Here is a 115343-nt window from a genome sequence, read left to right on the forward strand (position 1 = left end):
ACGCCGCCAGCGTTCGTCCTGAGCCAGGATCAAACTCTCCAATAAAGTTGAAGTTGATCTAGGTCAAAAACTTGTTGCTTGGCTGAATTATCATTTGCTTTCGCTGTTCAGTTTTCAAAGGACATTCATCTTGTAACACCTTTAACAAAACACCTAAACTCTCTGGGAGAGTTTATTTTGTATTTCCCTCAGGCGACTTTATTAATCTAACATACAGCTGATCGAGAAGTCAACACCTGATCTAAAAAAAATTAATCAAATGTTATTTGTTGTTGTCTCGAACGTTGAACATGTTATCAGGTAAAGCTAGATAAAGTCAAGGAAACCTGTAGATAAAATTTTGAAGGATATCCCTGATAGACTCTAGGATATCCTTCTTTGCCGGTTGGTATACATTTTTGCCATATCAGGATAACTCATCAGTTTAAGTAGTACAGTGAGTTGTTTGTAAAACCATAGTGGCGGTGCGGGGAACCGTAATGAGGCTGGTATGAATAATGTCGAGAATTTCATTGCCGGCCTGCTCTCCATTAACAAGTACTCCCCATGGGCCTGGGAACGGTAAGGTGATGTTGACTGATGCATGATTGGCGTTATGGATAACAGCGATGCGGGTTGCCGGGTCGTTGTTGGCATGGTTATTCAACATAAAGGCTACAACTCCTGATGGGGTATCAAAGAAGGCAAGGTGCTCACGGATCTGATCGGCGGTGGTCATACGGAAGGCTGGGTGGTTTTTGCGGAGCTGGATCAGTCCTTTGACGTACTCGACTTCTTGATCGAATGCGGCCCGGCGCTCCCAGTCCAATTGGTTGATGATGTCGGGTGAGCGGTAGCTGTTTTCATCGCCGCCTTTGGTTCGCATGAATTCTTGGCCAGCGTGGAGAAAAGCGATGCCTTGGGAAGTCAGGATGATGGAGGTGGCGAGTTTGTGCATTCGTTTGAGGTCTTCTTGGGATGAGTGAGGATTGGTGAGGATTAATTTGTCCCAGAGGGTGAGGTTATCATGGGCTTCTGCGTAGGTAACGACTTGGTCTGGCTGCTGGAAGCTGTGCGTGCATATCTGTGGGCTGTAGTGAATGCCGCCGACAATCCCTTTTTTGATGCGTGGTTCCATGTTGGGGCCGCCGTTGATAAAGCCTCCCTCTCTACCTAGGAATACGCTGCCTTTGAGGGCGTCTCGGATGTCGTCGTTAAAATGGCCGATGCGGTCCATGCGGTATGCGTTGGCTTGGCAGGCTTTTTGGGTGGGGTCGAGCGGGGTGTGGAGGTCCCAGCCTTCGCCGATGATTAAGATGCTGGGGTCGATCTGATCGAGGGCGGCGCGGACTTGTCTCATGGTCTCGACATCGTGAATACCCATGAGGTCGAAGCGGAAGCCGTCGAGATCGTATTCTTTGGCCCAGTAGGTGACGGAATCGATGATGAGTTTGCGCATCATCAGGCGTTCGGAGGCGGTGTCGTTGCCTACTCCGGTGCCATTGGCGAATGTACCGTCTTCATGGTAGCGGTAGTAGTAGCCGGGGACGAGCAGGCCGAGATTGGATTCGTGGGCGGTATAGGTATGGTTGAAGACCACGTCCATGATCACCCGCAGACCGTTGTTGTGGAGAGTCTGGATCATCTGTTTGAGCTCGCGGATGCGGACTTCCGGTCGGTAGGGGTCAGTGGAGTATGAGCCTTCTGGTGCGTTGTAATTTTTCGGGTCGTAGCCCCAGTTGTATTGGGGTTGATCGAGCTTGGTCTCGTCGACGCTGGCGGTGTCGTAGTTGTAGATGGGAAGCAGCTGGACGTGGGTGACCCCGAGGTCCTTGATATGGTTCAGGCCCGTTTTGACGCCGCGGGGGCCGGTGGTGTTCTCTTCAGCGAGACCGAGGAATTTGCCTTTGTGGGTGATGCCGCTCTCTGGGTGGATGGACAGGTCGCGGATGTGCAGCTCGTAGATGATTGCATCGGTGGGATGGGTAAAAGGCGGTTTAGGGTATCGCTTCCAGTTCTTCGGATTGGTTTTGCCCAGATTGATGACGACGCCGCGGTCACCATTGACGGTCACAGCCTTCGCATAGGGGTCTACGGCTTCGTTCCAGCGGTCGCCGATTTTGACTTTATAGGTGTAGATTAGACCGTCGTGGTTGCCTGTGAGCGAGGTGACCCATGTTCCTTTGACACTTCGCTGCATGGGGATTTCCTTGCCTTCAGGGGCATCCCAGGCTTTATAGATGACCAGTTTGGCTTCGTGGGCGGTCGGTGCCCAGACGCGGAATTTGGTGCGGTTGAGGCTGTAGGTGCTGCCCAGATCGTGACCGCTATAGTAGAACTGGTCGTCGAATTCCGGACTGCGGATGATTTTGCCCGGCTCCACGCAAGCGTTACCAAAACCATCTACGCTCACGTGATAACGTTTGTGCCAATCCAGTGGGGAATCAGTCATGATTTTCACCTTGTTGGTGAGACATCCGTCTTCATGACGGTACGGCTGGACTTCCTTGATCCTGACGTGAGGGCCACTTAGCCTGATGCCTGCATGCCTGTTATCGTCGAGTCGGAATGGATAGTTGGTCTCAAGCGTAATCTGATTCCACTCATCAATCGTGGCACGGACGATTTTGGGTGAGAGATCAACATCGGATCGGTGGTAAAACAGGCGAGACTCCCCTTGCACCAGCCAAATTTCGGTTTGGCCGTGTTCGTTATAGCGAGAGATGAAGCGTTCGCCGTATTCCTTTTCTGCCCAATCATTGCCGGGTACACTGCGGCGGACGATCAGCCCGATGCGCTTTAGCTCTGCTACGTCTGTGAATTGAACCGTTGCCACTTTGCCAAAATCGTCTTGCTCCGTAAATTCTACGGCTGTTCCCTCCCGACCCTCGGGCCACATCCAGAGATTCCAGCCTTCGTAATGGTTGTCATAGCGAAAGTAGTGTATCTTACAGGTAAGATGGGGGTAAGCAGGGCGGTTTTTTCCGTCCGGTGAAGTGGTATGCACCTTCTCATCACCAGCCTTTACCCTAACTTGGTCAGTGCCGGCCTCCATCACAGTCAAGCGGCGGGCACCACCTTGTTCCCTCGAATCATTACGGACGGTGAAACCGACCCGATTCGGGTTGCCCTTTCCTTCAATGTATGCGAGTGGTGCGAATTTGTCCTTGCTTCCAAAATGATCCATATTCTTCTCGCCTCCCTCTGGTCAGATCCAAAGGTGTTACACACACATACCAGCTTTGGCTGACAGATCTGGATTCCATACACGTTGGCGGGTACATATTGAGACTGGGATGCTCGGGTTCTGTGTATCTCAAGACGGGTCAGGAGGCAAAATTGGGTGCAAATCTGGGCTTGTCCCCTCTATAAATGGGCAAAAGCCCGCCGACACATCTCAAGCGTGCGATGTACCGAAAGGCTTTTTTCAGGGAACAGATATCAGGAGACTCGGGCTGCCAATAATTCCTCGTCAAACAGCATCAGAGCGCGGGCCATGGCCTCCACCCCTGTCGCCAGGTCAGCTGCAGCCGATGCAGGATCTGCCTGGAGGTCGCAAGCGTTGTTCATACCGGGAATAAAAATCATCCCGACTGGGGCAACGGACGCCAACCATGCATTGTCATAGTCCGCACCGCTTGGAAAATAAGCCGTGCTGGCGGTGGCGTTGCATGCTTTCGCCAGCCCCTTTTGCACGTATTCGCGGATGCTGAGGGGAGCTTTTTTGGAGATGCATTCCAGCTTGACCCGCAGGCCCTTGGTGGCGGCAACCGCTTCTGCCATCTTGAGAAAGACGGCAACCACCTGATGAATTGTATCCTCCTCCGTGCTGCGGATATCCATGTCGAACTCTACCCGGCCCGGAATCAAGCCGGCGAGGTTGGGCTCAAGCTGCAGGTTTTCGACCGTGCCGACGACATGCTCATAGTACTGCTGCTGACAGATCGACTCTAACAGCACCACCATCTGGGCAGCACCAACCAGTGCGTCACGGCGCATGTTCATCGGGGTGGAGCCAGCATGCGAGGTCTCTCCCTCGACAGTGACACGGAAACGGTGTACGCCTGAGATTCCGGTGACGACACCCAGTTGTTTTTTAGATTCTTTTAACACAGGCCCTTGCTCGGTATGAATCTCCAAATAGAGGGCTTTCTCTTTTGAACACGTCTGGAGCTCGTCAGCAGATGGTGTGCCATTGATGATTTCCAGTGTGTGATGAAGACACGTTCCTGTTTCTTTCAGACAGCGGGCGATCTCCAGACCGGCAAGCAGTCCGATCAGACCGTCATAGCGCGTATGTTCAGCGGTTGTATGCATATGTGAGCCGATGACAATCGAAGGGAGGCTGGGGTTCTTGCCCGGTACCTTTCCAAGCAGAGTTGCCTTGTTGCCCAACATCACTTCCATATCGCACGCTTCCATCTGGTTCAGCAGATACGTTTTGCCTTCTGTATGCCAAGAGGTGAGGCCAGTCATATTTAAAAGATCCAGTTCAATTCGTTCGGTGACGGGGGTTAACGGGAAGGTTTTTACCTGTTTAGACAACATGATCAACTCCTTGCTGATCGATTGCAAAATGTTAATAAAGTTAGCAAAACCAGTTTCCACCTTCAAACTACCATCCCTTAATTTCCCCGTCAATTCATTAGACAAAAGCTATCAAATCTTCTAAGTAGTCGACATCTTTCACAGTTTTTCCGCGTACGGACAAAAAAGACACTGGTCACGGACGTACCGCAAACCAGTGCCTGATTCCAATCTATCATTACTCGCCGTAGGACATAAGCCCTGCCACGGCAACTTGTACATTTCCGAAAAACTCTTCATACAGAGAGATGACGGCCCGGTCGGCATCAACGGCTTTGACCCCGAACATCAAGCTCACCTCGGATGAGCCTTGGTTGATCATCTCAATGTTGACGCCGGCCTTGGCCAATGCACTGGCTGCCCGCCCAGTGACACCGACAGAACGGCGCATGCCCTCCCCTACCATCATCACCAAGGCGAGGCTACGCTCTACATGAATCTGGTCAACATCCAGCTCCTCCCAGATACGTTTCACAACACGCCCCTCGATCTCTTCTGTAAAAGCAGGTTCGCGCAAAATCACAGATATATCATCGATCCCGGATGGTGTATGCTCATAGGAGAGCTTTTCCTCCTCCAAGATTTGTAGAAGTTTGCGGCCAAAACCGATCTCTCGGTTCATCAGATACTTACTTACATAAATACTGCAAAAGCCCTTATCACTGGAGATCCCAGCCAAGGTATGCTCGCTGGAGGAACGCTCAGAGAGGATCATGGTTCCGCGTGCGGTCGGGTTATTCGTATTTTTTACACAGACTGGGATGCCGGCGCGGAAAGCTGGAGCCAATGCTTCCTCATGAAACACGGTAAAACCGCCGTAGGACAGCTCGCGCATCTCGCGGTAGGTCATCTCTTTGATCTCGTGCGGGTTCGGGATCAGATTCGGATTAACCGCATAGACAGAATCTACGTCGGTAAAGTTCTCATAGAGTTCCGCCTGGATGGCTGCTGCAAGAATCGATCCTGTGACATCAGACCCACCTCTGGAGAAGGTCAACAGTGTTCCATCTGGTGTGTAGCCGAAAAAGCCGGGAAAAATCGTAATGCCTTCCCGCTCCCGGAGCGAACGGAGACGATCATAGGACTCCGGTAACAACTGGGCATTGCCGTGTTCCCCGCTGACCAGCAGACCTGCTTCGCGAGGACTAGCATAAGAAGCCTTGACCCCGATGCTTTGCAGGTAGGCTGCCACCACCTGTGCGTTGTTGTCCTCCCCTGCTGCCTTGACCGAATCGAGGAAGCTCTCAGGATTACTCGCATCAAGCAAAAGCAGACGTCTGAGATTATCCGTCACCTGTGCAATGACTTCTGCTGGGAGATTAAGCTCTTCCCCGATCTCTTGGTAGCGTGCCACGACGGCGGCCAACTCAGCCTCTGCTTCACCGTGAGCAAGAAACTGCTCCGCCAGTGCGATCAGCAGATCCGTTACTTTCGTATCTTCCTTAAAGCGCTTACCAGGTGCAGAAACCACAATCAGCCTGCGCTTCGGATCTGCTTGGATAATTTCACAAACTTTTCTGATTTGTGCAGCGCTCGCAAGTGAAGTACCGCCAAACTTCGCTACCTTCATAAATACATTCCCTCCGCTCCATATCCTATTATCCATCCAATAACTCTCTTTATCGAAACAATATACTGGAAAATTTATAAGATGTGAAGTGGAAAATTTGAGTTCCTTGATATATCCGATGCGAATTCTTGGAATTGACACAGGTCGCTGACAGATTGGACATTACCGATGGTGGAATACTATATAGAAAAAAAGATAAAACGGAAGTGGGGAAAACTTTTCTATGAACACGAAAACCGAAACGCTCTCCTGGAAATCGTTCACCGAGCTGCTCAAAACAGCAAACCCACCCAAGGCCCTGATCGCTCTGGCTATGTTGCTCAGCCTCATACAGACAGCTGCTGGGCTGGTTGTCCCTTATCTGACCAAAGAAATGGTGGACATGCTCTCTCAGGCCGCCTTGCAATCCAGCCTGATCATCCTGCTCGCTCTCGCCTTCGTCGCACAGGCTGTCAGCTCTGGACTGTCGATCTACCTCCTCGCCTATGTGGGACAGAAGACGGTGGCCAGTCTACGAAAACGTTTTTGGGAGAAGCTCTTGAAACTGCCGATCCCGTATTTTGACCAGAACCGTACCGGCGAGACGATCAGCCGCCTGACAGGTGACACCGGGGCGATCAAGGATTTTATCTCCAATCATGTGGTCTCATTTCTCTCCGACATCATCTCCATCATCGGCTCGATCATCATCTTGACCTACATCGACTGGCAGATGACGATCGTCCTGCTGTTCGCTATCCCGGTGCTGACGCTCATCGTCCGTCCAATTGGCCGCCGGATTCACGCGATCTCCAGACAGCTGCAGAACGAGACCGCCGAACTCTCCGGCTTCCTGACCGAAGTCTTGGGCGAAATCCGTCTGGTCAAGTCGTTCAACGCAGAACCGCTGGAGGAAGCGAACGGCGCCAAAGGCATCGACAAGCTGCTCACATCCAGCCTGCGAGAAGCCAAAATCTATGCCTACCTAAGCCCAATCGTCCAGCTCACCATGATGACCGTCCTGACACTCATCGTCGGCTACGGCGGTGTCCGGGTCTCCAGTGGAGAATTAAGTGCAGGTGAACTGGTAGCCTTTTTGTTATACCTATTTAAAATCGTCATGCCGTTCGGCTCGCTGGCCCAGTTTTATACAGCCGTGCAAAAAGCCCTAGGCGCCACAGAGCGGATTCGCGTTCTTTTCGCCCATGAGTCAGAGAGCAGTCGGGATACAAAGGAAGTTACAGATGCCCATCAGCCGATCCATCTGCGCAGTGTAGGCTTCTCGTATGCAACCAGTGACCGTATCCTGCATGACCTGACCCTGACCATCGAACCAGGCAAGGTGACGGCTTTCGTCGGCCCGAGCGGCGGTGGGAAAACGACAATTTTCTCTTTGTTGGAGCGTTTTTACGACCCGACCGAGGGTGAGATCCTGCTTGGGGACACAGCTATCCAGGATTTTTCGCTTTCTTCATGGCGCAGCCAGCTTGGGTATGTGTCACAGGAGAGCCCGCTGATGGCCGGAACGGTGCGGCAAAATATCTGTTATGGGGTCGATCGGGATGTGTCGGAGGCGGAGATCATCGCTGCGGCGAAGCAGGCGTATGCGGATGAGTTCATCTCGGGGCTGCCGGATGGATATGATACAGAGATTGGCGAGCGCGGGATCAAGCTGTCTGGTGGTCAGCGCCAGCGGATTGCGATCGCGAGGGCGATTTTGCGGAATCCGCAGATTTTGCTATTAGATGAAGCGACGTCGAATCTGGATTCGGAATCAGAGCAGCTGGTACAGAAGGCGCTGACGCATCTGATGGAGGGCCGGACAACGGTGGTGATTGCGCATCGCTTGTCGACGGTGGTGAAGGCGGAGAAGATTGTGGTGATTGAGAAAGGACGGGTGAGTGGTGAGGGGACGCATGAGGAGTTGTTAGTGGGGAATGGGTTGTATCGGAGGTTGGCAGAGGGGCAGTTTGGGGTGTGAGTGGAAGAGTAGAAAAAGTAAGAGGCAGGGTGATGAGCCCTGCCTTTCCTATATATCAAAATACTCACTCCGAATAATTTCTGAATATTTTCCTCCGACTTGATTGAAAATAGAAAGTAATTCTTCGTAGGTATCTTCATTATTCCCAATTTTATTCCAGAGTTCCGAACCTATTAAAACGCTCTCATCTTGGTCTAAATCAAATATCTTGAATGGTATGGTGAATCCTGCCTCTTTATATGGATTACCTTCACCTGCTGGATTAAATGGCAAAGCAAAATAAACTTTATTTTCACTATCACCAGAAAGGAGACGTAACATATCACGCTTGGCCCTCTCAGTTTGATCTAAATTTGGCTTTACAGTCTTAAAAGAATAATACTCTTTAGTACCATCAGTTCGACAAATGTACAAGTCAGATTTTACAGTAACCTCCTCGAATCGCTCATTTGATAAACTCAGAATCTCTGAGACTTCCTGTCCCCAATCTGTTTTTCTCCTGTTTTCCCTAAGTGCTTTAAGTATTTCATCTATTTTCTCAAGTCTCCAAGTACAAATTCGGAGTTTAGTATTATATTGATTTTCAGCAGTAGCACCTGTTCCCTCAGCAATTATTTTAGCTAGCTGTTCAAAAATGCCTTGACCTAAAGTAGTTACAAATGACCTTTCAAACTTCGCTCCCTTCCAAACCTCAATAGGGACTAATCTAAACCCAAACGGATTTGCTTTAATTATCTCTTCTTCGGAGAATGGCTCAGTTTTACAACGTCGTTCAATGATTCTCTCCATCACATTAGACAAATGCTCTTTAATCTTGTTACTAGTGTCTATATCCATCCGAGTTCCTCATTTCACTTTTGTATACAGCTATTACAAATCAAAAAGGTATAGGATAAAAAACCCTATACCTTAAATACTAGTTACTGGCTGAAGAAAGCGCAACCTCATTCATAACTTTATCTATTTTTTGTTTTTCATATATTTCATTTAATAGTTTATAAATCGATTGACCCAGGATCTTTGCCAACCCTACTGGAACAGCATTACCGACTTGTACATATTGCTTTGATAATGATCCAGCAACTTTATAATCAATTGGAAACTGTTGTACAGCTAGATATTCTTCGATACTTAATGGTCGATCTTCAAGTGGATGTCCCAAGTTTGTGCTTTTTTGAATAGGTGAAGTAAGCATCGTAGGCGCAGGCTTATTAAGGTGGATTCTTCTAAAAAAACCAACTTTGCCACCACCAGATTCATACGCTCCCCCCATAGCCTTCTTTACGATATCCTTAGGGAGATCACGCCAATTCCCCCCCCCTTTGGGAATCATTTTCATATATTCTAATCTATCAAGTGAGTACTCAACATAATGATGGTTAATTACATCCATATTTTCAAGTAATTCACCAAATGTGACCCATCTCTTCTTTCCCTCCATTCCCTTCTCATGATGGGTTTTTGTTGGGAAAATGTACTTGCAATCTAAATCGTTTCTAACACCAACAAAAAAAACTCTTTCTCTTGTTTGGGGTACACCATAGTCAGCAGAGTTGATTAATTTATATTCTACTTTGTAATCCTTAAACTGATCCAATAAAAAAGTAAGGGCACTGCCTCTTAACTCGTCAGGTTCTAATGGAGGAGCATCTTTTCCTCGTTGATTTAAAGGTCTGTGCTTGAGAGCAGCAGATAAAAGTCCCTTTACATTTTCAAGCAGGAACACTTTAGGGCGTACCTCCCTAACCAACTCAGCAAATTTAATCATTGCTTGTCCTCTTGGGTCAGAAAAAGCCTGCCTTTTTCCTGCTGTGCTAAACGATTGACAAGGACTCCCACCAAAAAGTAGATCGATCTCGTCACTCGATGTTAAATTTGCCTGTTTTAATATCTTACTTTTATCATAATCCATGATATCGCCTTTAATAATGTTGGCATTTGGATGATTATTTCGTAGTGTTTCACAATACGTTTCTTCTATTTCTACAGTTAATCTAATGTCAAATCCAGCTAACTGAATTCCTGTATCCAGTCCTCCTGCTCCCGCAAAAAAAGATATTGCCGTAGCCATCTAACCACTTCCTTGCTACTTCAGATTATAGAACAAGTATACCAAATGTTAATCGCTAGGTTTATAAAATATGTTCTCCTTTTTGTCCCAAATCCACTCATTTTCAACTGAATTAAAAAAAGAGGTGTTTTCACACCCCCCCTTGGATATTTCTACATAGAATTCTGTTACACTCACTCACTTAAATAGATGGTCTTACTTTCGTTTAACATTTTATTATTAATTGATAGATTCCAAGCTTTCATTGTTTTATGCCATCTTTTGTATTTTAAAAACTGCTCCCAAGTTAATTCATTAATTCTTTTAAGTATTAGATTCTCGTCAAATTGAACCAGAATTACATACTCAAACCTCTTCTCTTCATCTTCCATGCTATCAGGATCATTTAAACCATAGAATACACTCGTGACCTTCCTCGTTGTCGCATTAATACTATATCGATCTCCATTATTGCTAATTGCATCAAAATATTTCGTTGAAGGTGGTGCTTGTATTAAATTCGGTAGTCCCTTTGTTTTACAATAATAGTTAATGGCTAAGTACTCCCCTAAATCACCTACTACATTTTTGCTCCGAATGATCCCTCTTTGTTTTAATTCTGCAATTAGCTTCCCGTAACAGGATATTAAATCATCGTCTGTTAGGTTTTTTATAAAGTCATCCACAAAATATAACCTCCAGCCAGAATTGTCAAAATGATTAGTTATATACGTATAGTATATTGTTTTTGATCATTCTAGCTATTAAAACATAAAACAAATTAAAAAAAGAGAATCCGTTTTAGATTCCCTCTTTTTCGCATGGCTATCAGTAACTTTTACCCCTTCTCCTGCACCTTCCTCACAATCCCCGGCACCCACTTCCTCGGCACCAGCCTCACCGACCATGCCATCAGCTTATTCTTCAACCCCGGAATCACGATCGTCTGCCCTGCCATCAGCCCGTCATACCCCATCTCGGCAACGGCCTTGGCACTCATCACATCCCCTTTGAACAGCTTCGACCCTTCCATATGCGCTTCTTTGACAAAATCAGTCTCGGTCGGACCTGGGCAGAGAGCGGAAATAGTAACCCCCGTACCTTTCAGTTCGTTAGCTAGGGCTTCCGTCAGCGAAAGCACGTACGACTTGGAAGCATAGTAATTAGCCATGAGCGGACCCGGCTGGAAGGCGGCGGTGGATGCGACGTTGAGGATGCCGCCATGCCGACGCTTGACCATATCAGGGAGGAACAGTCGGCTCATGTAAGCCAAGGCTCGTACGTTCAGGTCGATCAGCTGCATCTCTTGATCGATGTCATTGGTCACGAAGTCACCGAAGCAGCCGATCCCTGCGTTGTTGGCGAGGTAATCGACTTGGATACCTGCTTGCTGAAGCTGGTCGTAGATTTCCTTCGGGGCGTGGATATCTGCCAAGTCCTTGGCGATGATCGTCACTGTGACGCCGTATTGCGTGCGTATCTGATCGGCCAGTTCTTTGAGCTTGCCTTCGCTTCTCGCGACAAGGATAACATTGTGGCGGTCTTGGGCAAAACGGATAGCCAGCTCACGTCCGATCCCGCTGGATGCTCCTGTGATGAGGGCTGTTTTTGACATGGCGATACCTCCCCTATTTTCATATTCTAGTCGTTATTATTTTGAGAGAATTAATTATTTTAACATAATCATATCTGGTTAGGAATTAATTGTAAATTACCTTTTCCAGACAGAAAAAAAGAGCAAAGCTTGCCGAATCCGACAGTGCTTTGCTCTTGTCTTGCCTTTGTTATGCCAGTAGCCTTCTTTTCTATTCTTCGAACGAAAATTCATAGACCTGCTGCTTCGACCATTTGAGCCGGTACCAGAGATACAGCAGGCCGACTGTTGCCCAGCTGAGTCCGAGCATGAGCGAATGCGGTTCGAGGTTGAGCCAGAGGAATGCGATGAAGCTGGTCCCGACCAGTGGGATGATGAGGTAGCGGAACAGGTCTTTTGGGGTGCGGGCTTTGCCTTTGATGATGAAATGAACGATGACGGAGAGATTAACGAAGGTGAAGGCGGTCAATGCCCCGAAGTTGATGAAAGAAGTAGCGGTTAAGAGATCGAGGAACAGGGCCATCAGGGAGAGGATTCCGATCAGCCAGACGTTGAACAGCGGCGTACCCAAGCCTTGGTGGACGTAGCCGAACCATTTTTGCGGCAGAAAGTTGTCCCGCCCCATCGCATACAGGAGCCGCGATGCACTCACATGGGAAGCGATGCCTGATGCGAGTGTGGATGTCAGGGCCGCGGCGAGGAAGACAGCTTGGAACACGGTTCCCCCGATGAACAGCGCGATCTCAGGTGAAGCGGCTTCCGGGTCTTGGAACGTCGAGACGTCGGGGAACAGCACTTGTGCGAAGTAAGAGGCGGTGGTGAAAAGGGTACCGCCGATCAGGGCGATCAGGAGGATGCCGCGCGGGATGGTTTTCTTCGGGTTTTTGGTCTCTTCGCTCAAGGTCGAGACAGCATCGAAGCCGAGGAACGAGAAGCAGAGAATCGACGCACCGGTGAGGACGCTTGAGAGGGACATATCATCTGCAAAAAACGGCTGCAGGATGAAGACATCTCCCCCGCCTGCCCCGCTCTGAATCACTTGGATGGCGAGTGCGGCAAAAATCAGTACGGTAGCGATCTGGAAACAGACCAGAAGCGTATTAACCGATGCGCTGACATTGACACGGAAAATATTGAGGAACGTAATGAGCAGCACGAAACCAACGATCCACGCCCACTCGGGTACATTGGGAAAAGCAGCGGACAGATAGATGGCGGTCAGGAGCGCATTGATCATCGGGAGGAACAGATAATCGAGCAGGGAAATCCAGCCGACGAGGAAGCCGATGTACGGATGAAAGGTTTTTTGTGCATAAGTATAAGCAGAGCCCGCCCCCGGATAGATCCGGACCATATGCCCATAGCTCAACGCGGTGCATAGGATAGCGATGAGCGTAACGATGTAAGCGGCTGGTACGTGGCCGTCAGTCTCCCCGGAGACGATGCCGAATGTGTCGAATACAGCCATTGGTGCCATGTAACCCAGACCTATGACGATGATGTGCACAAGTCCGAGTGAGCGTGATAAAGTAGGTTGAGTAGAAGATGATGATTGCAAAATGCAGTTGCCCCCTTTTTATGAATTTTTATTAATAGTATTGCATAACTAGGGGAATAAGGGAGGATTTTTTTTGAAACGTTGGTTGTATATCTTATGCGCGGCCATTCTGGTATGGTCTACGGTCGAATATATCGTCCCGTCTGCCCTGCTTACGCTGTCTGCCCCAGTGGATTTGAGTGGAGAGGCGGATCAGGAAATGAGCTATTTCCCCAATCAGTATGAACCGTCACGGGCACGGTTTCTCGGGTATCGGCAAAAGCTGATCAATGCTGGATATCAGGCCGAGGTCTTTTCCTACCCGATCGATGAGAAAGCAAGTCTCTACATCGATGTGCTTCAGATCAATCCTGCTAAACAAAAAGAGAATCTGCTGGTCTTCACGTCAGGTGTCCACGGGGTCGAGGGATTTGTCGGCTCTGCGATGATGGAAGCCTTCGTACAGGAGCAGCTGGGGAGCCTGAATCGGGACAACACCGGGGTGATGCTGGTTCACGCGGTCAATCCGTGGGGGATGAAAAACAAGCGCCGCTACAATGAAAACAATGTGGATCTGAACCGTAACTTCGTGATGGACTGGAAGGCACTGAACCATCTGCAGAATCAAGAGTATCTGGTATGGGATCATTTCCTGCAACCACAACGGCAACTGGGCAATAGTACGCTACACGAGCTTGGCTTCCACGTCGGTCTCGCCTACAATCTGCTGGATGCAGGCAGTGAGTCGCTCCGTAAGGCATTGCTCAGCGGGCAGTACTCAAATCCCCAGGGGGTCTATTTCGGTGGGGATGGCGATGAGCTTTCGACGAAGTATATGAAGAACATTTTGCTCAGCATGCTCAATGACACGTACCAAAATATCGTACACATCGATTTGCACACTGGGTACGGGCCTAGGTACCAGATGAGTATTTTCAGCTCGGGTTCCGAGACGTTAAAAGAGGATGAAGCCATCAAGGCGTTCGGCTATCCGTTGGTGTATACGCCTGATTCGGAGGAGTACTATACGACGAGCGGTGATATGACAGAGTATCTGTATCAGCTGCAGACGAAGAGATTTCCGCAGAAAAAGTTGTACTCAACCACATTTGAATTCGGGACACTGGGGGATGGTACGGTTGCGTCTGTTGATTCGGTGAAATATACGGTGGATGAGAACCGTCTGTATTGGCACGGAACCAGCGACAAGCGGACGGAGCAGATCGTGAAGAACCGTTATCTGGAGATGTTTGATCCGGCAGAGCGTGAGTGGCGTGTGAAGGCGTTGGAGGATTTCCGTCTGGCACTGAAGGGTGTGCTGACGTATCGAGGGGTTGTTGGAAAATAGGAAAAAGGCTGTTGCTCCCTGTTGAGTCGGGGGCGACAGCCTTTTCGTTTGTAGCATATTTCATAGGATCACTGAGGTTCGATCGTTTCCGTGATCCCTAGGTTATCTGTTCCTTAGCGAATCTACTTTTTCTTCGGATCAAACGAGCTCTTCAGCGACGCGATCAGGTTGAATACGAGGTGATCCTTGGTCGTGTGCTTCGGATCTACGTTGAAGTAGCCGTGACGGAAGAATTGGAACTTGTCGTGTGCTTTGGCCTCGGACATGTTCGGTTCTACGAAACCATGCAGGATCTCAAGCGAGTTCGGGTTGATGAGATCGAGGAAGGTTTTCTCCTCGTCTTTGTCTTCTTGGTCGTCGAGGATGAGTGGTTCATAGAGACGGAATTCAGCCGGTACCGCGTGGGTGGCATCTACCCAGTGGATCGTGCCTTTTACTTTGCGACCGGTGAAGCCGGAGCCGGATTTGGTCTCTGGGTCGTAGGTACAGTGAATCTCGGTGACATTGCCGTTCTCGTCTTTAATCACATCGGTGCATTTGACGAAATAAGCGTGCTTGAGGCGTACTTCGTTGCCTGGGAAGAGGCGGAAGTATTTTGCCGGTGGGTTTTCCATGAAGTCGTCTTGCTCGATGTAAATCTCACGGGAGAATGGGATTTGGCGCATGCCCATCTCTTCGTTTTCCGGGTTGATCTCAGCGTCGAGCCATTCGACTTGGCCTTCTGGATAGTTGGTGATGACCAGCTTGAGCGGACGGACGACACCCATGGTACGAGGTGCCTTGAGCTTGAGGTCTTCGCGGATGAAGTGCTCCAGATAGGAGGATTCGACGGTGCTGTTGGCGCGTGCTACACCAATCTCACGGCAGAAGGTGCGGATCGCTTCCGGTGTGTAACCGCGGCGGCGCAGACCAGATACGGTCGGCATGCGTGGGTCGTCCCAGCCGTCGACATGGCCTTCCTCTACGAGCTGCTTGAGCTTGCGCTTACTCATGACGGTGTTGGTCAGGTTGAGGCGGGCAAACTCGTATTGGCGAGGGACACTCTCCATCTCGCACTCTGCAATCACCCAGTCATACAGTGGACGGTGGTCTTCGAACTCCAGAGTACAGATGGAGTGCGTGATGCCTTCGATCGCGTCTTCGAGTGGATGCGCGAAGTCATACATCGGGTAGATGCACCATTGGTCACCGGTGTTGTGGTGATGGGCATGAGCGATGCGGTAAATAACTGGGTCACGCATGGTGATGTTCGGGGAAGACATGTCGATTTTGGCGCGGAGTACTTTTTCTCCGTCCCGGAACTCGCCTTTGCGCATACGCTCGAACAGGTCGAGGTTCTCTTCGACAGAACGGCTGCGGTATGGGCTTTCTTTACCCGGTTCGGTCAGTGTGCCGCGGATTTGACGGAATTCTTCTGCGGTCAGGTCGTCGACGTACGCTTTGCCTTTTTTGATGAGCAGCACAGCGCGGTTGTACATTTCCTCGAAATAGTCGGATGCGAAGAATAAGCCGTCCCATTCGAATCCGAGCCATTTCACGTCTTCTTTGATCGATTCTACGAACTCGATGTCTTCCTTGACCGGGTTGGTGTCGTCAAAACGCAGGTTGGTTTTGCCGTTGAATTCTTTCGCCAACTCGAAGTTGAGCACGATGGACTTGGCATGTCCGATATGTAAGTAGCCGTTAGGTTCTGGCGGGAAACGAGTGATGATCGTGTCCACTTTACCGTTTTTGAGGTCCTCCACGATGATGTTCTTGATAAAGTTCGAGGAGGTGGCGGGTTTGTTTTCATTTTCCATGGCGAAATCAACCTTTCACACGCATTTTAGCTATTTATTAATAATACCGATTGTGCTGGGAGAGTTCAACATGAATGGGCGTGATCTATTGATAGAATAAGGAAATCATTAAACAAGGTTTAATTGCCATGAAACGCCGAAGCGGTCTGTGACCCAACCGTACTTTTTGCTGAATGGATAGGCGTCTAACGGCATCAATACCGCTCCATCCTGTGATAATTGTTGATAGAGACGATCAAGCTCTTCTTCCGTCTCACAATTTACATACAAGGAAATAGACGGCGTAAAAGTGAACGCATGCTTCACAAAGCTGTCGATACACATAAATGGTTGTCCGTTAAGTGTGAAGGTAGCTTGGATTACGCTTCCCTCTGCTCCCGGCTCGTTGGGACCGTAACGGGCAATACTTACGATTTCGGACTGGTCAAACAACGAGACATAAAAATTCATCGCTTCTTCTGCCTTGCCTTCGAACATTAAAAAAGTTGTGATTTTTGACATAGTAGTCAACTCTCCCTTCGTTTTTAACAGGAATAAAGAAAAAAGGCTGCCTGACCTTATCCTAGTCAGCAACCTTGTACCCTAAACGTTCCTATTCCATCTTACTCAATCTTCTGTAGCATCTCGACATTCTCCCAGCTCACAAACTGATCCTCCCACACTACCTGGCAGGCCCCTTCCGTGATCCCCAGTACCGTGCCTCTTACACCATCGCGGATATAGATGACGTGATCGCCGATTTTAAAATAATTATACATAGGCACTTACCCGAGTCGGAAGATGATGCCATGACCGCCTTTTGGATACTCCCACTTGATATTCTCATAGGGGCAACCGATACGGCAGCTTCCACACTCGTGGCAACCTTCGTAGCCTACGTGCATGCGGACCTCTTCCCATTTATAGACTTCAGCCGGACAAAAGATGGTGCAGAGCTTATCCGGGCATTGGGTGGCACAGACATCTGAGCTTAGGACGTGCAGATGGGACTGGGTGTCAGCCTTGAAGCGGACGAGGTACTGCTTTTCCTCAATGGATTGGCCTTTCGGCAGTTGTGGCTGTGTCACTATTTCATCACCCTCCATGCTTGGAACAAGTCACGCGCCATACGGAACTTCTCGCCTGCTGAGCCAAGGTCGTTCCAGATCTTCTTTTGCTTTTCCCGTTTGGGCGTGCCATCGATGGTAAACATTTGGCTGGCAGCACGGTTCATCATTGGGATGTATTTATCAAAATAGTGCGGGAATTTCTCGAAGTGGTGCGTCGCGTCCTTGTACTTCTTCAGGTCTTGGCCGACGAAGCTGTTGAGCAGGTTGACCCGGTAGTTGTCGAGGCCACGCTCGGAGAAGTCTCCGCCCAGCTCTCTGGCTTGGATGATCGTGTCCGCTGCCATGACACCGGAGGCCATCGCCATGTTGGAGCCTTCGCGGTGGATGGCATTGACCAGCTGGGCTGCGTCACCGACGACGATGACACCGTTGCCTACTACGCGCGGCATCGAGTGGTAGCCGCCCTCTGGGATGAGGTGGGCCAAGTATTCCTGCTGCTCACATCCTTGGATGTAGGGGCGCAGGACGGGGTGATTTTTGACATAGTCGAGTAATTCGTAGGGCTTCATCTTGTGCTTGATCAGGCCGGAGAGCATCGCGCCGACACCGATGTTGACGCTGTCTTTGTTGGTGTAGAGCCAGGCGGTGCCGAGGACGCCTTTGGTCGAGTCACCGAAGATTTCGAAGGTGCAGCCTTGGTTGCCTTCGAGGCTGAAGCGGTCTTCGATGATCTTTTTGTCCAGCTTGAGCACTTCCATGACAGCGAGGGCTACTTCATCTGGACGGAATTCTTTGTGGAAGCCGAGCGATTTGGCGAGAAGCGAGTTGACCCCGTCTGCAAGCACCACGACATCGGCGTAGAGGTCGCCTTCAGGGCGGTCGGTACGGACACCGACGACTTTGCCGTTCTCGACGATACACTCGCGGACGACGGTCTCGTTGATCAGGAGTGCCCCCTGCTTCACCGCTTGGTCGGCAAACCACTGGTCGAACTTGGCGCGCAGCACGGTGAAGTTGTTGTATGGCTCTTGATCCCACTCCAAGCCCTTGTAGCTGAAGGTGACGGCTGATTCCTGATCGAGCATCATGAAGCGCTGCTCGACGATATGGCGTTCCACCGGGGCTTCCTTATAAAATTCGGGGATGATGTCGTCCATCATCTTGCGGTAGAGGACGCCGCCCATCACGTTTTTGGAACCGGGGTATTCGCCCCGCTCGATCAATAGGACATTGACTCCTGCTTTGGCCAGCGTATACGCGCACGCGGTGCCTGCCGGGCCTGCTCCGACCACGATTACATCAAATTTTTCCGCCATATTGCACCTCTTTATCTAACGCGTTTTGGAATGCTTCCATCAGCATCGGCACGATCTCAAAGGCATCGCCGACAATTCCGTAATGACAAGCCTGAAAAATCGGTGCTTCCGGGTCTTTGTTGATCGCGATGATCAGGCCCGAGTTCTGCATGCCGACGAGATGCTGGATCGCCCCAGAGATCCCGATGGCAAAATAGATTTTCGGGGTAACCGTGACACCAGTCTGCCCCACCTGATGATGGTGGTCGATCCAGCCTGCCTCCACCGCGTCACGACTTGCTCCGACCGTAGCGCCGATGACACTCGCGAATCGGTGCAGGATATCAAAGCCTTCTTTGCTGCCCAAGCCTTTGCCGCCTGCGACGATGATGTCGGCCTCGTCGATCTTCACTTTTTTGGTGGTGTCACGGACGATCTCCAGCACCTTGGTACGGAGGTCTTCTTCTTTGACCTTAAGCGTCTCCACGATCACTTCACCGCGGCGTTTTTTCTCCGGGTCAAGCGCTTTCATCACTTTGGGGCGGACGGTCGCCATCTGGGGACGGTGCTTTTTACAGAGGATCGTCGCCATGATATTGCCGCCGAATGCCGGGCGGCTTGCTTCCAAAAGGCCGGTCTCAGAGTCTACATCAAGCATCGTCGTGTCTGCGGTCAGACCTGTCTCCAGATCGGTCGCGACGGCACTCGCCAGGTCTTTCCCGGTCGAAGTGGCACCATAGAGGAAAATCTCCGGCTTGTGCTTCTCGCAGGCATGGATGACGGCCTTCATGAATGATTCCGTACGGTAGTTTTCAAAGATCGGGTCGTCATAGACATACACCACGTCGGCTCCGTACTCGACGGCAATCTGGGCGAGTGGCTTCACTTTATGTCCGATGACGATGCCTCCGAGCGGCACACCGCGCTTGTCGGCGAGCTTGCGTCCAGCGCCCAGCAGCTCAAGCGATACGGGTGCGATGGTGTCTTCTTTGCGTTCAAGGAACACCCAGACACCGCGATGATCTTGGATAGCCATCTACTCTCCCCCCTTTACGGCGAACAGTTCTTTTTTGGTCAACAGAATCTCCAGCAGTCGATCTACCTGCTCGGCTGGGGTGCCTTGCAGCTGTTCGCCGCCTTTTGGTTTTTCCGGGGGCCATACCTTGGATACGATTGTCGGGGAGCCTTTGAGTCCGAGCAGGGTGCGGTCTACCTCTTCGAGATCGTCGACAGACCAGATGTGGGGTTGGTAGCGAGCGGCTTTGAGCATGTTGGGCAGTGGTGAGTAGGGGATCTCGTTGATGTCCTTTTCGACGGAAAAGAGGCATGGGAGGGAGGATTGGATGACTTCGTGTCCGTCTTCGAGCTTGCGGTGGATGACGGCGAAGCCTTCCGCTTTGTTGATCTCGACGACTTTTTTGACATTGGTCAGCGGTGGGATGTCCAAACGGCGAGCGATCCCAGGCCCGACCTGTCCAGTGTCACCGTCAATCGTCATTTTGCCGCAGATGATCAGGTCGATGGGTCTGATCTTGGCGATTTTCTCCAGTGCCTTGGTCAAGGCATAGCTGGTCGCCAGCGTATCGGCACCGGCAAAAGCACGGTCGGTAATCATGTAGCCTTCATCTGCGCCGATCTCGATGCATTTTTTGATCGCTTTGACCGCTGGCGGCGGCCCCATGGTGACGACGGAGACGATGCCTCCATAGCGGGCCTTGAGCCGTACCGCTTCCTCGACGGCGTGGGCATCGTAGGGATTGAGGATCGCCGGAGCGCTGGAGCGGTCCATCGTGTTGGTCTTCGGGTTCATTTTGATGATCTTGGTGTCTGGAACTTGCTTGATACAGGCGACAATGTGCAGCATGGGTTACAACACCTCTTTTGGGGTAGGTTGTCTATGGTTTGGGCCGTATGCTTTATTGTCATTGTATTGGTGGGGGTATGCATCTATTCCTTTGGTTGGAAATAAAAGCAAAAAGCCCTCCACAGCCATACAGGGCCGACGGAGAGGCTTTCGCTTCTTCTCTATAAGATTCGGATTACCAGATCAGGTCAACCCACTCTGGATGGTCGATGAACGGGTTGCGGTTGCCTTGGTATTTGGTATAGATGATATTGTTGCGGCGCATCTCGAAGCTGTCTACCGGATCTTGCAGGTGCCATTGCAGGAGGGTGGAAAGCTTGCCGTGGTAGGGAGCAGTGCCTGTGTTAACCGCATCCTTCATTTCGAGGTTCGGCTCACCGGACACATCGCCTTCATAACGGACAGCCATGTAGAGCAGCATGCGGGCTACGTCGCCTTTGACCGCATCACGAGGCTCCCAGGAGTCGGAGTCATAGCGGCAGAGGGTCGCTTCGCTGTGGTAGACACCACCATTGTCAAAATCAAGGTTACCGCGCGCAGAGTTGACAGATACGTCAGCCGGACGGATGTGGTGCAGGTCGGTACCCGCGCCTGCTGTCTCGCCAAAACCACCGTGGGACTTCGCCCAGACGTGTTCACGGTTCCAGTCGTTGACTAAGCCGCCGTTGGTCAGCTTGGACTGGGAACGGCCTGTGTAGAGCAGGATGACGTTGTTCGGATTGTTCGGATCTTCGTCGGTGTCGCGCAGAGCTGCCCAGAGTGAGTCATAGGAAAGTTTTTTATGATCGTCGATGATATTATGCAGAGCGGATTTCAGAGCCGTGCCCGTTTTGCCATAGGCCGTCTGGTAGTAGCTGTAGTATGGATCGGTTGTAGAGTCAGCGGTCACAGACGCACTGGTAGCTTCATTCGCAGCGACGGTATTCTCCGCTTGAGAGTTGGTTGGGAACAGCAGAGTTGGTACCATCAGGCCGGCTACGAACAGCAGAGCTGCTGGCTTTTTCAGAGAGTTCATGGTTGGGAACACAAAAATTCGCTCCTTTAGTAACTTAATTGGAATATTGGTATTATCACATGAACTTGGAATAAAATAAATATAAAGTACGTAAATTAAATTTATTTTATCTGTAAACGTTCGTGTTTTTCTACAAGCGCTCAGTACCTTCCCCTGCCTTATGTGTGAATAGCAAAAGCCCTCCCCAGTTCTGAAACCGATGGGAGGGCTTTTGCACAGGCTATGCTATTACCAGATCAACTCTACCCACTCTGGATGATCGATGAATGGATTACGGTTGCCTTGGTACTTGGAAAAAATGATGTTGTTGCGGCGAATCTCCGTGCTGTCTACCGGGTCCTGCAGATGCCACTGAAGCAGGGTGGACAGCTTGCCATGATATGGAGCGGTTCCGTTGTTGACTTTGTCAGCCATCTCGAGGTTAGGCTCACCTGAGACATCGCCCTCGTAGCGGACAGCCATGTAGAAGAGCATACGAGCTACATCGCCCTTGACCGCATCGCGTGGCTCCCAAGAGTCAGAGTCATAACGGCACAGAGTTGCTTCGCTGTGGTAGACACCGCCATTGTCAAAATCAAGGTTGCCGCGTGAAGAGTTGACACTTACGTCTGTCGGGCGCAGGTGGTGCAGGTCGGTGCCCGCTCCTGCTGTCGTACCGAAATCACCATGGGACTTCGCCCAGACGTGTTCACGGTTCCAGTCATTGACTCCACCGCCGTTAGCCAGCTTGGACTGGGAGCGGCCGGTGTAGAGCAGGATGACGTTGTTCGGATTGTTCGGGTCTTCATCGGTATCGCGCAGGGCGCCCCATACCGCGTCATAGGAAAGCTTTTTGTGGTTGTCGATGATATCGTGGAGCGCTTGTTTGAGTGCACTGCCGGATTTGTTGTAGGCTGTCTGGTAGTAGGTGTAGTTCGGATCAGTAGAAGGATCGGTTGTGCCGCCACCACCAGTTCCTGGGTCCGTACCTGGATCAGTTCCTGGATCAGTGCCCGGGTCTGTTCCTGGATCTGTACCTGGATCTGTACCTGGGTCTGTACCAGGATCAGTGCCTGGATCGGTTCCCGGATCTGTACCTGGGTCGGTTCCTCCTGTATCGCCAGCCAGTTCAACCGTCGTCACATACTTGAGACCCGTATGGCTGAAGTAGGCGTCACGCTTGCCGACTGCTTTGATCAAGGCACCCTTCTTATCGGGATTGGTCTGCAAACCGAACTCCCCACGGTGCTGGGTCTCCAGCTTGACGAACAGCATTTTGCCAAGCTGTGTCTCACTTGGCTGGTCGGCAATCGCCAACGCGTAATCACTGGTAAAATTAGAGTACTGTACCACGCCGACACCGACTGGCACCCCTACGATATAACCCTGTACGCTAAGGGTTGTCCCATTCGGCTGGCTAATCGCCTGAGCGACGGTGTAGATCGTCTCTGCCTTGGTATGGGCCGGAAAGAAAATGCTGGCTACCATCAAAACAGCGGTAAGCAGCATAGCTGTTGATTTCTTCCATGACTGAGTTACGAATGAATGCATGATGATTCTCCCCTCTCTTTCTTTTTTCTTATTTTTAGCAATAATACTTAATAAAAGGTTACACGATCATGAATAGAAATACATGCAAAACAATGGAAATCTACAAATAATTTTTCGTAACGAATGGATATAACAAACTATTTTGTTACTATTATTAAAATATATGGGAGCAATAGGAGATGGTTGAATGGATCGGAGTTATCAAAATCAAATCGCGTTAATCGGTGGGACGGGCAAAGTAGGACGTCATCTCGCTTCAAAAGCACTAGAACATGGTTATCGGGTTCGGATGCTTGTGAGAAATCCACAGAAGCTGTCTTTCCGCGATGATCGAATCGAGATTCTGGAAGGCAGTGTCCAAAACCCAGATTCCATCAGACAACTGCTGACAGGTTGCCATATCGTGGTGAATGCCTTTGGCCAGCCGATGAAAGATACACCCATCTACAGCAGTGTGACCCAACAGATTCTTGCAACCATGACGGAAATGCATATCAGGAGATATATCGGCGTTACAGGAGGTTCTCTCAATCTCGAAGGAGACAACAAGGGGCTGTTGAACAGGATCGGTGCCAAGATGTTTGAACTTTTCTATTCGGAGATGATTCAGGATAAGAAAAAGGAAGTAGAGATTCTCCGGCAACACCCCCATCTCGACTGGACGCTGATCCGGCTGCCTTTTGTGGTGGAAGGTCCCGAATGGGGAGGCATAAAAGAAAGCCTGACCGATCTGCCGGGCTTGAAGATGACCAACCAAGATATCGCGCACTTCCTCATGAATCAGGTTGACGACAAGACATACATACATCAGACACCCTTTATTGCAACATAAACGAACAGACAACCATCCAACGCACGCGTGGAGAGTTCCTATTCCCATCAAAAAAACCGCCATCTGGTTCGAATCAGATGGCGGTTCATTCTATACATAGCTCGTTCTATTTCGTCACGCTGGCTTTCACTTGCATTGTACCTTCTGCCGCATAGCGGGTATGCCAGGAAAATGCTTTTTCCAACACATGCGGGGTATGACCTCCACGGGAGAGTGCTTCCTGATAGTATTCGAGCAGCTGCTCGCGGTACATCGGGTGCGCACAGTTCTCGATAATCTTCGGTGCACGTTCTCTAGGTGCGAGGCCGCGCAGGTCAGCAAGCCCCTGTTCGGTCACGATGATGTCGACGTCATGCTCCGTATGGTCGATATGGGAAGCGAATGGGACGATACTGGAGATGTCCCCGCCTTTGGCAATCGACTTGGTGACGAAGATCGCGAGACGGGCATTGCGGGCGAAGTCGCCTGAGCCACCGATCCCGTTCATCATGCGGGTACCAAGGACATTGGTCGAGTTGACGTTGCCGTAGATATCGGCTTCAATCGCGGTATTGATCGAGATCAGACCGAGACGGCGAATCAGCTCTGGATGATTGGTGATTTCTTGCGGACGGAGCATGATTTTGTCGCGGTAGTTCTCGAAGTTGCCCAGTACCTCAGCCATTTTTTCTTTGGAGAGGGTCAGGGAGCAGCCTGAAGCGTATTTGATCTTGCCTGCGTCGATCAGGTCGAATACGGAGTCCTGCAATACTTCGGAGTAGACCTCCAGATCGGTAAACTCGGAGTCCATGAAGCCGTTGAATACCGCATTGGCTACAGAACCGATCCCAGATTGCAGCGGAGCGAGCTTCTCGGTGAGGCGGCCTTGCTTGACTTCCTGACGCAAGAACCCGATGAGGTGAGTGGCAATCTGCGCGGTCTCTTCATCCGGCTTGGTGATCGTGGACGGAGAGTCGAGCTGATTGGTGATGACGATGCCTCTGACCTTGTCCGGGTCGACTGGAATGCCCAGAGTCCCCATCCGTTGGTCTACCTGTGTCAGAGGAATCGGTTCACGCTCGCCCTGCATTCCTGGTGTATAGATATCATGTACCCCTTCCAGTGTCTCTGGCTGGGCCATGTTGAGTTCGATGATGACATGCTTGGCGCGTTCCACGAAGATATTGGAGTTACCTACAGAAGTGGCTGGAATGATCATGCCGTCCTCTGTAACTGCAACCGCTTCCACGATGGCGTAATCAATCGGGTCCAATACATCGGTACGAATCCACTCTGCTGTATGGGAAAGATGCTGGTCAACGAAGAGAAGCTCACCCTTGTTGATCTTTTGGCGCATGAGCGGATCAGCTTGAAACGGCAGTCGTTTATGGATGATTCCCGCCTCTGCCATCACCGTATCAACGTCTGAACCGAGCGATGCACCTGTATAGACATTTACTTTGAAAGGCTGATTGGACTGCTTGGCGTGTTCGGTCAATGCGATCGGCACGACCTTGGCATCACCGGCGCGGGTAAAACCGCTGAGTCCGATGGTCATTCCATCATGAATCCAGCTGGCTGCTTCTTGTGCTGTGACAATCTTGTCTTGCAATCTACCATCACGTAAGCGCTTACCATTCATAAAAAGAACCCCACCTATCCGTATACTTTTCACTCTTTTGTCACAGAGTAGCACGGGGTCGGCAGGGATCGCAGTTCTTTTGGGGCAAACCAGAATTTTTCGATGCAAAAGCAGTAAAATTCGCAATAAATTCAAAATTAAAATCCAAGCATCTGCCGGAAATAGCTTGCATAGCTTTGGCTTACTGGTATGCGAGTCTTGTTTTTATCGTTCATTACCAGCATAAATGTTGAGTGAAAATGAGGATGAATCTCCCGAATTCCATGGACATTCACAAAATAAGAACGATGACAGCGGATGAATTGATCACGCGGAAGAATCTGTTCCAGTTCACCCATGCCATACTTGTTCACATAGTTCTCTTTCCCAGTGAAGAGCATGGTTTTCCCTGCATTGGATTGGATAAAGAGAATCTCCTCATAAGGGACTGGAATCCACCGGTCTTCTGACTTGCCGATGAGAAAATGATGCTTCGGCAGCTTCATGGCCTCTTGGCTCATCATCTGTGGGAAAATGGCGGTAATACAGCCTTCGGTGATTCCCCGGTTGATCAGGGGAATCGCTACCCCGTAGTAAGGAACCCCGTATACGTCTTCCGTAACGAACTGGGTCACTTGCTCCTTGACCCGCAGTGCTTTGTACGTGGAGCTTCCTTCCTTAATAATGTCCCCTGGCTTGATCTTCAGGTCAATGTTGGGACTGGGCTGATAGTAGATGAATTTAGAATCATCGGCAACTGCGATGGATACCCGATCCGGGAGCGCTTGACTGATCGCTTCTAGAATCATAGGCACCGATGTAATCTCCATCTGTTTCACTCCTGTCAGGTCATACTGAATAAGCTATGGCACAACAGTGACTGGACATGGTGACTCGTGAAGAACGCCGTAGCTGACGCTGCCAAGGAGACTGCCGCTGACAGGACTCAAACCGCGGGAGCCCATCACGATGCAGGTCGCTTCTGCTTCTTTTGCTTCCGCACAGATTTCTGTTTTGGGTACGCCAATCCGGAGCTTGGTGCGATACGTCACGCCTGCTTCGTTGACAATCGCCACTGCCTTCTCCATCGCTTCTTGGGCTAGTTGCTCCTGGTATTCATGGATGGAGTCCTCATTAAAAAAGCGCTTTACATTTGGTGTATGGAAGCTTGGCTGTACATTGAGCAGAATCACTTCACCCTGCAGCGCTTTTGCCAGTGGCAGTGCGTAACGGAGTGCTTTGTCAGCATGTTCAGAACCATCGATGGGTATAAGAACGATATGATACATAGAATTCTCATCCTTCCTAGAGAAACGAGTCATTTAGCTTATACCCATACCATACCAGTTTTATATTCACTTATCAGTATATTCCTATATTATTTCAAAACTTGTACATTTTTTCGTGTACATCTTAGATCATTTCACGGATCTGCTCAGTATGGCGCTGTTCGTGCATGAGCAACAGGTCAAGTGCCTGTTTGAGACTGATGGGGCCAAGGATCGGATGCGGCAAGGACTTTTCCTGTAAGACAGCCGATTCTGTGACCGGACTGATCACTTGCTCCAATTCGTGGCGGGTCTGCTCCAGCAGGTGGATCAGCTCACTCTTGGTATAAGAACGGTCTGGCGGAGTGAATGCGTCTGGTGCTTCGATTTTGATCGAGCGGTTCAGTACCATCTCGACTGGCCGTGCCTTCGGTTGTGGGGTCGTCTCTTGAGCCAATGAAAGTGCAATCGCAGACCCCGCCCATTGATCGGTCATGGTCAGGTGGTACAAGACTTGGCCGATGCTCCACTTATCCGTTGCCGGGTGGTGATTCAGCTGTTCATCGGTAAGCGCTGCAATCGTTTGCAGGAGTATGCTTCGTACTTCTCTTATTTGTTGAATCATCGCTATTTTCCCCTCCTTTATCCTATTATCTCCTGTCTTAATCGCTTTTCCTAGACCCTCTTACAAGAAAATGCTCAGGAAAGTACCTTCCCTGACAAATCCTGACCCGTTGTCGCCTCCCCCTGATCAGATGTATAATGATACCCATTGTGGTGCATGGATGGCTTAGTGCTGTCCTTGTTCGGGGTGGGTTGAGGGTTCACAATAAGAGGTATATCATGTATGTTGCGTAACTGGATATTTCAACGGTTCGGATTAGAGGCGCACAAGACGTCGGTCAAGCAAGAACTGCTGGCCGGAACGATTGGATTTATCACAATTGTGTATATCATCGCCGTCAATTCGTCGATTCTTTCCGAAGCGGGTATTCCATTGGAAGCAGCGATGCTGGCCACGATCATCAGTTCGTTTGCGGGCTGCGTGTTGATGGGCTTGTGGGGGAACGCGCCGATCATGCTGGTTCCCGGTATGGGGATCAATGCGATGTTCACCTACACGCTCGTTCAGTCGATGGGGCTTAGCTGGCAGGAAGCGCTGGCTGTCGTGTTTGTGTCGGGGATCTTGTTTACGGTCGTCGCGGTCACACGGTTGTCTGAGACGCTCACTGTCGCGATTCCTGCATCGCTCAAGGACGCGATTACCGTGGGACTTGGTCTGTTTTTGACCCTGATCGGTCTGGAAAAAGGCGGTCTGGTCATCCGAGGCGAGCACTCCCTGATAGCCCTTGGTCACATGGGCGATCCATACGTACTGACGACGCTTGGGACACTGTTTATCACTGTGTTTTTGTTTATGCGTAATGTACCGGCCAACTTCCTGATCAGCATCGTGCTGGGTACAGGATTGGCGGTGCTGACAGGTACAGTGGATATCTCCGGGATCGGGACATCCGGCATCTCGCTTGGTGATTACAGCCAGGTGATCGGTGCGATGTCATTTGCCAAGATCGGGACGCTGACGTTCTGGGTGGCCGTCTTCTCACTGACCATGGTGCTGGTGTTTGAAAACATCGGTCTCGTGCATGGTCATCTGAGCATGACGAATACTCCGGACAAATTCCGCCGTTCCCTGCAATCCAATGCGCTCTCTGCTATCTCGTGCGGCCTGTTTGGCACCAGTCCAACTGTGTCGACCGTCGAGAGTGCGGCTGGGATTGCGGCAGGTGGACGTACCGGGCTTACAGCGGTGACGTCAGGCGTACTGTTTCTGGTGGCTGTGCTGGTGCTTCCGATCATCAAGCTGGTTCCGGGCAGTGCGATTGCTCCGGTGTTGATGATCATCGGGACGCTGATGCTCTCCAATGTCAAAAACATCGACTTCGGCGACTTGTCCGAAGGTTTCCCCGCTTTTTTGGTGATTGTCATGATCCCATTTACGTACAGCATTGCAGATGGAATCGCGTTCGGGTTCATCGCCTATCCGCTTCTCAAAGTGGTTCTGGGCAAATCCCGTGACGTCTCCCGTCCGCTGTATGTGATCGCATTGCTCTTTTTACTGCACTTTGCTTTGCAGAGTTAGCACATTCACAACGAAAGACACTGGAATTTTTCCGGTGTCTTTTTGTTATTGATTTTCAGGTGGGTTGAAGTGCGTTATCCGCCTGCGTCTTACCGGGATAGAGTATGAAGACGATCAAGCTTTGCAGCAATCGAGGATGAACCTAAGCTGGCCCTGTTGATTTGTCTCTCTCATTCCGATCCCCCTCCCTGAAAAATAAAAAAAGCTGAAATAAGCAGTCTGTCAATGACTACCTATTCCAGCTTAGTCTTACGATTGTACCTTACATTCAAAAATCAGCCCACACTGACCTTGTCGTCATGAACGGCAGTTCTTGCAGTGCCGGAAGTGGCTCCGTTTCATTCAGGAACACCTTCACATTCTGCAGATTTACATATAGAGTCTCCCCCACATGGATGCCCAGCTGGCGATAGCGTTCGAGCGTCAATTCTGCTTCGAAAAAGTCTCCATTATCGAGCCGGACCAGCTCCAGACGGATGGTCGGCCCGACGGCGTGAATATGACGGATGACAGAAGCGGTCGGGGTCTGCTCACTGTAGGTGCTGCTCACATCGATCTCATGCGGGCGGACATAGCCGACAGCCTGCACCTGCTCCAAGTCGATATCAGACGGGAGCTCCAGCTGCTTTTCCCCGACCTGAAGCTTGCCTTGGTGGACACGGCCCTGGAATTGGTTGACGCGTCCGAGGAAGCTGTAGACAAACGGATTGGCCGGCATATGGTAGATCTGCTCAGGTGTACCTACCTGCTCGATTCTCCCCTCGTTCATGACGACAACCCGGTCTGCCATCTCCAAGGCTTCCTCCTGGTCATGGGTGACGAAGACGGTCGTGATATTCAGCTTCTCGTGCAGCTCCCGAAGCCAGCGGCGAAGCTCCTGACGTACCTTGGCATCCAAGGCTCCGAACGGTTCATCGAGAAGCAGCACCTCAGGCTCGACGGCAAGTGCGCGGGCCAGAGCGACCCGTTGCCGTTGTCCCCCTGACAGCTGAGAAGGATATCGCTCAGCCAGCCCCTCGAGCTGTACCAGCCTAAGCAACTCATGCACACGGTCGCGGATGTCTGCCTTGGATGGACGCTCCTTGCGTGGACGTACCTGCAGGCCGAACGCGATATTATCAAAAATCGTCATATGACGAAACAGCGCATAATGCTGGAACACAAAGCCTACTTTTCGCTCTCCGACGCTCTTGTAGGTGGCATCTGTGCCTTTGAACAGAATCTGTCCGCTGTCCGTGCCCTCCAGTCCGGCGATCAGGCGCAGCAGCGTAGTTTTGCCCGAACCCGACGGCCCTAAGAGAGCGACCAGCTCCCCGGTCGGAATATTAAGATCGATCCCTTTCAGTGCTTGAAACGATGCAAACGTCTTGGTGACCTGACGTACCTCTATACTCATCTGTCGTCTCCTCCTACTATGATCATTCCGAACTAACCCCGGTGCTCCCCGGACTTCCACTCTACGATACTTTTGATAACCAAGGTGAACAGGGCCAGCACAGCCAAGAGTGAAGCCACGGCAAAAGCAGCGACGAAATTGTATTCGTTATACAAAATCTCAACATGCAGCGGGATCGTATTGGTCTCCCCGCGAATATGCCCGGAGACGACAGAGACCGCTCCGAATTCCCCCATTGCCCGTGCGTTGCATAAAATAACTCCATAGAGCAATCCCCACTTGATATTGGGCAGAGTCACCCGCCAAAAGGTCTGCCAACCGCTGGCTCCAAGCGAGATCGCAGCCTCTTCCTCTTCTGTGCCTTGCGCCTGCATCACCGGGATCAGCTCGCGTGCCACGAACGGAAATGTGACGAACAGCGTAGCAAGCAGAATCCCCGGCCAGGCGTAGACGATCTGGATATCATAAGCTTCAAGTACCGGGGCAAACACCCCCTGCGCACCGAACAAGAGCACGAAGATCAGACCGGAGATGACTGGTGACACTGCAAAAGGCAGGTCGATCAAAGTAACCAGCAGGTTTTTCCCGGCAAACTGGAACTTCGCGATCGCCCAGGCCGCCGCTACCCCGAAGATCAGATTCAGCGGAACGGTGATGGATGCGATCAACAGTGTCAGCTTGATCGCCGACCACGCTTCCTCTTCGACCAGTGCGGCCAGATAGAGCTCCCAGCCTTTTGCGAAGGCCTCGGTAAAGACAGCCGCGAGAGGCACGATCAGAACCAAACCGAGAAAGCCAAGTGCAACCGTGATGAGCAGCCAGCGTATCCAGGGTGCTTCCGTCTGTCCGACGATGGCACGGGGAGATGTTGCTTGGGATGGTACCACATGAAGATCAGGCATGATGTTCTCTCCTCTCAACCCGGCATATGTCGTCGGCTTGTTTTGTACTGCAACAGATTAATGACAAGCAGCATGAAAAAGGAAGCCACCAGCACCACCGCCGCAATCGCCGTCGCACCTGCGTAATCGTACTGCTCCAGCTTGGTGATGATCAGAAGCGGTGTGATCTCCGTCTTCATCGGCATGTTGCCCGCGATGAACACGACCGACCCATACTCGCCCAAGGCTCTGGCAAAGGCAAGGGCAAAACCGGTAAACATCGCCGGAACGATCGGCGGGAGGATCACCCGTACAAAAGTCTGCCAGCGAGACGCCCCAAGTGTGGCCGCCGCTTCTTCGTATTGCTTATCGAGGTCTTGCAGCACCGGCTGAATCGTTCGCACCACAAAAGGCAAGCCGATAAATGTCAGTGCAATCATAATCCCCAATGGGGTAAATGCCACCTTGATCCCGAGCGGCTCCAGATACTGTCCAATCCAGCCGTTGGGCGCATAGACCGCGGTCAGGGCGATCCCGGCCACAGCAGTCGGCAGGGCAAACGGCAGATCCACCAGCCCATCCACGACCCGTTTACCCGGAAAGTCGTACCGTACCAACACCCATGCGACCAACAAACCGAACACCGCATTCACCGATGCGGCTGTGATGGAAGCCGTAAAGGTCAATTGATAGGAAGCCAGCACCCGCGCATCCGTGACGGTCTGCCAGAATGCTGACCAACTCAATGACGCTGATTTGATGAACAAGAGGGACAGCGGGATCAACACGATAAAGCTAAGATACAGCAGCGTATACCCCATTGAGAGGCCGAAACCGGGCAGAACACTGCGCTGTCTGAGACGGTTGCCCATTACGTACACTCCTTCTTCCTTTTAGGATTGAAGTTATCGGCTTATGCTTGGTTATTGCGGTTTGTAGATCTGGTCGAATACACCGCCGTCAGCAAAATGTTCTTTTTGCGCCTTTTGCCAGCCGCCAAATACTTCATCGATGGTGAACAGCTCGACTTGCGGGAACTGGTTGGCGTACTTCTCCACTACCTTTGGTGAGCGCGGGCGGAAATAGTGCTTGGCCGCGATTTCCTGACCTTCATCGGTGTAGAGGTATTCGAGGTAGGCTTTGGCTACTTCGCGTGTGCCGTGTTTGTCTGCCACTTTATCTACGACAGCGACAGGCGGCTCGGCAAGAATGCTGACAGATGGAACGACGATCTCGAATTTGTCTTTGCCCAGCTCGTTGACAGCGAGGAAGGCTTCATTTTCCCAAGCGAGCAGGACATCCCCGATACCGCGCTCGACAAAAGTGGTCGTCGCTCCACGCGCACCGGAGTCGAGTACCGGAACATTTTTTAAGAGCTGGGTGACGAATTCTTTGGCTTTGGCCTGGTCGCCGTTATGTTGTTTCAAGGCATAGCCCCAGGCAGCCAGGTAGTTCCATCTCGCACCACCAGAGGTTTTTGGGTTCGGAGTGATGACGGAGATGCCCGGTTTTACGAGGTCATCCCAGTTTTTGATGCCTTTGGGATTTCCCTTGTGGACGAGGAACACGATGGTCGAGGTGTATGGGGAGCTGTTGTCTGGGAGGCTCTTTTGCCAGTCCTTCGTGATCAGGTCTTTGCCTGCGATCGCGTCGATGTCGTAGGCCAGTGCCAGTGTCACGATATCGGCTTCGAGGCCGTCGATGACAGAGCGGGATTGTTTGCCTGAGCCGCCATGGGATTGCTTCACCTTGACTTCCTGACCAGTTTTACCTTTCCAGTAGGTGGCGAAGCTGTTGTTGAAATCTTGGTACAATTCACGCGTCGGGTCGTAGGAGACGTTCAGCAGCTCGACGGTTTTTGGTGCGGCCGCCGTGCCATTTTGAGGTGCGCTGGTCTGTTCGGCTGAGGAGGAGCCGCAGCCTGCGAGACTGACCAGCATGCTTGTTGATAAGAGTGCCATGGACAGGCCCTTGAATACTTTTGCTGCTTGGAATTTCATCTATTTTCTCTCCCTTTTCTTTGAATGCTTCTCTATCTTCTTCCTCAGCCGACAAAAAAGACTCCTGTGACTCTGCCCGACATGTGTCTTAGCGGGGCAAAATCAGAGGAGCCTTCGGTGGTCCGATCGGCAATCTTCATTTTTCTTGAGGTGAGGCATAGTTTCGTCCTTTCACCGTGTTGCTTTTCTCTAGAGGATAACGGTATTTTTCCACCCGTTCAATCTGGGTGATCTGGGAATCGTGCACGGTGATATTGAGTGAGCCGTATTCCAGTCCCTCGAGCGAACGGAGAATTCGTTCCATCCATTGATCATTGAGATTATTTTTTGTAGACAATCAGGTTCCCTCCATCCAAAACATTCAGTTTCCCACTTAATAGATCATCAAGCGTGGTCTGTTCCAACACATGTGCGATGGTATCACGCACCAAAGTCCAGAGCGGCTTGAGCATACAGCCTGCTTCCAGCTGGCATGGTTCATAGGCAGTCACACTGGCACAGCTCATCGGTGACAGCGGTCCTTCCAGACGGCGTATCACTTCTCCAATATTGATCTCCTGTGGCGCCAGCTTGAGCCGGTAGCCGCCTTGTGCACCTCGTTTGCTGGATACATAGCCTAATTTCTTGAGTTGCAACAAAATCTGCTCCAGATAACGGACGGTGACGAGGGTCTTATCTGCAATATCGCTGATGGATAGCACTTGACCGTCATGTTGACCAAGCACTAGCAACGCTCTGAGTGCGTATTCCCCTTTACTTGAAACCTTCATTGTCGTCCCCCCGTTTTTCATTCTTGAGCAGATTAGTCGAGATTTGCGCAGACGCGTAAGCCAATTTTGACTTACCTTCGTGTGTGGCCCAACCGGTTGGGTATCTGTGACGATGACATATACCCCGGTTCTTCTGTCTTATTGATATGACAGGAGTAGATGGGATGCTACCCAATCGCGGCAGGGAACGCGCCTATATTGCCTCGTTACGCAGCCACTCAAGGGGGGGCGTGTATTTCTGCACCCATCCCAGTGTGGCTTCGAACAGTTGCTTGGAGGCATGAACAGATGAAAAGGTGTGGTCAGCCCCAAACAGGACTTGCTTCTCAAAACTGTGGCTGCTGCCTAAGCGAAACGCATGCTGGTACAAAAAGCATGTATCCACCGGGATCGCTTCATCATCCGTACCATGTGCCAAGAACACATCGCCCGCGTAAGCCTGCACCTCTTTTAACGGATGATAATCGATCAGTGAATCGAAGAACTCCGCCTGCAGCTCATATCCCAGATGGTCGATGGCCTTCTGAGTCTCGAGCTTCTCTACCTCTTCTTCCCCGACGATCCGCACCAAGTCCCGGTGTGGATGCCCGACTGCGGCCCACATCAACAGCTTGTTGATCCGCTCATCCCGAGCAGCCGTCAGCGCAGCAATCGCTCCGCCAAGACTGTGTCCCAACAGAAAAAAGCGCTCTTGGTCGATCTTCGGATGCGTCCAGACGTAATCAATCACATGACGGGTCTGCTCCAAAAAGCGTTCCATCCCGTATGTACCGTACTCCCCGTCGCTCTCGCCGCAGCCTTCATAATCAAACCGAAGCACCGCAATCCCTTGGGAAGCAAAATACCGTGCCGCCTTCACAAACAGCCGGTTGACACCGATTCGGTTCCCGACGAAACCGTGGCAGATCACAATCACAGGGAATTTCCCATCTCCTTCAGGCCGATGTACCGGAAGATGCCATGTCGCAGCCAGTTCTATATCGTTGCTATATATGTTCACATGTTGCTCCATTGAAATAACCTCCTTGGTAGGATCGGGCCTTCAGGTGTGACTGATCGGCCTTATAGGTACCATTATAATTCCATTAATTCCGATAAGTAAAGTAGGGATTTAAAAAAATTTGGATATTTGGTGGATGCTTTATGTAATGAGTATTTGAAAGTGACTCACAGTAATGATACTCAGGTTCGTCCATTCGTATGTCTGGAGAGGGTTATGATAGGTGAATAGTTCTGGTGGATTAACTACGATCGTACCGATTTCATCATATTTGAGAGTTCCTCCTACCTGTTCCAATATACTAAGGAGAGTGAAGATGGAGAATACAGTTAAACTAGCCCCTTGCAGATTTATCTCAATCTGCTGCACACCGTCTTGTATCGCTACATGTAAACTCTCACCGCTATCTACAGGTATTTGATACGACTTATTATTGAAACTGAATGAGACTCTCAAAAAACATTCCTCATCGGTTAACTACTTGATATCCTTGCTCCTTCATTCGCTCATCCAGACAGTCTTTTACGGTTAATCTACTCAAAGCGCCAGATCCGTTAGTCACTAGTATTCATCTGACGAAAAAAGCGCCCCTGAAAAACCAGGAACGCTTTGCTTTACCCTTTATACCTATTCATTTTTAATCGTCTTCTTTAGCTGCTCTACACAGTCCAGAATCGTATCAACAACAACTTGCGGCTCGGTTAACTGCGGAAAATGCCCGCTTTTTTCCGCAACCACGTGTCTGCTATTTTGTGACAACAAAAGGAATTCCAACTGATTTTCCCGCCTTTTTCTGCGGGCCTCCTCTGGCATCATCCGATTTTCTTTACCACCCGTAATGACGTACACGGGTACTTGCGGAAAATGATTATATTGATGTATGGTATCCGCCGTCCTTTTTACAAAATGAACTTCGTCAAATCGTTTATGGGGAGACAAGGAGTCAAACATGGAGAGAAGCTTGTTCAACCCTTTGATGATCGGGCCTTGATATTGATCAAGCGTGAGATCTTGGGGATGGCTGGCTTCCAAAAAGATGACTCCTGCTGTTTCGTCAGGGTAGAGCCGGGCATATAAATTGGCATACAGACCTCCTAGTGAATGTCCAACCAGCAAATAGGGGGGTTCAAATCCTGCTATGGATAACGCCTCCCGCAACGTTTCTACAATCGTCATCCCATCCTGAGATTCTTTCGGCTTATCACTGCCCGTCACACCAAAACGGTTATAGGCAAAGACAGAAGATGACTTCGATATATCTGGAAGTATTCTCATCCACCCTTCCATGGGACCTGAACCACCGTTAATCAACACGATATGGGGTTTGCCGTTTCTACTGATATGATATTGCAGTTTCCCTTTCGAGGTTTCCATCATGGATTTCTCTATTTGCAACGGTTGACACCTCACTTTCATGAGAAAAGCTTTCCAATAATTGTAGCAACTCCTCCTGCAAGTGTATAAAAAGGCAGATGGCATGTTCAAGGGAAGTTGGACACATTTTAACAGAAAATGGTTGATCGCTTGCAAATTTTTCTGAAGATCAAAAAAGACCAACGGACGAGCTACATAAGGTGTGGTCATCTGTTGGTCTTCGTGTTTGAGACTGGCTTATTTATTTACCGACCAGGCTGCTCTCGCTCTCGTATCATACCCCCACTTTTCCACGGCCTGTATCACCTGCTTGGCATAGTCAAAAGTCGGCGGCATGTTCTCATCCTCTACATTCCGCAGCCATCCACCGAAAATCGGCAGCCAAAATCCGTATCTCATCTTTGTCTATCTCCCCTCTGCCTCACTTTTTAGCGGAAACTACACCTATTTGGTAAATAAAAATGGACAAATAAAAAAACTTCTTCGATAAGAAGAAGTTTCGCTCGTACGATCAGCTTCATCTTATCTGTCAGGAACATCATAAAAAGATGTCCTGCTGGAATTAGCACCTTCTAACGGATCTTACGTCTCGTCAATGGTTGCTGGGCATCATCGGGCCAGTCCCTCCGCCTCTCTGGATAAGAGTGGTTATTCAATTCGTACTAATGCCATGCCCTATACTGCTATCGTCTCACACCGTCACAGGCACATACCCCTCCCCCGCCTGAAAGCTTGCCGAGTCGAAGAAGATCACCCTTTTATTACGCAACGTCGTCTTGATCCGAAACATCTCGGCCTGTATCTCATCCACGCTCCGTTGGTGGGTATAGATGCCGAACGCAACCGACTCGATCTGCTTCGCATCATTAATTGCGGCCGCGATATGGTCGTCATTGTGCAGAGACAGCCCGAAGATCGTAATCCCGCCCGCCATCTCCTTGAGCCGCTGATACGTAAAGCTCAGGTAATCATTGGACAGGATCGTACTCAGCTTCTGATTGCTTTTGCCTTCTGAGACGAACAACGGGATGATGCTTTTTCTGCGGTAGAGATCCCCCAGCGTGCTGCGCAGCGGCCGACCTTCTGCCCGTACCTTTTTGATCTGATGCCCTTCCATGTAGAGATGAAGCGCCCCATGCAAAAAGTAGAGCGGAATCCGTCTCGTTCCCGGACCCTCGAACGGCTGAAAATGACCGTCCAAAAAGTGATCCGTAAACAGCCTGCATGACCCCATGATCGCCCAATACGGAATCAGATCATACGAGGTGGTGAAGACGGCCCCGAATTGCTGGAACCGATCACATAATCGGCTCAATTGTCCATGTGTATTGATCTGGGTCTTCTCAGGGTGAACCTTGTGTACGACTTGGAGCAGGGCCTGTTGTACCTGATGGTATTTCTGCTCCAGGATGCCTGTCTCGATCCCGTATTGCCGGTTGATATGGATAGACGTATTGATTTCTTCCAATACGCTCTCAAAGTTATATGTTTCAAACATATCGAACAGTCGTATGATATCGTCTGTCAAAAATTCTTTGGCCTCATCAAACAAAGAGAGATAGCGGAACTTCCGGTGAAAGGAGATGGAAAGACCATTCCCGGTCAGAAGCGCATGGTGATGCCCATAGGGAACCTCTTGGTAGTGGAAGATATCATTAGTTGGAATCATGTTCCTCACCTCTTTTTCCTTGGTTGTTAATCTCTTCCTAATGATTCTTTATTCAAGTTGTTCCCCTAATATGCGAACACCATACGTTCGGGCATGAAAAAAGAGCAGGAGATACGTGGGGTATCTCTGCTCCGACTGGCTACTGCTATGTAAACAGAAAACTGCATGTGTGCATAGTAGGCATTTCCTCGTGCTTTCGGAATGTCAAGATTTCACGATATCCTGCAGATTCGCCCCGGTCACACTACAGAGGTCGTCGACACTAAGCTCAATCTGCATCCCGATCTTCCCGCCGCTGACGATAATCTGCCCTGCCTCCGCAAGCTTGGCTGCGCTCTGGTCGATCAAAGTTGGATACGCCTTCTTCATCCCTACCGGCGAGCATCCCCCTCGGATATAGCCCGTCCATTTCTGGATGTCCTTGACCGGAAGCATCTCCACCTTTTTCTCGCCCACTGCCTTCGCTGCCTTTTTCAAGTCCAGCTCGGCTTCCACCGGGATGACGAAGACGTAGATATTCTTGCTTCCACCTTCTGCGACCAGTGTTTTGTAGACGGTGACCGGGTCTTTGCCGATTTTCTCCGCGACAGAGACACCGTCGATCTTGCCGTCTTGATTTTCATAAGTATATACGTTGTACGCGATCTTTTTGGCATCGAGGATACGCATCGCGTTGGTTTTGGCTTGTGACATGTTCCATTTCCCCTTGTCCGGATGAGATGAGAGCATTCTATCCCTATTTTAACATGGCTTCCGGGGCTTTCTTATATATCTTTTTATATCTTTCCCTCTTTTAAAAGGGCAGCTGGACAAAAGGAAAGAGCGTGAGAATTATCTGTTTGTAAGAAGACCGGCCCCCTCGTATGAGGGGGGAAAGGCGACTGGAAAACAGATGATTCTCACGCTCAAAGCCGGAGTCTACGCAACCCCTTATTCTCTATTTCAACACGTATTCGGCCAATACAGCCTGCACTTCGTAAATATTCAGGTTCTTATTAAACTGCTTCTCCAGCATTCCGCCGCCGGAGATATGAATTTTTAACTCTGCATCCAGATCGAAACTGCCTGCTGTCTCTATGCTGAAGTGCGTGATGCTTTTGTACGGGATGGAATGATACTCTTGCTTTTTCCCGGTCAGACCCTGCTTATCGACCAAGATGAGACGTTTATTGGTGAAGATGAACATATCGCGGATCAATTTGTAAGCTTTCTCAATACGCTCCGTGGAAGCAAGCAAATTACCGAATTCTTTTTCTACCTCGGCAATATTAACCTCAGATGCATTTCCCATCAATCCGTCAAAGAATCCCATGTGTATAGCCCCCCGATATCTCGTGTGATGTTACTCTTAAGATGTATACGGCGGCGGTATCCAAAGGTTTCAGGATTCTTTTCGGCATCCCTTACAAAGAAAAGACACGCTTGTCCACAAGCCCGAGCCGCTCTGCTTCTGCCCGCAGTTCTTCCCGGAATTTCGGGTGGGCGATGCCGATCAAGGCTTCAATCCGACGCGAGATCGATTTTCCGCTTAATTCGGCGACACCATATTCGGTTACGACATGATCGACGTCGTTCTTGGAGGTGGTCACGGCCGATCCATGCGTCAGCTGTGGCCGGATGCGGGAGATTGCACCGTCTTTGGCTGTGGAGGTGAGGCAGATGAAGCCTTTGCCGTTCTTCGCAAATCTCGCACCACGGGCAAAGTCAGACTGTCCGCCTGTCGAGCTGTAGTATCTGCCCGCCACCGTCTCCGAGGCACATTGGCCGAAGAAGTCCACCTCTGTCGTCGAGTTGATCGAGACGATGTTGTCTTCCTGCCCGATCACGCGCGGGTCGTTGATATGGTCAACACGATAGAACTCGACACTCCGGTTCTCATGAATAAAGTCGTACAACCGCTTCGTCCCATAGGCAAACGTAGCGACGATCTTGCCCGTATGCAGGTTCTTTTTCAAACCCGTGATCGCACCCTTTTCTGCCAGGTCGACGATCCCCTCGGTCAGCATCTCAGTATGCACGCCCAGATCCTTGTGATTGGACAAAAGACTCAGAATCGCATTAGGTACACCGCCGATCCCGACTTGAAGTGTACTGCCGTCACCGATCCGCTCGGCGACCAGTGTGGCGATCTGACGGTCAGTATCTGAAATTGGTGGGGATTTTAGCTCATGCAGCGGATAATCGGTCTCGATATAGGCAGCGACTTGGCTGATATGGATCTGGTTGTCCCCGCTGGTACGCGGCATCTGTTGATTGACTTCGAGGATGAACGGCACTTTGCCGATGAACGGAGAGGCATAGTCTGCCTGTGTCCCGAGGGAAAAGTAGCCGTGACTGTCCATCGGTGACGCGACGGCCACCACTATGGGCTGACGGGTATTGTCCGCCAAAATACGCGGCATCTCATGAAAATGGTTGGGGACAAGATCGCATTTGCCTTCCAAAAAAGCTTTCCGTGACGCACCGCTCAAAAAGTAAGAAACATAGCGGATATGTCCCAGGTAAGCGCCTTCAATATAACGGCGTTCACGCAACGGGAGCATTTGATGAATATGTACATCGGTATAGCGGTTTGCCTGCTGATCCAGTGCGCTGAGGATCGCATCCGGCTCACCGTTGGCTATCGGAATGATGAGATCAGCTTGGTTGGGGATGACATCTAAGATCTCATCTACTGAATTTTTTCTTGCTTCTGTCGGGAACATGGAATCCTCTCCATTTCGTATCGGCGCTTTTTCTCTGCTCATTTTCTGCGCTTTCTCCTGACGCTATACGGCCAGCAGCTGGACGCATAACGCTACTATCTTCACCATTATCATAAAAAAAGGACGTTGGCAACTTAAAAGAAAGTTGGCAAACGTCCCACTCTATCGAATTTTCATACCAGTGAAATGAGTTCATCAGATAAACAGGTTTACCTTGCCTTCTGAAGCATCCCCCAGATAAGCACCAACCCCGGCGTATTCCAAGTCGTCCAGCAGCTCCTCTTTTTGAATCCCCAGCAAATCCATAGACATCGTACAAGCGACCAGCTTCACGCCTTGCTCCTTGGCCATCCCGATCAGGTCAGGAAGCGGCACTACATTATGTTTTTTCATGATATGCTTGATCATTTTCGGTCCCATACCCATGAAATTCATCTTGGATAACGGCAGGTTGTCCGCTCCGCGCGGCATCATCCAGCCGAACATCTTCTCCAGGAAGCCCTTTTTGATAGGGACAGGGGTATCCTTGCGCAGCGCATTCAGCCCCCAGAAGGTAGCAAAAATCGTCACCTCGTGATCATAGGAAGCAGCACCATTCGCGATGATAAAAGCCGCAATCGCCTTGTCCAGATCCCCGCTGAATAGGACGATCGTGGTCTTCTCTTTGGTTGTCTCTTTCATCGTCATGCGAGATCACCATACCATTTGCTCATCTGTTCTTCATCCCCTATCCTTTTTTAATCCAGAATGTGAAGACACCGTTCTCCTCCGTCGTCTCCAACAGCTCATTGCCAGTCGACTTCGCCCATGCAGCCAAATCGGTCTTGGCCCCCTTGTCTGTCGCGTGAATCTCCAGCACTTGACCGCTTTCAAGTTCACCCATAGCTTTTTTGGTGTTCACAATCGGCATCGGGCAGGCAAGACCTTTGGCGTCTAACAATTTATCGCTTTTCATAAGTTGATTCCTCCAATTCATATACTTATACATGTATGGGTATATGATCAAACAAATAAAAACAGGTGTTTCGTATACCCCTATAGGTATGATTATAACGATTGTGTGCGATGTGTCAACCCAGCCATCTTTTCCAGTATCAATCCCGCGTCAGTTCTCTCCATAACAAAAAACCCGTAACAGAACATCCCTTCCGTCACGAGTCTTCACCATCTATCGCTTCTTGCTTCTAGCCTTCATAGCAATGAATTTGCCTCTTTCGCTTGTTGATATACTTTCATATTATCTAGCGGTGGAGAATAGACATGGAGCGTAACCAAGCGTTCCTCTGTTCGATTTTCCATTCCATGAATCAAACCCGGCGGCGCGAAAAAACACTGCCCACGGCTTACCCTCTGCTCTCCTTTTGGTTGAACTTGCCCCTCTTGGATCACACTATATAATGTATTGATCAGCTTGCCCTCCACCACGATCCCACATCCAATCGATAGGCCGTGGTCATGGATCGCGGTTCGCTGACGGGCGGGAAAATTCATGACGATCACCTCCAGCTCCTCTGTCCGATAGATCACATTGCGCCCATAGGCATACTGATCCGGCTCTCTTAGATGAGGCAAGACCGACTCAGACAGATTCGGGAGGGAAATCAGACGCTTCCACAAATCTTTGACAGTTGGTTTTTTCAGGCTGCCAAATTCCCGTTGGATCGACTCCATCAATTCCATACACAATCCCCCACTTCCATTATGAAAAGTCGAGTAAAACAGTCAAGATTCGCCTGTTATATCGCCCGATACGATAACCTATGTCATAGATGATTGATATGCCCGCCCAAATCTTTAGTCTAAATGTATTACAAAAATCGAACTTATCCGATGATTACTATTTATCTTTCCATGATTGAACAACAGGAGGCAACGTGGTACATTAAATGATAAAATCTTAAGACCATTAATTCCGGGAGGTTTACTATGAAAAAAAGAGCTTCTCTTCTCCTTACTTCACTCTCTCTTGTCTTGGCACTTGCAGGCTGCGGCAGCGGGCAACAAGCTGGTGATACTGCACAAGCACCTGAGCCTCAACAACAGCAAAATCTTTTGGAAAAAGTAAAAGCCGAGGGCAAGCTCGTGATCGGTACAGAAGGGACATACGCGCCGTTCACCTTCCATGATGCCTCTGACCAGCTGACCGGCTTTGACGTAGAGATCGCGCGTGAAATCGCAAAACGCCTCGGCGTAGAGCCTGTCTTCATGGAAACCCAATGGGATGCGATGTTTGCGGGCCTGGATTCCAAGCGCTTCGATATGATCGCCAATGAAGTCGGTATCCGTCCTGACCGTCAAGAGAAGTACGATTTCTCCAAGCCTTATATCACTTCTTCTGCCGTTCTGGTCGTCCACAAGGATAATACGACCGTAAAAGACTTCGCTGATATCAAAGGCCTCAAAGCAGCACAATCTCTCACCAGTAACCTCACTGATATCGCCAAAACTAATGGCGCAGAGATCGTCGGTGTCGAAGGCTTCAACCAAGCAATCGACCTGCTCGCATCCAAGCGTGTCGATGTGACAATCAACGATGGCTTATCCGTCCTTGACCTGCTCCACCAAAAGCCAGACACACCGATTAAAATCGCAGCCAAGCACCCAGATGGCTCTTACAACGGTATGATGTTCCGCAAAGGCAATCCTGAGCTGGTCGAAGCAGTAAACAAGGCTTTGGATGAGATGATGCAGGATGGCACTTATCTGAAAATCTCCGAGAAATGGTTTGGTGCCGATGTTTCTAAGTGATCGGCAGTTCGAAATCGTACAAAGCTCCTTTCTTCCTCTTCTGAAAGGAGCCCTCGTTTTTTCCCTCAGTCTTACGGCGATTACCTTTGTGATTGGATTGGTGTTGGCGGTCATCACGGCATTGGCCCGGCTGTCTAATGTGCCGTTGCTTAGCGGGATCGCCCGTGCGTATGTATCGATCATCCGTGGAACGCCTTTGCTCGTACAGTTGTTCATTATCTTCTTCGGATTGCCTAGTATCGGAATCACGCTCGACCCTTATCCATCTGCTATTATCGGCTTTTCTCTCAATGTGGGGGCCTATGCTTCCGAAATCGTGCGGGCGGCCATCCTCTCCATTCCAAAAGGACAATGGGAGGCTGGGTACTCGATTGGCATGTCGTATCCGCAAGCGCTTCGCCGGATTATCCTGCCTCAGGCAGCAAGGGTATCGGTTCCGCCTCTGGCCAACTCTTTTATCAGTCTGGTGAAGGATACCTCTCTGGCCGCGGTCATCCTCGTTCCTGAGATGTTCCGCAAAGCCCAGCAGATCGCAGCCACTACCTATGAACCACTGTTGGTCTATGTGGAAGCTGCGCTGATTTATTGGGCCATCTGTCTGGTGCTTTCCTTTATCCAGGACTGGTTAGAAAATAGATTGGATCGCTACGTGGCGAGATAAGGTGATCAACCATGATAAAAGTGAATCATTTAATGAAAAACTTCGGTGATCTGCAAGTCCTCAAGGATATCAATCTCGAGATCGGCAAAGGCCAGGTCGTCGTGATCATCGGCCCGTCTGGATCAGGCAAGACCACCTTGCTCCGCTGCCTCAATCTGCTCGAAGTCCCGACCAAAGGCAGCGTGCAGATCGGTGACCTCAACCTCGATTTCTCCGGCCCGGTCTCGAAAAAACAAATGCCCCAGCTGCGGAAACGAACCGGGATGGTTTTTCAAAGCTACAATCTGTTCCCGCATATGACGGCCATCCAGAATGTCATGGAAGGCCCCGTCACCGTCAAAGGGGAAGACAAACAAAAAGCCTACCAGAAAGCCAAACAGCTCCTGACCAAAGTAGGCTTGGCGGATAAGCTCGACTTTTACCCGTTCCAGCTCTCCGGTGGTCAACAGCAACGCGTAGGGATTGCACGCGCGATGGCAATGGACCCGGATGTCCTCCTGTTCGACGAGCCTACCTCCGCACTTGACCCTGAGTTGGTCGGCGAGGTGCTCAAGGTGATGAAGGAGCTGGCAGTCGAGGGCATGACGATGGTGGTGGTGACCCACGAGATGAATTTTGCCAGAGAGGTAGCCGATGAGGTGATCTTCATGGATCAAGGTGTCATCGTGGAGCGCAACACCCCGGATGAGCTGTTTACCAACCCGCAGCATGACCGGACCCGTCAGTTTTTGAATATGTTGAAATGATAGAAGTATAGATAAACAAAGGCACCTCTCGGAATTCGTTCGTTCATTCGGATTTCATGGAGGTGCTTTTTCTATGCCTAAGTCTATGCCTATATCTATGGCAAAAAGAAAAAAGGAGGGCAAAATGACATGCCCTCCCCGCCCTCTGACTGACTAAGTATGATTCTTGGTTCGTTATGTTAGGTTAGCAGCAGCAGATTTCACGGCATGCTTCTGCACATTGACGGCAGAGCTCTGCGCATTTTTGGCAGCAGGCATCTTGGCATTTGGCGCAAGCTTTCGCGCATGCATCGCAGACATTGGCGCAGATGCTGGCGAGGAACTTCGCATTCACGCTGTTGCGTGCTACCATCTGGGAAACCAATGCGCAGATGTCTGAGCAATCACGAAGCTGTCTGAGGCATGCTGCACGGTCTTGCACATCCGGTGCTTGGCAGCAGACATCGAAGCATTCGTTGCAAGCCTGAATGCAACAATTGCACGCTTCGATGCAGGCTCTCAGGCACTCATCCAATTGGCTTCCGATGATGTAGCTGTTCATTGCATTTGTCATAACATAACGCCTCCCGTACGGTATCAGATGTGGGTCTCAATCGGAGAACGGCAACCGAAGCACAGCAAAAAGAGGCATGAAAGATCGGGGCATTCCCCTTCCTTCTCCCATGCCTCTCGTTTTCGAGTCGGCCTATGCTCCTGTTTTGCTACCCACTCTAGATATACGGTCGGTACTGTGGAATCATACCGGATTTTTAACATTTTCCCCCTAGTCCATTATTGTTAGAATCCTTATCAACTTAGTCGGGATTAACACTGGATTAGACCATTTCGCCTCTCTAACCGATTCACTGCCGTTATTTCATGGCTCGTATTTGCTGCTCCAGCCACTGGATCTCAGCCAGGCAGGTCTTCATTTGGGCGGTAGCCTTCTCTTGGAGCTCCAGATCGCCACGTGCTTTGGCCGCTCGGTATTGATCCAGGGACAGATTGAGGTTTCCTTGCATGGTTTCTTTCATCAGCATCAGCTCAAAGCTGGTCCCTGCTTCCGTCTGTTTCCCTGTTGCTTTTTCCGTCCCTTTTTCAAAATAAGTCGGGATGCGCCGACCATCCGTGATGACATGCTTCTCCCCGCTCAGAGATGCAAGCATGATCAACGAATCGAGGCATTCTTCCCAAGGTGTCTCGCCCAGCTCGATCCGCAGATAATCAATCCGCGTACGGTATGTCGTGCCACCTCCATAGAAGCGGAGGCCGACCATCTCATCTCCCTGCACCAGGGTAACGGTCATGGTTTGGCCTTGGGTCTCCTCGACAATGGTCAGGCCAAGCTCCAATGCCTTGGTCATCCATCGGTCCAGCTGGGATGGTTCGACACGTCCTTCGATGTTTCGGTACACAAGAACCTCCATGCCTGTCTCTCCCCCTCTTTTTTACTTCCAGTGTATGAAGGGGACGAGAGGGTTGGAGAGTAGACGTTTGCCTAACTTTTTTAGAATGTGTCTAGAAGTAGGTCCACACAGCAATATTGACATAAAATTCAGGATAAAAGATCCATGCGTTTTTATCAGTTTTTTGAACAATGGTACGTTTTTACCTATTCCCATGCTTATGGACAGCGTGTAAGATAGGAAGGTATTTTTTAATATAACTAAAGAGAGGTTCAAAATGAAAAAGATTTCTTTCCTTCCTTTTTTACTATCATTCGCATTGTTTTTGGGATTGGTTACGCCGATCAGCGCGGAAGAGGAACTTAACTGGGTAGAGGGTGGCCAGACAGTTGAACTGGGAGATAACCTGGCTACGCTGGATTTGGCCCCTGAGCTGTTGTTCCTGAATAAAGAAGATACGATCAAGCTGGAAGAACAGAATCAGGACACACCGACCGGTTTGGAGCTTGCAAGCATTTTTCCGGCAGCAGAGGATCAGGACTGGGCTGTATTCGTGGAATATGAAGAAGTCGGTTATATCCGAGACGAAGATCAAAATGAGATCGATGCGGACGCCATCCTCGCCGATTATAAAGAAGGCACAGAGGAAGCCAACAAAGACCGCAATCCGGAAGATTACCTCCATGTCGTCGGCTGGGATGTCAAACCGACTTATGACAAAACCACGCATCGCCTCGAATGGTCCATGCTTGCCGAGGATGCACAGAAGAATCCTGTGATCAACTACAACGTGAGAATGCTGACGCGTAAAGGCTATCTCTCCTTCATCCTCGTATCTGATCCAGCCAACCTGGCACAAGATAAGGAAGCGATGAAAAACCTGATCTTCCCTGCTCTCAAAGTAAAAGAAGGCAACCGCTACGAAGACTTCAACGAAGCGACTGACGCTGTGGCTGAATACGGCTTGACCGGGTTGATTCTGGGCGGTCTGGGTCTGGCGGTAGCGAAAAAAGCGGGTCTCTTGGCGATCTTGCTGGTTGTACTCAAAAAAGGCTGGGTATTCATTCTCTTGATTGGCGGCGCTCTGCTGAAGTTCGGGAAGAAGTTGTTCGGACGGAAGAAAGCAGAGAATGTGGCTACACCGGTTGAGACAACAGAGTTTACTGTGGATAAATAAAAAAAACGCATCCCCCTAACGTTTATCGGAGCTAATCTTGAAGTCTCCGATAAACGTTAGGGGGTGTTTGCATTCTACGGTTCTACCGACTAATGCTTCAACGACTGCACCGCATCCAATGCCCGCGCGATCTCTTCCTCGGTATTGTAGATCCCCGGAGTAAAGCGTGCATACGTCTCTTTATAAGGAGCCTCGGTCGATACCACCTTCAACTCCCGCAAGCGCTTGACCGTATCCTGTACCGACATGCCATCCACACGGAACGAGATGATGCCCGCTGACAGTTCGTCATCCATAGGGGTATAGAGCGTGACGTGCGGCATGGAGGCGAGTCCTTCTTTGGTCAGACGGTTCAGCTCGTGGACACGGTTGTAGATGTTCTGCTTGCCGATGCTCTCGACCCATTCGAATGCATCCGGGAGAGCGAAGTGGTGCTCCATCGTGTGGAAGCCGCCTGGTGACATGTGGTGACCGTTGACATGCTCAGGCTGCTGATTTCCCTTGATGATGTGGTACATCACCTCAGAGAAGCTTGGGATGACAGGCTTGACATGCTGCCATGCAGAGGTTTTGGCCGCGACGAATCCGGTTCCGCGCGGGCCATACAGCCATTTGTGTGTACCTGTGATGAAAAAGTCGCAGCCCAACTCGTCGAAAGTCTCCAGCTCGATCCCGAAGCCGTGGACAGCGTCGACCACGAGCAGCACTTTGTTTTCCTCGTCGCGGTGCTTGTTGATCTTCGCAAGTTCGCGGGCGATCTGTGGAATCGGCGATTTCAGTCCCGTGCTGGAATGCACCCATGTCGTACCGATGACTCGGGTATTGTCACGGACTTCCTTGATGAGGTTGTGCACCATCTCATCTATGGTGACCTCATGGATATTGTCGTAGTATTTGACCTCGCGGAAAGTCGCTCCGGTACGCTCGGAGGCCCGCTTGATCGCTTCCTGCTGGCAATAGTAGTTCTGCTCGGAGGTAAGGATCTCTTGGCCCTTTTGGATGTTGAGTCCGGTGTAAATCGTCCCCAGACCCATCGTGGTACTGTCGGTCAGGGCGATGTCGTCCTGCTTGTCCATCCCCATATAGCGGGCGACCGCCTTCCGTGCATTTTGGGCATATTCCTGCTCGTGGTCGAGGATATATAACGCCGGGCTTGCGTCCAATTCCCGTTGGTGCTTTTCAATGGCTTCCCGCACCGGTCTTGGATGAGAAGCAAAAAATTGCGATGTCCCCAGCTGAATGATGCTTGTATCCAGACGGTCAAATTGGGCCCGGACTGCATTCCAATCCACCGCTGTCTGCGTCGTTCTATCTAATGTAGTGGTTGCCATCTCGTCATTCCTCTCTTGGTGTCAGGATGATTGAAATGCAGATTGTGAACGGGTATTAGTATGACCTGCCCATTGCTTTGCATTCGAAACGGTTGATGACGGGTACATAATTTTGATGGAAACACCCCACGATAAGTCAAAACAACCACAGAGGAGGAACATACGTGGGCGAAGCATCCGCCAATAAAGCCAAACTAACCTGGTGGCAGCTTAGTCTGCTTGGGATGGGCTGTACAACAGGGACAGGCTTCTTTCTCGGTTCTGCAATTGCGATTGAAAAAAGCGGCTTTTCCGTTCTGATCATTTTTTTCCTTGCTGCATTCGGCACCTATTTCGTCTTCGACGCTTTAGCCAATATGATCGCCCAGCATTCTGAAAAAGGCTCATACCGGACCTATTCCAAAAAAGCGTTCGGTCATTGGGCTGCCTTCAGTCATGGCTGGATTTATTGGCTGTCCGAAATCCTGATCCTCGGAAGCCAGCTGACCGCCTTAGGGTTGTTTACGAAGTTCTGGTTTCCGAACCTTCCCTTGTGGGTCTTCGCGGCGGGTTATGCCGTCTTGGGGGTACTGATCGTCTTGCTGGGGACAAAAGGATTCGAGTCTGTCGAGAATGTCCTCGCCGTCGTCAAGGCAGCGGCCATCTTGATGTTTGTCATCCTCGCGATCCTGGTCATAACTGGTGTCATCGGGAAGGTAGACCCGCACATGCACTCTCCACAGGGGATGAGCGATATCTTTGCGGACGGCTACACGGGGCTGTGGACAGGCCTGATCTATGCCTTCTTCGCCTTCGCCGGGATCGAGGTCGTCGGTCTGATGGCGGCAGATCTCAAAAATCCAAAAGAAGCGCCCAAATCCGGTAAAGTCATGCTGACCACGGTTGCATTGCTTTACATCATCTCGCTTGGAATGGCGCTTCTTTTGGCTCCTATGGACAAGTTCGATCCGAATCAAAGCCCGTTTATCACGGCTCTCAAGGATATCCGGTACACGGGCATTGTGCATGTGTTTAATGGTGTTTTAATTATTGCCGGTTTTTCAGGTCTGGTCGCCTCTCTCTTTTCCGTCACCAAAATGATGCAGACGATTGCCAAAGACGGGGATGCTCCCAAGGTTTTTGCTAAGATGAGCAAGCGCAAGATACCTTACATGTCCCTCCTGCTGACCATCGCTGGCATGATCGTCTCCATCGTAATCGCTCTCTTGTTACCTAAAAAAGTATACGAATACATCACCACAGCGGGCGGTCTGATGCTGTTATACACCTGGCTGTATATCGTGTTCGCTTCACGCAAGCTGCTGAAGCTCACGGCATGGGGTCACACCAAATCAATCATTGCCATCCTCTTGATCCTCGCCGCGATCTCAGGCACACTGTTTGACGAATCAAGCAGACCCGGCTTTTATGTCAGCGTAGGGATGCTGCTGGTAATTGGACTCGTCACCCTGCTCATGCGGAAAAAGTGGAAAAAAGACGATGACGACTCTAATAAGAAAGCATTTGAATCGCTTGATATCCAAAGTATATTCCAAAGCCTATTAGACAAAGACCGGAACCCTGCGAAATAAGCACAAGCACACGCTGGTTCACAAAGTTATGAAACGAACTGGCGACCGTCGCCATGATCAGGTCCCACAACGCCAGACCGATGAAGATTCCGGAGCTGTAAATGAGCAGATCCCACGCTCCGTAGGTCTCCGCTGTCTTCGCCAGGATCGAGCCGTAAATCCCCAGCCAGAACAGAATGCTGATCGGGTTGGAGAGCGTCATCAGAAATCCAGAATAAAAGGATCTGCTCACGGGTTCATCCTTGGCTTGGGATCTCGACTGGGAGACGTTTGCATTGATGATGCTCTCAATCCCCGTGTACAACAGGACAAACGTGCCAAACACATACAAAAACGTTTTCATAAACGGGGTGGTGAGAAAATGCGCCGAGCCAAAGTAGATCAGCAGCATGAACAGACCATCTGCCACCATCGCGCCAAACCCCACCAGATAGGCATGCAGGAATCCATATTTGATTCCCTTATCCAATTGCGCAGCATTAACAGGACCAATGGGAGCAGCCAATGTAAGACCTAGCAGAATATAGCCCACAAAAATATTCATCCTCGGACACTCCTATCTTAGAATGGACGACTTGTACGATTTATTGGTACAAACCAGTCTTGACTATATTCATTCTATGGAGTGCTCGAACAGTCTAGACCGGAAAAACTTTAGCCGCTCAACCATTTCAACTTGTTAAGTGTACGAAGAAAAAGCCAAACCGGATAGCGTCGTGGGTTTGGCTTTTTGTCCTGTTCGGATATAAGTTTCTGGTACATGTTGTACCCATTCCGTATGATGAGTTTCTACATACTCTATCTACATCATTAGCTTTCCATTCGTTGACCATCACATCAGCGGGGGCAGGTACCTGTACGCCCGTTCAACAGACCTGTTTTCGCCACAACGTCGGAGCCTGCACAGATACCGGATACGAGGATATGCCTCCTTGATCTTCACCGGTTCAAAGTAGTTGATTCAAAAACGATTTTACTCTGTACTTGTCCAATCGTGAAGAATGCACTTTTTTGTAAGGTGGTTACCAAAATGTTACTATGGATATGGGAGGTGTATGGGAGATGTCTGATACATTACGAAAAGAGATCCATGACAAGATTCAAAACGGTGATTTCAATTGTGAAAAAGAACTGACTTTGTCCATCATCAGTGGAAAGTGGAAGATCGTCATTCTCTGGCATCTGGGTACAGAGGGGCCGCTCCGTTTTAGCGATCTTCAGCGGCTGTTTCCGAAGATTTCACATAAAATGCTGACAAATCAATTAAAAGAGCTGGCCGACGATGGAATTGTGCATCGGGAGGTATATCCGGAGGTTCCCCCACGTGTAGAGTATTCCATGACCGAGCTTGGGATGACTCTTTTGCCGATTATTGAACTGATGTATGAGTGGGGCAAAAAACGGGTGGCCGCGCTGCAGGAAGAGATGGCGGTTCTCGGGGATCAACCATAATATTCACATGACTTGAACACGGGTAACCAGCTTGACCGAATGAGCCAATGAATGAGAGGAATGCCTTTTGACGGGTGTTCCTTTTTTTGTGTCTCTACTGGAAAAACCTCCGTCGTCACTGTCCATTCGCTACGGGGAATGCTAGTGGAGGCAAAACGATATAGCTGTAACCTTTTCTTCAATAAGATACTTTTTTGTAACCACCTAACAAAAAAGTGCGTACTTCCCTTTCGAAAGTTTGATGTATAGAATAAGCCCTATCGAGCAAAACACTTTATGGATAAACGGAAAGGGGATTGTTACATGAATCGTTTTACTATTCCTCGCGATATTTATTACGGTGAGAACGCCTTGGATGTACTGAAAACCATCGAAGGCAAAAAAGCAGCGCTGGTCATCGGCGGCACGTCCTTGAAAAAGAACGGAAACCTGGCACGAATTGAAGGACTGCTGGCTGAAGCAGGTATCCAGACCCGTGTCATCGACGGAATCAGCACAGAGCCATCCGTCGAAATGGTCATGGACGGCACAAAGGTACTGCAAGAGTTCCAGCCTGACTGGGTGATTGGGATCGGTGGCGGTTCTCCGATGGACGCAGCCAAAGCGATGTGGGTGTTCTATGAGCATCCAGAATTGACGTTCGAACAGGCGGCGGTGCCATTCACCATGCCTCGCCTGCGCGCCAAAGCCAAATTCATCGGTATCCCAACGACGAGCGGTACGGCGGCTGAGATCTCCAATCTCTCCGTGATCCTCGACGAGAAGACCGGGATCAAATATCCGCTGGCTGACTTCGAGCTGACACCAGACCTCGCGATTATCGATCCAAGCATGGTCAGCGATATGCCAAAACAAGTAACAGCGTACAGTGGCATGGATGCGATGACACACACCATCGAGGCGTATGTGGCGAAGCCTCGCACCCTTTTCACCGATGCACTGGCGATCGAAGGGGCTGCGATCCTCAAGAACGATCTGGTTGCCTCCTACAAAGGTGATCTGAAAGCGCGTGAAAATGTCCACTATGCACAAGCGATGGCAGGTATGGCGTTTGCCAATGCGGTACTCGGTAACGTACACAGCCTCGCCCACAAAAGCGGCCCGACCTTCGATGTTCCACATGGTTGTGCCAATGCGATCTATCTGCCGTATGTCATCCAGTTCAACCGTACTGTAGTAGCTGACCGCTATGCTACCATCGCCAAGCGCCTCGGTCTAAGCGGTACGACCAACGATGAGCTGACAGATGCACTGGTAGAATTCATCCGTGACCTGAACCGCGCGATGGAGATTCCACTTACGCTCAAAGACTACGGAGTAACCGAGGAGAAATTCCTGGAGCATGTCGATAAAATGGCGGCGAATGCCATAACCGACCCATGCACAGGTACAAATCCGCGTGAGACATCTGTAGAAGAGATGAAAAAGCTGTATGAAGCTGCGTTCTATGGACAAGATGTGACATTCTAACGCCCTAGAATGCCCCAGATCAACAAAACAGAGAAATAGGGAAAAGATAGAAAACAGCTAAAACGACAAAAAGCAGGAGCACGAAAAGAGGATGAAAAATCACCTCGGGCGTGCTCCTGTTCTGTCGTTCAACAGTTACGTGCAGGTATAGGTGGTATAGGTGTCACTCGATCCACTGACGATCCTCAATGCAGCTCGGACACACATAAAGATGGTACTCAGTAGATGCAGACTGCTCCAGTTGCTCCTGCTGCTCTTCTGTTTGGCCGCATACCTCACATACCCGGATCATTGATTTTCCCTCCCTGCCACAGCAAAGCCTTGGTCAACGATGGCCTGCTCGAAATCGATCTCAGATGCTGCTTTTTCATCATAGGTCAAGCGTACTTGCCCGGTTCCCAGGCTGATCTCCACCTGTTGGATGCCCCAGACATCATAGAGCGCTTTTTCGACCAGTTTGATATCGTTAGATTCATTGATTCCTTTGACAGATAGTGTTGTGACCTTCATCGGGACTCCTCCTAACCTGCACCCTTAGTGCGGAGATGGGTGGGACTCGTTTCTCAGGTGCTCGCCCATCCCTTTCATGAATTCCATGGCTGTATGCAGGGTAGAGCTGACGCCAGGATCGCGCAGATCCTTAGCCAGCCCCCATAAGCCTGGTGCTCTGCCGTCTTCGGGTGGTTCAGAAGCCCGCTTGAGTCCATGGGAGATACCGCCGAGCATGATTTGCAGCTGATTGGGGTCTACCTGCCCGAGAAAGCTGACGATGCCCATCGCATTTTTGATCGTATGATGCATGCTGGGCTGGTTGAGCTGGTTGATCGCCTGATAGCCGATCTCATGACGGGCTTTGAGCACACCGTACAGGATATCCAAGAGTCCTGCTTTTTCCGCTTCTCTCAGGATGTCGAGGAAGCGGACGAGTGCATCACGGCTGTCTGCGAGGGACACTAACAGATCATTGATCGAGGCAGCCTGTTCCTGTACGGGATTGGGTGTTGCTTTCTCAATGTGGCGGATTGCTTTCGCCATGGTTCTCGTCCCCCTTCGCTACGAATTCCGGAATCGGCGTATAGTCGTTTCTGTTCCATTTTTCTTCTACCCGTACACCGATCTGCGGCACACGGTTGCCGAAGCGGTGATTTACCCGTGGGAGCGGGTTCTCGCCTTGAGCCTCGAGGATTGTCATCTTCACGCCCATCTCTTTGTAGTTCGGAGTATGGGTGTATTTGTCGTGGTAGCTGCTGGTCAGACGATTGACGGCATCCCGGTCGGTTGTCGAATTCATGGTGAGATACAGTTCATTGCCGCGGACGGTGTCAGATACAATCACGCGGACCTCCACTTCTCCGTATGGCGAGGTGAGCTGGATCAGAGCGCCGTCTTCGATATTGCGTTCCTTCGCCAATTCTGGTGATACCTCCACCCATGGCTGTGGTGTCTTATGCACAATGCCCGGCACGCGGTAGGTGAGGTTGCCTTCATGGAAGTGTTCGAGCAGACGTCCATTGTTGAGGTGGAGATCGAATTCTGCTCCCGCTTCAAAAGGTGGTGTCCAATCGACCTTGAGCAAGCGTGCTTTACCATCCGGGAAGGAGAATCTCTCGGTATACAGCAGCTCCGTACTTGTACCGTCTGGCTTCACCGGCCATACCTGGGAGTTGAACCCTTCTAAGCGGCTGTAATTCACCCCGGCAAAAAGCGGTGACAGGCTCGCTGCTTCTGCCATAATTTCACCCGGATGCTTGTAGTTCCAGTTAGCCCCCAGCTTGTTGGCAAGCAGCTGGAAGATCTGCCAGTCTGGCTTGGATTCGCCCATTGGCTCAAATACCTGATAGAGCCGCTGAATTCGGCGCTCGGTATTGGTAAAGGTCCCTTCCTTCTCCAAGCTTGGGGAGGCTGGAAGCACCACGTCAGCGAACTGTGCGGTTTTGCTCAAGAAGATATCCTGTACGACGAAGAACTCCAGTTTTTCAAAAGCGTGATCGACGTGATTGATATTGGAGTCGACCAAGGCCATCTCTTCCCCGAACAGATAGAGGGCTTTCAGCTTGCCCTTGTCGATCGCTTCGACCATCTGGTGGTTGTTGAGACCCGGTTTCTCAGGCAGCTTGGCGCCCCATGCCTGCTCGAATTTCTCCCGCACCTTGGTATCCTCCACCGGTTGATAACCCGGGAACCAAGCTGGCATCGTACCGAAATCACAAGCGCCCTGCACATTGTTGTGCCCACGGAGCGGATAGGCCCCCGTACCTGGCTTACCATAGTTTCCGGTCACGAGCAGGAGATTGGAGATGGCTGTACTGGTATCGGTACCCCCGAGATGCTGAGTAACGCCCATCGCCCAGAGGATGCAGACGCCTTTTGCCTCATGAATCATAGTAGCCAGGCGGATAATCTCGTTACGTTCTACAGCGCAAGCCTCTGCTGTGTAGTCGAGCGTGAACTTGTCCAAAGAGGCACGGTATTCCTCCCAACCATTAACCCTCTGCTGGATAAAGCCCTCATCTGCCCAGCCTTGGTCGATGATGTACTTGGTAATCCCGCTGAGCATGATGAGGTCAGTCCCTGGCTTTGGTTGGATAAAGATATCGGAGCGCGTAGCCAGCTCATGTCTGCGCAGGTCAATCACCGCCAGCTTCTGACCGTACAGCTTGTGTGCCCGCTTGACCCTCGTCGCGAGTACCGGATGTGATTCTGCAGGGTTGGCCCCGATGACCAGCACCAGACCTGCTGAAGCAATATCCCGGATCGTACCCGAGTCACCGCCCAAGCCCACCGTCCGCATCAGGCCCATCGTGGCGGGAGACTGGCAGTAGCGGGAGCAGTTGTCCACGTTGTTCGTCCCCATCACCGCGCGGACGAATTTTTGGAACAGGTAGTTCTCTTCATTGGTGCATTTAGAAGAAGCGATATAGCCGATGGAATCAGCTCCGTCTCTTTCCTTGATCTCGGTCAGCTTGCGGGCGATCAGGCTAAGCGCTTCGTCCCACGTCGACTCGACAAACGTATCCCCCCGGCGAATCAACGGACGGGTCAAGCGCTCAGGGCTGTTGACGAAGTCCCATCCCCATTTCCCTTTCACACAGGTAGAAATCCCGTTCACTGGTGCTTCCAGCTGCGGCTCTACCTTCAGGATTTTCCGATCCTTCGTCCAGATCTCGAAGCTGCAGCCTACGCCGCAATAAGTGCATACCGTTTTGGTCCGCTTGATCCGCGCTTTTCTCATCGCCGCTTCCATCTCAGAAATCGCAAAAATCTCCCGGTACCCCGGCTCTACCTCTTTGGTCAGATCGATCATTGGCTCTAGGACGTCTTTTGGAATGCCGGTCAGGTATCCAGCTTCACCAAGCATCGATTTTTCCATCAAGGCATTACACGGGCAGACCGTCACACAATGTCCGCACGATACACACGAGGATTGGTCGGCCAAAACATCGTCATCCCAGATGACACGCGGATGCTCCCGCTGCCAATCGATCCGCAGGGTCTCGTTGACTTGCAGGTCTTGGCAAGCCTCTACACACCGCCCGCACAAAATGCACTGATCCGGCTCATAGCGGTACATCGGGTGCGAGTTGTCCGGCGGGTATGGCTTGGGCTTGAATTCATACTTCTGGTGCTCAATCTCAAAGTACTCCGCAGTATTATGTACGACACAGTTTCCATTGTTGTTGTCACAGACGGTACAGTACAGCTCATGTCTGGACAAGATCCGCTCCATCGCTTCCCGCTGCGCCGCCTTTGCACTAGGCGAGACCGAATTGACGATCATGCCTGGCTGTGCTTCCGTATTGCAGGCCCGTTGCAGCTGTCCGTTCACTTCGACAAAGCAGGTATCGCAGGATTGAATCGAGCCGAGGTATTCGTGGTAGCAGATGCTTGGGATGTAGAGGTCTTTTTCCTTGGCTACCTCCAGAATGCGTTGACCAGGCCGCGCCGGGAATTCCTGTCCATTCAGAGAGATGGTAAAGGTATAGTCCGAGTTGATGACATGGTTGAGATGATCAGCACGCGATATATGGTTTCCATTATTGAGTTGAGTGACGTTGTTTACATTGCTTCCATTGTTGGTGTCGTGTACGTTGCTTTCGTTATTCACTCCGTTTGTGTTTTGATCGTTCGTCATTTTTTATCACCTGTTTAGATTGGCTTTATTTGTATCATCCCCTCGGTTGAGTGCTTTATGCAGATTGTGGAAGATAGGGAAATGAATTTTCTTATTTTTTAAAAGGATTAAACAAAAATGTAACGAATTACCATTATATAACTATTCATTCAAATCAGAAAAAAGGAAGGTGCGATCATGATGAAACAAAGCAATGGAAAAAAAGGACTTTTGCATGTGGTATTGGGAGGCTTTCTTGCCCTCTCCCTGTTGGCTCCAGCCCCAACATTCGCAGCTGGCGATGAAGAAGTAAGCACCAGCGTCTCCAACGGTCCAACCGTTTCCACTGACGAGCTTCCATCTGAATTTTAATTCGCTTTTTTCGCTGAGGACAGTCGTGTTGTTTTCGTAAGGGAAGGATGTATATGAGAAAAGCCAAACCCTGAGTTTCATGGGTTTGGCTTTTCCTGATGTCTGGCACACTAATAGTTTAGTTTCTCTTCTGCAACTACCTGTATAGGTCTAACAAATTCATTTTTCGTATAATTGACTTGGATTTCTGACATTCTTCCTTTTAAATAACCCTCTAATTCTTTATCTGTGCAAAACACGAAGCACCCTTTTTGACCACGTGTCAGTAAGGTTCTGTAGGTGTTTCTAATTATATCATCTGCTATTTTTCTTGCTTGATCAGGTTGATCCTTCAGCATTTTTTTCAGGCCTTTTAGTGAACTGTCGGTTGTCGCGCGTTTGGTATAGTCGGTTTTGACTTGACCGTCACGGAAAATTAGATCATCTCCAATAATCACACCGACATAATCAAACTCCAGCCCCTGGCACGTATGAATACAGCCAACCTCATGAACCGAATTCTCATCGATCGCCCAAGTCTCTGAATTACCCAAGTTCCAACTCATGCCGAAATTGTACTCGGGGATTACGATGTCATGAAATTCACTTTTATTTTTGCCCTCCTTCACCCAGTTCCAACAGTAACCGGCTACCAATCGTGATTTATTGTTTTCTTTATTCAGCCGTTCGATCTCCTTACACAAGTCGTTAGGATCAGAGAAAATCAGAAATTCGTAGTCACTGCCTGTATGATTGGAATTAGCTGTCTGACGGATCTGTAACACGTCATCAATCCATGCGAGATAGCCATCTGAACCATTACAACGGAATTGTGACTCTAATTGGACTTTGGTAACCTTAGCCCCCTGCAAATGGGCGAACTTCTCGATAACCTCAATGCTGCCAATATCTTTTAAGGTAACTCTTTGACGTTCATCAATAAAAAAGACAGACAGCTTGGAAGCATTTATAATTTCTTTTACCTGATTCTCACCAAGATTTTGAAACATACCTGATTTTTCATTAAGCCGATGCGCCTCATCGACAATCAGAACATCAAATTCATTTCTATCAGCATTTATATAACTCCCAGAACCCGTAAACAGGTGATCAATAAGACTTTTTCTGAAGTTCTGTTTTAATTTCCGCGCGTATATCTTCCTCGGAGCTGCATTTTTCGTTACATATTGGCAAACCAAATTGCGTGCTGTTGACTCGACAAGCAGATTAATCGCTAATACAGATTTTCCGGTTCCAGGTCCACCCTCGACGACTAATACCTGTTTTTTGTTGGTTCTGATTGCTTCATTAGCTAGCTGAAGGGCTGTTTCATACACGACCTTCTGATCATCTATCATTACGAATTCACGATTACCCTGCAGCATGTTGGTCAGGGAATCTTGCAGGGATTTTGATGGCCGGATACGCCCATTTTCGATTTTATATAGGTTTTCTTTATGATCACCGTATTTGATATACCGTTTAATAAAAGCCCGTAATTTCGCTGCATCTCCGTTAACAAAAACGGGTGCCTGATCAATGTAATATTGATAGTCCTCATCAGTCAACGGGTCCTGTTCTTCTAACCCGATATAGTTATGAAGGTAGGCACAAGGATAAAAGTCGATCCCATGATTCTGGGCGTTTTCATTGTAGTCCTTAATCAGTGTTGCATACGACCATGCTTGATAGGATGGGTGTGTCGTCTCCACCATAGAACGATTTATCGCTGTTTTGACTACGGCTTCTTTCCCTTCTACCTTCTCAATTCTTTCCCACTGCTTTAATTCTACAATGACAACCGAATTATGATGGTCATCACTTCCGGAAATGAGAAAGTCAACTCTTTTGGACGTATAGGGGATCTTAAACTCGATGGCGACCCCTGCATCGTTTGGAATCTCATGATCAACCAAAATGCGGTACATATACTCCATAGAGTTCTTCCAAGCCCGAATCTCACTTTCATTTACGCGGCCGATCTTGGCATTGTAATTCGTGCGAATGTTCGGTACAAGCTGATCATTAAAAACGTCTTCGATAAATTCTTCCTTGGTTGCTTCATATACGATCATGTGCTTCACCTTTGAGTGAGGAATTATAATTCATATAGTAGCAATAAATTTAAAGGAAATCTAACTTCCTCACTTTATTTAATTAAGTTTTTTTAATAAGCTTTAGGAATAGGAGAAGAGGCGACTCGAAGATCCTCAAGCACTGAAAAAGAATGGATGTATACGATACAATCTGGAATTACTATATAAAGTAGGGAGCTGTCGATCTTGAAAATAGGCAGAAACGACCCCTGTCCTTGTGGGAGTGGAAAAAAGTATAAAAAGTGTTGCTTACCCTTGGATGAACAACCTGACATCAAAGGAACGATTATGCTGCACCCATTAGATGCAGTGCTGAATTCGATTGAATTGGACTACACGTGGAGCAATCATCCTTATAAGATGTTGGCGAACCGGCTTGTCACGGGCATGTATCCCGAGTATGAACCCTTTCTCATTGAGATGGCCGTCCGATTGTGGAATATGTACTCAACCGCCTCCCAACCGGTCGTGAGAAAAGAAGGCGTCGTAGCCGCTGCAGTGGAATACTCGATTGCTCAGCTATTCGACCTCCCAGTGACAAAGGAATCTCTGGCGGAGAAGTACGATGTCTCTGTAGGTTCGATCTCCAAGCGAGTTCAGGAAATCTTGGATAATGAAGAGCTGATGGATGCTTTTGCCGAAGAAGTCAATCTTCTTACCTCAGACAGCGAACCGGTGCAACATCCGTTGGAACAAATAGCAAAGGAATATGAGAAGATGCTTGAACACAATCCCCATGACAACCAAGAAATTCGCGGCTCTCTTCTCAGCATCTATATCGAATTGCGACAGTTCGAGCAAGCCTTACACCTAACGGAAACCTATGACGATAACAACGCCATCACGAACTATAGCCGGGTACTGATCGAGTATGAGACGAACGGACCGACAGCAAAGGCTGAACAATTGCTTGATGCTGCGATCGAGCAGAATCCTCATGTAATCGACTATCTCGTGGATCGGAAAAGACTGCCCCGCTATGAGCTTGACTCTTATACGCTTGGTGATGATTCAGAGGCAGTTGTCTATATTAACGAAAACTTTCACCTGTGGGTGATCGAGCCAAGCCTGCTGCGATGGGTCAAAAAGTGCGTGAGCAGCCGTGAAGTGAGCTAGATTCACTTTTCCATATGAAAAACAAAGAAACCCTCCCCTGCCGTTTTTTCCGACAAGGGAGGGTTTCTCCTATATACAGCTCAGAATGAGCCTACACCATGATTTTGCAGATATCATTCGTAAATTCGACCGGGTCACCAATCGGCAATCCTTCAATCAGCAGGGCTTGATGGTACAGGAGGTTGGTGTAGAGATTGAGCTTCTCTTTATCTTTCTCGAACGCATCCTTCAAGGCTTGGAACACCTCGTGGTTCGTGTTGAGCTCCAACACCTTCTCCGCACGCACGCCTTGGCTGTTCGGCATAGCATTGAGAATTTTCTCCATCTCAATCGTGACTTCGCCGTCTGTGGAGAGGCATACTGGGTGAGATCTCAGACGTTTGGAGGCCCGTACGTCTTTTACCTTGCCGGAGAGGGTCTCTTTCATGTAGGCAAAGAGGTCTTTGTTTTCGTTCTCATCGGAATTCGCGTTCTCTTGGTTCTCTTCCGCCTCGATGCCGAGGTCACCGCTGGATACGGATTTGAATTCCTTCTCTTTGTAGCTCATGATCATTTTGATCGCGAACTCGTCGATTTCATCGGTGAAATAGAGGATTTCATAGCCTTTTTCCGCAACAAGCTCGGTCTGTGGCATCTTGTCAATGCGCTCGATGGTTTCACCGGAAGCATAATAGATATACTTCTGGTCTTCCGGCATGCGGGACACATACTCGTCTAGGGTGACAAGCTTCTTCTCTTTAGAAGAGTAGAACATCAAGAGATCCTGCAGGGTGTCTTTGTTGGCACCGAAATCACTGTAGACACCGTATTTCAGCTGTCTGCCGAAGGACTCATAGAACTCCTCGTATTTTTCCCGGTCATCCTTCAAGAGGCTTTGCAGCTGGCTGGTGATCTTGCTCTTGATGTTTTTGGCGATAAGCTTCAGTTGGCGGTCATGCTGCAGGATTTCGCGGGAGATATTGAGAGACAGGTCTTCGGAATCGACCATCCCTTTGACGAAGCTGTAGTAGTCAGGGAGCAGGTCGGCGCATTTGCTCATGATCAGGACGCCGTTGGAGTAGAGCTCCAGGCCTTTTTCATATTCCTTCGTGTAGTAATCAAACGGGATTTTCTCTGGGATGAACAGGATTGCATTGTAGCGGACGGCCCCGTCGGCACTGATATGGATATGCTTGATCGGCTTGTCGAAGCCATATCGCTTTTCATTGTAAAAATTCTCGTAGTCTTCGGCTGTCAGCTCGTTTTTGTTCTTTCTCCAGATCGGAACCATGCTGTTGATGGTCTGCTCTTCGTGAATCTCTTCGTATTCGTTCTCGCTGTCTTCCTTCGGTCTTCTGCGGGTCGTATCCATTTTGATCGGATAGCGGATGAAGTCGGAGTACTTTTTGATGATGGATCTCAGACGGTAGTCTTCGAGGAACTCATCGTAGTTCTCATCCTCGGTATTTTCTTTGATCTTGAGAATGATCTCGGTACCTACGGAATCCTTCTCGACCGGCTCAATCGTGTAGCCGTCTGCACCTGTAGATTCCCATTTGTAAGCCACATCACTGCCCAGTGCCCGGCTGGTCACGGTCACGACGTCTGCCACCATGAAGGCGGAGTAGAACCCAACCCCGAATTGACCGATGATGTCATGTCCATCCTTGAGTTCGTTCTCTTTTTTGAAGGCCAACGAGCCGCTCTTCGCGATCGTTCCGAGGTTGCTCTCCAGCTCTTCCTTGGTCATCCCAATCCCGGTATCGGTGATGGTGAGGATGCGGTTCTCCTTATCAGCCGCTACCTTGATGTAGTAGCTGTCTTGGTCAAAACGCAGGGCATCGTCAGTCAGTGCCTTGTAATAGATTTTATCGATGGCATCGCTCGCATTAGAGATCAGCTCCCGCAAAAAGATCTCGCGGTGAGAATAGATAGAGTTGATCATCATGTCTAACAGTCTTTTTGATTCTGCTTGAAACTGCTTTTTTTCCATGGTGAGTGTCTCCTTTCAGATAGCCTGTTCGCTCTGTTAGCACTCCGATAGATAGAGTGCTAATATCTATTATTTTAATAACATATCCTGTAAGTTTGTGTCAATATCCAGCGTAATGGGAGTTCTATCCCACAAAAAAATAGGGCATCCCGCACGGTGTCGATTCTTGGAAAATAAGGGCGTCATTTTTTGTCATCAAATCTTCTGGTTTGTGCGACAAATCGGATTGTTACTAGAAATTTCGCTTGATTTAACAGGCCCAAAGTGGTACTATTTAGAAAGTTTTATGTGAAAATTTTCACTAATCTTTTAGGTACGAAAAGATATTCATAAAATATGCAAAGGAGTCTTACTATGTCGAAAACTGCCGAGCAAGTGCTGGAAGTCACCACAGAACAAAAGACTACCCGGGAACCATTAGACGTTCTTGACCAACTGATGAAACCTGAAGTACAGGAATCTCTGACTATTTTGGTTGAGAATCTGCCAAAGTTAACTGAAATGGTAACCGTGCTGACCAAAACCTACGATGTAGCGAATGCTCTCGTGAACGATAAAGTCTTCATTGAAGATATCAAAGGCGGCATTAACGAATTCGTGAAGCCTGTAGAAGCGAAGGCAAAAGAATGCATCGCTACTGCTATCGAAGCCAACGACCGTGCTACCGAAAGCAACGAGACCATCGGCCTGTTTGGCATGATCAAAATGCTGAAAGATCCACAAGTACAAAAGGTTCTGCGTTTCTCACAAGCATTCTTGGAAATCATGGGAGAGCGTCAAGCTCGCCGATAATTCATTGACATACTTCAATCACGGACGGGGGAAGAAAAAATGAAGAAAGTTCTCATCCTAGGCGGCGGGTATGGCGGTCTGCTTAGTGCGTTAACGGTAAGAAAATATCTGACACCACAAGAAGCTTCTGTGACGGTGATCAACCGTTTCCCAACACACCAAATCATTACCGAGCTGCACCGCTTGGCAGCTGGTAACCTGGATGAAAAAGCAGTTGGCCTTCCACTGGAAAAACTGCTCCGCGGCAAAGACATCGATCTCATCATCGACTCCGTAGGCAGCATCCAACCAGAAAAGAAAATTGTTGTAGCAACGAACGGCTTTGAATACACCTACGATATCCTCGTAGTAGCACTCGGCAGTGAAACTGCATTCTACGGCATCGAAGGGATCGAAGAAAACAGCTTCACCCTCAAATCCGTTGAAGAGGCGAACCGTCTTCGCGCTCACATCGATGCCCGCCTCGAAGCATACAGCCAGTCCAAAGACAAAGCAGATGCTACCATCGTTGTCGCAGGCGGCGGTCTGACCGGTATCGAGCTGGTTGGTGAATTGGTGGACATGCTCCCAGAATGGTGCCGCCAAAAGAGCGTAAACTTCAGCGACATCTCCCTCTACTGCGCAGAAGCAGGTCCTTCTATCCTCGCAGGCTTCGAGGCTGAGCTGGTAGAACGCGCGCAATCCAGCTTGGAAAAACGCGGTGTAACCTTCCTCACCGGTGTGCCAATCGCTGCCTACAAAGATGGCGCAGTCGAACTCAAAGACGGCCGCACCTTCCCTACCAACACACTCGTATGGACAGCAGGCGTACAAGGTCACTCCGTTGTGATGAACTCCGGTATCGAAGTAAACCGTGGCCGCGCAACTGTAACCGAAGGCCTCCAATCCACTTCCCACAGCGACATCTTCCTCGCTGGCGACAGCGCAGTGGTGATGAGCGCAGATGGTCGTCCTTACCCACCAACCGCTCAATTGGCTTGGCAAATGGGTGAGACTGTTGGTTACAACATCTTCGCCTACATCAAAGGTCTTGAGATGGAGAAATTCGAGCCTGTGAACTCCGGTAAGCTGGCTAGCTTGGGCCGCAAAGACGCGATCGCATCCGTAGGTGCAAGCGGAACATTCATGAAAGGCTTCCCAGCTGCTCTGTTAAAAGAAGGCTCTAAGACTCGTTACCTGACTCATATCAATGCACTTTTCGCATATGCTTACTAAGATTTTTACCGTATAAAAATGAAAGGCGTCCAACACATGGCTGGACGCCTTTTTTTTGTTACCTCTATACCTTTTTCACGAACTCGGATTTCAGCTTCATCGCGCCGAAACCATCGATCTTGCAGTCGATGTCATGATCGCCGTCTACAATCAGACGGATGTTTTTCACTTTTGTCCCGACTTTCAGGACAGATGAGCTACCTTTTACTTTGAGGTCTTTGATGATGGTTACGGTATCACCATCGTTTAGGATGTTGCCGTTAGCGTCTTTGAAGACTCGTTGTTCTTCTGCGCTTGCCGTTTCTGCTTCCAGCGACCACTCATGCGCGCATTCCGGGCAGACGAACTGGCCTTGGTCTTCGTATGTATAGGCTGAATTACATTTTGGACAATGTGGTAACGTAGACATCTTTACATTTCCTCCTTGAAGTGACTTTTCCAAGTATAGTGGAAATGTAGCAGTTTTTCCACTGCATGCCCCAATTGTTTGGAAACTGTAATGATTGGATGCAGCAGAAGGAGCGGCTACCGGTTTTTTGGGGGATTCTTTCTGCCCCTGTCGATATTCCGGCAATCATTACGCTAGCGACCCGTACCATCGACAAAATTGGATTATGTTACGGTTATGAGTGCACTTCTGAAAGTGATAAGAACTTTGTACTGGCCATTCTATCGGCATCAGGAGCCAACTCGATGGAAGAGAAAATGGCTGCCTTTGCAGCATTACGAATGGTTGAGAATACTGTTATGAAACAAACCTGGAAGCAGATCGCTCAAAAAGCAGTCCAGGACAGATTGAGTAACGAGGCAGCCATTATTGCTATTAGAAATCTGGCCAAACAACTCGGTATTCATTTGACAAAACGAAAAGCCCTTCAAGCCATCCCCGCTATTGGTGCTTTAGTCGGTGGTTCCGTGAATGGTTGGTATATTAAGGATGTAGGCTGGGCGGCAAGAAGAGCTTTTCAGGAGAGATGGTTAATCGATAACCAGAAAATCATAGACGCCTAAGCTGTGTTAACAATCGCGTATCGTGCCCATAGGAAAGGCTTTAGCCACCGATTGAACAGCTTACCGTTACAGCTCCACTTCTTGGCCTTCTGACAAGCTCGCCTCCGCAATTCGGGCATACCTGATGCATGCTTTCTGTACAGTCATGACAAAATGTGCACTCATGCGTACAGATATAGGCTACCGAATCGGTTTCGAGTTCTTTTGTACACTTCTCACATTGTTTTCTCATTTCCAAGCCCATGATAAAATACCACCCTTCCATCTACCATTTCTCTCATTGATATTTCGGATCTTGTTGAGAAATTTATTTGTAATGATAAAACCAATTTAATCAAATAATTGGTAATCAGGAAAGACCTAGTTTTACACGTTTACATTGCCTTACACATGAGCCTGCAAAAAGCCTTTTAACCGATCCTTCTGCCCCAGATGATGACGGTAATGCATCTCAATCAGCTGGTACCACTCTACGGCATTCAGTGCACCTAATCTCGGGTGTGCAACTTTATGCTGCGGAGAGATCAGGGATAGGGACGGTTCTACTTCCTTCATACGCGCCAGTACCGTGTTCAATCCGTCTGCGATCTGCTCTTTGCTGACAGGCTGTTGTGGCGTGTGTTGCGGGGAAGCGGGAAGTTTAATCCGCACAGGCGGGAAGGCTCCACGCGTAAACACATTTTGACCAGCCTCTGTCTTCTCTTCTGCCGTCACATTCGCCTCATTTTTGCACAACTCAATATTCTGCAACTGCATATACATAGCGGTGTTGATTAAGTGGAGGTACATCTGACCCAGCGACCACTCATCCTCGCTTGGCTGACGCGTCAACTGCTCCAGGCTGTAGTCGTTTAGCTCTTCCAGATAGTGCTTCGTCAGCTCTTCAAAACGCTGCAAGGTTTCATTTGTACTCATATATACCAGCTCCTGTTTAGTGATATCCCTATCATACGAAAACGCTACTGACAGCATTATGTCAGTAGTGTCCGAGCATTTTTTCGGCTTCCTCACGAATTCTACCCCGCAATGATTCAGGCTCCAGTACAACCACATTCGCCCCCCAGCCAAGTATCCATTCTAGCAGTTCTTCGGGATACCTGACGCGGAAGGTCATGAGCAGCCCATCTGGATGCTCCTCCATGGTGTCCAGGTAAAAATGATTCGCTTCCTTCACCCGATCGACGATTCCCCGCTTGGCTAACATCCGTACATACACATGCCGGTCGTCTGCTGGCTGGTAATCCTGCAAACGAAAGTCTGCCGGATATTCGTAAGTTTCGGCAATCACCTGAAGCTCACTCATCCGCGACAGACGGAAGTGCCTGATCTCTTGCCGCAGATCGCACTGCGCGATCAATATCCATGAACCGTGAACAAGCACAAGTCCATATGGTGCAACCACCCGAAAACTCTCGCGGTTGCCATCCGGTTCAGGTGCTTTCTTCGTATAGCGGAACTGAACTTTTTTGGTATGTAGCATAGCTTGGCGAAGAGCTTCTATTCTTTCCTTTTCGTCCCTGCTATGATCGTGGTCTCGACCAGTCGCCAACAGCCGGACGGTGGAGAGAATCCTGGCTGCTTCTGAGCGGACGTGACCCGGTAAGATCGCTTCGATCTTGGCGCGGGAGGTCTGGGCATGAGCCTGGTAGTGTGGATCGAACTTCTGCTCGACAAAATGAGCACCCATCAGCAAGGTGACGGCTTCCTCCGCTGCAAAGCTGACCGGGGGCAGGAAGTATCCATCCATCAAGGAATAGCCCGTTCCCGGTGAACCGATGACAGGTACGTTGGCTTCACTCAAGGACTGCATATCCCGATAGATGGTTCTGACGCTGGTCTCGAAGGTGGCGGCCAAATCCTCTGCACGCAGGGTGCCCCTCCGCTGTAGTTCGAGGACGATAGCTAGGAGACGGTCGGTTTTGTTCATCGGTTAACTCCATTGAGCAGAATCGGTTTCAAAATCGGATACAGAAGGGGAATCCATACCACGGTCTGATTGGGCGGCAAAATGACTCCTCCTTTCCACCTTATTTTTACCTTATCTTAGCAAATCTGGTGATCAACCATGAATACATGATACCATGTCGATAAAACAAAGCCACTCCTGACAGTAGGAGTGGCCTCTTCATTTTTTATTCGAACGCGTACCACAGCCAGTGTCTTTTAGCGGTTATGCTTTATCTTATTGCGGATTCCGCCACGTTTTTGCTATCTCTTCAATATGACGAGGCGCTGTTCTGCAGCATCCTCCGATTAGGCGTGCGCCTGCATCGTACCATTCTTTTGATTTCAGATCAAAATGGCTGCAGGATTGTTCCCCAGACCAGGTTTTCGTCTCTGGCTGATAGGTTTCACCCGAGTTCGGATAGACTAGAATCGGTTTACCGGTGCTTCCACTCAACTCCCGAATCGCACCTGTAACAACCGTGATTGGCGCACAGTTAAGCCCAATCGCCGCAATCTGTTCACTGCCATCGAATATTCTTGCACACTCCGCCAGCTTGGAGCCGTCACTGATCGACTTCTCATCTAGTAAGGAAAAGGACAGCCATGCATACGTACCCGGAAACTCCCGCAACAGTGACTCCAATACCTTGGCTTCCTGCAGAGAAGGGATCGTCTCAAAGGCTAACAGATCCGCACCTGCTTCAATTAACGCTGCCATTCTTGGACGATGAAATTGTGCCAGTGTCTCATCGGTCACACCGTAGATGCCGACATACTCGGAACCATCTGCCAGATAAGCTCCATAGGGTCCAACTGATGCCACGACCAATGGCTTCGGTCTGTTCGTCTGCGTATTTTGTCGCCAGAAATCATCTCTTGCTCTCCTAGCAATCAACACAGTCTGCTTAATCAGGTCCACCGCTTCCTCTTCTTGTATCCCGCGTGCAGCAAAACCTGGAATCGTCGCCTGATAACTGGCCGTAATCGCACAATCCGCACCAGCATGAAAATAGTCAGAGTGAACTTGATAAATCAATTCTGGACACTCCAGCAGTACCCGTGCGGACCACAGGGGATCGTCCAAATTACATCCATGTGACTCCAGCTCTGTTGCTAGTGCTCCGTCAAGTATCATCATGGAATGCTCAGATAAAATCGCGTCAATTGGATTGGTTTTGTTGGACATAATCAGTACCTCATTTCTTTAACTTTTGTGTCAGATAGTAGCTCCCGTAGCAAAGCAGGATGAATGGAACGCCACAATAAAGAGCAATCCGCTGGGTCGGGTCAAAGGCAATCCCAATCAGAGATGCCAGGCAAAGGATAAAAGAAGCGATCGGTACCAGTGGATAAAGCGGTACACGGTAGACCAGATTCTCTGGGGAGTTCCCTTCTTTTATATATTGTCTGCGGAATAGAAACTGGGAAGCACTAATACTCATCCACACGACCACCACGGCCAGACCCGAAATTGAAACAAGCACGATATACACCGTGTCTGGTGCCACCATACTGGAGAACAGAGACAATGCTCCTCCCAACATGCTGAAAATGACTGCATTCAGTGGAACACCCTGCTTGGTCAGCTTTGCAAAAACCGGTGAGATCGTGTTCTTGTCGGCCAGCGACCACAGCATACGGGAGGAAGCATAAAGACCGGAGTTGGCTGCAGACAGAATCGCTGTCAATATCACAAAATTCATAATATCTGCTGAATAAGGCACCCCGATTCGTTCCAGAACAGCTACAAACGGGCTCTCCAACACACCTGCATCCGACATAGGCAATAACGCAGATAACACAACAATCGTTCCCACAAAAAAGATGATCAATCTCCACAGGGTCGTGCGGATGGCTTGGGGGATCGTTTTTTCCGGATTGACCGTCTCACCGGCTGCGACCCCGATTAATTCCGTTCCTGAAAAGGCAAAATTAACGGCCAGCATGGTCATGAGGATCGCAAACGCACCATTCGGAAATAAACCCGCACTTGTCAGGTTGGTCAGGAACGGTGCAGACTCCGAACCAGCCATCGGCAGAAAGCCTACCATGGCCGCTCCCCCTACTACAATAAACATCACAATAGCCGCTACCTTGATCGATGCGAACCAGAATTCAGATTCAGCGAATAATTTAACCGTCAGTACATTTAAGACAAAGATTAAAATGGCAAACACAGCACTCCAGATCCAGACATTGACCGACGGAAACCATCTCTGCATCAGTAATCCAGCTGCCGTAAATTCAGAACCAAGGGCAACCGTCCAGGTCAGCCAGTACAACCAGGCTACCGTATATCCAGTTCCCGGCCCTATGTATCTAGCCGCATAGCTATGAAACGACCCTGTCTCGGGCATATGTACGGAAAGCTCCCCCAGACACAGCATCACCAGATACACCACCAAGGCACCAATCAGGTACGACAGAATGGTACCAAACGGCCCAGCCTGTTGGATCGTGTAACCCGAACTCAGAAATAATCCTGTCCCAATGACTCCCCCAAGCGACAGCATAATCAAATGCCGTGCCTGCATCTTTCTTTGAAATTCTTGCTTCTCTCTGTTCTCTGTGTTCTCCATCCCTAACCTCCTTTGACTCCTGTCCAGAAAAACAAAAACGCACTCTATAAAAGAGTGCGCGGACTGGCAAACCCAAACCTTACTTACGCTCTCATCTATCAGGCTCATCACCCGCTGGAATTAGCACAGTGTCTATAACAGACCTGCTGCTGAGGTTTCGTAGGGCCAGTCCCTCCACCTCTCTGGATAAGAATTTTCACCTAATTTATCAATCAATGAGATAATCGTCAAGATGTTCATTATTTTTTATCAATCTAATTAAATGGATGATGTAAGAGTAGGGCTATTGGTTCAGGGCCTTGAAGTATTTATAAACCTTTTCTAGATTCTCTTTATGCTTCCCTTGCTTTTTTTCCATACTGCCGAACTCGAAAAACTTCACCTTCCGAATCCCTACAAAATTAAACAGAGCCTTTCTCATCAGGACTTTGTGTGCATTATTAAGCCAGAACAACGGATACAGTGTCGGCCCCTTCATGGTCGAGATACATACGACCGACTTTCCTTTTAATAATCCCTCTGGAAAAGTCCTTCCATTCTCCTTATAGGCGAATCCAGAGCTAAACATCTGGTCAATATACCCCAACAACATCGCCGGTGGTCGTCCCCACCAGATCGGATATATGAAAACGACCTTATCTGCCCAGAGGAGCTGGTTTCTGTACTTCTCCAGCTTCGGGTCGATATGCATATCACGGCGGCGCTTCTCTTCATTGAATACAAGAACAGGATCGAACCCCTCTTCGTACAGATCCAAGACCTCTACGCTGTTCACTTTCTGGTTTTCCTTACACCCTTTTAAGACCTCTTGTGCAAAGGCGTAGTTCAGGCTCTGATGATTCGGATGTGTGAAGATCAACAAAATATTCATTCTCTTATCCCCGCTTACTTGTCATTTGATAACTAAAAGGTAACACATCATTTTTTGGTTGTCAAATGATAATTGTTTTTGGATAAGTTGTTTGTTATGTTGGTAACAGAGGTGAATCAAATCGTGGATAATCAACTGTTTCAGAAGTTTGTCCGTTTTATTACAGCAGTCCATGAGAACTCAAAGGAAATGACCAAAGGGATCCAGCTGGAATCCGTTACACCCGTCCAGTATCGTATCCTAGAATATATTTATGTGAGTGAGCCTGTTACGATTAGTCAAATTAGCGAATGCATTGATATGTCCATGCCGAATATGAGCCGTGAGCTTAAGAAATTAACCGAAAAGCAGTTGTGCGAGAAGATTACGGATGTCCATGATCGGCGGAAGCAGTATATTAGTCTGTCTGAAAAAGGGCGTGGGATGATGGATCAGGCTTTTCGGGAGATTGAGGTGCGGTTTATGGGGCTAATGGGGTCTCTGACGGAGGAAGAGCGTGCGGAGGTGGAAAGAGCTTTGGAGGTGCTTCAAAGTAAGGTGTTTAGGTAAGCAGGGAGGATGTGAGGGAATACGATGTTAACGTTTTGGGAGTTATTCACTCTGAAATATAGTCCCTACGCCTTTTATTTAGAGCCTATCTATTTTATTTTTCTAGCCATGGCTCCTATAATATTTCTTAGTATTAAGTCATATGGTTGGTTTGTCATTCAAGTGATCGTGAATGTTGCTTATTCGGTTTATTTGTTTGTACTAAGTTGGAATTTGACGTTGTCGGGTGCGAAGTGGAATACTGTATTTTTTGCAATTATATTATTGATGTATCTGTATGCCGTGATTAGAGCAGTTATCGCGCTTGGACGATTTATAAGAAAGCTGAGTAACTCTAACTCATTTTGATAATCAGTGGACTTGCCCTCTTTTCCTTTAAATCTCTAATTGATAAGACGTTTTTTTAATCGTAAAAGCCCGATGCATCAAGGTTCTCCGTGATCCTTAACGCATCGGGCTTTTCCAATCGTGGTATTCTTGTCGAGTTACATTAACTAACCCGTCTCATGCGCATTCGCCCTATTTTATTCTACTCTTGGTTCTGTTGTTTCAACTCGTCCAATGCTCTTTCAATATCATCCTTAAGCGTAGGGTCCAGATATTGAGGAGCGGTACGCTTGGCTGGGGAAGAGAAATGAGCAATCGCCTCTACTTCCGCTTCCAGCATCAGCACCTTTTCTTCCGCACGGGCAAAGCCTTTGGATACATGCTCTGTCTGGAAGGATACGACGCTCTGGTTCATCTGCTTCATAGAAGCAGCGACGTTGGCCCGGGAAGCCAAGAGCAGGCGGCGGTGGTTATACTCCTCCGATTGTGCAAGCAGTTGGGCAATGCGTTCTTCTAATGTTTTGGTTTGGTTCTGAATCGTCGCATACTGCTCCTGGTAGGCAGCCCATTTTTTCTCCTGCAGCAGCTTTTCCTGCAGAGCCAGCTTCGCGATATGATCCTCGCCCTGCTTCACGGCAAGCTTTGCTTGGCGGTCTCTTTTTTCCATGCTGGCTTCGGTCTCGGCGATCAGGGCGGCTTGTCTTTTTTCAATATACAATTGATTGGCCAGCGCTTTTTGTGCTTTGGCAAGCTCGTGCTCGAACTCGCGGATATATTGATTCACCATGTTGATTGGTTGTTCATACTTGTCCAACAGCCCGTTCGTTTCCGCCAAAAACAAATCTTTTACACGTCTGAAGATACCCATGTTAGTTCGACTCCTTTGTATTGGTTTGATTTTTTTCCCATTGATCCAAGAAATCAGAGGTAGTAGGGATCACAGGGGTTGCTTGTGCTACTAAGATACCGCCTGAGCTTTTTCTTCGTTTGTTGACCCAGTACAGCAATCCACCTGCGAGAACGATTCCACCTACGATCATGCCTCCATCGATGCCATGATGGTGTTGGCCGCCTCCACGCATCCCTCGATCGTGATGACCACGCGGCCCAGCAGCCCAAGCCTCTCCCCCCTGACTGGAGATGAACTGCCCCACGCTTTGCTTGGTGTGTGTGAATGCTTGCTCATATGGGGATCTGTCCACTCCTGCTACCCACTTCACGCCAATCCCGACTATGCTGAGGATTAACGCAATGATGATACCTTTCTTGATCCAACCTTTACCGGATCTCATGCTTCATCCATCCTTTCGTGTCTGTTGTTCTCTACATCTGTTACTATACCGACGGAAAGTAAAAGTACGGTAAACAGACAAAAATAAAAACCCTTCCTCTTTTTTGATAAAGAGAAAGGGCACGCCCTCCTAGAGATTTGGGAATTTCACGATAAATCTGCTGCCTTTGCCCACAGCGCTCTCCACTTCGATTGACCCTTGGTGAGAATCGATGATCCACTTCGCAATCGACAAGCCAAGCCCAGCGCTTCCTTCCTCCCGCGAGCGATGTTTCTGCACCCGGTAAAAACGGTCAAAAATCCGCGGCTGTTCGTCTTCTGGAATCCCGATTCCCGTGTCGCGGATAGAAAGAGACCAGTACGTAGGGTTTTGGCCCAACGTCAGCTCAACCTTCCCGTCCTCCGGTGTGTATTTGATCGCATTGTCGAGTAGGATATACACCACTTGCTTGATCCGCTCGATATCTCCCCTGACGGTCATCTGATCAGGCAGCTCGGCTTGCAGCGAGATGTGTTTTGTGTGTGCTACGGCTTCAAAGGACTGTACCCATTGACGGATCTTGGGCACCAGATCAAACGAAACCATCTCAAACTCAACCGCGCCCGAGTCGGAACGGGCGAGAATCAACAGGTGCTGGACCATCCCGCTCATCCGTCCGACTTCTTCCTTCAGATCTGACATGACCTCCTTGGAGAAGGAAGTCAAATCTTCCCCGTTCTCCATCTCGATCACATCCAAAGATGTATTCATAATGCTAAGAGGCGTCCGAAGCTCATGTGACGCATCCGCCAAAAATTGCTGCTGCTGCTTGTACGCCTGTTGAATCGGGATCATTGCTTTTTTGCTCATAGAATAACTCAGCCATACCGCAGCGATTACAAAGAAAACGAGAATAAAGAGGAAGACAAGCAGAAGATTTTGAAACACCTCGAAGTAAAAGGTCACGTCTTTGGCCGCATAGATAGCGGCAGGTCTTCCGTCTCCTGCCACGACCGGGCGCGCTCCCAGAAACAGCAGCCGCTCCCTTTCCTTTGGCTTTCTGATGTCATGATGAGCACGGGATGGCGTATTCCATTCCAGCCGGAACTCGTCCCGGTTCGGATGCCATCTGGCCAATTGCTCTACATAAGGAGTGCCAGCTGTCGGGAAAGCTTCACTTCCGGCCACAACGCCCCCGCGGTTATTGAGAATATAGAAAAAGTATAAATCCTCACTCCGAGATTCCGCCAGATCGGGTACGACCACCCTGCCATTCTCCGTCGCATATAACGCGGACAGAATATCTTGGCGCTGCTCCTGGTACACAAACCCCATGAAGAACACAGATACAATCACCGAAAACAGCACCAAAAAAAGAACGATCAGCCACGTATACGTGAAGGTTAGCTTTTTTTGTGTCTGAAGAAACAAATCTATCTTTTTCATGCGTTTATCTTTCAAATCGGTATCCAACCCCCCTGACGCTGTGAATCATCTGTCCCACTCCAATGCCCTCCAATTTATCCCGAAGCATCTTCACGGTCACATCCACGTTTTTATGAGACACATCGCTGCCAATCCCCCAGACGCGGTCGAGAATGACTTCCCTGGTCAGCACGTTGCCGATGTTCTGTAAAAATAAATCAAGCAGCTGATATTCCCGCTGGCTGAGGAGGATCTCCTCTCCATTTCGCAACAGTTGATGAGAAGTCCGGTTTAACGTAAACTCGCCAAACGTCACGGCATCCGCTTGAATCGGCGCGAAATTCCGCCGTCCGAGCGAACGCAAGCGTGCCAGCAATTCTTCCATCTCAAACGGCTTGGTCAGGTAGTCATCTGCACCAGCATCCAATCCGTGGATTTTATCCTGCAACGCATCCTTCGCGGTTAACAGGAGGATGGCCTGTGTGTAGTTGGATGACCGCAAGCTCTTGCATACCTCAATTCCGTCCATCACGGGCATCATCCAATCCAGCACCAACAGGTCATAGGACGAGCCTTTGGCATAGACCAGCGCCTCTTCCCCATTCTGTACCCAATCGACGTGGTAATTGCCTTTCTTCTCTAAGACGTATTTCACTAATTTCCCCAGTTTCTTATCATCTTCCGCAAGCAGAATGTTCACCTAAGATCACCGCCAAGTGTAAGTTATGATCACTTAGGATATCGAAGAAAAGCGAAAGTACGGTAAAAATGCGGTGTCGGATGAAGATTAAAGCCGTTATGATCTATAGTATATTCCATTATTCCGGTTTTGATTGGCAAGCAGGAAGTCCATCAGGCGCGACAATTCGGATGCTTTTCACAGTAGCCGTCAGAGGAAAGTTTTCACCTACAGCTCAGAAGTTTTTCTTTTCAATCGCATGCCTCCATCGCCCTCAATATCCGCTCCGGCTGTACGGATAATGGACCGCGTAGACCAGCCCTGCTGATCAGCCCTTCGGCTACAAAAATCTTCAATTGCTCCGTCACGGTCTCACGAATACTCCCAGCAATACTGGCTAATTCTTGATGCGTAAGCTTGACCTCCAACTGAACCCATCCCTGGTCTGAATCCAGTTTTCTCCCAAACTTTTGCGATAGCTTATAGAGCAAAAAGAGGAGTCTTTTCCGCACGCTTCCGTAGGCGATGAGTTCGAGCATTTCCTCTACCTCTTTTAACCGCATAGATACGATCTCAATCATCTTCAGCCCCAGCTCTGGGTGTGACTTAACCACCGCCTCGAATTCCTCTTTGCCCACACTGCAAATGATCGAATCTTCTATGGTTTCCGCGTACAAACGATCTGACCATGTCGTGAAGAGTCCGATCTCACCAAAAATGTGGCCCTCTCCTAATAGATCAACGGTTAATTCTTTCCCTGATGGCGATACCCGGTACAGTCGAACCATCCCTGATTTCACCAAAAACAGCCGTTTTTGTGGCAGATGCGGAGAAACAATCAGCGTTTTTCTTTTGACGATCTTCGCTGGAGTCACATGCTCTAGATTCTGTATTTGTTCCATGTCCAACTCATTAAATAATTGAATCCGGGATAGATACATCGTTTTATCCAAAACAATCCCTCCTGCCTCCGACTTTGTAGGCTGCCCTACATTCAGACATGTTCCCCCTACTTTATACTGTACTACAGAAAGCCAGGTACAAATATCAAAAGGGAGAGTGTTTGTTGGATTATGGTCACTTCCATCATTCAGGTCGTCTTAGTTATTATGTTTGCCATCTCGGTTGCCATGAAATTTCTGCGAACCAAAAACATGGTGCAGCATTGGAATGAATATCGGTACCCGTTCTGGTTCATGTATGTCATCGCTACTCTTGAGGGGATTGGTGCTCTTGGGATGCTGGGGGGATTTGTGTATCCGCAGCTGTTAAACTATGCTGCTGCATTGCTTGCAGTACTTATGGCAGGTGCCATTCATGCTCATTTATTCAGGGCTAGGCATAAGCCTTATATGGCGAGCAATGCCTTGCTGATGTTGGGCTTGTGCATCGTTCTTATTGCGATGTAGCAAGTCCTCTTGTGGTTGCTGGTGGTACTGCTCACCGTAGCCTCTCATCCAGCTAATTATGAAAAAAGAACCTACTATTTAGAGATAAACTATGACTCCGATGATGGACACTTAATTAACGAACCCCTGGTTGCTATGCGACCGGAAGAGGACTTTGAATTCATCAAGAGTCAATTTTTTGATGACTATTAATAACGACTTTGATTGTAGAAGATTATATAGGAATCAAATTGAGCCCGTACTTACTCAATTGATATATTGTCACGGTGCTCAAGTTGTTACATTTCAAATTTCGCTGAAAACGACTTTCTCGCTTACCTATGGTTTGGCTCGTGTTCCCTCCCCCGCCGATCTTACAAAATTAATTAGTTTATAACACAAATCACCCGCAAGAGGATCACTTTTTCAAGTGTCCATCTTACGGGTCATAGTACAAAGTTAACGGTTTTAACTTGGTATGAAGGGGTTTGATAAAAGTATAGTCACTTGCTGAATAAAAATCAGGGAATTATTAGGGGATAGGTTTGCATATACCACTCATACCTAAATCAAATAACTGAATCAAAAATCTCACTCATATATAACAAGCCTGTTCATAATATTAAAACAAAGGTTATTTAGGGAAAATATAGACGCCTACTTTTAATTTTTCGGAGCTTTTTTTCATTAAATCTGATTCAATACCTGCAGGGTTTCCAATACGTCCCTCAGGATCATATACAAAACAAACTAAATAATCACAATCTGGATGTACCTCATATGTTGAAATATCAATTAACAATTCTTCTCCAATTTCCTTGTCAGCCAATCCTCTTCTTGTCTTTTTTACCTCTATTACCACCCTCTCCTTCTTCAAAAGGAAATCTACTCTTCTTGAACCCCCTGCATAGCTTGGTGTCCATTCCTCTGGCCTAATGTCATCAAAATATAGATGTAATAAAGCACGTAGTAAATCTTGTACATCATATTCATCGCCTACATCTAAAGTGCCTCTATTACCATGTCTACTACGCAATTGCCTCGCTATTTTATGGAATCTATTGAAAATATTTTCAATAGATTTAATGACATCAATATCTTCTGATGGTCCTATAATCTCAAGTAATCTATTATATATTTGTGATACTTTCAAATTGATCTCCTGATGTTTTTCGATTTCTTTTGGAGATCCGGCCCTTGACCTTTGATTAGGTGGTACCTCCAGGATTAAGGGTACATCAGCGAAATGACCCATTTTTTGTAACGATATCAAAATCTGGTTATATTGTTCTAAATATAAGTTATAAGAAAAATATTTAGAAGAATCATAGTCTTTTTCGCTGTTTTTACCCAATCTCTCCAGGTCTTTTAAAAAAGTTTCTAATTTAACTTCCATTAATATCATCCTCTTGTTCCTCTAAACTATAATAATAATTTCTATTATTTATACTTTTAATAGAGATCTTTTTATTTTTTTCGAGAACTCTTGTTGCCCAAGATGAGACCTTTTGTCTACTGCAACCAACGGCATCCGCTATTTCTATAGCCGTCATTGCCTCATCTTCGCTTAAGGCACTTATTAATCCTAAGATTTTTATCTCAATTTCCGTATAATTACCTTTTGTTGCTGGTTGTACCTTGGCTTGAATCTCTTCTAAAATTGTATCATCATCAAAACATCTTTTGATTTTGAACCTAGCAACTTCGTTTTCTTCATAAATATGACCACAAGTACTACATTTATAGTTTTTTTGATTACTTGTTATAAAATATGGATCATAGTTACTTAGTACCGAATCATAGATAAATCTTACTGCGGTAAATTCATCTTTTTCTTCAGCATATCTAATATTATTTTCCAAACATACCCCGTAATCGAGTGCGTAGAGGTAGTAATTCCCCCCATATTTAGAAGCCCTATCTTCTTCCAGAAGATGAACTAAAAAGTTCTCACAAAATACATTCATATATTCTTTTCTAATTGGATCAATCATAAAATGGCTTGATGGACGTTCTGCATTCTTTTCCTTTTCGTTTAAGGCTCTGTTTAATAGCTCTTTCCACATTTGTGAATAAAAACTTGGAATTAATTTTTTCTTATTACTTCCTTCAAATTGCTTATAATATATTTTTCTTACACTTCTAATACCATAGTTAACTTCAGATATGCCTATTTTGTTATCAGATTCTACTCCATTTTGCGCTTGATTCCAAGCATATTGTAGTACCAAACCTAATGTCCTAGGAACTCCTAATGTTTGTCGAGCTAGCCTATTATGCAAGATCTCTTTTGATATTTTAAAAATGTCAGTAAAGCGAATTTCAGGACAAAATATTTCTAGCCTCTTATCCAATATCATTTCTACAAATTCTTGCATTTTCCTTATCGCAACGACTGTTCCTCCGTATCTCTCAACAAAATCATTTAGATCCAAAGATATTGGGTATATATCTCTCCCTATTCTGATTTTAGATCCAAAATTAAATCTATCGGATATTACACCTATTTTAAAAAACATATTAATTTTGGAACCAAGGAATTTTTGGAATAGTACGGAGAATTTCTCCTGTTCTTCATCGGATAAATCTGAGAATTCATCGATAAATATAAATATTTTACTAATCCCAGCTTTAATTCTTATAGCATTAATCTTATTTAAAAACTGTTGAATATTAAGATTATCAATTGTATCAAAGGACATTTGCGTTCCTTCTATACTTTCGATAACTTGTAGTTCAACTCTTAGGTAATGAATTAAAATACTTTCAATATAATCTAACTCATCAAATAAGGTATCATTTTTTTTGAATTCCATTAACTCAACAGGGTTAAAGATAATTTCCAACTGTTTTTTTAATTCGTCGATTATTTGCAAAATAAAACTCACTTCAATCGAGTCATCATTTTCTTCCTTCGTGAATATCTCTCTGCATTTACTAAGATCTATGAAAATAGGTAATATTCTCTCATTTGAAAAATAATTACTCTCGCCAAATTTTATTGGCATCAAAGTTTTAATACATTCAAAATAGCCGCGTATTAACAATGCAGTTTTACCGGTCCCCCTTCTGCCGTTAATATAGTTATCCTGTTGCTGTAGTAAACTACTTATATTATTATAAAAATCTACATAGTACTTCTCTAAACTATTTAATTGATCTATTTGGTCTAATGAAATATAGTCTGAGCGCAAAATGGATTCAAAAGCAGTTTTAATATTGTTTATTTGTTTCTGAGTTAAACTCAAGACGCTCCCCCCTTATTTACTAATTATACAAACCATTATAACTTTTGAATTTTAGAATTCATATAAAAAGTCAATCGACGGTATAATGTTAAAAACAACTGTTTAAATAAGCAATTCTCCAGACAAATATCTCGTTCTCTTTTTAAACGGCTCATTGACCCCTCTACCTGCGAGTTTTGAAAAAAGAACCTTCAATCCAAAGAGGATAGAAGGTTCTTTTTTTCTACATCCAAAGCATTAACTATAAGCTACTTCTTTTTCACTCAAACCAAGCGCCTGCGCTGTTGCAGCATGAAGCTCTTTGAAAAGCTCTGGGTTTTCCACTAAGGACACACCATAAGAAGGAATCATTTCTTTGATTTTCGCTCCCCACTCATTCATACGGTCTGGGAAGCATTTTTGCAATACCTCAAGCATAACGTGAACGGCCGTAGAAGCACCTGGAGAAGCTCCAAGCAATGCAGCTACCGAGCCATCAGCGGCACTGACCACTTCGGTACCGAACTGAAGGGTTCCCCGACCACCGGCCTCTGTATCCTTGATTACCTGTACACGTTGGCCCGCTACTACCAGATCCCAGTCCTCGCTCTTCGCGTTCGGGATAAACTCACGCAACTCTTCCATGCGCTGTTCTTTGGATAACAGAACTTGCTGGATGAGGTATTTGGTCAAGGACATCTCTTTTGCGCCTGCTGCCAACATCGTGACGACATTGTTCGGTTTTACAGAACCGATCAAATCCATATTGGAACCCGTTTTTAAGAACTTCGGTGAGAAGCCGGCAAACGGTCCGAACAGCAGTGTTTTTTTGTTGTCGATATATCTTGTATCCAGATGCGGTACAGACATTGGAGGAGCTCCAACCTTCGCCTTACCATATACTTTGGCATGGTGCTTCTCTACCACTTCTTGATTTTTACATACCATGAACAGTCCGCTTACCGGGAATCCACCAATGCGTTTGGACTCAGGAATACCGGTCTTTTGCAGTAAGAGCAGACTTCCGCCACCACCGCCGATAAAGACGAATTTCGCATTATGGAATTCGATCAGACCGCTTTCCATGCCACGCGTTTTCACTTCCCACGTGCCGTCTTCATTACGTTGAATATCATCCACACTGGTCTTGTAGTTGATCTCGACATTTTTGCTCTTCAGGTGGTCGAACAACATGCGTGTCAACGCACCGAAGTTGACATCTGTTCCGGAGTCGATTTTGGTTGCCGCGATCGGTTCATTGGATGTACGGCCTTCCATGATCAGCGGAATCCATTCCTTCAGCTTCGCAGGGTCATCGGAGTATTCCATCCCTTGGAACAGAGGATTGTTTGAGAGCGCTTCAAAACGCTTTTTCAAAAAGGATACGTTATTATCGCCTTGTACCATACTCATATGAGGCAATGGCATGATAAAGTCATGAGGATTATTGATCAGCTTGCTGTTCACAAGATAAGACCAAAACTGCATGGAAACCTGGAACTGTTCATTAATTTTGATCGCTTTGCTAACATCTATAGATCCGTCCGGTTTTTCGGATGTATAGTTAAGCTCACACAATGCAGCATGGCCCGTCCCTGCATTATTCCATTCGTTCGAGCTCTCTTCCCCCGCGCTTGGGAGCTTCTCGAACACTTTAATTTCCCATTCAGGTGCTAACTCTTTCAGTAATGTTCCCAAAGTTGCGCTCATGACACCGGCACCAATTAAGATAACGTCTGTTGTTTTCTGTTTGTTGCTCATGATAACCTTCCTTATCCCCTTAATATTTGTAAAAAGAGTAGGCGCTCCTGCTTAGGTGTCACAAAAAGCAAGGCGCCACCTAGGAACTCACCATTTCTGTCTCCATTACTACTATACCATAGTCTACTGTCATTATTTATAGATTAAAGTATCTAGTACTATCTTACAATTGGAAAGTGGGTAAAGCAGGGAAAAGGGGGGTGAGTTAGTCCAAAAGGGCCCTAGGAAGACACAACAAAGAAGGTCCCATTCCCGTAAACATTGTCATTCATCCTGCCCCAGAGGTCAAGGCTACGCTTTGCCTACCTCCATTGACTTCTCGGACAAGAAGAATGCCTGTTCACTTCTGGAATGAAACCTATGGTAACAAGCAAAATTGAGTGTACACAAAACTCTGGACAGACCCCCTTCCTCCTTTTATCACGTCGACAATCTGCTATAAATCCGTTGAATTTGCATCGTAATATACACCAACTCCATTTCCGGGAGCTCAAAATCATATTCCTCCCCTAAGAATTCACCTACTTTTTGTGCACAGGAAAAAGCTTTCTTATATTTTTCTTTTACAATCTCCGACATCTCTGCTTCCAAATCCAAGAACGATTCACCGGTTTCCGAGCGTTGTACAGCAAAGCGCAAGTGCGTGATCAATCGCTCATACGAAACCGTTTCTTCCGCAATCTTGATAGCTAAGCAATCTTCGATGATCTCTACCATATCCCGGATCATTGACGTGATATCCAATGTTTTTGCCATATCTCCGGCATTCATCTTCGCTGTATGAATGTGCAGGGCGATATAGCCCACCTCGTCTTCCGGGATTTCAATTCCCAGCTTCTCACTGATCAACGCTTTTGCCCAGCAGCCAATCTGAAATTCTTTCGGGTACAAAATTTTGATTTCATTCAGTAAGGTGTTTTTGATAGCCATTCCCTTGGTCAATCGTTCAAGGGCAAATGATAGGTGATCCGTCAGGGCGATATGAATATGCTCATGTAAGGAAACACCCAGCTCTTTTTCTGTATGGGAGATGATTTCCTCTGCAACCTGGATATGCTCCTCAGGCAGTGTTGTAACGATTTCTTCGAATTTTTCGTACTCTGAGCGATCTTTCATGACAAAAACTTTTTCGATTTTCGCTTGGGCTACGGGATCGTTCTTTTTCTTCTGGAACCCAAGCCCTAACCCCATGACGATTTTCTCTTCTCCCTGATCACTAACCACAACGGTATTGTTATTTAATACTTTTTTGATTTTCATGGTGTCCTCCATACCTTCGTTTTCATGGAAATCTTCATTACGGGCGTGGTTCCCATTTGGGCTAAAGTAGGCGATAGGATTTCCAGTCGGTCAACTTGATTCGGGTTGGTGATCACGATGGGGGTAATCATACTTGTGGCCTTCTGTTTGACGAGATCGAGGGAAAACTCTAACAGGGGCTGCCCTGTCTTCACCCGGTCGCCCTCTTTGACGAATTCCTTAAATCCTAGGCCATCCATGAACACTGTATCTACGCCGATGTGAATCAATAGCTCCAATCCGCTTTTGGAACCGATGCCAATCGCATGTCTGGTCGGAAACACATAGATGACCTCTCCATCTACAGGTGAGCACACTTTCCCTTCCGTCGGCTCAATGGCTATGCCTTCGCCCAATTTCTTTTCGGAAAAAGCAGGGTCTGGCACTGCCTCCATATTCAGCACTTTTCCGCTTAGAGGAGCAAACAGGATCTCTTCTGTCTTCTTCTCTCTCAACCGCATCCATCTGGGTAACACGTCGAGCTCCCTCCTCCCCGGCACGAATTCTTCTATTCCTTCTCTTCCTTTATTCCCATAATCCAGGTAGCCAAAAAAGCAGTAACAACCGAAACGGCAAAGCCGATGAGATAATGAATGAGGTTAGACAAACCAAGTGGCGCTGTGATCGCGATCATAGGGATTCCCGTTAAACCGTAGGAATTGGCTGCGACATGCGTATAGACAACATAGGCCCCGCCTAGTGCCCCTCCAATCGCCGCTCCAATAAAAGGCTTCACCAATCGGAGGTTAATTCCGAAAATAACAGGTTCAATGATGCCTAAAAATGCTGAAAGAGCAGCAGGTATGGCGATCTCCCTCAATTTCTGATGTTTCGTTTTGAAAAATACGGCTAATGCGGCACCGCCTTGGGCAACATTCGCCATCGACCAAATGGGCAACAAGAAGTTGACTCCAACTGTAGGATCAGCCAGCAGCCCTGCCTCGATCGCGTGTATACCATGATGCAATCCAGTAATCACAATGAAGGTATATAACCCGCCAAAAAGGAATCCGGCCATGAATCCGCCTACCTGAAAGAGATAAGCCAAGCTGTTTGTAATCAAGCCACCGATCCACAGACCCAGAGGCCCAATCGCCAATAAGGATATGACACCAGTCAAGACAACGGTCAAGAACGGGATCACCAATAAATCCAAGTAACCTGGTATCCATTTGCGCAACCCTTTTTCAATCTTGCCCATCACGTACACCGATAACAGTATAGGAATGACCGTACCTTGATAACCAATCAATGCGATTTTGAATCCCAATACATCAATATAGTCCGGTGCCCTTGTTCCAAGCTCGAAAGGATTCAATAAAGAAGGATGAGTTAACATGCCGCCAATGACAGCACCCAAGTATGGGTTGCTTCCGAATTCTTTGGCACTGCTAAATCCAATCAGGATCGGTAAAATAATAAAGGCTGAACTAGATAAGATACTAAGCATCCTCATCCATGCACTGTCTGGAGCAATCCAGTCAAATGCCTTCACCATACCGATCAAACCCATTAATAAGCCACTCGCCACGATGGCGGGGATAATGGGTACGAAGATGCCGGATAAGGTCTTTACAAATCGGGGGATTAGGCTTGGCTTAATCTGGTTTGTCTCGACGGAGAGGGGGAGGTCTGCAGATACCGGTCCCTCCGCTTCTATTTCCATCAATGCCTTATAAATTTTGTTCACTCTGCCTGCCCCGTAAATAATCTGGATTTCCCCGTGTCTCGTATACACGCCTTCCACACTATCCATCTTTTCAATAGAAGCAGTATCTACGATCGCTTCGTCATGTAACGTTAAGCGGAGGCGGGAGGCACAATGAGTGGCCCCCGCGATATTTTCTTTTCCTCCTACTAACGGTAAAAGCTTTTCGACCATTTCCTTTGGATTGATTCTGGCTATGTTCGGTTCCTCCTTGTCGTTATGCCCAACAGCAGTATACTGAACGTAAAAAAGCTTCTATCTTAATGAAATACACCCTGTTTCTTTTCATGGACAACTTTCGTTTGATCACCGGTAATCGAAAGATGTAAAGATGGCGCAAGCATACCGCCAAAATGTTCCCTTTGATAGTCTGGTGATTGTTCACCAATCTCATGAATGTTTTGCCCGTCCACATCCACATAGTTCACAAAACTGATCACCGTACCGTTAGGCATGACCATCCACGAGTAGGCTTGATACGGATTGTCTTGGGGGTTAGCAATGACCAGTCCGCTGCCATTAAGCGGCTGATAGCCTCCCATTAATGAAGCAGACGTAAAACCATACAATCCTTCTGGTGCATCAAGACCCAGCGCGAACTTTTCATGATGCGTCTTGGTGAACAGATAATAACGATTCCCTTTCACAATCATGCCCGGGCGCTCCAACTCTTCATTGACGCAGTTGGCTTCTAGCACTGGAGGCAGAATTTGAAATTCTGTGAGATTATCATTTACAGCCTTTGCCACGCCTATACTTCCGTTATAAGACTTCGACTCTTCTGTAAGATCGGTATTGGGATGTTCCGGCTGGCAAGTCCGTTGTGCCAATGACCCGGCAGAATTCGCTTCAAATAAAAGGTACTCTTCCCCCGTTTTGGGATCCTGGAAAAAGTATGGGTCACGGAAGGCGTAGGAAGACTCTCCTTGGCCCGCTTGTTCCTGGGTTTGATAGTATTGGCCATCCGGTTCAAGAATCACTTTATGATCAGACCAATTGGCAAAGGTAACAGAAGCATCGGTTGTCTTGATCTCAGCCGTTGCTGTAGCCAATCGCTGCTCATAGGTCAGGTGAGTTTCATTTTTTCGTCCTGTTGCTGTATAGAAGATATGTAGTTTTCCGTTTTTATCGACTATGGCCGAGCCTGCCCATTGTCTGGAGCCTAACGCTTGTCCATCATTAAATAAGAGGCCCCCGACCTTCCAGCTTTGACCGTCCTTTGAATAAAAATATCGGATTCCCGCCGTATCGTGCCGCTTCCCTGGAATGACATCGCTTGGGACAGTGAGAGCAAATATGATTTTATAACCGTTGACTACCGCGAGATTCCCGTTGCGATCCTGTAGCGGCCAGGTATCCCACACATGGTACTCCGGTGCCATCTCTTCAAGGTCTTCCATCTGAATGACAGGCGCAGTATTGTTTTCATTCATATCAATATGACTTACGGCTTCTCTCGACCAGTTGAATACCGTTGACGTTGAAGTTCCTTGCGCAAAAACGCCAGTACCTGTGGTGGCGGTCATAATCGCAGAAGCTCCGATCACGGCTGCCGAAAAGAGTTTTACATTTTTCCAATTCATAACGTAGCCTCCTATCATTTTATTCGTCCGACAATAATGGAATAGCATGGTCAACCAGCCGTTTGCCGATTGACCATGCTTATTGATTCGGTGGAGATTTTATTGCTTAATGGTGCCTGGATTCAGCTCGTTTTCTACTTTGGTCCGGTCGCCTTTGATTGACAGTTTCACTGTCGGTGCCAAGGTTCCGCCAAAATGACTGAATTGGTATTCCGGAGTCTGGTTGCCGACGTCACCGATGGACAGGTTGCCCAGATCGCCGAAATGGGCGAAACCGACGACATTCAAGTTAGGGAGAACCAGCCAAGAATAGGCTTGGTACGGATTTTGCGGAGGATTGGCCAGAACCAGTCCGCTTCCATTCAGCGGTTGATATCCGCCGATCAGCGAGTCGGAGACGAAACCATATAACCCTTCCGGCCCGCTTAGACCCTCTGCATATTTGTTGATGTGGCTGTCCGTAAACAGGTAGTACTTTTTATCCTTCACCACGATATGTGGACGCTCAAGCTCTTCGTTTACGTAATTCGCTTCCAGAAGCGGTGGGAGAAGCTTGATTTTCGAAAAATCGCCGCCTTCCACTTCTGCGATGCCGATGTTGCCATTCGCGTGAACAGCACCTGCCGGCACGTTATGCTGCCCGGCGTATTCAGGGCTTCCGACGTACTCTGGTTGAAGCTTGCGGTCGGTAACGGTGCCACCAGAATTCCCTTCGAACAGCAGATATTCTTTGCCCGATTGCGGGTCTTTGAACCACATCGGGTCACGGAAGGCGTACCCTCCGCCTTCACCCTGCTGCGCTTGTTCTTTGGTCTGATAATAGTTCCCGTCCGGTTCCAACAGGATGCGGTGATCGCCCCAGTTTTCGAAGCGGACCCCTTTGTTATCCGCGACGATCTCACCTGTCGCCATGGCCAAGCGCTGCTCGTAGGTCAAGCGCTCTTCCCCTTTGTGCCCAGTCGCGGTGTAGAATGCATGGATTTTTCCGTCGTCCGTCATGGCTGAACCAGCCCATTGGCGGGAACCAAGTGCAGATCCTGTCGGGAACAATTCTCCGCCCAGCGTCCAGTCTTTGCCGTTTTTCGAATAAAAGTAACGGATGGTTGCGATGTCGTGCACCTTGCCCGGCAACACGTCGGCGGGAGCGGAAAGCGCAAAGATCACTTTCCAGCCTTTGATCGAAGCGATATTCCCGTCACGGTCGGTCAGTGCCCACGTATCCCACACGTGATATCCAGGGGCGAATTTCTCCAGTTTGCTGATATCGGTATAAGGTAAGGTATTGTCTTGATTCAGCTCGATCTTCGATGCCTGCTCGCGTGTCCAATGTACGGTCTGATCCCCGTCTTGGGCTTGAACCGGCAACACGGTGAAGCTGGAGGTGGCGATGCTTGCTACCAAAGTGAGCGCGGACCATGTTTTCATGTTTTTACGGATCATGTTATGGCTCCTTTCGATTTAGATTATTGGATTAGCGGTTGGCACCAAATGGTTTGATTTCACCGTTTCGTTGCTCTTTGCCAATCTCTGATTGATCGCCGTTCAAGGATAATTTGAGCGTTGCTGCGAAAGTACCGCCGAATTGGACTTGGCCGTTGGCATCTTTGGGTTCGTTAATGAAGCTGATCACCTGTTGGTTCGGGAGCACCATCCAGGAATATGCTTGGTAAGGATTTTCTTTCGGGTTGCCGATAACCAAGCCGCTTCCGTTCATCGGCTTGTAGTCGCTTCGTAATCCCTTGCCTACAAAGCCGTACACACCGTCAGGACCGGTCAAGCCAGGAGCATAGGTGAAGGTATGGCTGATCGTGAACAGGTAATAGTCATCGCCATTGACCACCACATGTGGACGCTCCAGCTGGTGGTTGGCCCCTACAGATTCAAGCAGTGGCGGCAGAAGCTTCAGCTTGGTAATGTCATGGTCAAGCACTTCCGCGATCCCGATATTACCGTTGTACAATTGTGCGCCTTCTGGAACGCTATGCGTGTTGCGGTATTCCTCGTCCCCGATATTTTCCGGTTTCAAATAATTGCGATCAGTGCCGGCTTGGCCTTCAAAAATGATGTACTCTTTGCCCGTATTCGGATCTTGGAAGAAGAACGGATCGCGGAACGCCGTGATGATGTTGCTCTTCCAGTTCTCAATCGTTTCGTAATACTTGCCGTCCGCTTCAAGGATAATCTGGTGCGGACCTTCGTTGGTCAGATGCACACCGTTTTTATCCGTGTTGATGTCAAATGTAGTCTTAGCGATTCGCTGTACAGCCCTGCGATCCCATCCGTTGTTATCCCAGTTGCTCTTATCTCCGGTAGCCGTATAGAATAGATGAACTTTGCCGTTCTCGTCCATCATCGCTGTCCCGGCCCACTGCATGTGTCCTAATGCCTTGTCATAGTTATATGGAATGCCGGCGTACGTCCAGTCTTTACCGTTCTTCGAATAGAACATGCCGATGCGAGCTTCCGTGTGGCGGTCACCCCAACCAAGAGAACGCGGAGCGACCAAGGCGAAGGCTACTCTATAGCCGTTCACGATCGCAAGGGAGCCGTCTCTGTTCTGAAGCGGCCAGGTGTCCCACACCCATTGATCAGGTGCGACCAGTTTGAAGTCCATATCGACCAGCGGAGCTGTATTCTCTTTCGTGAGCGCAACCTTTTCTGCTTGCTGGCGGGACCAGATCGCAGTGTGATCATCAGCGACACCCGCTGCGAACGCCGGGATTGCAGCAAGGAAGTTCGCTGCAACTACTGTGGAGATAACCATTTTTTTATAGATCGATTTACGAGCTTTCATCATTGTCTAACATCCTCCCTTTGATTGGTTGCGGGAACGTTACCTCAGCTTGTCATGTGAGAATCCAACAAAAAAAGACCTAAAATGCGCAAGGAGATGTACAGAAAAGGTACACTTTTCCCCCTAACACATTTTAGGTCTTGCCTGCTAATTCCCAGTAACAATCCCACGGTATTCTCTTTTCACCATCATTCTAAGTTTGTGGAAGATTAAATTCAATAGTTACAAACTCCCTTTAATAGAGGTGGAAAAAGGGGGGGTTTTTCCCGGGGATAATCGTACATTGTGATCTTTACAGGGATGGTGTTGTCATCGGCTATTCATTAGATTACTTAAATAGACTTGGATTAGATCGTATCTTCCATAATATGTTTTGACTAACATAAACTTTTTTTCATTCAGATATCAAACAAAAGTACTATTCAACAATATCTCGTCAGACACGCATATATATGATACATAGTTACATTATTTTCGAGTTTATATTTGTCTGTTACTTGTGATAAGGCTCACCTTACACACTATAAAGGCTAAATGTTTTATAAGGGAAAACGAAAGGACCCAATTAGTTTGTATCAACTAATAACGGGTCCATTCTTTGAATAACTTTAAGACGCTGCTTGCTCACGATACATTTTATACAATTTAGTGATGTTTTCTGCATTGATGTCAATGTTATTTTCATATGCATATTTAACCGCATATCCAAGTGCCAAAGTAGTTGCTCCGGCAACAGTAGCTCCGGCAACTGACCCAACTCCAGGGAAAATTTTCATAATTTGTCTGAAGATGCTCTTGCCTATGTTCCCAACAATAGTGGCAACAACTAACTCTTTTGCAGCATCTTTTGTAATTGGCTTATTATATAGCACTGCCAATCTAGTGAGCAATCCTATTTGTATTCCTGTTATTGGGATAAAATCAGATCCTGGAATTGGTGATGCACCAACTGCACCTGCCGACACAGAAGCACCAATGATCCATGCATTTGCTGTTGCAGATTTCTCCTTTATGCTCTTTGCAAATAAAATATCTTTACTCTTTTTTTTAAGTATTTCGAGGATACTATTTCTTAGCTTATCGATGTTTTCACCAGTGCGTGACGATACAGGTGAGACCTCATAGGTGTCTCCAGTTTCTTTTCTAACCCTTGCTACTAATCTATCGATTTCATCGGCGGCATCAATCTTATTTAAGACAATAATGATATTCTTATTTACACTTTGGATTTTCTCAAAAGATTTTTTCTCAACCTCAGAAAAAACAGTCCCCGCCGCGTTTAAAAAGAATAGAACAATGTCAGCGTTTTTATAGTAGTTAAGTGTTACTGCTGAATTATCCGTTCTAACATCATTCAATCCAGGAGTATCGACAAAATATATATTTTCTTTATATTTATACGGTTTGACTTCAATAGTCTCACCAGGTTCTGCTCCTACCCCAGCAACCTCTTCACCGACAATTCGGTTTATTGTCGAAGATTTTCCCGCATTAACATCACCAATGAGAGCGATGAGGATTTCTTGGTCTAGTTGACTGTTTATTTCATCCATTGCTCTTTCATATGCTTCATCCGCTGCTTTTTTAATATCATCTTCATGATTCATATGGTGCATATCTCCATTCAATGAAATTTTCATGTAGGGCACTCACTCTGATTTTAGCAATATTTTTCAACATAAATATACAAATTCCTGCTCCTCCACTAATTTCTTATATCCATTTCCTATTTATACCCATATATTTTGCCAAGACACAACTGTCGCTCCTGACGCTTTTTTAGATTGAAATTGGCTTGAAGCTGGTGAGTGTCATACTATCCACCGGCTTTCAAATACTTTGGATTTATACTAACCTCCTCATCCAGATATTTCCCCTAGCGCGTATTATCCCTGGACGAATCATTAGCCTGCTCCGTGAAGTACACGCCCAAATTCCCAATCTCAAACTGGAAGTAATCCCTGCCCCTCTGATTTCCGAACATCATTAAGAACTTATCCAGCTCCCGCTTGTTTCCTTTCGCCTCTTTTACAGCAGGCAGTGACGTTAGCTTCCGGAAAGCAAAGGACCCTTCTGCACGTCTCGCAGATGCAGGAAAGGTCCGCTATTGCCGCTTCGAGAACTCGAGCAATAAGCGGTGCAAAGGCCACAATCCTGAGCCGATCATGGTAGACCGACTACATCCTGCCTTCATCTCCGAGCACTATTGCGACATTCATGGTCATATCCCCAAATCCAAAATAGATTTTGGACAACTAAACTAGAACGTAATAAGCAAAGGGATGTTGAGGTTACCAATCACTATTTGAGCAAAAACTGGAACATTCTTAGAGTATGGAAATATCAGTTGTAACAATATTCAGGAAATATAGTGTTGAAGATACCAAACTTCATTAAGCAATCTATATACGAAACTACGGTACTATAGAGAACGTATCTATACAAAGAAAAATATCCTCATGTATTGTGAGGATATTTTCTTATATAGTAAAAAATATTAGGGAGGGAAGATATGAAGAACACAAAATTGAGAATAGCTTGGGGTTTACCATATATCGTGATGGTAGCGGCAAATCTTCTTTTTATTATTTATACATGCCTCATGTGGAACGACTTGGTTAGCGTTAACCGGGAAGGCATATTTATTATATTTGGATTCCTGTTTACACTAGTGAATATCTATGGTGGATTTAAAATAGTTGGTTGGATAAAGCAGAGGAAAATCTAAAAGTGCATAGAGAATCATTTGATACCTCTCACTTATGATAAGGCTCCCCCCGACTAATCCGAAACGCCCGATACACCTGCTCCACCAACACCAGCTTCATCAACTGATGCGGAAACGTCATCTTCGAGAACGACAGCTTCGCATCCGCCCGCTTCAACACCTCATCATGCAACCCCAATGACCCGCCGATCACAAAGGCAATCTGACTCCGTCCATACGTCGCGAGCCTGTCCAGCTCACTCGACAGCTTCTCCGACGTCCACATCTGCCCCTCGATCGCGAGTGCAATCAGATAATGGTCAGGCTTCAGCTGCGCAAGGATCCGTTCGCCCTCCTTGCGCTTTACTTGTTCCATCTCGACCTCGCTCAATTCCTCTGGTGCCTTCTCATCGCTCACCTCAACGAACTGCAACTTGCAATAGGACGACAGGCGTTTGCTGTACTCGCCGATGCCGTCCTTGAGGTATTTCTCTTTTAACTTCCCTACGGATACGATCGTAATGCTTATCACTTCGGCTTACATTCCTTTCACATGCAGAAGAGCGATGTTGCCCTCTGCACCGCAGACCATGCATTTCTTCTCTAATCCAGCTTCGTCAGTATCGACCTCATCCACCTTAAATGTATCTGGAGCGGCCTCGTAATTGTTTACATAGTCGTCTAACTCACGGTCGATGCACTCCATACAGCTGATGCGTACCGGATGCTCAGCGTGGATCGGGGTTTCTTTGCCTTGGATGCGGATGGTTTTGTCTTGGTTGGATGTTGTCATATATGTTCACTCCCACGTTCGATTTGATCTAATCTGTATTCTACCCAACTTTGAGGTAAAAAAGAAAGAGGCGGGGCGAAAACGCTGAAGTCGCGTCTCGCTTGCCGCCTTTTTGGATTTGCCTTTTCACCCGTACTTATCTCAGCTGCCCTTGGATTGCTTCTACTTGCGCTTGGCCTCCCCAGGCATTGAAGTACTGAGCCGCCGTTTGACGGATCTCTTCTATGGATGGTACGGTACCTTGCCCTTTTCCTGAGCCGGGAAAAACCAGATAGATGATGGACTTGGTCTCTTCGCCACCTGTGTTGGGATTATCGTCAATACCCAGCTCCCGCGCCAACGCTAGTGAACCTTCTCCAATAAAATGACCGAGGAACGCATCCGCAAAAATAGCATAAGCCATCTTGCCGTTTTTGGTATTGATGACGACTCCCAGATCACCAATCCGGACTGGCCCCCATTTGGGATCTTTATAGTGAGGATACGGGAGTACAAAATAAGGATAGACATTCGGGTCTACATAGGCTCTCGGGTCACATCTGTTTTGGAGCCAGTAAGTAAAGTCGTACAGAGAGGTTCCAGATGGATAATAACCAGGATGTGGATCGCCTTGCCGTTGTACAGGACACAGCCGGCCACGTTCGTCTTTTGCGATTGCGTGAACATTAAAATCGGTTTTGGCTAATCTCCTGTTCGGATGGTAAGCAGCGGGATCACCATCTATATCGATATCCATATCGCTTTTAAAAATAACGGCATTCTTATAGCGATAGATCACGGCTCCCTCACGGCCTTGGATCGTTTCGATTTTCACCAATCGATCGCTGCTTTCTCTTTGTGGAAAAAACGATGGATACGGATTGGCTGCACCATAAAGAGGGTGATAATGATACGGGTCTGGTTGCCATCGCATGTTCATGTTCTCCTTTCAACGAAACGCTTCACCATACCTTATGTGTTCACCTACATCGGAGTGCGGTGTTGTAAGGAAAAAAAGAGGCGGAGCGAAAACGCTGAAGTCGCGTGGTCGCTACCGCCTAAAAGGATTCTATCTTATAGAAAAAGGGGGATTGTGAAGAAGAAAAACGGTGCTGCTGGTTCCTGCTATTATTGCTTAGAGCTTTCGCCCAGTGTTACCTTGATGGTCTTCTTGAAGCCGTCGCGGTAGAAGGTGACTTCCACGCTGTCTCCCGGCTTTTTGTTAATCGTCAGGTACTTGAGCAGTTGAGCACTGCCGGTCACTTCCTTGCCGTCGAGTGCGGTGATGACGTCGTATTGACGCAGGCCGCCACGGGAGGCTGGGGAGAGTTCGCTGACGTTCCATGCGATGACACCTGATTTGACCTCACTCGGGAGGCGCAGCTCTTCGGTCCAAGCATAGCGTGGGACGGAAGTCAGGTCGCGTGGGGTAATACCCATGTAGGCGCGTTTGAGGTATCCGTCTTTTTCCAGACGCTCGACGATGTTTTTCACGTCGTTGATCGGGATGGCGAAGCCGAGGCCCTCTACACCTTCTCGGGAGATTTTGAGAGTGTTGATCCCGATGACTTGGCCTTGGATGTTGACCAGAGCACCACCAGAGTTACCTGGGTTGATTGCGGCGTCTGTCTGGAGGACGTCAAGCTCCCAGTCGGTTTGACCGTTGTTGTCCACGTCGATTGGCATGGAGCGCTCCAAGGAGCTGATGATTCCTTGGGTCACGGTGCGGGAGAAGCGCATGCCAAGCGGGTTCCCGATGGCGATGGCTGGCTCACCTACCTTGAGTGATTTGGAGTCGCCCAGCTCTGCTACGGCTTTGACCTTGGCTGCGTCGATTTCGAGGACAGCGAGATCTGTCAGCTGATCGTAGCCGAGGACCTTGGCGTCTACCTTGTCACCGCCTGGCAAAGAGATCTCGAGGCGCTCTGCTCCTTCAATGACGTGGTAGTTGGTGATGATGTGTGCTTTGCCGTTGACTTTTTCATAGATGACACCGGAGCCTTCGCCGCTGGTGACGCTGCCGGATTCTTGTGTCCAGATGTTGTTGACGCGTTGGATGTTGGTGATGCCGACGATGGCGTTCTCGACCTTTTCGACGGCGCGGACGACGCCTGTGTCGACATTGAGTGTTACCGGTTGCAGACTGCCGACAAGCTTAGGATCTGTCGCTGCTTCTGCTGTGTTGGGTTGCATGGCTTTGATGTAACCTGCCTGGGTAAGCATCGGTACGGCTGCGAGAACCAGCATACCACCGACGACCGCTGATGTAATGGAAGTCATGATGAGACGGCCCATGCCTGGCTCACGACGTTTTTTTGATTGATTCACTTCATAGATATCATCATAAAAACCCATATCAATCTCTCCTTCCCTACTAATAAGGGTATCAGCTTTGATGAAGAGTTATACTTCCTTCGATGTATTTAGTATAGGATTTGAATTCGGCAAAAAGTCGTAAGGAATGTGGAATTGTTGTGGAATTCCAGCCGTTTTCCCAAGGTTCATGGGCATAAAAAAACAGGACGGGGTATATCCTAGTAAAAACGAAGTAGAAAGGTTGATAGAGATGAGAACCAACTTCAACACCAACATGGAAGTGGACATCCTAGCCAAACTCGCTGATCTTCGTGATGCTGATTACCAGAATACAATCGTCCTGCATGCACTGATCGAACTCTTAATCCAAAAAGGGTTGTTCACCCGCCAAGAGCTGGTCGCCAAAGCAAATCAGCTGGATGCAACGCTTGAGAATCAGATTCACCCAGCCACCGCCCCTGCTGTAGATGGGAATCCACCGACTCCGGGCCATCACCCGATTCCAGACAGCAGACCTGCTACACTGCCGGATCACCAGACTCCCACCGTACCTGACTCCATCTCTGCTTCGACTACAACTCCTCCAGCTTGGTAGGCTTGTGCGGATACGTCTCGCGCAAGTGGATATCGTCTCCCACCTTCAAGCCCTTTTCCTCCAAGATACTCTTCACGGTCAGCTTCGCCAGCTCCATCATATTGTTCTCCTTACTCAGATGGGCGAGGAAGACTCGCTCGGCTTGTCCGCCTAAGACATCTGTCAATGCTTCACCTGCCGCTTCATTGGACAAGTGGCCGACATCGCTTAGGATACGCCGCTTGATGCTCCACGGATAGCCAGACATGCGCAACATTTCTGGATCGTGATTGGATTCGAAAATATAGGCATCCGCGCCTTTGATCGTCTCTTTGATCTTGTCGCTGACATAGCCAAGGTCGGTGGCCAGCGTCAGTTTTTTGTTGCCTTCATAAAAACAGAAGCCCATCGGTTCCGCCGCATCGTGTGAGATCCCAAAAGACTGCACAGTCAAATCTTCGAACTCGCGCGTCTCTCCCACTTCAAACAGCTGGCGCTGCTCCTCGGTAATCGTACCGATCTGGCCGTTCAGCTCCGCCCATGTCTTCATATTGGAGTAAATCGGGATGTTGTAGCGGCGTGCGAGCACACCCACACCGCGGATATGATCGGAGTGCTCGTGTGTGATCAGGATGCCTTTGATCGACTTGGGATCGGCACCGATTTCTTTGAGTGATGCTTCTACGGCTTTGCCAGTGATACCGGCGTCAATTAACAAAGCGGTACGGTCGGTCGCTACATAGATTGCATTGCCTGTACTGCCGCTTGCCAAAACACTGAATCTCACGGTAATTCCCCTTCTTCCTACTTTTCCGCGTTGCCAATTCCACTACTTACTGATCATGATCCGGTTGTCCACCGGGCTCTCCACTGCGCCGGTAAAACCGTTGACGTAATGGATTTCCCCGTTATGGATAAAGCGCCACACCGGAGCAAGTACTTGTATATCTGCGTCATATTTATATCCATAGTATCCGAGCTGGACATTCTCAATCGTTTCGCCACTCTTGATGATCTGTTTATCCACCAGTGAACGAAGTGCCGTATGGGCAAAAATAATCTGTCGCCCAGAGCCTTGATTGCGGACATGCAGATAGGTCTGCTGATAGCCTTTGATCGTCTGACCTTCCACACCGAATTCAAGCAACGCGACGAACAGCGGTAATTGATCATGCATCTGCCAGTATACCAGTGTTCCGTCCAAAGACCAATAGGGGTCTTCTTGGTATTGATCTGCAAACATCACCCGATTGGACATGTAGCGCAAGATCTCTTTTGGTGTCTTCGCGTTACCGATCACGACAGGCTGGGTAAAACGGGAGCGGAGAAGAGAATTCTCCAGTGTAACGCGCTGACCCGGCATTTCTCCCAGATCAATCGTATTGAATCCTTGGTATTCGACGTACAGGTAGCTGAGCGTCGGGGCATCCTGCGGCACTTCTGCTTCCAGCTTGATGTTCTGTCGGCTCAGGTACTGCTCCAGATCTACCTGTCCGCTCTGTCCCGTATCTGCCTCCATCCACTGCTTGGTTTTGGAGATATACACCTGATAGCCGAGGAACAGATCCAGGAACAGAAACGCCAGAATCAAAATACTTTTTGCTCTACTCCAGTCCATTTTCTTTTCCCCTCCCCGGTATCCGTGAACGGGCATCAATCACTTCATAGAGCGTGCCCCACTTCTCGACCACCCAGCTCGGCTTCAGCTCGGCATAGCCCGGCAGGACATTGAGATGATAGGCCAGATAGATATTGCTGATCTCGCTGGTGTCTACCTCTTCACTCTCCAAGTAGTGATACAGCTCTTCCGCTGACATGATCGTGATGTCCTTGTACTGGAAAAACGTATCCAGATCCACAAGCGAGCGCTTCACAGAGATAACTTGTCCCTGCTCCAGTGTCACTTGGATCTGATCCAGCTCATGTCCTTCATTGCTCACTACAGGGTATGCACCGATATGCTGGCGAAACGTAATCTGTGCTCCGCTCTCCCCGCGCTCTTCCAGACTCTCGAAGCGGAATTCATCTGTCCACCCCAGGTGCTGGTTGACAAAAGCAATCGACTCCCGCAGCTTATCCTCATTGGTCAAGAGCGTCTCCGCTTCCTCCAACGCCGGTGAAGTAAACGTCATCGCCTGCTGCCCCTGACGAATCTGGATCGATCGGTTGCCGTCCGTATAGATCATCGTACCGTCACGCTCAATAATCTGACGCACCAGACTCGGATCGAGGAAGTACGTATCGATGAACTGCTTATCGGTAATCGGCAGGTAGTTATAGTTGAACTCTCGCATCTTCTGTGCCTCTTTTGGCAGGTAAAAAATCTGCCAGAAGGTCATCGAGCTGTTGCGTCTAGCCAGACTGTCATCCTCTTTGTATACCTTGAGAATTTGTTCGGGCAAGTATTTGCCAAGCGACAGATACGAGTCCTCCAGATCTTTCGGGTCGACGACGGTACGGGCCCTGACGACTTGTCGGTCCTGATTGGAGATGAACAGCGCGTATACCACACCCTCCGCTTCCTCGTAGTAGAGCCAGATTCGCTCGATCCCTTTCATCTGCTCCTGCATATCCCCACGGAATGTCACGAGCTGGCTGATGACGGATACCGGCACCGCGGCACCGAACTGGATCTCTACGCCCTTCGTTGTCCGGGTCAATGACTCCCACTTATCGTCTGTCAGCGGATAAGCGACAAAATCATAGAAATACCACTTATTCATCTGCGATGTAATCACCCGGTACTGTGCATCGTTATAGACCGCCTTGGTATGACGGTTCAGTCCATAGTGAAACACAATCGCTCTCGGTTCGACCAGTTCCTCGATCTGCTTGGGCTGACCCACTTTATCGGAGGCGGTATACGTCGGTGGAGAGATCAACTCGAACTGCGGCTGGTAGTTCCACAGCATCGAAGTCAGAACAAAACTGATGCTGATCAGAAAAATGAGCAGAATCGACTTGGTTGGCTCACTCCATCGCTTCATCATGCTTCGCCCCCCTCTGTATACGGAATCCAAAAGGTAACGGTCGTTCCCTCATTCAATTCACTGGCCAGCTGAATATCCCCGCCATGCGCACGCACCAGCTCACGTGCGATCGACAGTCCCAGCCCCGTGCCCCCCTGATTGCGGGAACGGGCCTTATCCACCCGGAAAAAGCGCTCAAAAATACGGCGCACATCCCGCTTCGATATCCCAATACCTGTATCGCTGACCGAGATGTACACACGTCCCTGGTCCTTTTGTGCTTTCGCCTGAATAAAAATCTGCCCGCCTTCTGGTGTGTACTTAATCGCATTGGAGACGAGATTGTCCATGATCTGAGTGAACGCATCCCGATCCAGATACAGCGATGGCAAATCGTCAGGTACAACCAAATGAAGCTGAATTCCCTGCTGCACACTCTGCATCTGAAAACGACTCTCCGTATAATGAAGCAATTCTGCCAGATTCGTCTGCTGAAGCTTCAACTGCACTCCCTGTGAATCCATGCGGGAGAGCTGCAGCAAATCGTTGACCAGCCGAATCATCCGCTCCGTCTCATTCATCGTCACCTGCAAAAACTGCTGGGACAGCTCCGGCACTTCCACCGCCCCATCCAGCAACGCCTCGGTGTAGCTCTTGATCGTCGTCAACGGTGTGCGGAGTTCATGCGATACATTGGCGACGAACTCACGACGCTGCTGCTCTAACCGCGCTTCTTCGGTGACATCCTGCAGAACCGCGATGATCCCGCCCTTTTTCCCATGATCAGTCGGAAGCGGAGAAAAGTTGACCCGCAGTAAGACCATCTCCCGGTTGGGCAGCATCATCTCCAGCAGCAACGGCTCCGTCTCCTCTGTATCGGAAAAGAGCGGCATCTCATCCTCTGGTGGCAGCCGAAGCACCTCGTATAAGGTTTTGGCCTGACGAAGCATATCAGCCTCACGGATTCGCAGCATCTCTTCTGCCGACCGATTGATCAGAATGATGCGCCCGTCGCGGTCAGCCGCAATCACCCCGTCACTCATATGGGCCAAAATCTGAGATAGCTTTTCCCGCTCCTCTTCTTGCTGCAAAATCGCGTCCTTGAGCCTTGCCGTCATATAGTTGAAGGCCAATCCTAACTGCCCGATTTCATCACCACTATATACACGTACCACACGATTAAAATCACCCTCCGCTACAGCGGTCGCCTGACGTGTCATCTCTTTGACTGGGATCGTGATTGTACGCGCCAGCACGATGCCCAGCCCAGCGGTAAGCAATAGAGCTATGACCGTCCCTGTGTAGAGGATATTGGTCACTTTATGAATCGTTGTGTACAGTCCCTCCATCGAGGCGACCATGTAGACAGCGCCGTAGATCACATTGCCCCTTTTGACCGGGATCGCGATCACCTTCACCAGATGATCGGTAACCGGATCGATCCGCAGCGATTCATTACGAGTACCGAGCAGAGCGACCGTCACTTCCTTTTGCTGGGTGCGCTGTCCGACGATATTTTTCTGGTTCTCGGTCGTGCTGATCACCGTTCCGTTCTGATCGACGACCTCGACGCTTGCTCCATTGAGCGCCACGAGGTTATTCACAAGGTTGTCGATATCAGCCTGCACATCCTGTTGGACATCCTCTTCGCGGTCACGCAACCGGCTCAGATAACGGTCCAAGTGGGTGGCAAGCAGCGTTCCCTGTGCATTGAGCGTCTCAGTAAAGTTGTTGGTATAGTAGCTCTCCACTTCACGGACAAAATAAGCACCAATCACCTGCATCGCAATCAGGATCAATAGCATGTAGATGACGACTACTTTATACTGGACCGTCTTGAACAGCTGGCGAAACATCACGCCGTTCCTCCTGTCCCCGGATTACGCAGGGTGTATCCCAATCCGCGGCGGGTGATGATGTATTTCGGCTGGCTTGGGTCGTCTTCGATTTTTTCACGCAGACGGCGAATCGTCACATCTACCGTGCGGGCATCTCCGAAGTAATCAAAGCCCCAGACGGCTTGCAGCAAGTGGTCGCGAGTCAACACCTGTCCCAGATGACGGGCGAGATAGACCAGCAGCTCGAATTCTCGGTGCGTCAGGTCGAGGAACTCCCCGTGCTTTGTGCAGGTATAGGATTGCAGGTCAATCTCCAGCTCCATGATCCGCAGCACATTTTTCGGCTTTTCTTCGGTCTTCGGCTTCTGTCTGCGCAGATGGGCTTTGACCCGTGCTACCAGTTCACGCGCACTGAACGGCTTGGTGACATAATCATCAGCCCCAAGCTCCAAACCCAGTACTTTGTCCAATTCCGAATCTTTAGCCGTTAACATAATGATCGGCATATCGTAGCTCTGGCGAATCACCCGGCATACATCCATACCATCACGTACCGGGAGCATGACATCGAGCAAGATCAGATCAGGCTTTTCCAGATGAACCAGCTGCACGGCCTCTTCCCCATCATAGGCACAGACGACCTGGTAGCCCTCTTTTTCTAACGTAAATTTCAGTATATCTGCAATTGGTCTTTCATCGTCAACGACGAGGAGTTTCGCCATTCGCTCTCCCCCTTCTTTTTCACAAGCTTTCGTTATAGCTTCCACTCTCATCATAACATTTCCTGCCTGTCCGATTGGTCGGGAATAGCAGGAAAGGCCGCCCCCGATTCAGCAGGAGCGACCTTTGGTACCATTCTTTATTCAAGTAGCTTGATTCACTTAACGGCGACCCAGCATAGAGAGTGGGTTGACCGTTCTTCCGCCTTTGATTACTTCAAAATGCAGGTGAACACCTGTGGAGTCACCTGTGGAGCCCATGACGCCCACTTTGGTCCCTTGGCTGACCACTTGACCCACCTTGACACTGATGGATCTCATATGACCGTACAGGGTACGGGTTCCATTGCCATGGTCGATGATGACAGAGTTACCGTAGTCACCGTTCCAACCCGCTTGTACGACTCGGCCATTGTCAGCCGCGCGGATCGAACCAGAACCGGCGATATCGATTCCTTTATGCATACGTCCCCAACGTGTACCATAGCCACTGCTGACATATCCGCTGGCCGGCCATGAGATACGGCCTGTCCCACGGGAAGGAATCACCTTGGTTCCACGCTCGACGATTTTGTCGACAGCCTGTTCAATCACTTCTTGTCCGGTTACTTTGCGGGAGACGACTTGTCCATTTTCTTTGATCACTTCATAGCTGACACGCTTGGTGCCGACTTTACCTTCTTGGATGACTTTGACCTCACCCTTAGGCAGCTTGTCGTTGGTGCGGGTCTGCATCTGATAGTAGATGGTTTCTTCTTGCTCCTGCTCTTCCACTGTCTGTACGGTAAGCACAGGGCGGACCGCTGTTACATTGAGCTCTTGGCCCAACTGGAGGAGCGTATCTTCGGTAACCCCAGGATTGTTCGCGTAGATATCCTTGGTCGTAATTCCGTATTTTTTCGCAATGCAACTGATACAATCGCCTTCTTGAACCGTATGTACGACCTGCTGGTATGTACCGTTTGCCAAAAGCTCCTCCAGCTTCTCTTCGGTCAAGACCTGTGCTGCTGGGACTGAGCTTGGTTCAAATTTTACGTCTTCTTTGAATTTGACTTCCTTCATGCCTGTTTCAGGTGCTTCCGGTGTGCTTGCGATAGATGCTGCGGATACACTCGCCTTTTTAGCTGATTGGGTAGCCGCTCCGCCGGAATAACGGTCTTTGAGAGCAGCCAGCACTTGGTCAGCCTGCTTCTGGTCAGCCGCATAGGCAACCACTTCACCGTTGACTTCGATCCCGATCGCTTGGACTCTAAGATCTGCTTCGGCATCGAGCGCACGCAGGGTCGCTTCGTTGTTGTATTCCCCTTTGTACAGGTTCTCTTCTTTGAACGTGATGTAGTCAGAAAGCTTCAGCTCAATGCCGTTATGCTTCGCTTCTTCTTCCTTCAGACGTTCTTGCGTCCAATTGGTGACGACTTCTTTGTTATTGACCACACCGATTTCTTTGCCATTCATGATGACATGATAGATGGAATAGGTGTTAGATGTATAATAATGATTAGCATAGGCTACACTGGAAACAGCGACGATTAACGTCCCCAACGCGGCAACGGTTTGCTTCTTGTGACTGACGATGTATGTAAAAGCACGATCTTTTACTTCTCTAGCTTGCTGGCTTGTACGCCGAACGATCGGTTGTACCCGTTCACGTAACCAGTCCTTCAACCCGGTCAGTTGCATCAGAGTTCCTCCTGCCTGTTAAGACTGTCTACTGCGAAAATAGTCGAAAAATTAAGAGAATCTCGAAAACTAAAATAGTTCAAAGCTCCTCTTGATTTTTATTCGCAACGAAAAAAATACCTACAAAATCCAATACTATTAAGACTTTAACACATGTTAGCTGCCAGCTTCAAGTGTAAAATGCTGTCGAATAAAGTAAATGGCCTTGTTTCATAATATGGACATATGTTTCATAAGGAGGCGTTACGGTGAAAGAGCGAAACATTTTGGCTGGTTTTCACACGATGGATGAGGCCGACAAAGCAGCAGAACAACTGAAGCAAGCGGGGATTGATACCGTTCAGGTAGATCAGGTTGGACAATATCCAGGAATCGGTGTAGAAAAAGTATTGAACCCCATTACCGGGGAAATACCTTCCCTCGGCAATCTGACCTTGAGTGCTGAATTCCCGAGCGGTCGGGATGCCAGCATCTTGGCAGCGGCTGATCCGGATGCAAGCGGGCTTTCTGACGGTCGTCAGGGACGCCTAGCATCCAATACAACCGGTATCCTGCTGACCTGTGTGGTCGCAGAGAACCGTGCAGCAGAGGCGGAGCAGATCATCAGCTCGAACGGCGGCGAGTTTTAATTGGCATTTAGATTTTGTAAATGGGAAAGCCACCTTCCGGAAAGTCTTAGTCGGATCGGTGGCTTTTTGTTGTGTCTTTTTTCGCCTTGCATGTTACTGGTATCCTTCTTCCGTATTACACATAGGTATAAAGTGGTAATACCTTCTTGCTTCGTTTCTTCCTTATCCCTCTAAGGAAACCATCGATGTAATATCCTTCAGGGCCAGACGGCGGAAGCCCGGCTTTTTCGCTTTTGCTGCTTCCACTTCTGTTTCGTTTTCTGCTTTCGGCATGGTGATGAAGCAGACATAGCCTTTGCTGACATGGGACATCTTACCACTGATCACCAAACCGTTGAACATCTTTACCTCTACGTTCTTCCCGACCAGTTTCAACGCTTTTTGATCAAAACCCATTGTCGAACACCTCGTTTTCGAATTAGTTATGGGATACCATATGCCCAACTGGGCGCAAGTGGTGACTGATTTAGCCGAAAAAGTTTTGGCTGGATATGAAAAAAAGCTGTCGGCCGCATGAAAATCATGGGCTGACAGCTTTTTTTGAACCGATCTATATGGTTGTTTGGCTTATACGTTTACGCGTATACGCTGCGTGTTACGTTGGTCTGCTCACGGTCTGGACCAACAGAGAAGATGGAGAGCGGAACGCCAGTCAGAGACGTGATGCGCTCTACATAGCGGCGGGCATTCTCAGGCAGATCGTTGAAATCACGTACGCCTGTGATGTCCTCGCTCCAGCCTGGCATCTCTTCATACACTGGTTCGCATTTCGCCAGGATGTTGAGGTTAGCTGGGAACTCCTCGATCACTTCACCATTGTATTTGTACGCGGTGCAGATGTAGAGCTTCTCCAGACCAGACAGCGTGTCCAGCTTGGTGATGGCAAGACCAGTCAGGCCGCTAACACGACGTGCATGGCGAACCACGACACTGTCGAACCAACCGATACGGCGTGGACGACCTGTTGTCGTACCGTATTCAAAACCAACTTCACGGATATGATCGCCGACTTCATCATGCAGCTCAGTCGGGAACGGACCGTCACCAACACGGGTGGTGTACGCCTTCGCTACGCCGATCACTTGATGAATTTTGGATGGACCTACACCAGAACCGATGGTCACGCCACCAGCGATTGGGTTAGAAGAAGTTACATACGGATATGTACCTTGGTCGATATCGAGCATAACCCCCTGCGCACCCTCGAACAAGACACGGTTACCTGCATCGATCACGTCATTGAGCACCACGGATGTGTCTGCTACATATGGACGGATAATTTCTGCATAGCCGAGGTATTCTTCGAGAACATCTTCGAGCTTGAAGCCTTCTGTTTCGTACAGTTTTTCGAACAGACGGTTTTTCTCTTCAAGGTTATTGCGGAGCTTACGTTCGAACTCTTCTTTATCCAGAAGGTCTGCGATACGAATCCCTACGCGGGCAGCCTTGTCCATGTAAGCAGGACCGATCCCTTTGCGGGTAGTACCGATTTTATTCGCACCCTTACGCTCTTCGTCCATACCGTCGAGCTTGATGTGGTATGGCAGAATGAGGTGAGCACGGTTAGAAATTTTAAGATTTTTCGTAGAGAAGCCAAAGCCATGAAGGTAGTCCAACTCAGCTACGAGAGCTTTCGGGTCAATGACCATCCCGTTTCCGATGACACATACCTTATCTTGATAGAAGATACCTGAAGGAATCAGGTGAAGCTTATATTTGTTACCGTCGAAAATAATCGTGTGACCTGCGTTATTTCCTCCTTGGTAACGTGCCACGACCTCTGCGGTTTCCGCCAGATAGTCGGTGATTTTACCTTTTCCTTCGTCGCCCCATTGTGTTCCTACGACAACAACTGTTGACATGGAAAACACCCCCCGGTTCTTATCAAAAGCAATATTAGTTTACTAAACACGTAATGGAATGTCAATGATTGAATCCGAACGTTAAGATTGATAGTTCAGAATATGTTCGGTTTTCAATAAAAAAAGAAGCCATCACAGAGGATAGCTTCTAGCTCGCTTGATCGCGGTATCGGTGTTCGAGATTTACGAATTTATTGTACTCTTTCAAGAATGCCAATTCTACCGTGCCAGTCGGGCCGTTACGTTGCTTCGCGATGATGATCTCGATGACGTTTTTGTTTTCCGTCTCTTTATCGTAGTAGTCATCACGATAGAGGAAGGCTACGATGTCCGCGTCCTGCTCGATCGCACCAGACTCACGGATGTCAGACATCATCGGACGCTTGTCCTGACGTTGCTCAACACCACGGCTGAGCTGTGACAGTGCGATGACCGGCACGTTCAGCTCACGGGCGATCCCTTTGAGCGTACGGGAGATCTCAGATACTTCCTGCTGACGGTTGTCGCCTTTACCGCGACCCTGGATCAGCTGCAGGTAGTCGATGAGAATCATGCCAAGACCCCTCTCCTGCTGGAGACGACGACACTTGGCACGGATATCCTGCACGGTGATCCCCGGCGTATCATCGATATAGACAGGTGCTTTGGCCAGCGTCCCGATTGCCATGGTCAGCTTCTGCCAGTCATCCTCATCCAGTCGTCCTGACCTCATCTTCTGTGCGTCCAGATTGCCCTCCGCACAAATCATACGCTGTACCAGCTGGGAGGCACCCATCTCAAGAGAGAAGATCGCAACCGTCTCGTTGGCACGGGCTGCGACGTTCTGCGCCACATTCAGGGCAAACGCCGTCTTACCTACAGATGGACGGGCCGCCAGGATAATCAGGTCAGAACGCTGAAAACCTGATGTCATCTTGTCCAAATCGGTGTAGCCGGTTGGAATCCCGGTGATATCCCCGGTCTGCTGGCTCAATGCCTCAATCTTCTCGTACGTCTCCATCAACGCGTCCTTGATCGGGATGAATCCTCCACTGTTACGGTTGTGGGAGATTTCGAGAATGTATTTTTCCGCGTCAGCGATGATTTCACCGACATCATCTTCACGGGTGTATCCGTCGTTTGCGATCTTGGTCGCGGTACGGATCAACCTGCGAAGCAGGGATTTTTCTTCTACGATTTTGGCGTAGTACTCTACGTTCGCCGCAGTTGGAACGGAACTGGCCAGGTCCGTCAGATACGTGACGCCCCCGACCTCTTCCAAGACTTTTTGCTGTTGGAGCTCGGCCGTCACCGTTACCAGGTCGACCGGCTCTCCTTTTTCATATAAGTCCAAGAATATTTTAAATATGCGCTGGTGGCTCGCTTTGTAAAAGTCCTCGGGCTGAAGAATCTCAACCGCTGTGATCAGAGCATCCTTAGATAAAAACACGGCACCCAGCACAGACTGTTCCGCTTCAAGATTTTGCGGTGGTACACGGTCTAAAAACAGGTCGCTCATGTCACACCCCTACCTACATATAGATTCCCGGCATCTTATTGCTCGACTACGTGGACTTTGAGGGTTGCGATTGCTTCTGGGTGGAGTTTCACTTTTACCTGTGTTACGCCCAGAGTACGGATCGCTTCCATGTCCAATTTACGCTTGTCGACTTTCATGCCGAATTGTTTTTCCAAAGCATCGACGACTTGTTTGCTGGAGATCGCTCCAAAGAGACGACCGCCCTCGCCCGCTTTCCCTTCTATTTTAACGGTAATCTCGTCAATTTTCTTGGCCAATTCTTGGGCTTCGATCTTTTCCTGCTCTTTGCGCTTCTCATCGCTGCGTTTTTGAGCATCTAATGTCTTGACGTTCCCCTCTGTCGCTTCTTTAGCCAAGCCGCGCGGCAGAAGGAAATTACGTACGTAGCCTTCGGAAAGCTCTTTGATTTCCCCTTTTTTGCCTTGCCCTTTTACGTCTTTCAAGAAAATCACTTTCATCAGAAAATACCTCCTCTATGACACTGATTCTAGTACTTGTTTAAGTCGTTTGACGGCCTCATTGATAGTGATGCCGGTAATCTGAGTGGCTGCCCCTGTCAGATGTCCACCGCCGCCCAATTGCTCCATGATCGGCTGCACATTGATATCGCCCAAGGAGCGGGCACTGATCAGCACGGTATCATCGCCCCGCTTGGCGACGACAAAGGAAGCACTGATCCCAGACAGCGTAAGCAGAAGCTCTGCGGCCTGTGCCACCTGCACCTGCGAGTAATCTTCGCTGGTGTCGCCGATCGCAATCGCCATTTTGTCCCGGTAAATCTCGGTGTTCATCACGATGCGGGCGCGTTTGAGGAATGCCGACAGATCTTCCTTGAGGAAACGCTGCACCGTCGAGGTATCCGCTCCGTTGCGACGCAGGAAGGATGCTGCCTCAAAGGTACGCGAACCTGTACGGAAAGCAAAGCTTTTGGTATCCACCACAATCCCGGCAAGCAGTGCGGTTGCAATCAAGCTGTCGATGCTGATGCGGTCGTTCTGATATTGCAACAGCTCTGTCACCAGCTCCGATGTGGAGGATGCATATGGCTCCAGGTAGATCAATACCGGGTCATTGATGAATTCTTCTGAGCGGCGGTGGTGGTCAATCACCACAATCCGGCTGGTCTCCTGCAGCAGTCTTGGCTCGATGACGAGCGACGGACGGTGCGTATCGACGATGACCAAAAGGGTCCGGCCAGATGCCAGATGCAGGGCTTGCTCCGGTGTGACGAAGGTCTCCGCGATATTCGGGTCAGCACTCACTTCTTTCATGAGACGCTCAATCGCCGGGCTTACCTCATCGAGTACACAGTAAGCCGCCTTGTTATGCACCTGCACGGCTTTGACCACACCAAGCGATGCACCGATGGAGTCCATGTCCGCATTCTTATGCCCCATGACAATCACGTGCTCAGCCTCATGAATCAGGTCACGCAGCGCATGCGCGATCACCCGTGCACGTACCCGTGTGCGTTTCTCCACAGCATTGGATTTTCCGCCGTAAAAATTAAGCTTGTTGCCCACCTTCACGGCTGCCTGGTCACCACCGCGGCCCAATGCGATATCCAAGCTGGACTGCGCCGTTCTCCCCAGCTCAATAAAAGATGGGACACCTGCTGCCGCCCCGATACTGAGTGTGATCGGAATTTTGTTGTCGGCCGTCATCTCGCGCACGACGTCGAGAATATCAAACCGGCTTTCCTCTAGCTTCCCAAGCGTCCCACGGTTCATCAGAGCGATGAATTTATCCGTGGAGAGACGACGGAGATAGATCTCATTTTTCTGCGCCCATTCGCTGATGACACCTGCCACACTCGTAGACAGCAGCTGACGGCTCTGGTCATCCATCACCTGGCTTAATTCATCCAAGTTATCCAAATGAACGATCGCAAGCACCGACTTCTCTTGGTTGTAGCGGTCAAACAGCTCTTTATGCTCGGTGATATCTGTAAAATACAGCAGGCGCTCTTCATGGCGGACAAGCACTTCATATACCCGGTCATTGATCTCAAGCTCAAGCCGCTTCGTGTCTGGCTTCCAATCAAGCTCGGGGAATATGTCTTCAAGCTCCCTACCCACCAGTGATTCCTGCCCCGTCATTCGTAACATGTAAGGATTTGTCCATTCAATTCCTCTGTCCTCGTTGTACAGCAGAATCCCGATTGGCATCTCCTGTAGTACGCCCTCGCTCGCCTTTTTGACCCGGTGATTAATCGTGGCCATATAGAGGCGGAGATCACGCTGAAATCCCTTTTCGATCTGCAACGTATAAAGAATCAGGCCGATAATACAGACAATGCCGACCGCACCGTACAACCAGTTATACAACGTCAGGATTGCGACCAGCAACAAGCTGAAGCTTAACGCCAACACCATGTGTAGTCCGTACCAACGTTTTAACAGGAACTTTGGCATTTCCTCAGCTCCTCTTCAATTTCTTGTCTCCAGTTTTTTACGTAAACCGATCCCAATATCGAGGATACCTAGTAAGCTAAGTATATTAGCTAAAAGAGGAAAAATAAATATGAGCAGTGGGGTAAATTTGCTCCAATTCTTCTTAAACATGTAGAGTGCAATCAGACTGGTCCCCTGGATGGCCATCAGCAGATTCAACGCATAGTACAGATTGAATACCGCCTTGCCCCAGAAGCTCGCGTACAGATCCTCTTGACCTACTATTAATATAATAAGCTGAACCACTAAGTAATAAAACAAAAGGGAGCGAGGAAAACTCCATTCCCGAAACGGTGGCAGTGCAGGGATGTTGCGCCCCAGGCGTCTGCCGATTGTCCGAGCCAGCCAGTGACTGACCACACTCGACATCAGGCTCTGAAGAACCAGCATAAAAGGAATCAGAGTCATAATGAATCTCAGGAACATGTCCTTCCACTCAGTAAATGTCATGTTTCCTGGTGGATACATATCGAAGGCCCTGCGTGCACTTTCTTCAAAGAGGGTTTGTAGCTCTTGGATCACATTCACGTTGAGCACGAAGGTAAGAAAGGCAATCCCCGCGATAATTCCTACCAGCCCAACCACAGCGCCAACGATAATAGCAGGCAGTGCCTTACCATACCGTTGATAGCAAGTCCCCATCAGCCAACCCGTTACCCCAGTCAACAGCCCGGTGAAGGCCCCCGAAAACGAAGCGAACATAAAGCCCAGAAACGTAAACGCTACCACGACGAGAAGCATATCCCGGTGCGTCCGATTAATCGCCAGCAGGATAAACGGAACGGGTAGAAATACGGCCATCACTGTTCCTAACGCATATGTACTCAAAAAGAGTAAAACAGCTGAGATTCCAAGCATAATGGCATTCTCTGCAAGTTGTCTTGTCCGGTTTGGCACAAATGTGTACTCCTTCCTACCAATATCGAAAAAAAGAGGGTTACAAAATGCAACCCTCTTCATTTTATTGTAACATGTTATTGACTGAAAGCAAATTTAATCCATCGTGGTAACGCGAAAACGAAGGGCTGTATCCTATTATTATTTCATTATACGGAGTATCATCATATCTTTATGTCATTGAAATAAAAAAAAGCGACACATTAGGCGTGAACCTAAGTGTCGCTTTTTTGATCCGGTCTATGCTTATTCAGCAGTGTATGGCAGAAGTGCTACTTGACGGGAGCGCTTGATAGCGATAGTCAATGCACGTTGGTATTTCGCAGAAGTACCAGTCACACGACGTGGCAGGATTTTGCCGCGCTCGCTGATAAACTTTTTGAGAAGATCGGTGTCTTTGTAATCGATTTTCGTAATTTTGTTTACTGTGAAGTAACAAACTTTACGACGTTTGTTAGGACGACCTTTGCGTGCCATGAGAAGTTCCCTCCTTCATAAGGAATGTGAAAGTTTCGTACGTTCTTGAATAAACTTAGAATGGTAAGTCATCATCAGAGATGTTGATTGGCTTACCAGCATCAGCGAAGGGGTCGTTAAACTTATCGAAGTCGTTTCCTCTTGGTGGAGCTTGACGGGAACCGCCACCGCCGCCGCCATAGGCTGCTGGACCCGGATCGTAGCCGAAGCCACTGTCGGATTCGCCACCTTCGCGTGCGCTCAAGAACTGCACATTGTCTGCAACAACTTCTGTTACGTACACTTTTTTGCCTTCTTTATTATCGTAGCTTCTGGTTTGCAGACGGCCTTCAATCGCAGCTTTACGCCCTTTGCGAAGATACTTCGCGCAGAGGTCAGCCAATTGACGCCATACCACGATGTTGATAAAGTCGGTCTCACGCTCACCACCTTGTCCAGAGAATGGACGGTTTACAGCGATCGAAAAGGTAGCAACAGGTACACCATTCGGGGTGTAACGCAGTTCTGGGTCTTTTGTCAAGTTACCAATAAGAATGACTCGATTAAGCATAATGCCCCTCCCCCGGACGACAATTAAACTTCTTCACGAACGAAGAGATAACGAATAACGTCGTCGTTGATTTTCATCAAACGCTCAGCTTCAGCTACTGCATCAGCGTTTGCTTTGAAGTTCATCAAAACGTAGAAGCCATCACGGAACTTCTTGATTTCATATGCAAGACGACGCTTGCCCATTTCTTGAAGCTTGGTGATTTCGCCACCGTAGTTGGTTACAACATCGCTGTAACGGGAAACGTTAGCTTTCACTTTCTCTTCTTCAAGGTCTGGACGCAATACGTACATTACTTCATATTGACGCATACCTTTTTCACCTCCTTTTGGACTAAACGGCCCTTTTGCAAGGGCAAGGAGCGAGTGCTATTCAATCGGATTGCAACATGCACCCAAGTAAATACTCGCATTTCTCGATTATAGCAAAGTGATAATCTCAAAGCAAGAGATATACCAATTTTTTTAGACGGTAAATCTTAGACGTTAAAACGGAAGTGTACTACGTCGCCGTCTTTCATTACATATTCTTTACCTTCCAGACGGTACTTCCCTTTTTCACGTGCTGCGTTGACGGAGCCTGCTTCGACGAGATCATCATACGCTACGACTTCGGCACGGATGAAGCCACGCTCAAAGTCGGTATGGATAACACCTGCTGCCTGTGGAGCTTTGGTGCCTACATCGATGGTCCATGCGCGCACTTCTTGTACACCCGCGGTAAAGTAGGTGATCAGACCGAGAAGCTTGTACGCTGCACGGATCAGACGGTCGAGACCGGATTCTTCGAGGCCCAGCTCTTGGAGGAACATCTCTTTGTCTTCGCCTTCCAGCTCAGCGATTTCGGATTCTACCTTGGCACTGATCACTACGACTTCAGCGCCTTCTTCTGCTGCGTGTTTTTTCACGGCTTGGACATGCGGGTTCTCGTCTGCAGTGAGGATGCCGTCTTCTGCTACGTTACATACGTAGAGCATTGGCTTGATGGTCAGCAGGTGAAGATCGCGGACAAGCTTGTGCTCATCTTCATTAAGCTCAACACTGCGTGCCGCTCTGCCCTCTTCAAATGCAGCCTGAAGACGCTCCAGGACATTGAGTTCCAGCTTCGCTTCGGCATCGCCTGCTTTTACTTTGCGGGCAATACGCTCAATGCGGCGGGTGACGGAGTCGAGGTCAGCGAATACAAGCTCCAGATTGATGGTCTCGATGTCGCTCAATGGGTCAACTTTTCCTGCTACGTGCGTGATGTTCTCATCTTCAAAGCAACGCACGACTTGGGAGATCGCGGCTACTTCGCGGATGTGGGACAAGAACTGGTTGCCAAGACCTTCCCCTTTGGAAGCGCCTTTTACCAGGCCGGCGATGTCTACGAATTCAAATGCAGTTGGGACAACCTTATTAGGTACTACGATTTCAGTCAATTTGGTAAGACGTGGGTCTGGTACTTCTACGATACCCACGTTCGGATCGATCGTACAGAATGGATAGTTGGCAGACTCAGCGCCTGCTTGTGTGATGGCGTTAAATAATGTAGATTTCCCGACGTTAGGCAATCCAACGATACCTACCGAGTTACTCATTTTGTTATTCACTCCTCATTTTGCTTCACTATTTTGGATGATACCGATTGTTAGAGGTGATTGCAAGAAAAAAGAAAACCCGTGGTTACCCTCGGGTTTCCTTCTTGTTCATTTCTTCTATAATATTACTTCTCGTTCAACAGTGTTTCCAGCTCGTTGAGGGTTTCCTCGAACAGCTCGATGGTTTGATCAATCGGTGCGGAGGTAGACATGTCTACGCCTGCACGCTTCATGATCGCGATTGGGCTGTCGGAGTTACCAGCTTCAAGGAAGTTGGTGCGGATGCGGTCTACAGCAGGTTTACCTTCATCCAAGACTTGTTTTGCCAGTGCAGCGGAAGCAGCGAAGCTGGTGGAGTATTGGTATACATAGTAGCCATAGTAGAAGTGTTGTACACGTGACCACTCCATCGCGATTTCTTCATCAGATACGACGGCTGGGCCATAGTATTTTTTGTTGATGTCAAGGTAGATTTGTTTGACCGCTGCTGCGTTGAGAGATTCGCCTTTTTGCTCTCTGTCGTGGATCGCTTTTTCGAACTCAGCGAATTGAGTTTGACGGAAGAGCGTGGTGCGGAAGTTCTCAAGGTATTGGTTCAGGAGATACATTTTTTCCGCTTTGGTTTTTGCGTTTTTGTACATGCTCTTGAACAGGAGGTGTTCATTCAGCGTAGAAGCGATTTCTGCGGTGAAGATTGGGTAGTTGGAAGAGATGTACGGTTGTTTTTTGTTGGTGTAGTAGGATTGCATCGCATGGCCAAGCTCATGTGCGATGGTGAATACGTCATCGTTGGTACCTTGGTAGTTGAGGAGTACGTACGGATGAGTATCGTATGCGCCCCATTGGTAAGCACCGGTACGCTTGTCATCTGTAGAGTATACGTCAACCCATCCGCCTTTGAAGGCTTCTTTCAGGACGTTCACGTACTCTTCACCGAGTGGTTGGAGACCATCGAGTACCATTTGTTGTGCTTGTTCATAAGGGATGTAGCTGTCATTGCCCTCTGTCATTGGGATGTAGATATCGTACATGTGAAGCTCTTTCATGTTCAGCACGCGCTTTTTGAGTTCCATGTAGCGGTGCAGCTGTGGAAGACCTTTGTTAACAGAAGTGATCAGTTGATCATACACTTCTACCGGTACATCGTTTGGTGTGAGTGCAGCTTCGAGTGCGCTGTTGTATTTGCGGGTTTTCGCCAGCAGGTTGTTCCCTTTTACTTCAGCACCGATGGTTTGGGCAAATGTATCTTGGTATTGTGCCATGGTTCCGTAGAATGCTTGGAACACAGCTTTGCGCACCTCTGGATTTTTGTTGTCCAAGAGAGAGACGAAGTTGGCACGGGTGATTTGGATGTCCTTGCCGTTTTCATCCTTCACGGTAGGGAATTTGATGTCCTTGTAAAGCATTTTCCATGTGCTCTCAGGTGCATCAGCAAGCGGTTTGATGGAAGCAAGAGTTGATTCGAGTTCTGGTGAAAGCGTATGAGCTTTGGTACGCAGAACATTGTTCAAGTAATATTTATAAGGAGCAAGGGAAGCGGATTTGAGGAATGCCGCCATTTTTTGATCTGGGATTTTGGTGATTTCCGGGCTGAGCCAGGAGGTTTTGGAGCTGACGAGCACGGTCATCTTCTCTGCACGGTCAGAAAGAGCTTGCAGATCTGGATTCCCACTGTTTACGTCAAAGCTCATGATCGCATAGACATATGCTTTGTCGTGGAGACGGAACAGGTTGCTGTAATCATCCAGAGCTTTTTTCAGAGCAGCAGCGGTTTGGAGCTTGCCTTGGTGCTTGGTGAAAGCGTTTGCGAGATCTTCTACCTTTTTCACGTCAGCTTCCCAAGCTGCTTTGGTAGCGTAGATGTGTTCCAGCTTCCATTTATATTGGTCTGGAATTTCTGTGCGGTTTTTATATGTAGGCTTGGTGACAGCATCAGCAGCCACAACAGCTTGATTGCTGTATGGGATGAACGGTGTGGAAACCATGGAGAGAGTAACTGCGAGTGCAGTCATCGTACTGAAAAGTCTTTTTTTCATAACAAATTCTTCCCCCTTAATACTTTATAATATATTACCCACTTATTACTAAATTATATTCTTTTTAATAAATTCCTTCTAAACTATTCAAAAAATTTTTAATAAATTCCAGCTTCCTCTCATCTCCCCTTATCCAGATGTGGATATCTCCTTCCTATCATATACACAGCAGGGCTGTGGATAACTTTGTGGAAAAGAATATCCCCCCTCTTGTATGTATGCGGGAAAAGCCTGATATATTCGGGTTTTCTTCTCTATACTTTATCCACAATTTCTACCTTCCAAATGTGAATAACGTGCTGGTTTATATCCACGGCCACAAACATTTCGCCTCACCT

The 115343-nt window shown here is 48.6% G+C and carries 109 protein-coding genes, 2 pseudogenes and 2 riboswitches; of the genes and pseudogenes, 21 read left to right on the forward strand and 90 right to left on the reverse strand.

Annotation, left to right across the window (positions count from 1 at the left end):
• Nucleotides 1-424: 424 nt before the first annotated feature.
• The 3 genes from pulA to FGI41_RS21695 form a co-directional block, all read right to left on the reverse strand.
• Complete coding sequence (gene pulA / locus FGI41_RS21685) at nt 425-3166, reverse strand: type I pullulanase (RefSeq protein WP_255298589.1); 2742 nt, start codon at nt 3164-3166, stop codon at nt 425-427.
• Nucleotides 3167-3420: 254 nt separating this feature from the next.
• Nucleotides 3421-4527, reverse strand: coding sequence for a peptidase dimerization domain-containing protein (locus tag FGI41_RS21690; RefSeq protein WP_139492403.1), 1107 nt, complete (start codon nt 4525-4527; stop codon nt 3421-3423).
• Between the two features lie 217 nt (nt 4528-4744).
• Nucleotides 4745-6136, reverse strand: coding sequence for an aspartate kinase (locus FGI41_RS21695; RefSeq protein WP_139492404.1), 1392 nt, complete (start codon nt 6134-6136; stop codon nt 4745-4747).
• 223 nt (nt 6137-6359) lie between these two features.
• Here FGI41_RS21695 and FGI41_RS21700 point away from each other — a divergent pair, with 223 nt between their 5' ends.
• A complete protein-coding gene (locus FGI41_RS21700; RefSeq protein WP_139492405.1) occupies nt 6360-8096 on the forward strand; it encodes an ABC transporter ATP-binding protein in 1737 nt (578 codons plus the stop codon).
• A 48-nt stretch (nt 8097-8144) separates the two neighbouring features.
• Here FGI41_RS21700 and FGI41_RS21705 read toward each other — a convergent pair whose 3' ends face one another.
• From FGI41_RS21705 to FGI41_RS21725, 5 genes are all read right to left on the reverse strand, one after another.
• Nucleotides 8145-8933 (reverse strand): TdeIII family type II restriction endonuclease, encoded by a 789-nt coding sequence (locus tag FGI41_RS21705; RefSeq protein WP_139492406.1) that lies wholly within the window; start codon nt 8931-8933, stop codon nt 8145-8147.
• 79 nt (nt 8934-9012) lie between these two features.
• Nucleotides 9013-10167, reverse strand: coding sequence for a DNA cytosine methyltransferase (locus FGI41_RS21710; RefSeq protein WP_139492407.1), 1155 nt, complete (start codon nt 10165-10167; stop codon nt 9013-9015).
• 173 nt (nt 10168-10340) lie between these two features.
• Nucleotides 10341-10832 carry a hypothetical protein gene (locus FGI41_RS21715; RefSeq protein WP_139492408.1) on the reverse strand — a complete coding sequence of 164 codons (492 nt, stop codon included), beginning with the start codon at nt 10830-10832 and terminating at the stop codon, nt 10341-10343.
• A 152-nt stretch (nt 10833-10984) separates the two neighbouring features.
• A complete protein-coding gene (locus FGI41_RS21720) occupies nt 10985-11761 on the reverse strand; it encodes an SDR family NAD(P)-dependent oxidoreductase (RefSeq protein ID WP_139492409.1) in 777 nt (258 codons plus the stop codon).
• A 190-nt stretch (nt 11762-11951) separates the two neighbouring features.
• Nucleotides 11952-13298: an APC family permease gene (locus FGI41_RS21725; protein WP_255298590.1), complete on the reverse strand. Its 1347-nt coding sequence runs from the start codon at nt 13296-13298 to the stop codon at nt 11952-11954.
• Nucleotides 13299-13371: 73 nt separating this feature from the next.
• On the opposite strand from FGI41_RS21725, the gene FGI41_RS21730 reads away from it, so the two are divergent.
• Nucleotides 13372-14625 carry a M14 family metallopeptidase gene (locus tag FGI41_RS21730; protein WP_139492410.1) on the forward strand — a complete coding sequence of 418 codons (1254 nt, stop codon included), beginning with the start codon at nt 13372-13374 and terminating at the stop codon, nt 14623-14625.
• 122 nt (nt 14626-14747) lie between these two features.
• Here FGI41_RS21730 and FGI41_RS21735 read toward each other — a convergent pair whose 3' ends face one another.
• The 9 genes from FGI41_RS21735 to FGI41_RS21770 all read right to left on the reverse strand — a co-directional run bounded on the left by FGI41_RS21735 (nt 14748) and on the right by FGI41_RS21770 (nt 23177).
• Complete coding sequence (locus FGI41_RS21735) at nt 14748-16424, reverse strand: glutamine--tRNA ligase/YqeY domain fusion protein (protein WP_139492411.1); 1677 nt, start codon at nt 16422-16424, stop codon at nt 14748-14750.
• 108 nt (nt 16425-16532) lie between these two features.
• On the reverse strand, nt 16533-16925 hold the full coding sequence (locus tag FGI41_RS21740) for a VOC family protein (RefSeq protein ID WP_139492412.1): 393 nt from the start codon (nt 16923-16925) through the stop codon (nt 16533-16535).
• A 101-nt stretch (nt 16926-17026) separates the two neighbouring features.
• A complete protein-coding gene (locus FGI41_RS25140; RefSeq protein WP_176560392.1) occupies nt 17027-17182 on the reverse strand; it encodes a hypothetical protein in 156 nt (51 codons plus the stop codon).
• Nucleotides 17183-17188: 6 nt separating this feature from the next.
• Complete coding sequence (locus FGI41_RS21745; RefSeq protein WP_139492413.1) at nt 17189-17509, reverse strand: ferredoxin family protein; 321 nt, start codon at nt 17507-17509, stop codon at nt 17189-17191.
• Complete coding sequence (locus FGI41_RS21750; RefSeq protein ID WP_139492414.1) at nt 17491-18789, reverse strand: FAD-dependent oxidoreductase; 1299 nt, start codon at nt 18787-18789, stop codon at nt 17491-17493. The genes FGI41_RS21745 and FGI41_RS21750 overlap by 19 nt, the downstream gene beginning before the upstream one ends.
• Nucleotides 18773-19804, reverse strand: a complete 1032-nt coding sequence (locus tag FGI41_RS21755) for an electron transfer flavoprotein subunit alpha/FixB family protein (protein ID WP_139492415.1) — start codon at nt 19802-19804, stop codon at nt 18773-18775. The genes FGI41_RS21750 and FGI41_RS21755 overlap by 17 nt, the downstream gene beginning before the upstream one ends.
• A complete protein-coding gene (locus FGI41_RS21760; protein ID WP_139492416.1) occupies nt 19805-20632 on the reverse strand; it encodes an electron transfer flavoprotein subunit beta/FixA family protein in 828 nt (275 codons plus the stop codon).
• A gap of 175 nt (nt 20633-20807) precedes the next feature.
• Complete coding sequence (locus FGI41_RS21765) at nt 20808-21599, reverse strand: endonuclease I family protein (RefSeq protein WP_255298598.1); 792 nt, start codon at nt 21597-21599, stop codon at nt 20808-20810.
• Between the two features lie 276 nt (nt 21600-21875).
• Nucleotides 21876-23177, reverse strand: a complete 1302-nt coding sequence (locus FGI41_RS21770; protein ID WP_438358046.1) for an endonuclease — start codon at nt 23175-23177, stop codon at nt 21876-21878.
• Nucleotides 23178-23364: 187 nt separating this feature from the next.
• Between FGI41_RS21770 and FGI41_RS21775 the strand changes: the two genes are divergently transcribed.
• Complete coding sequence (locus FGI41_RS21775) at nt 23365-24009, forward strand: NAD(P)-dependent oxidoreductase (RefSeq protein WP_139492417.1); 645 nt, start codon at nt 23365-23367, stop codon at nt 24007-24009.
• Nucleotides 24010-24115: 106 nt separating this feature from the next.
• Here FGI41_RS21775 and scpC read toward each other — a convergent pair whose 3' ends face one another.
• The 4 genes from scpC to FGI41_RS21795 form a co-directional block, all read right to left on the reverse strand.
• Complete coding sequence (gene scpC / locus FGI41_RS21780; RefSeq protein WP_139492418.1) at nt 24116-25630, reverse strand: succinyl-CoA:acetate CoA-transferase ScpC; 1515 nt, start codon at nt 25628-25630, stop codon at nt 24116-24118.
• 137 nt (nt 25631-25767) lie between these two features.
• Complete coding sequence (locus FGI41_RS21785) at nt 25768-26439, reverse strand: LytTR family DNA-binding domain-containing protein (RefSeq protein WP_139492419.1); 672 nt, start codon at nt 26437-26439, stop codon at nt 25768-25770.
• Nucleotides 26440-26472: 33 nt separating this feature from the next.
• Entirely contained in the window at nt 26473-26898 is a 426-nt protein-coding gene (locus FGI41_RS21790) for a universal stress protein (protein ID WP_139492420.1), read from the reverse strand.
• A 124-nt stretch (nt 26899-27022) separates the two neighbouring features.
• Nucleotides 27023-27502: a DinB family protein gene (locus FGI41_RS21795; protein ID WP_139492421.1), complete on the reverse strand. Its 480-nt coding sequence runs from the start codon at nt 27500-27502 to the stop codon at nt 27023-27025.
• A 225-nt stretch (nt 27503-27727) separates the two neighbouring features.
• Between FGI41_RS21795 and FGI41_RS21800 the strand changes: the two genes are divergently transcribed.
• Nucleotides 27728-29020, forward strand: a complete 1293-nt coding sequence (locus tag FGI41_RS21800; protein WP_139492518.1) for an NCS2 family permease — start codon at nt 27728-27730, stop codon at nt 29018-29020.
• 268 nt (nt 29021-29288) lie between these two features.
• On the opposite strand, the gene FGI41_RS21805 is transcribed toward FGI41_RS21800, so the two are convergent.
• The 16 genes and pseudogenes from FGI41_RS21805 to FGI41_RS21880 form a co-directional block, all read right to left on the reverse strand.
• The gene (locus tag FGI41_RS21805; protein ID WP_139492422.1) at nt 29289-30416 is read right to left on the reverse strand and encodes a sulfate/molybdate ABC transporter ATP-binding protein; all 1128 of its coding nucleotides are present in this window, start codon (nt 30414-30416) and stop codon (nt 29289-29291) included.
• A gap of 32 nt (nt 30417-30448) precedes the next feature.
• Nucleotides 30449-31318, reverse strand: coding sequence for a sulfate ABC transporter permease subunit CysW (cysW, locus tag FGI41_RS21810; protein ID WP_139492423.1), 870 nt, complete (start codon nt 31316-31318; stop codon nt 30449-30451).
• Nucleotides 31319-31332: 14 nt separating this feature from the next.
• Complete coding sequence (cysT, locus tag FGI41_RS21815) at nt 31333-32169, reverse strand: sulfate ABC transporter permease subunit CysT (RefSeq protein WP_139492424.1); 837 nt, start codon at nt 32167-32169, stop codon at nt 31333-31335.
• A gap of 51 nt (nt 32170-32220) precedes the next feature.
• Nucleotides 32221-33297 (reverse strand): sulfate ABC transporter substrate-binding protein, encoded by a 1077-nt coding sequence (locus FGI41_RS21820; protein ID WP_255298591.1) that lies wholly within the window; start codon nt 33295-33297, stop codon nt 32221-32223.
• 136 nt (nt 33298-33433) lie between these two features.
• A complete protein-coding gene (locus FGI41_RS21825) occupies nt 33434-33601 on the reverse strand; it encodes a YezD family protein (protein ID WP_139492520.1) in 168 nt (55 codons plus the stop codon).
• 16 nt (nt 33602-33617) lie between these two features.
• On the reverse strand, nt 33618-34067 hold the full coding sequence (locus FGI41_RS21830) for an RrF2 family transcriptional regulator (protein WP_139492425.1): 450 nt from the start codon (nt 34065-34067) through the stop codon (nt 33618-33620).
• Nucleotides 34068-34260: 193 nt separating this feature from the next.
• A complete protein-coding gene (locus tag FGI41_RS21835) occupies nt 34261-35079 on the reverse strand; it encodes an alpha/beta hydrolase (RefSeq protein WP_139492426.1) in 819 nt (272 codons plus the stop codon).
• Nucleotides 35080-35694: 615 nt separating this feature from the next.
• The gene (locus FGI41_RS21840; protein WP_139492427.1) at nt 35695-36462 is read right to left on the reverse strand and encodes an alpha/beta fold hydrolase; all 768 of its coding nucleotides are present in this window, start codon (nt 36460-36462) and stop codon (nt 35695-35697) included.
• A 222-nt stretch (nt 36463-36684) separates the two neighbouring features.
• Nucleotides 36685-36840, reverse strand: a pseudogene (locus tag FGI41_RS21845) (LLM class flavin-dependent oxidoreductase); the annotation flags it as partial.
• Between the two features lie 120 nt (nt 36841-36960).
• A riboswitch (SAM riboswitch) is annotated at nt 36961-37086 on the reverse strand.
• A gap of 46 nt (nt 37087-37132) precedes the next feature.
• The gene (locus tag FGI41_RS21850) at nt 37133-38110 is read right to left on the reverse strand and encodes a DUF4917 family protein (protein ID WP_139492428.1); all 978 of its coding nucleotides are present in this window, start codon (nt 38108-38110) and stop codon (nt 37133-37135) included.
• Between the two features lie 204 nt (nt 38111-38314).
• A complete protein-coding gene (gene ybaK / locus FGI41_RS21855; protein ID WP_139492429.1) occupies nt 38315-38803 on the reverse strand; it encodes a Cys-tRNA(Pro) deacylase in 489 nt (162 codons plus the stop codon).
• Between the two features lie 244 nt (nt 38804-39047).
• Nucleotides 39048-39422 carry a PH domain-containing protein gene (locus tag FGI41_RS21860; RefSeq protein WP_139492430.1) on the reverse strand — a complete coding sequence of 125 codons (375 nt, stop codon included), beginning with the start codon at nt 39420-39422 and terminating at the stop codon, nt 39048-39050.
• A gap of 91 nt (nt 39423-39513) precedes the next feature.
• Nucleotides 39514-40857, reverse strand: coding sequence for an acetyl-CoA hydrolase/transferase family protein (locus tag FGI41_RS21865; protein ID WP_255298592.1), 1344 nt, complete (start codon nt 40855-40857; stop codon nt 39514-39516).
• Nucleotides 40858-41010: 153 nt separating this feature from the next.
• Nucleotides 41011-41496 carry a DsrE/DsrF/DrsH-like family protein gene (locus tag FGI41_RS21870; RefSeq protein WP_139492522.1) on the reverse strand — a complete coding sequence of 162 codons (486 nt, stop codon included), beginning with the start codon at nt 41494-41496 and terminating at the stop codon, nt 41011-41013.
• A 46-nt stretch (nt 41497-41542) separates the two neighbouring features.
• Nucleotides 41543-41770: a sulfurtransferase TusA family protein gene (locus FGI41_RS21875; protein WP_139492431.1), complete on the reverse strand. Its 228-nt coding sequence runs from the start codon at nt 41768-41770 to the stop codon at nt 41543-41545.
• 236 nt (nt 41771-42006) lie between these two features.
• The gene (locus tag FGI41_RS21880; RefSeq protein WP_139492432.1) at nt 42007-42495 is read right to left on the reverse strand and encodes a cysteine dioxygenase; all 489 of its coding nucleotides are present in this window, start codon (nt 42493-42495) and stop codon (nt 42007-42009) included.
• A gap of 246 nt (nt 42496-42741) precedes the next feature.
• Between FGI41_RS21880 and FGI41_RS21885 the strand changes: the two genes are divergently transcribed.
• The 3 genes from FGI41_RS21885 to FGI41_RS21895 are packed head-to-tail and all read left to right on the forward strand — an operon-like array spanning nt 42742 to nt 44970.
• The gene (locus FGI41_RS21885; protein ID WP_139492433.1) at nt 42742-43563 is read left to right on the forward strand and encodes an amino acid ABC transporter substrate-binding protein; all 822 of its coding nucleotides are present in this window, start codon (nt 42742-42744) and stop codon (nt 43561-43563) included.
• Nucleotides 43550-44224 (forward strand): amino acid ABC transporter permease, encoded by a 675-nt coding sequence (locus FGI41_RS21890; RefSeq protein WP_139492434.1) that lies wholly within the window; start codon nt 43550-43552, stop codon nt 44222-44224. The genes FGI41_RS21885 and FGI41_RS21890 overlap by 14 nt, the downstream gene beginning before the upstream one ends.
• A gap of 11 nt (nt 44225-44235) precedes the next feature.
• Entirely contained in the window at nt 44236-44970 is a 735-nt protein-coding gene (locus tag FGI41_RS21895) for an amino acid ABC transporter ATP-binding protein (protein WP_139492435.1), read from the forward strand.
• 184 nt (nt 44971-45154) lie between these two features.
• Here FGI41_RS21895 and FGI41_RS21900 read toward each other — a convergent pair whose 3' ends face one another.
• Both FGI41_RS21900 and FGI41_RS21905 read right to left on the reverse strand, forming a co-directional pair.
• A complete protein-coding gene (locus tag FGI41_RS21900; RefSeq protein WP_255298593.1) occupies nt 45155-45523 on the reverse strand; it encodes a four-helix bundle copper-binding protein in 369 nt (122 codons plus the stop codon).
• 298 nt (nt 45524-45821) lie between these two features.
• Nucleotides 45822-46376, reverse strand: a complete 555-nt coding sequence (locus FGI41_RS21905; RefSeq protein ID WP_139492436.1) for a hypothetical protein — start codon at nt 46374-46376, stop codon at nt 45822-45824.
• A 256-nt stretch (nt 46377-46632) separates the two neighbouring features.
• Between FGI41_RS21905 and FGI41_RS21910 the strand changes: the two genes are divergently transcribed.
• Entirely contained in the window at nt 46633-47532 is a 900-nt protein-coding gene (locus tag FGI41_RS21910) for a DUF2167 domain-containing protein (protein WP_139492437.1), read from the forward strand.
• Nucleotides 47533-47621: 89 nt separating this feature from the next.
• Here the strand turns inward: FGI41_RS21910 and FGI41_RS21915 are convergent, their stop codons facing one another.
• Entirely contained in the window at nt 47622-48863 is a 1242-nt protein-coding gene (locus tag FGI41_RS21915; RefSeq protein ID WP_139492438.1) for an aminotransferase class V-fold PLP-dependent enzyme, read from the reverse strand.
• Between the two features lie 164 nt (nt 48864-49027).
• Between FGI41_RS21915 and FGI41_RS21920 the strand changes: the two genes are divergently transcribed.
• Complete coding sequence (locus FGI41_RS21920; RefSeq protein ID WP_438358047.1) at nt 49028-50434, forward strand: amino acid permease; 1407 nt, start codon at nt 49028-49030, stop codon at nt 50432-50434.
• On the opposite strand, the gene FGI41_RS21925 is transcribed toward FGI41_RS21920, so the two are convergent.
• On the reverse strand, nt 50352-50978 hold the full coding sequence (locus FGI41_RS21925; protein WP_139492439.1) for a LysE family transporter: 627 nt from the start codon (nt 50976-50978) through the stop codon (nt 50352-50354). The genes FGI41_RS21920 and FGI41_RS21925 overlap by 83 nt on opposite strands.
• Nucleotides 50979-51496: 518 nt before the next feature.
• Here FGI41_RS21925 and FGI41_RS21930 point away from each other — a divergent pair.
• Nucleotides 51497-51886, forward strand: coding sequence for a winged helix-turn-helix transcriptional regulator (locus FGI41_RS21930; RefSeq protein ID WP_139492440.1), 390 nt, complete (start codon nt 51497-51499; stop codon nt 51884-51886).
• A gap of 303 nt (nt 51887-52189) precedes the next feature.
• Nucleotides 52190-53356, forward strand: a complete 1167-nt coding sequence (locus FGI41_RS21935; RefSeq protein WP_139492441.1) for an iron-containing alcohol dehydrogenase — start codon at nt 52190-52192, stop codon at nt 53354-53356.
• 163 nt (nt 53357-53519) lie between these two features.
• On the opposite strand, the gene FGI41_RS25570 is transcribed toward FGI41_RS21935, so the two are convergent.
• The 4 genes from FGI41_RS25570 to fdhF are packed head-to-tail and all read right to left on the reverse strand — an operon-like array spanning nt 53520 to nt 57488.
• Nucleotides 53520-53648, reverse strand: a complete 129-nt coding sequence (locus FGI41_RS25570; RefSeq protein ID WP_255298594.1) for a hypothetical protein — start codon at nt 53646-53648, stop codon at nt 53520-53522.
• On the reverse strand, nt 53645-53866 hold the full coding sequence (locus FGI41_RS21940) for a heavy-metal-associated domain-containing protein (protein WP_139492442.1): 222 nt from the start codon (nt 53864-53866) through the stop codon (nt 53645-53647). The genes FGI41_RS25570 and FGI41_RS21940 overlap by 4 nt, the downstream gene beginning before the upstream one ends.
• Before the next feature lie 24 nt (nt 53867-53890).
• A complete protein-coding gene (locus FGI41_RS21945; protein ID WP_139492443.1) occupies nt 53891-54391 on the reverse strand; it encodes a helical membrane plugin domain-containing protein in 501 nt (166 codons plus the stop codon).
• A complete protein-coding gene (fdhF, locus tag FGI41_RS21950) occupies nt 54366-57488 on the reverse strand; it encodes a formate dehydrogenase subunit alpha (RefSeq protein WP_139492444.1) in 3123 nt (1040 codons plus the stop codon). The genes FGI41_RS21945 and fdhF overlap by 26 nt, the downstream gene beginning before the upstream one ends.
• Nucleotides 57489-57665: 177 nt before the next feature.
• On the opposite strand from fdhF, the gene FGI41_RS25145 reads away from it, so the two are divergent.
• Entirely contained in the window at nt 57666-57839 is a 174-nt protein-coding gene (locus FGI41_RS25145; protein WP_176560393.1) for a hypothetical protein, read from the forward strand.
• A gap of 110 nt (nt 57840-57949) precedes the next feature.
• Here FGI41_RS25145 and FGI41_RS21955 read toward each other — a convergent pair whose 3' ends face one another.
• The gene (locus tag FGI41_RS21955) at nt 57950-59893 is read right to left on the reverse strand and encodes a DUF2075 domain-containing protein (protein WP_139492445.1); all 1944 of its coding nucleotides are present in this window, start codon (nt 59891-59893) and stop codon (nt 57950-57952) included.
• A 207-nt stretch (nt 59894-60100) separates the two neighbouring features.
• Here FGI41_RS21955 and FGI41_RS25575 point away from each other — a divergent pair.
• Nucleotides 60101-60169: pseudogene (locus FGI41_RS25575) on the forward strand (SEC-C metal-binding domain-containing protein); the annotation flags it as partial.
• Nucleotides 60170-61030: a tetratricopeptide repeat protein gene (locus tag FGI41_RS25155; protein WP_176560394.1), complete on the forward strand. Its 861-nt coding sequence runs from the start codon at nt 60170-60172 to the stop codon at nt 61028-61030.
• A 91-nt stretch (nt 61031-61121) separates the two neighbouring features.
• Here FGI41_RS25155 and htpG read toward each other — a convergent pair whose 3' ends face one another.
• Complete coding sequence (htpG, locus tag FGI41_RS21965) at nt 61122-63002, reverse strand: molecular chaperone HtpG (protein WP_139492446.1); 1881 nt, start codon at nt 63000-63002, stop codon at nt 61122-61124.
• Nucleotides 63003-63356: 354 nt separating this feature from the next.
• Here htpG and FGI41_RS21970 point away from each other — a divergent pair, with 354 nt between their 5' ends.
• Together FGI41_RS21970 and FGI41_RS21975 are read left to right on the forward strand one after the other, a co-directional pair.
• Nucleotides 63357-63794, forward strand: coding sequence for a DUF1641 domain-containing protein (locus FGI41_RS21970; protein WP_139492447.1), 438 nt, complete (start codon nt 63357-63359; stop codon nt 63792-63794).
• Between the two features lie 39 nt (nt 63795-63833).
• Nucleotides 63834-65009 carry an NAD(P)/FAD-dependent oxidoreductase gene (locus FGI41_RS21975; protein WP_139492448.1) on the forward strand — a complete coding sequence of 392 codons (1176 nt, stop codon included), beginning with the start codon at nt 63834-63836 and terminating at the stop codon, nt 65007-65009.
• Between the two features lie 64 nt (nt 65010-65073).
• On the opposite strand, the gene FGI41_RS21980 is transcribed toward FGI41_RS21975, so the two are convergent.
• Nucleotides 65074-65418 (reverse strand): zinc ribbon domain-containing protein YjdM, encoded by a 345-nt coding sequence (locus tag FGI41_RS21980; protein ID WP_139492449.1) that lies wholly within the window; start codon nt 65416-65418, stop codon nt 65074-65076.
• Between the two features lie 65 nt (nt 65419-65483).
• On the opposite strand from FGI41_RS21980, the gene FGI41_RS25285 reads away from it, so the two are divergent.
• A complete protein-coding gene (locus FGI41_RS25285) occupies nt 65484-66020 on the forward strand; it encodes an EcsC family protein (RefSeq protein WP_139492450.1) in 537 nt (178 codons plus the stop codon).
• A gap of 40 nt (nt 66021-66060) precedes the next feature.
• On the opposite strand, the gene FGI41_RS21990 is transcribed toward FGI41_RS25285, so the two are convergent.
• The 6 genes from FGI41_RS21990 to FGI41_RS22015 all read right to left on the reverse strand — a co-directional run bounded on the left by FGI41_RS21990 (nt 66061) and on the right by FGI41_RS22015 (nt 71417).
• Entirely contained in the window at nt 66061-66264 is a 204-nt protein-coding gene (locus FGI41_RS21990) for a DUF1272 domain-containing protein (protein ID WP_139492525.1), read from the reverse strand.
• A gap of 140 nt (nt 66265-66404) precedes the next feature.
• Entirely contained in the window at nt 66405-66935 is a 531-nt protein-coding gene (locus tag FGI41_RS21995) for a DinB family protein (RefSeq protein ID WP_139492451.1), read from the reverse strand.
• Between the two features lie 61 nt (nt 66936-66996).
• Complete coding sequence (locus FGI41_RS22000; RefSeq protein ID WP_139492452.1) at nt 66997-67947, reverse strand: helix-turn-helix transcriptional regulator; 951 nt, start codon at nt 67945-67947, stop codon at nt 66997-66999.
• A 255-nt stretch (nt 67948-68202) separates the two neighbouring features.
• A complete protein-coding gene (mmuM, locus tag FGI41_RS22005; protein WP_139492453.1) occupies nt 68203-69153 on the reverse strand; it encodes a homocysteine S-methyltransferase in 951 nt (316 codons plus the stop codon).
• 10 nt (nt 69154-69163) lie between these two features.
• On the reverse strand, nt 69164-70546 hold the full coding sequence (gene mmuP, locus FGI41_RS22010) for an S-methylmethionine permease (protein WP_139492454.1): 1383 nt from the start codon (nt 70544-70546) through the stop codon (nt 69164-69166).
• An 88-nt stretch (nt 70547-70634) separates the two neighbouring features.
• Nucleotides 70635-70739, reverse strand: a riboswitch (SAM riboswitch).
• A gap of 90 nt (nt 70740-70829) precedes the next feature.
• Nucleotides 70830-71417 (reverse strand): NAD(P)H-dependent oxidoreductase, encoded by a 588-nt coding sequence (locus FGI41_RS22015; protein WP_139492455.1) that lies wholly within the window; start codon nt 71415-71417, stop codon nt 70830-70832.
• Nucleotides 71418-71540: 123 nt separating this feature from the next.
• On the opposite strand from FGI41_RS22015, the gene FGI41_RS22020 reads away from it, so the two are divergent.
• Nucleotides 71541-71966, forward strand: coding sequence for a MarR family winged helix-turn-helix transcriptional regulator (locus FGI41_RS22020; RefSeq protein ID WP_368656822.1), 426 nt, complete (start codon nt 71541-71543; stop codon nt 71964-71966).
• Between the two features lie 529 nt (nt 71967-72495).
• Here the strand turns inward: FGI41_RS22020 and FGI41_RS22025 are convergent.
• From FGI41_RS22025 to FGI41_RS22045, 5 genes are all read right to left on the reverse strand, one after another.
• Nucleotides 72496-73161: a PspA/IM30 family protein gene (locus FGI41_RS22025; RefSeq protein WP_139492457.1), complete on the reverse strand. Its 666-nt coding sequence runs from the start codon at nt 73159-73161 to the stop codon at nt 72496-72498.
• 1 nt (nt 73162) lies between these two features.
• Nucleotides 73163-73585, reverse strand: coding sequence for a hypothetical protein (locus FGI41_RS22030; RefSeq protein WP_139492458.1), 423 nt, complete (start codon nt 73583-73585; stop codon nt 73163-73165).
• A gap of 129 nt (nt 73586-73714) precedes the next feature.
• A complete protein-coding gene (locus FGI41_RS22035) occupies nt 73715-75025 on the reverse strand; it encodes a sensor histidine kinase (protein ID WP_255298595.1) in 1311 nt (436 codons plus the stop codon).
• The gene (locus FGI41_RS22040; RefSeq protein WP_139492459.1) at nt 75015-75689 is read right to left on the reverse strand and encodes a response regulator transcription factor; all 675 of its coding nucleotides are present in this window, start codon (nt 75687-75689) and stop codon (nt 75015-75017) included. The genes FGI41_RS22035 and FGI41_RS22040 overlap by 11 nt, the downstream gene beginning before the upstream one ends.
• A gap of 230 nt (nt 75690-75919) precedes the next feature.
• Nucleotides 75920-76621 (reverse strand): Crp/Fnr family transcriptional regulator, encoded by a 702-nt coding sequence (locus FGI41_RS22045; RefSeq protein ID WP_139492460.1) that lies wholly within the window; start codon nt 76619-76621, stop codon nt 75920-75922.
• 120 nt (nt 76622-76741) lie between these two features.
• Here FGI41_RS22045 and FGI41_RS22050 point away from each other — a divergent pair, with 120 nt between their 5' ends.
• Complete coding sequence (locus FGI41_RS22050; RefSeq protein ID WP_139492461.1) at nt 76742-77077, forward strand: DoxX family protein; 336 nt, start codon at nt 76742-76744, stop codon at nt 77075-77077.
• A gap of 613 nt (nt 77078-77690) precedes the next feature.
• On the opposite strand, the gene FGI41_RS25165 is transcribed toward FGI41_RS22050, so the two are convergent.
• From FGI41_RS25165 to FGI41_RS22120, 14 genes are all read right to left on the reverse strand, one after another.
• A complete protein-coding gene (locus FGI41_RS25165) occupies nt 77691-78452 on the reverse strand; it encodes a PD-(D/E)XK nuclease domain-containing protein (protein WP_176560395.1) in 762 nt (253 codons plus the stop codon).
• Nucleotides 78442-80304: a hypothetical protein gene (locus tag FGI41_RS22060; protein ID WP_139492462.1), complete on the reverse strand. Its 1863-nt coding sequence runs from the start codon at nt 80302-80304 to the stop codon at nt 78442-78444. The genes FGI41_RS25165 and FGI41_RS22060 overlap by 11 nt, the downstream gene beginning before the upstream one ends.
• Before the next feature lie 237 nt (nt 80305-80541).
• The gene (locus FGI41_RS22065; RefSeq protein WP_139492463.1) at nt 80542-82044 is read right to left on the reverse strand and encodes a malate:quinone oxidoreductase; all 1503 of its coding nucleotides are present in this window, start codon (nt 82042-82044) and stop codon (nt 80542-80544) included.
• A 420-nt stretch (nt 82045-82464) separates the two neighbouring features.
• Nucleotides 82465-83304, reverse strand: coding sequence for a BglG family transcription antiterminator LicT (licT, locus tag FGI41_RS22070; RefSeq protein ID WP_139492464.1), 840 nt, complete (start codon nt 83302-83304; stop codon nt 82465-82467).
• The gene (locus FGI41_RS22075; protein WP_255298596.1) at nt 83301-83819 is read right to left on the reverse strand and encodes a PTS sugar transporter subunit IIA; all 519 of its coding nucleotides are present in this window, start codon (nt 83817-83819) and stop codon (nt 83301-83303) included. Before FGI41_RS22075 ends, licT begins: the two co-directional genes overlap by 4 nt.
• A gap of 32 nt (nt 83820-83851) precedes the next feature.
• Entirely contained in the window at nt 83852-85240 is a 1389-nt protein-coding gene (locus FGI41_RS22080; protein ID WP_139492465.1) for a sucrose-specific PTS transporter subunit IIBC, read from the reverse strand.
• Nucleotides 85241-85311: 71 nt separating this feature from the next.
• Nucleotides 85312-86634 (reverse strand): glycoside hydrolase family 68 protein, encoded by a 1323-nt coding sequence (locus tag FGI41_RS22085; RefSeq protein ID WP_139492466.1) that lies wholly within the window; start codon nt 86632-86634, stop codon nt 85312-85314.
• 99 nt (nt 86635-86733) lie between these two features.
• Nucleotides 86734-88074: a glycoside hydrolase family 68 protein gene (locus FGI41_RS22090; RefSeq protein ID WP_139492467.1), complete on the reverse strand. Its 1341-nt coding sequence runs from the start codon at nt 88072-88074 to the stop codon at nt 86734-86736.
• Nucleotides 88075-88105: 31 nt separating this feature from the next.
• On the reverse strand, nt 88106-89431 hold the full coding sequence (locus tag FGI41_RS22095; RefSeq protein WP_218015250.1) for a glycoside hydrolase family 68 protein: 1326 nt from the start codon (nt 89429-89431) through the stop codon (nt 88106-88108).
• Between the two features lie 605 nt (nt 89432-90036).
• Complete coding sequence (locus FGI41_RS22100; RefSeq protein WP_176560396.1) at nt 90037-91035, reverse strand: GTPase; 999 nt, start codon at nt 91033-91035, stop codon at nt 90037-90039.
• A 1149-nt stretch (nt 91036-92184) separates the two neighbouring features.
• Nucleotides 92185-92664, reverse strand: a complete 480-nt coding sequence (rlmH, locus tag FGI41_RS22105) for a 23S rRNA (pseudouridine(1915)-N(3))-methyltransferase RlmH (protein WP_139492531.1) — start codon at nt 92662-92664, stop codon at nt 92185-92187.
• Between the two features lie 9 nt (nt 92665-92673).
• Nucleotides 92674-92928 carry a CxxH/CxxC protein gene (locus FGI41_RS22110; protein WP_139492468.1) on the reverse strand — a complete coding sequence of 85 codons (255 nt, stop codon included), beginning with the start codon at nt 92926-92928 and terminating at the stop codon, nt 92674-92676.
• Between the two features lie 136 nt (nt 92929-93064).
• Nucleotides 93065-93841, reverse strand: a complete 777-nt coding sequence (locus tag FGI41_RS22115) for a glycoside hydrolase family 75 protein (RefSeq protein WP_176560397.1) — start codon at nt 93839-93841, stop codon at nt 93065-93067.
• Between the two features lie 194 nt (nt 93842-94035).
• A complete protein-coding gene (locus FGI41_RS22120) occupies nt 94036-95262 on the reverse strand; it encodes a S1C family serine protease (RefSeq protein WP_139492470.1) in 1227 nt (408 codons plus the stop codon).
• A gap of 211 nt (nt 95263-95473) precedes the next feature.
• Between FGI41_RS22120 and FGI41_RS22125 the strand changes: the two genes are divergently transcribed.
• On the forward strand, nt 95474-95818 hold the full coding sequence (locus tag FGI41_RS22125; RefSeq protein ID WP_139492471.1) for a hypothetical protein: 345 nt from the start codon (nt 95474-95476) through the stop codon (nt 95816-95818).
• Here the strand turns inward: FGI41_RS22125 and FGI41_RS22130 are convergent.
• From FGI41_RS22130 to FGI41_RS22155, 6 genes are all read right to left on the reverse strand, one after another.
• Nucleotides 95796-96584, reverse strand: coding sequence for an MBL fold metallo-hydrolase (locus FGI41_RS22130; protein ID WP_139492472.1), 789 nt, complete (start codon nt 96582-96584; stop codon nt 95796-95798). The two genes, FGI41_RS22125 and FGI41_RS22130, sit on opposite strands and share 23 nt — an antisense overlap.
• Before the next feature lie 42 nt (nt 96585-96626).
• A complete protein-coding gene (locus tag FGI41_RS22135; RefSeq protein ID WP_139492473.1) occupies nt 96627-97415 on the reverse strand; it encodes a two-component system regulatory protein YycI in 789 nt (262 codons plus the stop codon).
• Entirely contained in the window at nt 97402-98787 is a 1386-nt protein-coding gene (locus tag FGI41_RS22140; RefSeq protein ID WP_139492474.1) for a YycH family regulatory protein, read from the reverse strand. Before FGI41_RS22140 ends, FGI41_RS22135 begins: the two co-directional genes overlap by 14 nt.
• Nucleotides 98784-100622, reverse strand: coding sequence for a cell wall metabolism sensor histidine kinase WalK (gene walK, locus FGI41_RS22145; RefSeq protein ID WP_139492475.1), 1839 nt, complete (start codon nt 100620-100622; stop codon nt 98784-98786). The genes FGI41_RS22140 and walK overlap by 4 nt, the downstream gene beginning before the upstream one ends.
• On the reverse strand, nt 100622-101326 hold the full coding sequence (gene yycF, locus FGI41_RS22150) for a response regulator YycF (protein ID WP_139492476.1): 705 nt from the start codon (nt 101324-101326) through the stop codon (nt 100622-100624). Before yycF ends, walK begins: the two co-directional genes overlap by 1 nt.
• A gap of 159 nt (nt 101327-101485) precedes the next feature.
• A complete protein-coding gene (locus tag FGI41_RS22155; protein WP_139492477.1) occupies nt 101486-103003 on the reverse strand; it encodes a M23 family metallopeptidase in 1518 nt (505 codons plus the stop codon).
• A gap of 248 nt (nt 103004-103251) precedes the next feature.
• Between FGI41_RS22155 and FGI41_RS22160 the strand changes: the two genes are divergently transcribed.
• Nucleotides 103252-103632 carry a hypothetical protein gene (locus FGI41_RS22160; protein ID WP_139492478.1) on the forward strand — a complete coding sequence of 127 codons (381 nt, stop codon included), beginning with the start codon at nt 103252-103254 and terminating at the stop codon, nt 103630-103632.
• Between the two features lie 162 nt (nt 103633-103794).
• Here FGI41_RS22160 and FGI41_RS22165 read toward each other — a convergent pair whose 3' ends face one another.
• The 11 genes from FGI41_RS22165 to pepF all read right to left on the reverse strand — a co-directional run bounded on the left by FGI41_RS22165 (nt 103795) and on the right by pepF (nt 115005).
• Nucleotides 103795-104028, reverse strand: coding sequence for a hypothetical protein (locus FGI41_RS22165; RefSeq protein ID WP_139492479.1), 234 nt, complete (start codon nt 104026-104028; stop codon nt 103795-103797).
• Between the two features lie 179 nt (nt 104029-104207).
• On the reverse strand, nt 104208-105494 hold the full coding sequence (locus tag FGI41_RS22170; RefSeq protein WP_139492480.1) for an adenylosuccinate synthase: 1287 nt from the start codon (nt 105492-105494) through the stop codon (nt 104208-104210).
• 148 nt (nt 105495-105642) lie between these two features.
• The gene (gene dnaB, locus FGI41_RS22175; protein ID WP_139492481.1) at nt 105643-106992 is read right to left on the reverse strand and encodes a replicative DNA helicase; all 1350 of its coding nucleotides are present in this window, start codon (nt 106990-106992) and stop codon (nt 105643-105645) included.
• 35 nt (nt 106993-107027) lie between these two features.
• Nucleotides 107028-107471 (reverse strand): 50S ribosomal protein L9, encoded by a 444-nt coding sequence (gene rplI / locus FGI41_RS22180; RefSeq protein WP_139492482.1) that lies wholly within the window; start codon nt 107469-107471, stop codon nt 107028-107030.
• Nucleotides 107472-107486: 15 nt separating this feature from the next.
• On the reverse strand, nt 107487-109427 hold the full coding sequence (locus FGI41_RS22185; protein WP_139492483.1) for a DHH family phosphoesterase: 1941 nt from the start codon (nt 109425-109427) through the stop codon (nt 107487-107489).
• Nucleotides 109428-109442: 15 nt separating this feature from the next.
• Nucleotides 109443-110363, reverse strand: a complete 921-nt coding sequence (locus FGI41_RS22190) for a YybS family protein (RefSeq protein WP_176560398.1) — start codon at nt 110361-110363, stop codon at nt 109443-109445.
• Nucleotides 110364-110609: 246 nt separating this feature from the next.
• A complete protein-coding gene (rpsR, locus tag FGI41_RS22195) occupies nt 110610-110840 on the reverse strand; it encodes a 30S ribosomal protein S18 (RefSeq protein ID WP_139492485.1) in 231 nt (76 codons plus the stop codon).
• A 55-nt stretch (nt 110841-110895) separates the two neighbouring features.
• Nucleotides 110896-111390: a single-stranded DNA-binding protein gene (gene ssb, locus FGI41_RS22200; RefSeq protein WP_139492486.1), complete on the reverse strand. Its 495-nt coding sequence runs from the start codon at nt 111388-111390 to the stop codon at nt 110896-110898.
• A 23-nt stretch (nt 111391-111413) separates the two neighbouring features.
• A complete protein-coding gene (gene rpsF, locus FGI41_RS22205) occupies nt 111414-111701 on the reverse strand; it encodes a 30S ribosomal protein S6 (protein WP_139492487.1) in 288 nt (95 codons plus the stop codon).
• Nucleotides 111702-111868: 167 nt separating this feature from the next.
• The gene (gene ychF, locus FGI41_RS22210; RefSeq protein WP_139492488.1) at nt 111869-112969 is read right to left on the reverse strand and encodes a redox-regulated ATPase YchF; all 1101 of its coding nucleotides are present in this window, start codon (nt 112967-112969) and stop codon (nt 111869-111871) included.
• Between the two features lie 125 nt (nt 112970-113094).
• Entirely contained in the window at nt 113095-115005 is a 1911-nt protein-coding gene (gene pepF / locus FGI41_RS22215; RefSeq protein WP_139492489.1) for an oligoendopeptidase F, read from the reverse strand.
• Between the last annotated feature and the right edge of the window lie 338 nt (nt 115006-115343).

This window comes from Brevibacillus dissolubilis (assembly GCF_006170445.1).
GTDB classification, from domain to species: Bacteria; Bacillota; Bacilli; order Brevibacillales; family Brevibacillaceae; genus Brevibacillus_B; species Brevibacillus_B dissolubilis.

Bases quoted from the DNA above. Each gene is read 5' to 3' on its own strand.
- FGI41_RS21825 (WP_139492520.1), bottom strand. From the start codon at position 33,601: ATGGAACGAATTCTCCGTTCGCTCGAGGGACTGGAATACGGCTCACTC.
- FGI41_RS22120 (WP_139492470.1), bottom strand. From the start codon at position 95,262: ATGGGTTTTTATGATGATATCTATGAAGTGAATCAATCAAAAAAACGT.
- FGI41_RS22135 (WP_139492473.1), bottom strand. From the start codon at position 97,415: ATGGACTGGAGTAGAGCAAAAAGTATTTTGATTCTGGCGTTTCTGTTC.
- FGI41_RS21865 (WP_255298592.1), bottom strand. From the start codon at position 40,857: ATGAGCAGAGAAAAAGCGCCGATACGAAATGGAGAGGATTCCATGTTC.
- FGI41_RS21940 (WP_139492442.1), bottom strand. From the start codon at position 53,866: ATGAAGGTCACAACACTATCTGTCAAAGGAATCAATGAATCTAACGAT.
- FGI41_RS25570 (WP_255298594.1), bottom strand. From the start codon at position 53,648: ATGATCCGGGTATGTGAGGTATGCGGCCAAACAGAAGAGCAGCAGGAG.
- FGI41_RS21790 (WP_139492420.1), bottom strand. From the start codon at position 26,898: ATGTATCATATCGTTCTTATACCCATCGATGGTTCTGAACATGCTGAC.
- FGI41_RS21760 (WP_139492416.1), bottom strand. From the start codon at position 20,632: ATGCTGCACATTGTCGCCTGTATCAAGCAAGTTCCAGACACCAAGATC.
- FGI41_RS21720 (WP_139492409.1), bottom strand. From the start codon at position 11,761: ATGTCAAAAACAGCCCTCATCACAGGAGCATCCAGCGGGATCGGACGT.
- scpC (WP_139492418.1), bottom strand. From the start codon at position 25,630: ATGAATGGTAAGCGCTTACGTGATGGTAGATTGCAAGACAAGATTGTC.
- FGI41_RS21765 (WP_255298598.1), bottom strand. From the start codon at position 21,599: ATGGTACCAACTCTGCTGTTCCCAACCAACTCTCAAGCGGAGAATACC.
- FGI41_RS21745 (WP_139492413.1), bottom strand. From the start codon at position 17,509: ATGGAGGGTGATGAAATAGTGACACAGCCACAACTGCCGAAAGGCCAA.
- FGI41_RS21850 (WP_139492428.1), bottom strand. From the start codon at position 38,110: ATGATTCCAACTAATGATATCTTCCACTACCAAGAGGTTCCCTATGGG.
- FGI41_RS22050 (WP_139492461.1), top strand. From the start codon at position 76,742: ATGGTCACTTCCATCATTCAGGTCGTCTTAGTTATTATGTTTGCCATC.
- mmuP (WP_139492454.1), bottom strand. From the start codon at position 70,546: ATGGAGAACACAGAGAACAGAGAGAAGCAAGAATTTCAAAGAAAGATG.
- FGI41_RS22085 (WP_139492466.1), bottom strand. From the start codon at position 86,634: ATGAATTGGAAAAATGTAAAACTCTTTTCGGCAGCCGTGATCGGAGCT.
- FGI41_RS22090 (WP_139492467.1), bottom strand. From the start codon at position 88,074: ATGATCCGTAAAAACATGAAAACATGGTCCGCGCTCACTTTGGTAGCA.
- FGI41_RS21980 (WP_139492449.1), bottom strand. From the start codon at position 65,418: ATGTCTACGTTACCACATTGTCCAAAATGTAATTCAGCCTATACATAC.
- FGI41_RS22165 (WP_139492479.1), bottom strand. From the start codon at position 104,028: ATGGGTTTTGATCAAAAAGCGTTGAAACTGGTCGGGAAGAACGTAGAG.
- FGI41_RS22025 (WP_139492457.1), bottom strand. From the start codon at position 73,161: ATGGGTATCTTCAGACGTGTAAAAGATTTGTTTTTGGCGGAAACGAAC.
- FGI41_RS21740 (WP_139492412.1), bottom strand. From the start codon at position 16,925: ATGTCAAAAATCACAACTTTTTTAATGTTCGAAGGCAAGGCAGAAGAA.
- ssb (WP_139492486.1), bottom strand. From the start codon at position 111,390: ATGCTTAATCGAGTCATTCTTATTGGTAACTTGACAAAAGACCCAGAA.
- walK (WP_139492475.1), bottom strand. From the start codon at position 100,622: ATGTTTCGCCAGCTGTTCAAGACGGTCCAGTATAAAGTAGTCGTCATC.
- FGI41_RS21735 (WP_139492411.1), bottom strand. From the start codon at position 16,424: ATGGAAAATGAAAACAAACCCGCCACCTCCTCGAACTTTATCAAGAAC.
- FGI41_RS21830 (WP_139492425.1), bottom strand. From the start codon at position 34,067: ATGAAGGTTTCAAGTAAAGGGGAATACGCACTCAGAGCGTTGCTAGTG.
- ychF (WP_139492488.1), bottom strand. From the start codon at position 112,969: ATGAGTAACTCGGTAGGTATCGTTGGATTGCCTAACGTCGGGAAATCT.
- FGI41_RS21970 (WP_139492447.1), top strand. From the start codon at position 63,357: ATGTCGAAAACTGCCGAGCAAGTGCTGGAAGTCACCACAGAACAAAAG.
- FGI41_RS21710 (WP_139492407.1), bottom strand. From the start codon at position 10,167: ATGGCTACGGCAATATCTTTTTTTGCGGGAGCAGGAGGACTGGATACA.
- FGI41_RS21755 (WP_139492415.1), bottom strand. From the start codon at position 19,804: ATGGCTATCCAAGATCATCGCGGTGTCTGGGTGTTCCTTGAACGCAAA.
- FGI41_RS21995 (WP_139492451.1), bottom strand. From the start codon at position 66,935: ATGAGTACAAATGAAACCTTGCAGCGTTTTGAAGAGCTGACGAAGCAC.
- mmuM (WP_139492453.1), bottom strand. From the start codon at position 69,153: ATGTCCAACAAAACCAATCCAATTGACGCGATTTTATCTGAGCATTCC.
- FGI41_RS21905 (WP_139492436.1), bottom strand. From the start codon at position 46,376: ATGGAGGTTCTTGTGTACCGAAACATCGAAGGACGTGTCGAACCATCC.
- FGI41_RS22155 (WP_139492477.1), bottom strand. From the start codon at position 103,003: ATGCAACTGACCGGGTTGAAGGACTGGTTACGTGAACGGGTACAACCG.
- cysT (WP_139492424.1), bottom strand. From the start codon at position 32,169: ATGGGCAACCGTCTCAGACAGCGCAGTGTTCTGCCCGGTTTCGGCCTC.
- FGI41_RS21820 (WP_255298591.1), bottom strand. From the start codon at position 33,297: ATGAAATTCCAAGCAGCAAAAGTATTCAAGGGCCTGTCCATGGCACTC.
- rplI (WP_139492482.1), bottom strand. From the start codon at position 107,471: ATGAAAGTGATTTTCTTGAAAGACGTAAAAGGGCAAGGCAAAAAAGGG.
- FGI41_RS21935 (WP_139492441.1), top strand. From the start codon at position 52,190: ATGAATCGTTTTACTATTCCTCGCGATATTTATTACGGTGAGAACGCC.
- FGI41_RS22095 (WP_218015250.1), bottom strand. From the start codon at position 89,431: ATGATGAAAGCTCGTAAATCGATCTATAAAAAAATGGTTATCTCCACA.
- FGI41_RS21875 (WP_139492431.1), bottom strand. From the start codon at position 41,770: ATGAAAAGCGATAAATTGTTAGACGCCAAAGGTCTTGCCTGCCCGATG.
- FGI41_RS21870 (WP_139492522.1), bottom strand. From the start codon at position 41,496: ATGAAAGAGACAACCAAAGAGAAGACCACGATCGTCCTATTCAGCGGG.
- FGI41_RS21805 (WP_139492422.1), bottom strand. From the start codon at position 30,416: ATGAGTATAGAGGTACGTCAGGTCACCAAGACGTTTGCATCGTTTCAA.
- FGI41_RS22000 (WP_139492452.1), bottom strand. From the start codon at position 67,947: ATGAACAAAACCGACCGTCTCCTAGCTATCGTCCTCGAACTACAGCGG.
- FGI41_RS21700 (WP_139492405.1), top strand. From the start codon at position 6,360: ATGAACACGAAAACCGAAACGCTCTCCTGGAAATCGTTCACCGAGCTG.
- FGI41_RS22065 (WP_139492463.1), bottom strand. From the start codon at position 82,044: ATGAGCAACAAACAGAAAACAACAGACGTTATCTTAATTGGTGCCGGT.
- yycF (WP_139492476.1), bottom strand. From the start codon at position 101,326: ATGGCGAAACTCCTCGTCGTTGACGATGAAAGACCAATTGCAGATATA.
- rpsR (WP_139492485.1), bottom strand. From the start codon at position 110,840: ATGGCACGCAAAGGTCGTCCTAACAAACGTCGTAAAGTTTGTTACTTC.
- FGI41_RS22170 (WP_139492480.1), bottom strand. From the start codon at position 105,494: ATGTCAACAGTTGTTGTCGTAGGAACACAATGGGGCGACGAAGGAAAA.
- FGI41_RS21925 (WP_139492439.1), bottom strand. From the start codon at position 50,978: ATGAATATTTTTGTGGGCTATATTCTGCTAGGTCTTACATTGGCTGCT.
- FGI41_RS21885 (WP_139492433.1), top strand. From the start codon at position 42,742: ATGAAAAAAAGAGCTTCTCTTCTCCTTACTTCACTCTCTCTTGTCTTG.
- FGI41_RS22140 (WP_139492474.1), bottom strand. From the start codon at position 98,787: ATGATGAAGCGATGGAGTGAGCCAACCAAGTCGATTCTGCTCATTTTT.
- FGI41_RS21860 (WP_139492430.1), bottom strand. From the start codon at position 39,422: ATGGGATTCTTTGACGGATTGATGGGAAATGCATCTGAGGTTAATATT.
- FGI41_RS21890 (WP_139492434.1), top strand. From the start codon at position 43,550: ATGTTTCTAAGTGATCGGCAGTTCGAAATCGTACAAAGCTCCTTTCTT.
- FGI41_RS22030 (WP_139492458.1), bottom strand. From the start codon at position 73,585: ATGAGATCCGGTAAAGGTTGGATCAAGAAAGGTATCATCATTGCGTTA.
- FGI41_RS21975 (WP_139492448.1), top strand. From the start codon at position 63,834: ATGAAGAAAGTTCTCATCCTAGGCGGCGGGTATGGCGGTCTGCTTAGT.
- FGI41_RS25140 (WP_176560392.1), bottom strand. From the start codon at position 17,182: ATGTATAATTATTTTAAAATCGGCGATCACGTCATCTATATCCGCGAT.
- FGI41_RS21915 (WP_139492438.1), bottom strand. From the start codon at position 48,863: ATGGCAACCACTACATTAGATAGAACGACGCAGACAGCGGTGGATTGG.
- FGI41_RS21955 (WP_139492445.1), bottom strand. From the start codon at position 59,893: ATGATCGTATATGAAGCAACCAAGGAAGAATTTATCGAAGACGTTTTT.
- FGI41_RS22185 (WP_139492483.1), bottom strand. From the start codon at position 109,427: ATGCCAAAGTTCCTGTTAAAACGTTGGTACGGACTACACATGGTGTTG.
- FGI41_RS25145 (WP_176560393.1), top strand. From the start codon at position 57,666: ATGATGAAACAAAGCAATGGAAAAAAAGGACTTTTGCATGTGGTATTG.
- FGI41_RS25285 (WP_139492450.1), top strand. From the start codon at position 65,484: ATGCCCCAATTGTTTGGAAACTGTAATGATTGGATGCAGCAGAAGGAG.
- FGI41_RS21880 (WP_139492432.1), bottom strand. From the start codon at position 42,495: ATGGAATTGATGGAGTCGATCCAACGGGAATTTGGCAGCCTGAAAAAA.
- FGI41_RS21945 (WP_139492443.1), bottom strand. From the start codon at position 54,391: ATGGCGAAAGCAATCCGCCACATTGAGAAAGCAACACCCAATCCCGTA.
- FGI41_RS22115 (WP_176560397.1), bottom strand. From the start codon at position 93,841: ATGCGATGGCAACCAGACCCGTATCATTATCACCCTCTTTATGGTGCA.
- FGI41_RS25165 (WP_176560395.1), bottom strand. From the start codon at position 78,452: ATGGAAGTTAAATTAGAAACTTTTTTAAAAGACCTGGAGAGATTGGGT.
- pulA (WP_255298589.1), bottom strand. From the start codon at position 3,166: ATGGATCATTTTGGAAGCAAGGACAAATTCGCACCACTCGCATACATT.
- FGI41_RS21990 (WP_139492525.1), bottom strand. From the start codon at position 66,264: ATGGGCTTGGAAATGAGAAAACAATGTGAGAAGTGTACAAAAGAACTC.
- FGI41_RS22100 (WP_176560396.1), bottom strand. From the start codon at position 91,035: ATGAATCATGAAGATGATATTAAAAAAGCAGCGGATGAAGCATATGAA.
- ybaK (WP_139492429.1), bottom strand. From the start codon at position 38,803: ATGTCACAAGCCAAAACCAACGCGATGCGTATCCTCGATGCCAAAAAG.
- FGI41_RS21775 (WP_139492417.1), top strand. From the start codon at position 23,365: ATGGATCGGAGTTATCAAAATCAAATCGCGTTAATCGGTGGGACGGGC.
- htpG (WP_139492446.1), bottom strand. From the start codon at position 63,002: ATGGAAAAAAAGCAGTTTCAAGCAGAATCAAAAAGACTGTTAGACATG.
- FGI41_RS22015 (WP_139492455.1), bottom strand. From the start codon at position 71,417: ATGAATATTTTGTTGATCTTCACACATCCGAATCATCAGAGCCTGAAC.
- FGI41_RS22110 (WP_139492468.1), bottom strand. From the start codon at position 92,928: ATGACAACATCCAACCAAGACAAAACCATCCGCATCCAAGGCAAAGAA.
- FGI41_RS21770 (WP_438358046.1), bottom strand. From the start codon at position 23,177: ATGCATTCATTCGTAACTCAGTCATGGAAGAAATCAACAGCTATGCTG.
- pepF (WP_139492489.1), bottom strand. From the start codon at position 115,005: ATGAAAAAAAGACTTTTCAGTACGATGACTGCACTCGCAGTTACTCTC.
- cysW (WP_139492423.1), bottom strand. From the start codon at position 31,318: ATGCCTGATCTTCATGTGGTACCATCCCAAGCAACATCTCCCCGTGCC.
- FGI41_RS21795 (WP_139492421.1), bottom strand. From the start codon at position 27,502: ATGATTCAACAAATAAGAGAAGTACGAAGCATACTCCTGCAAACGATT.
- FGI41_RS21705 (WP_139492406.1), bottom strand. From the start codon at position 8,933: ATGGATATAGACACTAGTAACAAGATTAAAGAGCATTTGTCTAATGTG.
- FGI41_RS21750 (WP_139492414.1), bottom strand. From the start codon at position 18,789: ATGGCGGAAAAATTTGATGTAATCGTGGTCGGAGCAGGCCCGGCAGGC.
- FGI41_RS21895 (WP_139492435.1), top strand. From the start codon at position 44,236: ATGATAAAAGTGAATCATTTAATGAAAAACTTCGGTGATCTGCAAGTC.
- FGI41_RS22125 (WP_139492471.1), top strand. From the start codon at position 95,474: ATGAGAACCAACTTCAACACCAACATGGAAGTGGACATCCTAGCCAAA.
- fdhF (WP_139492444.1), bottom strand. From the start codon at position 57,488: ATGACGAACGATCAAAACACAAACGGAGTGAATAACGAAAGCAACGTA.
- rpsF (WP_139492487.1), bottom strand. From the start codon at position 111,701: ATGCGTCAATATGAAGTAATGTACGTATTGCGTCCAGACCTTGAAGAA.
- FGI41_RS21930 (WP_139492440.1), top strand. From the start codon at position 51,497: ATGTCTGATACATTACGAAAAGAGATCCATGACAAGATTCAAAACGGT.
- FGI41_RS21695 (WP_139492404.1), bottom strand. From the start codon at position 6,136: ATGAAGGTAGCGAAGTTTGGCGGTACTTCACTTGCGAGCGCTGCACAA.
- FGI41_RS21835 (WP_139492426.1), bottom strand. From the start codon at position 35,079: ATGGAGCAACATGTGAACATATATAGCAACGATATAGAACTGGCTGCG.
- FGI41_RS21785 (WP_139492419.1), bottom strand. From the start codon at position 26,439: ATGGAGATTACATCGGTGCCTATGATTCTAGAAGCGATCAGTCAAGCG.
- FGI41_RS21900 (WP_255298593.1), bottom strand. From the start codon at position 45,523: ATGACAAATGCAATGAACAGCTACATCATCGGAAGCCAATTGGATGAG.
- FGI41_RS21690 (WP_139492403.1), bottom strand. From the start codon at position 4,527: ATGTTGTCTAAACAGGTAAAAACCTTCCCGTTAACCCCCGTCACCGAA.
- FGI41_RS21910 (WP_139492437.1), top strand. From the start codon at position 46,633: ATGAAAAAGATTTCTTTCCTTCCTTTTTTACTATCATTCGCATTGTTT.
- dnaB (WP_139492481.1), bottom strand. From the start codon at position 106,992: ATGAGCGACCTGTTTTTAGACCGTGTACCACCGCAAAATCTTGAAGCG.
- licT (WP_139492464.1), bottom strand. From the start codon at position 83,304: ATGAAAATCAAAAAAGTATTAAATAACAATACCGTTGTGGTTAGTGAT.